The 113,654-nt window shown below is 72.6% G+C and carries 106 protein-coding genes (1 of these 106 cut by a window edge); 37 read left to right on the top strand and 69 right to left on the bottom strand.

The genetic code is table 11. The annotated features are described in order from the left end of the window. Positions 1-135: 135 nt before the first annotated feature. Positions 136-1,407 (bottom strand): PucR family transcriptional regulator, encoded by a 1,272-nt coding sequence (locus V7S47_RS04180; RefSeq protein WP_336560391.1) that lies wholly within the window; start codon positions 1,405-1,407, stop codon positions 136-138. Positions 1,408-1,482: 75 nt separating this feature from the next. Here V7S47_RS04180 and V7S47_RS04175 point away from each other — a divergent pair, with 75 nt between their 5' ends. The 3 genes from V7S47_RS04175 to V7S47_RS04165 are packed head-to-tail and all read left to right on the top strand — an operon-like array spanning position 1,483 to position 4,942. Continuing rightward, positions 1,483-2,172, top strand: coding sequence for an oxamate carbamoyltransferase subunit AllH family protein (locus tag V7S47_RS04175; RefSeq protein WP_336560390.1), 690 nt, complete (start codon positions 1,483-1,485; stop codon positions 2,170-2,172). Next, positions 2,169-3,557, top strand: coding sequence for an FdrA family protein (locus tag V7S47_RS04170; RefSeq protein WP_336560389.1), 1,389 nt, complete (start codon positions 2,169-2,171; stop codon positions 3,555-3,557). Before V7S47_RS04175 ends, V7S47_RS04170 begins: the two co-directional genes overlap by 4 nt. Further along, positions 3,554-4,942, top strand: coding sequence for a DUF1116 domain-containing protein (locus V7S47_RS04165; protein WP_336560388.1), 1,389 nt, complete (start codon positions 3,554-3,556; stop codon positions 4,940-4,942). The genes V7S47_RS04170 and V7S47_RS04165 overlap by 4 nt, the downstream gene beginning before the upstream one ends. Here the strand turns inward: V7S47_RS04165 and V7S47_RS04160 are convergent. Both V7S47_RS04160 and V7S47_RS04155 read right to left on the bottom strand, forming a co-directional pair. Further along, on the bottom strand, positions 4,926-5,111 hold the full coding sequence (locus V7S47_RS04160; protein WP_090850687.1) for a hypothetical protein: 186 nt from the start codon (positions 5,109-5,111) through the stop codon (positions 4,926-4,928). The genes V7S47_RS04165 and V7S47_RS04160 overlap by 17 nt on opposite strands. Positions 5,112-5,167: 56 nt before the next feature. Further along, complete coding sequence (locus V7S47_RS04155) at positions 5,168-6,958, bottom strand: endo-1,4-beta-xylanase (protein WP_336560387.1); 1,791 nt, start codon at positions 6,956-6,958, stop codon at positions 5,168-5,170. Between the two features lie 308 nt (positions 6,959-7,266). On the opposite strand from V7S47_RS04155, the gene V7S47_RS04150 reads away from it, so the two are divergent. Next, positions 7,267-9,627 (top strand): SCO7613 C-terminal domain-containing membrane protein, encoded by a 2,361-nt coding sequence (locus V7S47_RS04150; protein WP_336560386.1) that lies wholly within the window; start codon positions 7,267-7,269, stop codon positions 9,625-9,627. A 6-nt stretch (positions 9,628-9,633) separates the two neighbouring features. On the opposite strand, the gene V7S47_RS04145 is transcribed toward V7S47_RS04150, so the two are convergent. The 3 genes from V7S47_RS04145 to moeZ all read right to left on the bottom strand — a co-directional run bounded on the left by V7S47_RS04145 (position 9,634) and on the right by moeZ (position 12,195). After that, positions 9,634-9,939 (bottom strand): MGMT family protein, encoded by a 306-nt coding sequence (locus V7S47_RS04145; protein WP_336560385.1) that lies wholly within the window; start codon positions 9,937-9,939, stop codon positions 9,634-9,636. A 46-nt stretch (positions 9,940-9,985) separates the two neighbouring features. Further along, positions 9,986-10,867 (bottom strand): S1C family serine protease, encoded by an 882-nt coding sequence (locus tag V7S47_RS04140; RefSeq protein WP_336560384.1) that lies wholly within the window; start codon positions 10,865-10,867, stop codon positions 9,986-9,988. 128 nt (positions 10,868-10,995) lie between these two features. Beyond that, positions 10,996-12,195 carry an adenylyltransferase/sulfurtransferase MoeZ gene (gene moeZ, locus V7S47_RS04135; RefSeq protein WP_090850677.1) on the bottom strand — a complete coding sequence of 400 codons (1,200 nt, stop codon included), beginning with the start codon at positions 12,193-12,195 and terminating at the stop codon, positions 10,996-10,998. Positions 12,196-12,405: 210 nt separating this feature from the next. Between moeZ and V7S47_RS04130 the strand changes: the two genes are divergently transcribed. From V7S47_RS04130 to V7S47_RS04120, 3 genes are read left to right on the top strand one after another with little or no spacing between them, the layout of a single operon-like run. After that, the gene (locus V7S47_RS04130) at positions 12,406-12,993 is read left to right on the top strand and encodes a TetR/AcrR family transcriptional regulator (protein ID WP_090850675.1); all 588 of its coding nucleotides are present in this window, start codon (positions 12,406-12,408) and stop codon (positions 12,991-12,993) included. A gap of 36 nt (positions 12,994-13,029) precedes the next feature. Next, positions 13,030-13,251, top strand: coding sequence for a DUF3107 domain-containing protein (locus tag V7S47_RS04125; RefSeq protein ID WP_090850673.1), 222 nt, complete (start codon positions 13,030-13,032; stop codon positions 13,249-13,251). Between the two features lie 36 nt (positions 13,252-13,287). Further along, the gene (locus tag V7S47_RS04120; protein WP_336560383.1) at positions 13,288-13,560 is read left to right on the top strand and encodes a hypothetical protein; all 273 of its coding nucleotides are present in this window, start codon (positions 13,288-13,290) and stop codon (positions 13,558-13,560) included. A 51-nt stretch (positions 13,561-13,611) separates the two neighbouring features. Here the strand turns inward: V7S47_RS04120 and V7S47_RS04115 are convergent, their stop codons facing one another. Beyond that, complete coding sequence (locus V7S47_RS04115) at positions 13,612-14,313, bottom strand: ferritin-like fold-containing protein (RefSeq protein ID WP_336560382.1); 702 nt, start codon at positions 14,311-14,313, stop codon at positions 13,612-13,614. Between the two features lie 239 nt (positions 14,314-14,552). On the opposite strand from V7S47_RS04115, the gene V7S47_RS04110 reads away from it, so the two are divergent. Next, positions 14,553-15,944, top strand: coding sequence for a DEAD/DEAH box helicase (locus tag V7S47_RS04110; RefSeq protein ID WP_336560433.1), 1,392 nt, complete (start codon positions 14,553-14,555; stop codon positions 15,942-15,944). A 70-nt stretch (positions 15,945-16,014) separates the two neighbouring features. Here the strand turns inward: V7S47_RS04110 and V7S47_RS04105 are convergent, their stop codons facing one another. Both V7S47_RS04105 and V7S47_RS04100 read right to left on the bottom strand, forming a co-directional pair. Continuing rightward, the gene (locus V7S47_RS04105; RefSeq protein WP_336560381.1) at positions 16,015-16,710 is read right to left on the bottom strand and encodes a L,D-transpeptidase; all 696 of its coding nucleotides are present in this window, start codon (positions 16,708-16,710) and stop codon (positions 16,015-16,017) included. Beyond that, on the bottom strand, positions 16,707-17,507 hold the full coding sequence (locus V7S47_RS04100) for a ParA family protein (RefSeq protein ID WP_336560380.1): 801 nt from the start codon (positions 17,505-17,507) through the stop codon (positions 16,707-16,709). Before V7S47_RS04100 ends, V7S47_RS04105 begins: the two co-directional genes overlap by 4 nt. Before the next feature lie 60 nt (positions 17,508-17,567). Between V7S47_RS04100 and V7S47_RS04095 the strand changes: the two genes are divergently transcribed. Beyond that, positions 17,568-18,338 carry an SDR family NAD(P)-dependent oxidoreductase gene (locus V7S47_RS04095; protein WP_336560379.1) on the top strand — a complete coding sequence of 257 codons (771 nt, stop codon included), beginning with the start codon at positions 17,568-17,570 and terminating at the stop codon, positions 18,336-18,338. A 207-nt stretch (positions 18,339-18,545) separates the two neighbouring features. Here V7S47_RS04095 and V7S47_RS04090 read toward each other — a convergent pair whose 3' ends face one another. The 5 genes from V7S47_RS04090 to V7S47_RS04070 all read right to left on the bottom strand — a co-directional run bounded on the left by V7S47_RS04090 (position 18,546) and on the right by V7S47_RS04070 (position 21,684). Beyond that, on the bottom strand, positions 18,546-19,160 hold the full coding sequence (locus V7S47_RS04090; protein WP_090850661.1) for a MarC family protein: 615 nt from the start codon (positions 19,158-19,160) through the stop codon (positions 18,546-18,548). Next, on the bottom strand, positions 19,160-20,032 hold the full coding sequence (locus tag V7S47_RS04085; RefSeq protein ID WP_336560378.1) for a PHP domain-containing protein: 873 nt from the start codon (positions 20,030-20,032) through the stop codon (positions 19,160-19,162). Before V7S47_RS04085 ends, V7S47_RS04090 begins: the two co-directional genes overlap by 1 nt. A 69-nt stretch (positions 20,033-20,101) precedes the next feature. Beyond that, entirely contained in the window at positions 20,102-20,737 is a 636-nt protein-coding gene (locus V7S47_RS04080) for a DUF6758 family protein (RefSeq protein WP_336560377.1), read from the bottom strand. Between the two features lie 31 nt (positions 20,738-20,768). Beyond that, entirely contained in the window at positions 20,769-21,329 is a 561-nt protein-coding gene (locus V7S47_RS04075; protein WP_336560376.1) for a histidine phosphatase family protein, read from the bottom strand. A 94-nt stretch (positions 21,330-21,423) separates the two neighbouring features. After that, the gene (locus tag V7S47_RS04070; RefSeq protein ID WP_336560375.1) at positions 21,424-21,684 is read right to left on the bottom strand and encodes an amphi-Trp domain-containing protein; all 261 of its coding nucleotides are present in this window, start codon (positions 21,682-21,684) and stop codon (positions 21,424-21,426) included. 54 nt (positions 21,685-21,738) lie between these two features. Between V7S47_RS04070 and V7S47_RS04065 the strand changes: the two genes are divergently transcribed. After that, a complete protein-coding gene (locus V7S47_RS04065) occupies positions 21,739-22,788 on the top strand; it encodes a hypothetical protein (protein ID WP_336560374.1) in 1,050 nt (349 codons plus the stop codon). 37 nt (positions 22,789-22,825) lie between these two features. On the opposite strand, the gene V7S47_RS04060 is transcribed toward V7S47_RS04065, so the two are convergent. Next, complete coding sequence (locus V7S47_RS04060; RefSeq protein ID WP_336560373.1) at positions 22,826-24,799, bottom strand: CASTOR/POLLUX-related putative ion channel; 1,974 nt, start codon at positions 24,797-24,799, stop codon at positions 22,826-22,828. 98 nt (positions 24,800-24,897) lie between these two features. On the opposite strand from V7S47_RS04060, the gene V7S47_RS04055 reads away from it, so the two are divergent. Continuing rightward, positions 24,898-26,058 carry an MFS transporter gene (locus V7S47_RS04055; RefSeq protein WP_336560372.1) on the top strand — a complete coding sequence of 387 codons (1,161 nt, stop codon included), beginning with the start codon at positions 24,898-24,900 and terminating at the stop codon, positions 26,056-26,058. Between the two features lie 56 nt (positions 26,059-26,114). Here the strand turns inward: V7S47_RS04055 and V7S47_RS04050 are convergent, their stop codons facing one another. The 5 genes from V7S47_RS04050 to V7S47_RS04030 form a co-directional block, all read right to left on the bottom strand. Further along, positions 26,115-26,654 (bottom strand): MaoC family dehydratase, encoded by a 540-nt coding sequence (locus V7S47_RS04050; RefSeq protein WP_336560371.1) that lies wholly within the window; start codon positions 26,652-26,654, stop codon positions 26,115-26,117. A gap of 227 nt (positions 26,655-26,881) precedes the next feature. Beyond that, positions 26,882-27,067, bottom strand: coding sequence for a DUF5302 domain-containing protein (locus V7S47_RS04045; protein WP_090850643.1), 186 nt, complete (start codon positions 27,065-27,067; stop codon positions 26,882-26,884). Positions 27,068-27,153: 86 nt separating this feature from the next. After that, positions 27,154-28,470: a phospholipase D-like domain-containing protein gene (locus tag V7S47_RS04040; protein ID WP_336560370.1), complete on the bottom strand. Its 1,317-nt coding sequence runs from the start codon at positions 28,468-28,470 to the stop codon at positions 27,154-27,156. A gap of 33 nt (positions 28,471-28,503) precedes the next feature. Next, positions 28,504-29,610, bottom strand: coding sequence for a hypothetical protein (locus V7S47_RS04035; RefSeq protein WP_336560369.1), 1,107 nt, complete (start codon positions 29,608-29,610; stop codon positions 28,504-28,506). Between the two features lie 22 nt (positions 29,611-29,632). After that, positions 29,633-30,829: an acyl-CoA dehydrogenase family protein gene (locus tag V7S47_RS04030; RefSeq protein WP_336560368.1), complete on the bottom strand. Its 1,197-nt coding sequence runs from the start codon at positions 30,827-30,829 to the stop codon at positions 29,633-29,635. 184 nt (positions 30,830-31,013) lie between these two features. Between V7S47_RS04030 and V7S47_RS04025 the strand changes: the two genes are divergently transcribed. Then, the gene (locus tag V7S47_RS04025; RefSeq protein ID WP_336560367.1) at positions 31,014-32,243 is read left to right on the top strand and encodes an endonuclease/exonuclease/phosphatase family protein; all 1,230 of its coding nucleotides are present in this window, start codon (positions 31,014-31,016) and stop codon (positions 32,241-32,243) included. 9 nt (positions 32,244-32,252) lie between these two features. Here the strand turns inward: V7S47_RS04025 and V7S47_RS04020 are convergent, their stop codons facing one another. Both V7S47_RS04020 and V7S47_RS04015 read right to left on the bottom strand, forming a co-directional pair. Continuing rightward, on the bottom strand, positions 32,253-32,489 hold the full coding sequence (locus V7S47_RS04020; RefSeq protein WP_336560366.1) for a DUF6752 domain-containing protein: 237 nt from the start codon (positions 32,487-32,489) through the stop codon (positions 32,253-32,255). Beyond that, the gene (locus V7S47_RS04015) at positions 32,477-34,048 is read right to left on the bottom strand and encodes a hypothetical protein (protein WP_336560365.1); all 1,572 of its coding nucleotides are present in this window, start codon (positions 34,046-34,048) and stop codon (positions 32,477-32,479) included. The genes V7S47_RS04020 and V7S47_RS04015 overlap by 13 nt, the downstream gene beginning before the upstream one ends. Positions 34,049-34,091: 43 nt before the next feature. On the opposite strand from V7S47_RS04015, the gene V7S47_RS04010 reads away from it, so the two are divergent. The 6 genes from V7S47_RS04010 (at position 34,092) to V7S47_RS03985 (ending at position 40,561) form a co-directional block, all read left to right on the top strand. Further along, the gene (locus tag V7S47_RS04010; RefSeq protein ID WP_336560364.1) at positions 34,092-35,201 is read left to right on the top strand and encodes a glycosyltransferase family 2 protein; all 1,110 of its coding nucleotides are present in this window, start codon (positions 34,092-34,094) and stop codon (positions 35,199-35,201) included. Positions 35,202-35,297: 96 nt separating this feature from the next. Beyond that, entirely contained in the window at positions 35,298-37,226 is a 1,929-nt protein-coding gene (locus tag V7S47_RS04005; RefSeq protein WP_336560363.1) for an alkaline phosphatase family protein, read from the top strand. After that, positions 37,223-38,524: a magnesium transporter MgtE N-terminal domain-containing protein gene (locus V7S47_RS04000; RefSeq protein WP_336560362.1), complete on the top strand. Its 1,302-nt coding sequence runs from the start codon at positions 37,223-37,225 to the stop codon at positions 38,522-38,524. Before V7S47_RS04005 ends, V7S47_RS04000 begins: the two co-directional genes overlap by 4 nt. Further along, positions 38,517-39,047, top strand: coding sequence for a DUF1003 domain-containing protein (locus V7S47_RS03995; protein ID WP_336560361.1), 531 nt, complete (start codon positions 38,517-38,519; stop codon positions 39,045-39,047). Before V7S47_RS04000 ends, V7S47_RS03995 begins: the two co-directional genes overlap by 8 nt. Before the next feature lie 11 nt (positions 39,048-39,058). Then, positions 39,059-40,222: an Mrp/NBP35 family ATP-binding protein gene (locus tag V7S47_RS03990; RefSeq protein WP_090850621.1), complete on the top strand. Its 1,164-nt coding sequence runs from the start codon at positions 39,059-39,061 to the stop codon at positions 40,220-40,222. A 3-nt stretch (positions 40,223-40,225) separates the two neighbouring features. Beyond that, a complete protein-coding gene (locus V7S47_RS03985) occupies positions 40,226-40,561 on the top strand; it encodes a sec-independent translocase (protein WP_336560360.1) in 336 nt (111 codons plus the stop codon). 80 nt (positions 40,562-40,641) lie between these two features. Here V7S47_RS03985 and V7S47_RS03980 read toward each other — a convergent pair whose 3' ends face one another. Then, positions 40,642-41,178 carry a hypothetical protein gene (locus tag V7S47_RS03980; RefSeq protein ID WP_336560359.1) on the bottom strand — a complete coding sequence of 179 codons (537 nt, stop codon included), beginning with the start codon at positions 41,176-41,178 and terminating at the stop codon, positions 40,642-40,644. A 103-nt stretch (positions 41,179-41,281) separates the two neighbouring features. On the opposite strand from V7S47_RS03980, the gene V7S47_RS03975 reads away from it, so the two are divergent. Then, positions 41,282-41,893 (top strand): LysM peptidoglycan-binding domain-containing protein, encoded by a 612-nt coding sequence (locus tag V7S47_RS03975; RefSeq protein WP_336560358.1) that lies wholly within the window; start codon positions 41,282-41,284, stop codon positions 41,891-41,893. After that, positions 41,890-42,420, top strand: a complete 531-nt coding sequence (locus tag V7S47_RS03970; RefSeq protein ID WP_336560357.1) for an Rv3235 family protein — start codon at positions 41,890-41,892, stop codon at positions 42,418-42,420. The genes V7S47_RS03975 and V7S47_RS03970 overlap by 4 nt, the downstream gene beginning before the upstream one ends. A gap of 79 nt (positions 42,421-42,499) precedes the next feature. On the opposite strand, the gene secA is transcribed toward V7S47_RS03970, so the two are convergent. From secA to V7S47_RS03890, 16 genes are all read right to left on the bottom strand, one after another. After that, on the bottom strand, positions 42,500-45,319 hold the full coding sequence (gene secA / locus V7S47_RS03965) for a preprotein translocase subunit SecA (protein ID WP_336560356.1): 2,820 nt from the start codon (positions 45,317-45,319) through the stop codon (positions 42,500-42,502). A gap of 55 nt (positions 45,320-45,374) precedes the next feature. Beyond that, positions 45,375-46,601, bottom strand: coding sequence for a winged helix-turn-helix domain-containing protein (locus V7S47_RS03960; protein ID WP_336560355.1), 1,227 nt, complete (start codon positions 46,599-46,601; stop codon positions 45,375-45,377). Positions 46,602-46,885: 284 nt separating this feature from the next. Then, the gene (locus tag V7S47_RS03955) at positions 46,886-47,566 is read right to left on the bottom strand and encodes a response regulator transcription factor (RefSeq protein WP_336560354.1); all 681 of its coding nucleotides are present in this window, start codon (positions 47,564-47,566) and stop codon (positions 46,886-46,888) included. A 113-nt stretch (positions 47,567-47,679) separates the two neighbouring features. Beyond that, a complete protein-coding gene (hpf, locus tag V7S47_RS03950) occupies positions 47,680-48,309 on the bottom strand; it encodes a ribosome hibernation-promoting factor, HPF/YfiA family (protein WP_090850605.1) in 630 nt (209 codons plus the stop codon). 380 nt (positions 48,310-48,689) lie between these two features. After that, a complete protein-coding gene (locus tag V7S47_RS03945; RefSeq protein WP_336560353.1) occupies positions 48,690-49,409 on the bottom strand; it encodes a ComF family protein in 720 nt (239 codons plus the stop codon). Positions 49,410-49,473: 64 nt separating this feature from the next. Then, the gene (locus V7S47_RS03940; protein ID WP_336560352.1) at positions 49,474-51,222 is read right to left on the bottom strand and encodes an LpqB family beta-propeller domain-containing protein; all 1,749 of its coding nucleotides are present in this window, start codon (positions 51,220-51,222) and stop codon (positions 49,474-49,476) included. Further along, complete coding sequence (mtrB, locus tag V7S47_RS03935; protein WP_336560351.1) at positions 51,219-52,841, bottom strand: MtrAB system histidine kinase MtrB; 1,623 nt, start codon at positions 52,839-52,841, stop codon at positions 51,219-51,221. Before mtrB ends, V7S47_RS03940 begins: the two co-directional genes overlap by 4 nt. Before the next feature lie 172 nt (positions 52,842-53,013). Beyond that, positions 53,014-53,763 carry an MtrAB system response regulator MtrA gene (mtrA, locus tag V7S47_RS03930; protein WP_257024059.1) on the bottom strand — a complete coding sequence of 250 codons (750 nt, stop codon included), beginning with the start codon at positions 53,761-53,763 and terminating at the stop codon, positions 53,014-53,016. A gap of 35 nt (positions 53,764-53,798) precedes the next feature. Beyond that, positions 53,799-55,229, bottom strand: a complete 1,431-nt coding sequence (ahcY, locus tag V7S47_RS03925) for an adenosylhomocysteinase (RefSeq protein ID WP_336560350.1) — start codon at positions 55,227-55,229, stop codon at positions 53,799-53,801. Positions 55,230-55,291: 62 nt separating this feature from the next. Further along, positions 55,292-55,834, bottom strand: a complete 543-nt coding sequence (locus V7S47_RS03920) for a cyclodeaminase/cyclohydrolase family protein (protein ID WP_336560349.1) — start codon at positions 55,832-55,834, stop codon at positions 55,292-55,294. A 57-nt stretch (positions 55,835-55,891) separates the two neighbouring features. Next, on the bottom strand, positions 55,892-56,839 hold the full coding sequence (locus V7S47_RS03915; protein WP_336560348.1) for a DUF808 domain-containing protein: 948 nt from the start codon (positions 56,837-56,839) through the stop codon (positions 55,892-55,894). After that, a complete protein-coding gene (locus V7S47_RS03910) occupies positions 56,836-57,975 on the bottom strand; it encodes an acyltransferase family protein (protein WP_336560347.1) in 1,140 nt (379 codons plus the stop codon). Before V7S47_RS03910 ends, V7S47_RS03915 begins: the two co-directional genes overlap by 4 nt. Positions 57,976-58,005: 30 nt before the next feature. Further along, positions 58,006-59,037: an SIS domain-containing protein gene (locus V7S47_RS03905; protein WP_336560346.1), complete on the bottom strand. Its 1,032-nt coding sequence runs from the start codon at positions 59,035-59,037 to the stop codon at positions 58,006-58,008. A 14-nt stretch (positions 59,038-59,051) separates the two neighbouring features. Further along, the gene (locus V7S47_RS03900; protein ID WP_090850589.1) at positions 59,052-59,228 is read right to left on the bottom strand and encodes a Trm112 family protein; all 177 of its coding nucleotides are present in this window, start codon (positions 59,226-59,228) and stop codon (positions 59,052-59,054) included. Next, complete coding sequence (locus tag V7S47_RS03895) at positions 59,225-60,598, bottom strand: phosphomannomutase/phosphoglucomutase (protein WP_336560345.1); 1,374 nt, start codon at positions 60,596-60,598, stop codon at positions 59,225-59,227. Before V7S47_RS03895 ends, V7S47_RS03900 begins: the two co-directional genes overlap by 4 nt. 72 nt (positions 60,599-60,670) lie before the next feature. Then, positions 60,671-61,030 (bottom strand): DUF3499 domain-containing protein, encoded by a 360-nt coding sequence (locus V7S47_RS03890; protein WP_336560344.1) that lies wholly within the window; start codon positions 61,028-61,030, stop codon positions 60,671-60,673. Positions 61,031-61,079: 49 nt separating this feature from the next. On the opposite strand from V7S47_RS03890, the gene V7S47_RS03885 reads away from it, so the two are divergent. Beyond that, positions 61,080-61,508, top strand: coding sequence for a metallopeptidase family protein (locus tag V7S47_RS03885; protein ID WP_336560343.1), 429 nt, complete (start codon positions 61,080-61,082; stop codon positions 61,506-61,508). Continuing rightward, a complete protein-coding gene (locus tag V7S47_RS03880; protein ID WP_336560342.1) occupies positions 61,508-61,927 on the top strand; it encodes a nuclear transport factor 2 family protein in 420 nt (139 codons plus the stop codon). Before V7S47_RS03885 ends, V7S47_RS03880 begins: the two co-directional genes overlap by 1 nt. A gap of 10 nt (positions 61,928-61,937) precedes the next feature. On the opposite strand, the gene V7S47_RS03875 is transcribed toward V7S47_RS03880, so the two are convergent. From V7S47_RS03875 to V7S47_RS03865, 3 genes are all read right to left on the bottom strand, one after another. Beyond that, on the bottom strand, positions 61,938-63,317 hold the full coding sequence (locus V7S47_RS03875; RefSeq protein WP_336560341.1) for a DUF5719 family protein: 1,380 nt from the start codon (positions 63,315-63,317) through the stop codon (positions 61,938-61,940). After that, a complete protein-coding gene (locus tag V7S47_RS03870) occupies positions 63,314-66,184 on the bottom strand; it encodes a glycosyltransferase family 2 protein (RefSeq protein WP_336560340.1) in 2,871 nt (956 codons plus the stop codon). Before V7S47_RS03870 ends, V7S47_RS03875 begins: the two co-directional genes overlap by 4 nt. 88 nt (positions 66,185-66,272) lie before the next feature. Continuing rightward, positions 66,273-66,530 carry a WhiB family transcriptional regulator gene (locus tag V7S47_RS03865; RefSeq protein ID WP_090850867.1) on the bottom strand — a complete coding sequence of 86 codons (258 nt, stop codon included), beginning with the start codon at positions 66,528-66,530 and terminating at the stop codon, positions 66,273-66,275. A gap of 145 nt (positions 66,531-66,675) precedes the next feature. Between V7S47_RS03865 and cofD the strand changes: the two genes are divergently transcribed. The 3 genes from cofD (at position 66,676) to V7S47_RS03850 (ending at position 69,473) form a co-directional block, all read left to right on the top strand. Further along, a complete protein-coding gene (gene cofD / locus V7S47_RS03860) occupies positions 66,676-67,674 on the top strand; it encodes a 2-phospho-L-lactate transferase (RefSeq protein WP_336560339.1) in 999 nt (332 codons plus the stop codon). After that, complete coding sequence (gene cofE / locus V7S47_RS03855; RefSeq protein ID WP_336560338.1) at positions 67,671-68,618, top strand: coenzyme F420-0:L-glutamate ligase; 948 nt, start codon at positions 67,671-67,673, stop codon at positions 68,616-68,618. The genes cofD and cofE overlap by 4 nt, the downstream gene beginning before the upstream one ends. An 87-nt stretch (positions 68,619-68,705) precedes the next feature. Continuing rightward, the gene (locus tag V7S47_RS03850) at positions 68,706-69,473 is read left to right on the top strand and encodes a DUF3105 domain-containing protein (RefSeq protein WP_090850571.1); all 768 of its coding nucleotides are present in this window, start codon (positions 68,706-68,708) and stop codon (positions 69,471-69,473) included. 133 nt (positions 69,474-69,606) lie between these two features. Here the strand turns inward: V7S47_RS03850 and V7S47_RS03845 are convergent, their stop codons facing one another. After that, positions 69,607-70,707 carry a mannose-1-phosphate guanylyltransferase gene (locus V7S47_RS03845; RefSeq protein ID WP_336560337.1) on the bottom strand — a complete coding sequence of 367 codons (1,101 nt, stop codon included), beginning with the start codon at positions 70,705-70,707 and terminating at the stop codon, positions 69,607-69,609. Between the two features lie 52 nt (positions 70,708-70,759). Here V7S47_RS03845 and V7S47_RS03840 point away from each other — a divergent pair, with 52 nt between their 5' ends. Beyond that, the gene (locus V7S47_RS03840) at positions 70,760-71,497 is read left to right on the top strand and encodes a TIGR03089 family protein (RefSeq protein WP_336560336.1); all 738 of its coding nucleotides are present in this window, start codon (positions 70,760-70,762) and stop codon (positions 71,495-71,497) included. Positions 71,498-71,515: 18 nt separating this feature from the next. Here V7S47_RS03840 and V7S47_RS03835 read toward each other — a convergent pair whose 3' ends face one another. From V7S47_RS03835 to ftsE, 10 genes are all read right to left on the bottom strand, one after another. Further along, positions 71,516-73,657 (bottom strand): N-acetylmuramoyl-L-alanine amidase, encoded by a 2,142-nt coding sequence (locus V7S47_RS03835; protein WP_336560335.1) that lies wholly within the window; start codon positions 73,655-73,657, stop codon positions 71,516-71,518. A gap of 320 nt (positions 73,658-73,977) precedes the next feature. Continuing rightward, on the bottom strand, positions 73,978-74,760 hold the full coding sequence (locus V7S47_RS03830) for an ABC transporter ATP-binding protein (protein WP_336560334.1): 783 nt from the start codon (positions 74,758-74,760) through the stop codon (positions 73,978-73,980). Between the two features lie 2 nt (positions 74,761-74,762). Beyond that, on the bottom strand, positions 74,763-75,662 hold the full coding sequence (locus V7S47_RS03825) for an ABC transporter permease (protein WP_336560333.1): 900 nt from the start codon (positions 75,660-75,662) through the stop codon (positions 74,763-74,765). Next, positions 75,659-77,701, bottom strand: a complete 2,043-nt coding sequence (locus V7S47_RS03820) for a glycosyltransferase (protein ID WP_336560332.1) — start codon at positions 77,699-77,701, stop codon at positions 75,659-75,661. Before V7S47_RS03820 ends, V7S47_RS03825 begins: the two co-directional genes overlap by 4 nt. Further along, positions 77,698-78,897 carry a UDP-galactopyranose mutase gene (glf, locus tag V7S47_RS03815; protein ID WP_336560331.1) on the bottom strand — a complete coding sequence of 400 codons (1,200 nt, stop codon included), beginning with the start codon at positions 78,895-78,897 and terminating at the stop codon, positions 77,698-77,700. Before glf ends, V7S47_RS03820 begins: the two co-directional genes overlap by 4 nt. A 6-nt stretch (positions 78,898-78,903) precedes the next feature. Further along, on the bottom strand, positions 78,904-79,806 hold the full coding sequence (locus V7S47_RS03810; RefSeq protein WP_336560330.1) for a glycosyltransferase family 2 protein: 903 nt from the start codon (positions 79,804-79,806) through the stop codon (positions 78,904-78,906). After that, positions 79,803-80,726 carry a glycosyltransferase family 2 protein gene (locus V7S47_RS03805; RefSeq protein ID WP_336560329.1) on the bottom strand — a complete coding sequence of 308 codons (924 nt, stop codon included), beginning with the start codon at positions 80,724-80,726 and terminating at the stop codon, positions 79,803-79,805. Before V7S47_RS03805 ends, V7S47_RS03810 begins: the two co-directional genes overlap by 4 nt. A gap of 186 nt (positions 80,727-80,912) precedes the next feature. Further along, positions 80,913-82,181 carry a M23 family metallopeptidase gene (locus V7S47_RS03800; protein WP_090850555.1) on the bottom strand — a complete coding sequence of 423 codons (1,269 nt, stop codon included), beginning with the start codon at positions 82,179-82,181 and terminating at the stop codon, positions 80,913-80,915. Positions 82,182-82,234: 53 nt separating this feature from the next. After that, complete coding sequence (gene ftsX / locus V7S47_RS03795; protein WP_090850553.1) at positions 82,235-83,149, bottom strand: permease-like cell division protein FtsX; 915 nt, start codon at positions 83,147-83,149, stop codon at positions 82,235-82,237. Between the two features lie 67 nt (positions 83,150-83,216). Continuing rightward, on the bottom strand, positions 83,217-83,906 hold the full coding sequence (gene ftsE, locus V7S47_RS03790) for a cell division ATP-binding protein FtsE (protein WP_090850551.1): 690 nt from the start codon (positions 83,904-83,906) through the stop codon (positions 83,217-83,219). 69 nt (positions 83,907-83,975) lie between these two features. Between ftsE and V7S47_RS03785 the strand changes: the two genes are divergently transcribed. From V7S47_RS03785 to V7S47_RS03740, 10 genes are all read left to right on the top strand, one after another. After that, the gene (locus V7S47_RS03785; RefSeq protein WP_336560328.1) at positions 83,976-84,620 is read left to right on the top strand and encodes a hypothetical protein; all 645 of its coding nucleotides are present in this window, start codon (positions 83,976-83,978) and stop codon (positions 84,618-84,620) included. 108 nt (positions 84,621-84,728) lie between these two features. Beyond that, a complete protein-coding gene (locus V7S47_RS03780; protein ID WP_336560327.1) occupies positions 84,729-86,525 on the top strand; it encodes a hypothetical protein in 1,797 nt (598 codons plus the stop codon). A gap of 114 nt (positions 86,526-86,639) precedes the next feature. Beyond that, on the top strand, positions 86,640-87,725 hold the full coding sequence (locus V7S47_RS03775; protein ID WP_336560326.1) for an ABC transporter substrate-binding protein: 1,086 nt from the start codon (positions 86,640-86,642) through the stop codon (positions 87,723-87,725). Continuing rightward, entirely contained in the window at positions 87,725-88,561 is an 837-nt protein-coding gene (locus V7S47_RS03770; RefSeq protein WP_336560325.1) for an ABC transporter permease, read from the top strand. Before V7S47_RS03775 ends, V7S47_RS03770 begins: the two co-directional genes overlap by 1 nt. Beyond that, positions 88,537-89,295 carry an ABC transporter ATP-binding protein gene (locus V7S47_RS03765; RefSeq protein ID WP_336560324.1) on the top strand — a complete coding sequence of 253 codons (759 nt, stop codon included), beginning with the start codon at positions 88,537-88,539 and terminating at the stop codon, positions 89,293-89,295. Before V7S47_RS03770 ends, V7S47_RS03765 begins: the two co-directional genes overlap by 25 nt. A gap of 2 nt (positions 89,296-89,297) precedes the next feature. Continuing rightward, the gene (locus V7S47_RS03760; RefSeq protein WP_336560432.1) at positions 89,298-90,626 is read left to right on the top strand and encodes an LLM class flavin-dependent oxidoreductase; all 1,329 of its coding nucleotides are present in this window, start codon (positions 89,298-89,300) and stop codon (positions 90,624-90,626) included. Continuing rightward, positions 90,623-91,669, top strand: a complete 1,047-nt coding sequence (locus V7S47_RS03755) for an aldo/keto reductase (protein ID WP_336560323.1) — start codon at positions 90,623-90,625, stop codon at positions 91,667-91,669. The genes V7S47_RS03760 and V7S47_RS03755 overlap by 4 nt, the downstream gene beginning before the upstream one ends. Before the next feature lie 241 nt (positions 91,670-91,910). Further along, the gene (locus tag V7S47_RS03750) at positions 91,911-97,745 is read left to right on the top strand and encodes a DUF7507 domain-containing protein (RefSeq protein WP_336560322.1); all 5,835 of its coding nucleotides are present in this window, start codon (positions 91,911-91,913) and stop codon (positions 97,743-97,745) included. 111 nt (positions 97,746-97,856) lie between these two features. Then, a complete protein-coding gene (locus V7S47_RS03745) occupies positions 97,857-98,210 on the top strand; it encodes a hypothetical protein (RefSeq protein ID WP_336560321.1) in 354 nt (117 codons plus the stop codon). After that, positions 98,159-98,488 carry a VanZ family protein gene (locus tag V7S47_RS03740; RefSeq protein ID WP_336560320.1) on the top strand — a complete coding sequence of 110 codons (330 nt, stop codon included), beginning with the start codon at positions 98,159-98,161 and terminating at the stop codon, positions 98,486-98,488. Before V7S47_RS03745 ends, V7S47_RS03740 begins: the two co-directional genes overlap by 52 nt. A gap of 19 nt (positions 98,489-98,507) precedes the next feature. On the opposite strand, the gene V7S47_RS03735 is transcribed toward V7S47_RS03740, so the two are convergent. The 5 genes from V7S47_RS03735 to V7S47_RS03715 all read right to left on the bottom strand — a co-directional run bounded on the left by V7S47_RS03735 (position 98,508) and on the right by V7S47_RS03715 (position 103,536). Then, on the bottom strand, positions 98,508-99,758 hold the full coding sequence (locus tag V7S47_RS03735) for an HNH endonuclease signature motif containing protein (protein ID WP_336560319.1): 1,251 nt from the start codon (positions 99,756-99,758) through the stop codon (positions 98,508-98,510). A 343-nt stretch (positions 99,759-100,101) separates the two neighbouring features. Continuing rightward, on the bottom strand, positions 100,102-101,388 hold the full coding sequence (locus tag V7S47_RS03730) for a polysaccharide pyruvyl transferase family protein (protein ID WP_336560318.1): 1,287 nt from the start codon (positions 101,386-101,388) through the stop codon (positions 100,102-100,104). 29 nt (positions 101,389-101,417) lie between these two features. Further along, positions 101,418-102,536, bottom strand: coding sequence for a peptide chain release factor 2 (gene prfB, locus V7S47_RS03725; RefSeq protein WP_090850537.1), 1,119 nt, complete (start codon positions 102,534-102,536; stop codon positions 101,418-101,420). Positions 102,537-102,571: 35 nt separating this feature from the next. Continuing rightward, the gene (locus V7S47_RS03720; protein WP_336560317.1) at positions 102,572-103,024 is read right to left on the bottom strand and encodes a CAP domain-containing protein; all 453 of its coding nucleotides are present in this window, start codon (positions 103,022-103,024) and stop codon (positions 102,572-102,574) included. A 119-nt stretch (positions 103,025-103,143) separates the two neighbouring features. Beyond that, entirely contained in the window at positions 103,144-103,536 is a 393-nt protein-coding gene (locus V7S47_RS03715; protein WP_336560316.1) for a YybH family protein, read from the bottom strand. A 155-nt stretch (positions 103,537-103,691) separates the two neighbouring features. Between V7S47_RS03715 and V7S47_RS03710 the strand changes: the two genes are divergently transcribed. Then, positions 103,692-104,879, top strand: a complete 1,188-nt coding sequence (locus tag V7S47_RS03710) for a glycoside hydrolase family 6 protein (protein WP_336560315.1) — start codon at positions 103,692-103,694, stop codon at positions 104,877-104,879. An 11-nt stretch (positions 104,880-104,890) separates the two neighbouring features. On the opposite strand, the gene V7S47_RS03705 is transcribed toward V7S47_RS03710, so the two are convergent. The 11 genes from V7S47_RS03705 to V7S47_RS03655 all read right to left on the bottom strand — a co-directional run. Further along, on the bottom strand, positions 104,891-105,430 hold the full coding sequence (locus V7S47_RS03705; protein ID WP_336560314.1) for a hypothetical protein: 540 nt from the start codon (positions 105,428-105,430) through the stop codon (positions 104,891-104,893). Continuing rightward, positions 105,430-105,876: a pilus assembly protein TadG-related protein gene (locus V7S47_RS03700; RefSeq protein ID WP_336560313.1), complete on the bottom strand. Its 447-nt coding sequence runs from the start codon at positions 105,874-105,876 to the stop codon at positions 105,430-105,432. The genes V7S47_RS03705 and V7S47_RS03700 overlap by 1 nt, the downstream gene beginning before the upstream one ends. After that, entirely contained in the window at positions 105,860-106,309 is a 450-nt protein-coding gene (locus tag V7S47_RS03695; RefSeq protein WP_336560312.1) for a hypothetical protein, read from the bottom strand. The genes V7S47_RS03700 and V7S47_RS03695 overlap by 17 nt, the downstream gene beginning before the upstream one ends. Then, complete coding sequence (locus V7S47_RS03690) at positions 106,306-106,692, bottom strand: TadE/TadG family type IV pilus assembly protein (protein WP_336560311.1); 387 nt, start codon at positions 106,690-106,692, stop codon at positions 106,306-106,308. Before V7S47_RS03690 ends, V7S47_RS03695 begins: the two co-directional genes overlap by 4 nt. Beyond that, on the bottom strand, positions 106,689-106,874 hold the full coding sequence (locus V7S47_RS03685; RefSeq protein ID WP_336560310.1) for a hypothetical protein: 186 nt from the start codon (positions 106,872-106,874) through the stop codon (positions 106,689-106,691). Before V7S47_RS03685 ends, V7S47_RS03690 begins: the two co-directional genes overlap by 4 nt. A 20-nt stretch (positions 106,875-106,894) precedes the next feature. Then, positions 106,895-107,827, bottom strand: a complete 933-nt coding sequence (locus V7S47_RS03680) for a type II secretion system F family protein (protein WP_336560309.1) — start codon at positions 107,825-107,827, stop codon at positions 106,895-106,897. Beyond that, on the bottom strand, positions 107,824-108,681 hold the full coding sequence (locus V7S47_RS03675) for a type II secretion system F family protein (RefSeq protein ID WP_336560308.1): 858 nt from the start codon (positions 108,679-108,681) through the stop codon (positions 107,824-107,826). The genes V7S47_RS03680 and V7S47_RS03675 overlap by 4 nt, the downstream gene beginning before the upstream one ends. Next, on the bottom strand, positions 108,681-109,943 hold the full coding sequence (locus V7S47_RS03670) for a CpaF family protein (RefSeq protein WP_336560307.1): 1,263 nt from the start codon (positions 109,941-109,943) through the stop codon (positions 108,681-108,683). Before V7S47_RS03670 ends, V7S47_RS03675 begins: the two co-directional genes overlap by 1 nt. A 117-nt stretch (positions 109,944-110,060) precedes the next feature. Then, positions 110,061-110,654 carry a hypothetical protein gene (locus V7S47_RS03665; RefSeq protein ID WP_336560306.1) on the bottom strand — a complete coding sequence of 198 codons (594 nt, stop codon included), beginning with the start codon at positions 110,652-110,654 and terminating at the stop codon, positions 110,061-110,063. Positions 110,655-110,698: 44 nt separating this feature from the next. Beyond that, complete coding sequence (locus V7S47_RS03660; RefSeq protein ID WP_336560305.1) at positions 110,699-112,174, bottom strand: PP2C family protein-serine/threonine phosphatase; 1,476 nt, start codon at positions 112,172-112,174, stop codon at positions 110,699-110,701. A 179-nt stretch (positions 112,175-112,353) separates the two neighbouring features. Next, a protein-coding gene (locus tag V7S47_RS03655) for an Ig-like domain-containing protein (protein WP_336560304.1) crosses the window boundary here: on the bottom strand, positions 112,354-113,654 show its 3' portion. 2,863 nt of this gene lie beyond the right edge of the window; 1,301 of the gene's 4,164 nt are visible here — the last part of the coding sequence; its start codon lies off the right edge, out of view; the stop codon is at positions 112,354-112,356.

The following is a 113,654-nucleotide window of genomic DNA, read 5'->3' as shown; positions in this document are numbered from 1 at the left end:
CAACCCCCCCCCCCCCCCCCCCCCCCCCCCCCCCCCCCCCCCCCCCCCCACCCCGACCGCCGCCGCCCCCACCACCCCCCCCCCCCCCCCCCCCCCCCCCACCACTGGTGCTGACTCGGCGAGGAGGGCCCTAGGTCAGGTGGCGATCTCCAGGACCCGGAGGGCGACGGCGACGTCGAGGCGCAGGTGCGGGTCGGAGGACAGCGGGCCGAGGAGCCGCTCCAGCTTCGCGACCCGGTAGCGCATCGTGTTGTAGTGGAAGAACTGGACCCGGGCGGCCTCGGCCACGTTGAAGTTGGTGTCGAGCAGCACCTGGAGGGTCTCGCGCAGATCGGCGGCCTCCGTCGTGGAGGTCGCCAGCGGGCCGAGCACGTCACGGGTGAAGGCCTGGAGCTCGCGGTCGTCGGTGATCAGCGCGATCAGCCGGTGCAGGCCCAGCTGGTCGAAGAACGTCGTCGAGCCGCCGCCGTGCACCCGGCGGCCGACCTCGACCGCCCGGCGGGCCTGGGCGTAGGCGCCCGGCACTTCCTCCAGGTCGACGGCCACCCGGCTGACCCCGACGGAGAACGGCCGGCGGCCCCCACCCTTGTCACCGGCGACCCCCGTCACCATCCGTCGTACGACGGCCTCGCCCGCCACCGTCTCGTCGGCACCGGTCGGGACCGGGAGCAGGCTGACCACCTCGGAGGAGAAGTCGACGCAGGGGATGCCGGCGTCGACGCCCCGGCCGACCTGGCGCCACGCGGCCGCGAACCGCTCCTGCCACTGCCGCCGGACCGCCCGCGCGACCGGGGCGTCGTCCGGGCCGGGCGGGTCGATCTCGGCCGCCACCACGACGACCGGCCGGCGCAGGTCCCAGCCGAAGGTGTCGGCGTGCTCGGCGACGTACTCCTCGCCGCCCGCGCGCCGGAGGAACACGTCGCGCAGGAAGTCGCCCTGGTACTTGTTCTCGACCGCCGACACCGCCTGCTCACGGGTGATGACCAGCGCGGCGATCGCGGCCGCCCGCTCGAGCGCGTGCACGTCGTCGGAGGAGATGGGTGCGCCCGGTCGTACGCACACCAGGCGGGCCAGGTCGGTGCCGGCCGCCGCGACTCGCAGGGTGCGCACCTCGCCGTCCCCGACGACGACCCCGTGGCCGCCGATCCGCTCCACCCGGACCCGCCCCGAAGGATCGACCAGGTCGTGCGCGGCCAGCTGGGCCCGTTGCTCGTCGACCAGCGCGCCCGCACGCTCGCGACCGTCGGTCGAGGTCACCAGGATGCCGACGTCGAGGACCCGCGCGACCTCGGCGGCGATCCCGCGGAGGTCGCCTCCCTCGAGGGCGATCTGGGTCAGCCCCGTGTGGAGCGCGTCGACCCGGGCTAGCGCCTCGGCGGCGCCGTCGTCTCCGTTGCCTATCAACATGTGCACCCTTCCGCTCGACGCGTTGGCACATCCTCACATGGGGCCACCCTAGAGCGACCCGCTAGCGTCGTCCGGGTGAGGCCCCTTCCGGTCAGTGCCCCGCCACGTGTCCACGAGCGCCTCCGCGCCGCGCCCGACGGCCCGGTCCCGGTGCTCCACCGCGGCCCGCACGCCGTCTACGTCGACCTGCACGGCTGGTGCACCGGCGTCGTCGACGCCCGCGCCGCCCTGGTGCCCTGCGCGATGCGCGCCGCGACCGGGGCGCTCGCCGACCTGCCCGCCCGCTCGGCGGAGGTCCGCGACGGGGTGCTCCACCTCGACGACCGGCCGCTGGCCGTGGGGCGCTTCGCGCGGGTCACCGTCCCGCGGATCGCGCTCGACACTGATCGGCCCGCCCCGCTCGGCACCGCCGAGGTCCGCACACTGGTCGGGGCCGGCGACGGCCTCACGCCGTACGGCGACGACCAGCTCTGCGGCTGGCTCGCCGTGCACCGCGCGGCCGGGGTCCCGACCCCGGAGGTCGATGCGGCTGTGCGGGCGATGGCCTACCGCACCACCCTGCTCTCCGCGACCCTCCTCGACTGCGCCCTGCACGGCGAGGTGCTGCCCGAGTTCGGCGACTGGCTCCAGGTCGTCGGCACCCCCGCCGAGCGCGGACGGGCCGCCGCCCTGGCGGCGATCGGCCACACCTCCGGTCGGGGGCTGCTGACCGGCGGCCGCCGCGCCCTCGCCGGCCTCGGCCGCCGCTCGGGGACGGCCGCATGAGCAGCACGTACGTCGAGCTGCGCCCCGGCGCCTACGCCGACTCGGTCGCCCTGCTCCAGGTCAGCCGCAGCGTCCAGCAGGTCGACGGCGTGCTCGCCGCCCAGGTCGCGATGGCCACCGCGCTCAACCTCGAGGTCCTCGCCGAGATGGGCTTCGACGTCCCGTCCGAGGCGACCACGAACGACCTGGTGGTCGCGGTCCGGGTCGAGGACGAGACGGTCCTCGAGCGGGCCCTGGCCGCGGTCGCCGAGGCACTGGCCGAGACCCGCCGTCGTACCACCGGCGGCGACGCCGGCCTCGCCCCCCACCGCACCACCGCGACCGCGCTGCGCGAGCAACCCGGTGGCCTGGTCCTGGTCTCGGTCGCCGGCCAGCACGCGCTGGTCGAGGCCATGGACGCCCTCGACGCGGGCAGCGACGTCATGGTCTTCAGCGACAACGTCCCGCTCGACCACGAGATCGCCCTCAAGCGGGCCGCCGCCGAGCGCGGGCTGCTGGTCATGGGACCCGACTGCGGCACCGCGGTCGTCGACGGCGTCGGGCTCGGCTTCGCCAACGTCGTCCGTCCCGGCCCGGTGGGCCTGGTCGCCGCGTCCGGCACCGGCTGCCAGCAGCTGCTCGCCCTCCTCGACCATGCGGGGGTCGGGGTCTCCTCCGCGCTCGGCGTCGGGGGCCGCGACCTCTCCTCCGAGGTCCGTGGCCTGGCCACCCGGGAGGCGATGCGCCGCCTCGACCGCGACCCGTCCGTCGAACTGATCGTGCTCGTCTCCAAGCCCCCGGCCGACGACGTCGCCGCCGAGATCGAGGAGTACGCCGCCACCCTCGCCACCCCGGTCGAGCACGCGCTGCTCGGTCCCGGCCGCCCCGACCTGACCGCCGCCGCCGAGGCGGTGCTGCGGCGGCTCGGCCACGCCGTACCCGCCTGGCCGGTGACGGGCGCGGCCGGCCCGGCCGACGGCGTGATCCGGGGCCTGTTCGTCGGCGGCACCCTCGCCTCCGAGGCCCGGCTGATCGCCGGCACCGACGCCGGCCACACGTTCGTCGACTTCGGCGACGACGAGTACACCGCCGGCCGCGCGCACCCGATGATCGACCCGACGCTGCGCCTGGAGCACCTCGCGCGGGCGGCCGCCGACCCGGCCACGGGCGTCCTCCTGCTCGACGTCGTGCTCGGCCACGGCGCCGAGCCCGACCCCGCCGCACTCCTCGCCCCGGCGCTCACCGGCCTCGGGAAGCCGGTCGTGATCGCGGTCGTCGGCACCACGGGCGACCCCCAGGGCCTGGACCGCCAGGTCCGGGCGCTCGCCGACACCGGGGCCGAGGTCCACCTGTCCAACGCCGGCGCCACCCGGCGCGCGCTCGAGCTCGTCGGAGGACCCCTGTGACCACGATCGTCAACGTCGGGGCCGACCTGTTCGCCGACGCCGTGGCGGGGCAGGCCGTCGACGTCGAGCGGGTCGACTGGCGGCCCCCGATGCCCGGCACCGAGGCCGACCTGGCCATCGTCGCCGCCGATCCCCGCCGCCAGGACGCCAATCGTCGGGCGCTCGAGGCGGTGCTCGGCGTGACCGCCCGGCTGGTCGACGTCGCCCCGGCGGGCGAGGTGCTCGGCCTGCAGCGCGGCGAGTTCCTGCACGCCGGTCCGCCGATCGACTGGGCCCGCGCGTCCGGTCCGCTGCGCGGCGGGCTGATGGCCGGCGCGGCGCTCGAGGGGCTGGTCGACGACCCCGAGGACGCCGTCGCGCTCTTCGAGGCCGGCAGCTCGGTCAGCCTCGAGCCGTGCCACCACCGGGCCACCGTCGGGCCGATGGCCGGCGTGGTGACGCCGAGCATGTGGATGTTCGTGCTGGAGGACCCGGCCACCGGTCGTCGTACGCACTGCTCGCTGAACGAGGGCCTCGGCAAGGTGCTCCGGTACGGCGCCTACTCCCCCGAGGTCCTGACCCGGCTGCGCTGGATGGGCGACGTGCTCGGTCCGCTGCTGCAGGCCGCCGTCCGGGCGACCGAGCCGGTCGACGTGACCGGCATCCTCACCCAGATGCTGCAGATGGGCGACGAGGCCCACAACCGCAACCGCGCCGGCACCCTGATGCTGCTGCGCGACCTCGCGCCGGCCATGGTCCGCAGCGGCCTGGACGCCGCCGACGTGGCGGAGGGGATGCGCTTCGTCGGCGCCAACGACCACTTCTTCCTCAACCTGGCCATGCCCGCCTGCAAGCTGGCCCTCGACGCCGCCCGCGGGATCGAGGGCTCGACGATGGTCGTCGCCATGGCCCGCAACGGCACCGACTTCGGCATCCAGGTCGCCGGCACCGGCGACGAGTGGTTCACCGGCCCGGCCCAGGTGGCCGACGGCCTCTACCTCGGCGACTACGGCCCCGACGACGCCAATCCCGACATCGGCGACTCGGCCATCACCGAGACTGCTGGCATCGGCGGCTTCGCCATGGCGACCGCGCCCGCGATCGTGCGGCTCGTCGGTGGCACCGTGCCCGACGCGCTCGCGACCACCCGTCGGATGCACGAGATCACCCTCGGTGAGAACCCGCGCTGGTCGGTCCCGGTCCTCGACTTCCAGGGCACCCCGACCGGCATCGACGTGACCCGGGTCTGCCGCACCGGGATCCTGCCGCAGATCAACACCGGCATGGCCGGGCGGGTCGCCGGCACCGGCCAGGTCGGCGCCGGGCTCGTCACGCCGCCGGCCGAGATCTTCCCGCAGGCGCTGGCCCGGTTGGCCGAGCTGGCTCGGACTACGTCTTCGTCCTGAACGCCGCGACGATCCCGAAGACCGCACCGGCCGCGGCGCCGATCCCGACGCCGAAGCCCAGGCTGGTCGGGATGTCGTCGATCATGAAGCCGTAGACGATCCCGCCGACGAGGCCGACCAGCACACAGGTCCCGATCGCGGTGAACACGTTCGTGAAGAGGGTGATCATGGGCCCCGAGTACCCGCACCCACCCCCGTCGAGTACGTCGCCGCCGACCGCGACCCCTACCGAGCGACGGCCCGGCGCATGGCCGGCATCGCGGGGCGCTCGACGATACGTCCGTTGCCCCGCTGCCGGGTCGGCGCGTCGTCGCCGATTCCGCCCTCCGGGGTCGTCGTGAAGTACCACTCGTTGCTGGTCGCGCCCCACATGTTGAAGCCGAGGCAGCTCGTGGAGTGCAGGCAGGCGCCGATCAACGTGGCGTAGACCGCGGCCTGGGTCCGGGCATCGCCGTTCTGCGCCACCGAGGCCTCCGAGACGCGCACCTGGACGCCGAGGTCGGCGAACTCCTGGAAGATCCCCGGGAGGCTCCCGCCCAGGATCGCCTCCATCACCTCGTCGTCGTCCAAGGTGTCCTCGTCGAAGTGAGCCTGCAGGCCGACATAGTCGACGGTGCCCCGCGGCAGTCGCCTCAGCAGATCGATCACCGCCTGGCGCCGGACGCGATCCGTCTCGATGGACCAGTCGTTCAGGCCGAACTCGCCGTCGCGATGGGCGGCCCGGGCGGCCTTGAACGCCTCCTCGATGTAGCTCTCACCGATCGCCCGGTACCAGATGGTGTCCTGGTTGAGGCGACCCCAGTGATCGGGATCGAAGGGCTCGTTCACCACGTCCCAACGCTTGATCAGGCCATGACCGTGTCGACCGTCGTAGCGTCGTACGACCGTGGTGATGTGCGCCCGCATGATCGCGAGGGCCTCGTCCCTGCTGGCTCTTCTCAGGGTCCGGTGGAGCCACCGGGGGTAGGCCTCACCGAAGATCAGGGCGTGCCCCTGCACCTCGAGGTCATGCCGCTCGGCGAACGCGACGAGCGCGTCGAGCTCACCGAACTGGAACGCGCCCCGACGAGGTTGGAGCGCCTGGAACTTGGCCAGCGTCTCGGTCTGGATCTCGTTGAAGTTGCGCAGGACGTACCTCGTGTACGCGGGGTTGGCGAGCAGCTGCGCCAGGTCCACCGCCGTCCCGATCTGCTTGTCGCCGCGGCCACGGGCGGCGGCCAGCGAGGCCAGGCCGGTGCGGCTCGGCGTCACCCGGGCGAACGGGTCTCTTGCCAGGTCGGTGATCCGCAGCCTGGTGCGCCCGAGAGGATGGACGTCCAACGCGCTGACGACGAACCTCCTCGCGGCGCTCATGCCGAACCAGACCTGGTCCTCGAACACCTCGCGTCGCACCGGGAACCTCTGGCCGTCGACCGCGACCGTCAGCCGGCGGTCGAGCTGCCGCAGCGTGATCTGCGCCTGGCTCGTCCTCGGGCCTTCGAGCCTCATCCTCAGGCGGCGGGGCCGGCGATCCTCGCCGTTCCAGATCCTCAACGTGGCCACCGACCTCGTGAGGGACACGTCGATGCCGGCCTGGTGTTCGACGCGCTCGTCGAAGCGCCGGTTCGGCCCGCTCAGGAACGAGATGGTCGCGGCGCCGCGGATGCGCTGGAGTCGAGCAGTGATGCCGACATCGTTCTTCCGGGTCAGGACGACGTGCGGACCGGCCAACGCCACGGGCGGGTTCGGCTGATAGGTCGGCTGGCGCGTCTTCTGGTCCTCAGGAGACGTGCGGAGCGTCGCGAGGCCGGTGCGAGCGACGTGGAGCTTGCCGTTCCGGGCCGAGACGCCCGGCACGTAGCGCCAGTCGCTCGCTCGGAGCACACTCTGCCCGCGTCTCTCCGCGGCCGGGTGGGACACCGCCGCCGGCGTGACCTCCGGTAGCTCCGCCGCCTGCGTGGTGCGGTCGATCCTGACGCCGGACCAGCCCGCCAGGATCACCGCGCACACCCCCGCGGCCAGGGCCCTGCTCAGCACGGACGACGACCGAGGCTCGACGGCACGGTCGTCGCCGCCCTCCCGGGCGCGGGACTCAGGGCGGTGCGCGCTGTCGATGGCGTCGGGATCACGTGACGAAGAACGGTCAGAGCTCGATCGACCTGAGCGGAGCATCACGACATCCTGACGACAGACGTGGGACGGGGCGGACAGCTCGATGATGCAGCACCCGGCTCGCCGCGTCCCCCGGGGCCCGGGGCCCGGGGCCCGGGATGAGCATGCGTACTCAGGGCGACTGAAGTACGACGCCGCTCCCCGGCGCCCGCGCGCTGCGGCTGGATGGACGCATGCGCTTCTACGACCCCACGCGGTGCCCCGACTGCGGGGCCGGGCTCCCGGCTCCTCCGGCCCACGCCGACGCCTGCCCCTCCTGCGACCTCCGCCTGAGCGGCCAGACCGCGGTCCAGCTGCAGAGCGCACTGCGGTACGCCGACCAGCTGCTCGCCCAGCTCCGTCGGCCCGCACCGGCGGCGGCGGCGCCGTACCCCGCTCCGGCGGTGGCGGCCCCGGTCTCCCGCGGCCCGCGCGTCAGCTCGGTGCCGGCGGTGCTGCTCGGCCTGGGCGCGCTGTGCCTGCTGGTCGCGGCGATGGTCTTCCTGGCGGTGGCCTGGTCCTGGCTCGGCGTCGGCGGTCGTACGGCGGTCCTGGTCGGCCTGACCGCGGGCAGCGGCGCGGCCGGGCTGCTGCTCGGCGGGCGCGGCCTGCGGGTCGCCGCCGAGACGCTGAGCGTGGTCGCGCTCGGCCTGGTCCTGCTCGACGTCGCGGGCGCGGGTCGGGCCGGCTGGCTCGGCACCCAAGCGGGCAGCGTCCCGCCCGAGGCGTACGGCGTCGCGCTGGCCGTGGCCGGTCTGCTCCTGCTGGCCCACCCGCTGCGCCTCGTCGCCCCGCAGCTGGCTGTCGGGGCCGGGCTCGGCACTGTCGTGGCGGCCCAGGCGGCCGACGGCGACCAGGTCCGGCTGGTCCTGCTGGCCGGCGTCCTCTCGTACGCCGCGCTGGCCTGGCTCGGCCGCCTGCTCGCGGCCCGCGCCCTGCCGTGGGTCGCGCTGGCCGGCGGCGCGCTGTGCTGGAGCGCGCTGCTCGTCACCGGGTTGCTGGTCGCCGCCGACGACCCCTCCCTGCGCGGCCTCTGGCTCGGCGGCGGCGCGGTGACGCCGCTGGCCGCCGCCGCCCTGCTGGCCCTGCCGGTGGCGTTCCTGCCGACCCTCCGCCCCCTCCTGCTCGGCTGCCTCGCGCTCGCCGCGACGGTGCTGACCGGCGTGCTGCTGCTGCCCGCCGTCGACGAGTCCGCGACGGTGCAGCTGCTCGCCGCCGCGGCGGCGTCGCTCGGCTGGTCCGCCGCGGCCGTGGCGCTCCCCCGCCGGTGGCGCGAGCCGGTGCTGCCGCCCGCCGTGCTGCTGGCCCTGCCGCTGGCCGGCGCGGTGCTGACCCTGGCCGGTGAGGCCGCGGTCCGCGCGACGACGCTGGGCGCCCCGTTCACGCAGGACGCCCAGGTCCGGCTCGCGCCGTCCGTGGGCGACCCGCACCCCGTCGTCCTGCTGGCCGCCGCCGTCGCGCTGCTCGCGGCCGGTCTCGCCGGCCTGCCGGCCGCCGAGCGGCCGCGGCTGCTCCGCTGGGCCGCCGTGCCGCTGGCGCTGGTGGTGCTCGCGACCGTCGCCCTGACCGCCGTCCCGCTCGCGCTGGTCGTCCTGGTCCTCGCCGTCCTCGGCCTGATCGCCCTGCCGGTGCGCAGGCCCGGACCCGCCGCCGTCGGCCTCGGACTGCTCGTGGCCGCCGTGCTCGTCGCGCTGCCCAGCGCGGCCCTGACCACCGGGGCCGCGATCTCGCTGGCCGCGGGCGCGGGCCTGCTCGCGCTCCGGGCCGACGCCACGAGCCGGGTCCTCGGCGGGGCCGGCCTCCCGCCCGCGGTCGCCACCGTCATCTGGGCCGGCGGCGAGGTCGCGGGACTCGACCCGACGTACCGCTCCCTGCTGGTGCTGGTCGTGGTCGCCGCGTTCGCCGTCCCGCGTCCGCGGCCGGAGTTGGAGGTCGCCGCCCTGCTCGCCGCGCTCGCGGCAGCGGCCGGCGGGATCCACACCAGCACCGAGCTCGCGGTCCACCTGACCCTCGCGGGCGGACTGGTCACCACCAGCGCGCTGCTGCACCGCGACCGCCGGCTGCTGGCCTGGCCGGGCGGCGTGCTGCTCGCCGCCGCCACCTGGGTCCGGCTCGCCGAGATCGGGGTGGTCGCCCCCGAGGCCTACACGCTCCCGAGCGCGCTCGCCCTGGTCGCGGTCGGCCTGCACCGGCTGCTGCGTCACCCGGACTCCGACACCAGCACCGCGCTGCTGCCCGGTCTGGGCCTGGCGACCGTCCCGACGCTCGCCTGGGTGCTGGCCGACCCGATCGGCCCGCGGGCGGTGCTGCTCGGGGCCGGGTGCCTGGCCCTGGTGCTGCTCGGCGCCCGGCTGCGCTGGAGCGCGCCGCTGATGGTCGGCGCGGTCGTCGGCTCCGTGGTCGTCCTGCGGGAGGCGGCGCCGTACCTCGCCGAGACCCCGCAGTGGGTCCTCATCGGCACCGCCGGCGCGCTGCTCACCGTGGTCGGCGTGACCTGGGAGCGCCGGGTCGTCGAGCTCCGCCGGGCCGGGACGTACGTCGGCCGCCTGCGCTGAGAACGGTCAGGCCTCCGGCGGCAGCCAGAAGGCGGCCTTGATGTCGACGCTGCCGGAGGGCCGCAGCGGGGTGCCCTCCTCCAGGTAGGTCTGCCGGGCCTCGTCGGAGTGGCTGGGCGGCAGCGAGCCGTCGGCGCGGACCACCCGCCACCACGGGACCCCACCGCCGTGGGTGGCCATCACGTTGCCGACGCGACGCGGACCGAAGCGGCCGATCGCGTCCGCGATGGCCCCGTACGTCGTGACCCGCCCGCGCGGGACCTGCTCGACGACCGCCAGCACCGCCTCGACGTACTCCTCCGGATGACGCACGCCCCCGACCGTAACGGCCGGGGGCGTGCGCGGAGGGAGCGGTCCGTCAGAGGATCGGCGAGAAGGGCTCGGTGCCGTTGACCAGCTGGAGCCCGGAGATGCCGGAGTGCTGCTGGGCGAAGGCCAGCTCCTTGGCGAGGTCGCCGATGTTGTTCGACAGCGGCAGCGGGGCCAGGCCCAGGGTCGACAGGGTGCCGATCGCCTTGCCGTCGGCGCTCACGAAGGCCGAGCCCGAGTCACCGGGGATGCCCGGGGTCACGGTGTAGAGCGGGTGCGACCAGCCACCGTCGGCCGCCGCGTCGCCCAGGCTGATGCCGGTCTTCGGGGACAGCACGGTCAGCCCGCCGCGCAGGCTGGAGTTGCCGTAGGAGTAGACGCGGTCCCCGGCGGCGGTGCCGTCGGCGTCGATGCCGGTCGGGCCGCCCCAGAACGGGATCGACGGGTTCACCTTGGCGACGTCCGCGGCGTCGACCTTGACCAGCGCGAAGTCGTTGTAGGCGCAGGTGTTGGGGTCGGTGGTGCCGAGCTGCTTCTCGGTGAGCCAGGAGGAGTAGGCCAGGGTGCCGGCACCGAGCTGGGTGCCCTCGCTGACCAGGCTGCCGCCCTCGTTGAAGGTGACCCGGGTGCCCAGCGGCAGCGACGCGGCCTGGCAGCCGTCGGTGTCGGTGGCCTCACCGAGGCCGGCGCAGTGCGCGGCGTACCCGACGTAGACCGCGCCCGCGCCGTCGGTGAACACGAAGTTGCCGGTGCACTGGGCACCCTCGGTGTACATCTGCACGCCGGGCGTGATCGTGGCCGAGTCGGCCGGGGCCCAGGCCGCAGCGGCGTCGGCGGTGGCGGGTGTGGCGGTGGCCAGCGCCGTCCCGAGAACGGCGCTGGCCGCCACGGCGACGGCACCGGAGATCCGGCGGGTGGTGAGCTTCAGCAAGGGGTCCTCCTGAGACAGCCGGCGACGTCGCCGGTCGGATCGGATACACCCCTGTAACGCCGACTACCCGTCCGGGTTACGGACGGGTAGTCATTCCGGGCCAGGCCCGGGTGGTCATTCCAGGTGGGTCAGTACGACGGCTGCGAGGGGTCGATCTGGTTGACCCAGGCGACCACGCCACCGCCGACGTGCACGGCGTCGGCGTAGCCGGCACCCTTCACGATCGCCAGCGTCTCGGCGGAGCGGACGCCCGACTTGCAGTGCATGACGACCTGCTTGTCGCTCGGCAGCTTCTCCAGCGCGGAGCCGTTGAGGAAGTCGCCCTTCGGGATCAGCACCGACCCGGGGATCCGGTTGATCTCGAACTCGTTGGGCTCGCGCACGTCGACGAGGACGAAGTCGCGGGTGCCCTCCTCACGCTCCTTGAGCATGTGCTCCAGCGTCGTGACCGAGATCGTCGAGCCCGCGGCGGCGTCGGCCGCCTCGTCGGAGATCGCGCCGCAGAAGGCGTCGTAGTCGATCAGGCCGGTGACGGTGGGGTTCTCGCCGCACAGCGCGCAGTTGGGGTCCTTGCGGACCTTCAGCTTGCGCCACTCCAGCTCGAGGGCGTCGTAGATGACCAGCTTGCCGATGGCCGGGTCGCCGATGCCGGTGAGGACCTTGATGGCCTCGTTGACCTGGATCGAGCCGATCGCGGCGCACAGGACGCCGAGCACGCCACCCTCGGCGCAGCTCGGGACCATGCCCGGCGGCGGCGGCTCGGGGTAGAGGCAGCGGTAGCAGGGCGCGTCGTCCGCCATCGTCGGGGCGAAGACCGAGGCCTGGCCGTCGAAGCGGTAGATCGAGCCCCAGACGTAGGGGATGCCGAGGAAGTACGCCGCGTCGTTGACCATGTAGCGGGTCGCGAAGTTGTCGGTGCCGTCGACGATCAGGTCGTAGCCCTTGAAGATCTCCATGACGTTGTCGTTGTCGAGGCGGACCTCGTGCACGATCACGTCGACGTAGGGGTTCGTCTCGGCGATCGACTCCTTGGCCGACTGCGCCTTGGACTTCCCGATGTCGGACTGCCCGTGGATGATCTGGCGCTGCAGGTTGGACTCGTCGACCTCGTCGAACTCGGCGATGCCGAGCGTGTGCACGCCGGCAGCGGCCAGGTAGAGCAGCGCCGGGCTGCCGAGGCCGCCGGCGCCGATCACGAGGACCTTGGCGTTCTTCAGGCGCTTCTGCCCGCTCATCCCGACGTCGGGGATGATCAGGTGGCGGCTGTAGCGACGCACCTCGTCGATGGTCAGCTCGTCCGCGGGCTCCACCAGGGGCGGGAAGGACACGACTCTCTCCTCGTTGCTAGGTCGTCAACGCTCGGGCAACACCGCGCGTCCCGTCCATGTTCCCCGCGACGCCACGCCCCGTCGTACCGCGTCCCGTCATCCGGACCGCGGCTACGGACGGGTAGGGTTCTGGACGGTTGACCGCTTGGAGGAGCAACAGTGAGCGCAGGGCAGTACGACGTCGAGGGGGCCCGCCCCCGGGGTGGCCGCATGCCGCGGCGCGAGCGGCGCGCCCAGCTGCTCGAGTCGGCGCTCGGCGTCTTCGTCGCGCAGGGCTACCACGCCGCCGCGATGGACGACATCGCCGAGCGGGCCGGAGTGTCCAAGCCGGTGCTCTACCAGCACTTCCCCGGCAAGCTCGACCTCTACCTCGCGCTGCTCGACGTCTCCTGCGACGCGATCATCGACAACTGCCGCCGCGCGCTGGAGTCCACCCAGGACAACAAGCAGCGGGTGGCCGCGACGATCGACGTCTTCTACGAGTACGTCGCCCAGGACACCGGCGCGTTCCGGCTGGTCTTCGAGTCCGACCTGACCAACGAGCCCGCCGTGCGCTCCCACGTCGACCGGGTCACCGCCGAGTGCGCGACCCTGATCGCCGAGGTCATCCACGACGACACCGGCCTGCCCGACGAGGCCTCGCGCCTGCTGGCCGTGTCGCTGGTGGGAATGGCACAGGTCTCGGCCCGGTTCTGGCTCACCGAGGCCGGTGGCATCGCCCAGAACGACGCCGCGGCCCTGGTCGCCGGGTTGGCCTGGCGCGGGATCCGCGGCTACCCCAAGACCGACGAGCACTGACGCAAGCCCGACATCAACTACCTGAAGGAGCACCACGTGGAGGTCAAGATCGGCGTGCAGCACTCGCCGCGCGAGCTGGTGGTCGACACCGACGAGACGGCCGAGAACGTCGAGAAGCTGCTCGCGGACGCCGTGGCGGCCGGAGGCGTCCTCGCCCTGACCGACACCAAGGGCCGCAAGATCATCGTCCCCGCTGCCGGGATCTCGTACGTCGAGGTCGGCGGCGGCGTCGCCGGCCAGGTCGGCTTCCGCAGCTAGCCCGTCCCGACCCGACCGCCCGGAACGACCCGACCGATGATCGTCAGCGACCTGCTGTGGGCCCTGGTGGGCGGCGCGGTCGTCGGCATCCTCGGCAAGTGGCTGGCTCCGCGCGGTCGGGACGAGGTGCCCCTGTGGGTCACCGTCCTGTGCGGGGTCGGCGGGGTGCTGATCGGCAACGCCGTCTACACCAGCATCTGGTCGCCCACGACCCCCGGGTTCGACTGGTGGCGCCACCTCTGGCAGGTCGGCGTCGCCGCCGCCCTGGTCACCCTCGCCGCCGCAGCCGCCGCCCGCCCGCGCCCCTGACCCGTCACTGGATGTCCGCTTCTCGCGGCGTGTCGGTCCGGGATCGACGGGTCAGCTGGCGAGGCCGAGCTCGGCCATCCGCTCGGTGTGCCGGTCGGTGAGGCGGGTGAACATCCGGCCGATCGCGGCCAGGTCGAGGCCCGGGCGGTCGACGCCGCCGGCCAGCAGCGCCGAGAGCGCGTCGCGGTCGGCCGCGACCCGCTGCGCCTGGATCAGCGCCTCCCCCATCAGCCGGCGCCCCCACAGGGCCAGCCGGCCGCCGAGGCGGTGGTCGGCGGCGATGGCGGCCCGCACCTTCTCGACGGCGAAGGCCGCGTGACCGGTGTCCTCCATCGAGGCCACGACCAGGTCGCGGGTGCCGGTGTCGAGGTACGCCGCGATCTCGCGGTAGAAGTCGTCGGCGAGGCCGTCCCCGACGTACGCCTTGACGAGTCCTTCGTACCAGTCCGAGGGCGCGGTGTGCTCGTGGAAGAGGTCGATGGCCTGGCTGAACGGCTGCATCGCCGCGAACGGGTCGGCCCCGAGCTCGGTGAGCCGCTGGTGGATCGAGGCCACCTTCGAGAACTCCTTGCTGGCCATCGTCGCGATGGCCACCTTGTCCTCGAGGGTGGGCGCGAGCTTGGCGTCCTCGGCGAGTCGCTCGAACGCCGAGATCTCGCCGTAGGCGATCACGCCGAGCAGATCGACGACCGCCTCGCGGTAGACCGGGTCCTGGAACGCCAGAGGGGTCTCGTCCGCTGTCGATGGGGCCACGGGCGCACCCTACGATAGAATGGGCGCCGAGAGGGCGCGCCCGCCCCGATGGCGAGCCGCCCGGTATGTGCGCGGCAGACCGCTCCTGAGTCCGCCGCTTCCGACAATCATTCGGTTGATCCCGGCTGACTCACGAAAGCGACAAGATCCTGACCACGTTCCGAGAGCTCGGGGTGCTTCCCGAGATTTGCGACGCGCTCGAGCGCGCCGGCATCACCACCCCCTTCGCCATCCAGGAGATGACCCTCTCCGTCGCGCTGATGGGCACCGACCTGATCGGGCAGGCCCGCACCGGCACCGGCAAGACCCTCGCGTTCGGCATCCCGGTGCTGCAGCGCAGCGTCTCGCCGACCGACCCGGCGTACGCCGACCTGCCCCAGGGCAAGCCGCAGGCCCTCATCGTCGCGCCGACCCGTGAGCTCGCGCTCCAGGTCTCCAGCGACATGTCGGTGGCCAGCAAGGACACCGGCCTCCGGGTCCTGACCGTCTACGGCGGCGTCGGCTACGACACGCAGCTGGAGGCCCTCGAGTCCGGCGTCGACATCGTCGTCGGCACGCCCGGTCGGCTGATCGACCTGGCCAACCGCCGGGCCCTCGACCTGTCCCACGTGCACGCGCTGGTCCTCGACGAGGCCGACGAGATGCTCGACCTGGGCTTCCTGCCCGACGTCGAGCGGCTGCTGCGGATGACGCCCGAGACCCGCCAGACCATGCTGTTCTCGGCCACCATGCCGTCGGCGATCGTGTCGCTGGCCCGCATGCACATGCGGCACCCGATGAACATCCGCGCCGAGTCGTCGTACGAGAACGCGACGGTGCCGGCGACCGCGCAGTTCATCTACCAGGCCCACGACCTCGACAAGCCCGAAATCATCGGCCGGATCCTGCAGGCCGAGGACGTCGAGAAGATCATCGTCTTCACCCGCACCAAGCGGCAGGCCCAGCGGGTCGCCGACGACCTGACCGAGCGCGGCTTCAAGGCCAGCCCGCTGCACGGCGACATGGCGCAGGTGGCGCGCGAGAAGGCGCTGACCAAGTTCCGCGAGGACAAGATCCAGGTCCTGGTCGCCACCGACGTCGCCGCCCGCGGCATCGACGTCCGGGGCGTCTCCCACGTCATCAACTACACCTGCCCCGAGGACGACAAGACCTACGTCCACCGGATCGGCCGCACCGGCCGCGCGGGGGCCTCCGGCATCGCGATCACCTTCGTCGACTGGGCCGACCTGCACCGCTGGAAGATGATCAACAAGGCGCTCGACCTGCCGTTCGACGAGCCGGTCGAGACCTACTCCACCTCCGAGCACCTCTTCCACGACCAGGGCATCGCCCCCGGCACCAAGGGCCGCGTCGTCGACCCTGCCCCCGTCGAGCGCAAGCCGCGCGAGGACCGCGAGCGCCGCGACGGCGACCGCCCCGCGCGCGCCCGCAGCAACCGCAGCCGCACCCGCACCCGCAGCGGCGAGACCGTCGCCGAGAGCTCGGCCCCCGCGGCCGAGGGTGCCCCGGCCGAGGGCGGTGAGCGTCCCGCCGGCGCCAGCCGCAACCGCCGTCGCCGTCGGCGCGGCGGCTCGGGTGGGCAGGGCGGCTCCGGCGAGGGCCAGGCGAGCACCGCCCCGGCCGACGCCTGAGCGTCCCCGATCGATCGACCCGGAGCCCCCGGCGTACCTGGTACGCCGGGGGCTCCGGCGCGTTCCGGGCCTACGCGGTGACGACGACGGTGGTGCCGAGCGGGGCGAAGTCCCACAGGGCGATCGCGTCGGAGCGCTTCTGGCGGATGCAGCCGTGCGACTGCGGGGTGCCGAGCTGGGCCAGGGTCTGCACCCGCTTGCCCTCGTCGACCGGGATGTCGTGGAACCCGATGGCCGCGCCGGTGTCGCCGCGGGTGAAGCGCACGAAGTACTTCATCGTCCCGGAGTCGTCGATGCCGACGGCGTCCTCGGAGCGCGAGTAGACGTCGTACGTGCCGGGGTCGAGGTTGTCGGTGAGGCTCCCCGACGCCAGATAGGTACGGCGGACCTGCTCGTCGTCCTCGATCAGCCACACCCGCTGGCGGCTCTCGCTGAACACGATCCGGCGTCCGCTGCCCGAGTCGGCCGGGAGCGTGGTGTCGGCGGCGGGATCGACCTCGGGCTCGGCCTGCGTCTCGACCTCCGCCTGCGTGTCCGCCTGCGTCTCGGTCGAGGGCGCCGGGGTGCCGCTCGGGGTCGGGTCCGCGGCCGCCGGGGCCGGGTCGTCCCGGGCGATGGCCGCCGACGGGCTCCCGGCGCCGGAGAGCGCCGCCGGCAGCGCGCCGGTGCCGCCGAGCACGGCGACCAGGGTCACGGCGAGCGAGGCGCCGAGCACCGAGATCCGGCCGTAGCGGGGGCGGACCGAGGTCGCCTTGTGACGGCTCACTTCTTCTTCGCCCGCTTGGCCGGCCGGGCCGGCTTGCGCTGCGACCGGGTGACCAGGTTGGCGGCCACCTCGCGGTAGGCGGCCGCGCCCTTGCTGGAGCGGCTGGTGGCCAGGATCGACCGACCCGCGGCGGGCGCCTCGGCGAACTTGATGGTCTTCGGGATCGGCGGCTCGACGACCTCGAGGTCGTAGGTCTCGGAGATGGTCTCCAGGACCGTGCGCGCGTGGGTGGTGCGGCCGTCGTACAGGGTGGGGAGGACGCCCCAGACCTCGAGCCGCTTGTTCGTGAAGCGACGTACGTCGTGGACGGTGTCGAGCAGCTGGCCGACCCCGCGGTGGGAGAGGGTCTCGCACTGCAGCGGCACCAGGACGCCGGTGGCCGCGGTCAGGGCCGCGACGGTCAGGACGCCGAGCGACGGCGGGCAGTCGAGGAGGATCCAGTCGTAGTCGACGTCGAGGTCCTCGATCGCGGTCTTGATCACGTGCTCGCGGCCGGTCCGGGTCAGCAGGTCGGCCTCGGCGCGGGCCAGCTCGATGGTGGCCGGGAGGAGGTCGACGCCGTCCTCGGTCTCGAGGATCACCTCGCCGGGCTCGACGCCCTTCGTGAGGACGTGGTGGACCGACAGCTCGAGGTCCTCGGGATCGACCCCGAGGGAGAAGGTCAGGCAGGCCTGGGGGTCGAGGTCGACGAGCAGCACCGAGTGGCCCAGCTCGGCGAGCGCAGCGCCGATCGAGGCCACCGAGGTGGTCTTGGCGACGCCGCCCTTCTGGTTGGCGACCGCGAGTGTCGTCGTCATCGGGACCATCATGCCCGACGGGGAGGCGCACGACCGGGAGGCCCTGCCAGACTTCACCGCATGTCCTCCAGCACCGGCACCGCCCTCGTCACCGGACCCACCGCAGGCATCGGCCGGTCCTTCGCCGACCAGCTGGCCCGTCGCGGGCACGACCTGGTCCTGGTCGCCCGCGACGTCGCCCGTCTGGAGGAGGTGGCCGGCGAGCTGCGGGCGTCGTACGGCGTGGAGGTGGAGGTGCTCCCCGCCGACCTGACCGACCGCGCCGCGCTTGCCACCGTCGAGGCCCGCCTGCGCGATCCCGCCCGGCCGGTCGAGCTGCTGGTCAACAACGCCGGCTTCGGCCTCAAGCACCGGTTCCTCGACAACGACGCCGACGCCGAGACCGCGATGCTCGACGTGCTGGTGACCGCCGTGCTCCGGCTCAGCCACGCCGCCCTCGGGCCGATGGCCGAGCGCGGCCGCGGGGGCGTCATCAACGTCTCCAGCGTGGCCGCCTTCCTGCCCCGCGGCACCTACGCGGCGGCCAAGGCGTGGGTCAACAGCTTCAGCGAGTGGGCGGCGAACGAGTACCGGCCGCACGGGGTCACCGTCATGTCGCTCTGCCCGGGGTTCACGAAGACCGAGTTCCACGAGCGGATGGACGTCAGCCGGGGTTCGGCGCCCGACTTCCTCTGGCTCGACGCCGACGACCTGGTCGTGCGGGCGCTCGCCGACTACGACAAGGGCCGGGTCTACTCGATCCCCGGCGCGCAGTACAAGGTGATCACCACCGCCGCCCGGCTGGTGCCGAACTCGCTGCTGCAGCGGTTCCAGGCGCTGGGGCGTCGCTGATCCTGCTTGCGGGACCAGGATCGGGCTCGACACGCCGGTCGCGACCTCGACCACCATCAGCGGGTCCGCTGGCGCGTCCCCGCTTCATGGGATCGCGAACACCGGATGGGTTTCGACACGCGGTCCGGCCCTCGCAGGCTCGGGCCGGCGCTCGCTCAACCCTTCGCTCTCGCGGCAGCGCCCTCGTTCCTCGGTCGCTGCCGCCGCTCAGCCCTCTCCGGCGATGAAGGCGCGTACGGCGTCCGCCACCAGCTGGACCGCGATGGCCGAGAGCAGCAGACCGGCGATCCGGGTGACGAGCAGGACGCCGCTCTCGCGGATCAGCCGCAGGATGGGCAGGGAGAACCGCATCGCCGCCCACAGGCAGGCGTGCACGCCGATGACCCCGAGCCCGACCGCGAGGAAGGTGGCGGAGTCGTCGACCTGCTCGACGAACAGCATCGTCGCGACGATCGCGCCGGGGCCGGCCAGCAGCGGGGTGCCGAGGGGCACCAGGGCCACGTTGCCGCCGGTCGAGGCGACCATCGAGTCCTCCTTGCCCGTCAGCAGCTCGAGGGCGACCAGCAGGAGCAGCAGCCCGCCAGCGGCCTGGAGGGCCGGCAGCGAGATGTGCAGGTAGGACAGGATCTGCTGGCCGAAGAAGGCGAAGCAGGTGATCACGAAGAACGACACCGCGACCGCCTGCCAGGCCGCCCGGCGCGCCGTCGCGGCGGACCGGCCGCTGGTCAGGGACAGGAAGATCGGCACGGTGCCGACCGGGTCCATGATCACGAAGAGGGTCACGAAGACCTCGACGAGCAGGACGGTGTCGAGGACGCCCATCAGCGGACCACCGGCGGGGTCTCCCGGCCCGAGGCGGACGCTGCGGCGGCGGCCAGGTCGAGGAGCCGGGCGTATTCCTCGGGGGCGGTGGTGTTCACGCCGAGCTCGTGGTCGAGCTTGCCGGCGCCGTGGTGGTCGCTGGAGCCGGTGACGACCAGCCCGAGGTTGCCCGCGATCGCCCGCAGCTCGGCGCGGGCGGCGGGGTCGTGGTCCTGGTGGTCGACCTCGAGGCCGGACAGGCCGGCGTCCTGGAAGCCGGCCAGGTCGGCCTCGGAGAGCCGGTGCAGGCTCCGGCCCCACGGGTGCGCGACCACGCTCACCCCACCGGCCGCCGCGACCAGCCGGATGGTGTCGAGCAGCGGAGCGGCGTACCGGTCGACGTTGGCGGGCCGGCCGGCGCCGAGGTAGCGGTCGAACGCCTCGGTGCGGTCGCCGACCACACCGAGCGTCACCAGCGCGTCGGCGACGTGCGGACGACCGGTCGCGGCGGTGCCGGGCCCGGCCCGTCGTACGTCGTCCTCGGTGATCTCCACGCCCAGCGAGCGCAGCCGCTCCAGCATCATCGGGACCCGGGCCCGCCGGCCATCGAGGACGGCGTCGAGCTCCGTCACGAGCGGGGTGTACGACGGGTCCGGCAGGTAGGCCAGCAGGTGCACGCCGCGGTGCCCGTGCTTGGTGCTGATCTCCATGCCGCGCACCAGCTCGACGCCGGACCCGGACGCCGCCTCGGCCGCCTCCGACCAGCCCTCGGCCGTGTCGTGGTCGGTGATCGCCAGCACGTCGAGCCCGGCCGCGGCGGCCGCCTGCACGAGCTCGCGAGGGGTCTGGGTGCCATCGCTCGCCCGGGAGTGGGTGTGGAGGTCGATGCGCACCGGCCCAGATTAGTGAGCGATCCGAGCGCGTGCCGATTCCGAACGGGGGTGAACCCGCTCACCAGGCCCTCACCAGGGCGGCCGCGGGCCCCCGAACGGGAGCTCCACCAGCGGCGGACCCACCGTCGACACGTCGCGCAGGATCCAGTCGTCACGCAGCAGCAGCATCGCCGACGCCGGCCGCAGCACGATCCACAGCCAGCGCCCGGCCGCCTCGCCGGCCACCACCGACCGGTCCCACTCCCCCGGTCCGCGGCTGGTCGACACCGGCCAGAGCCGGACCGCCTGGCTGCCGATCCGCACCTGCACCGCCGGCGGCCCCTCGGCGATGTCGGCGCCCGGGTCGTCGTGGTGGGTGCCCGCGATCCGTGCCCCGACGCCGGTGCCGGCCTCCTCGGCCACCACCACGACGTCGACGGGCCCGTCCAGCTCGCTGGTGCCGGACACGCAGGTCATCGTCGCCCGCGGCCGCTCCGGTCCGCCGACCGCGGCGAAGTCGGTGACGGTCCAGCCCGGGCTCAGCGGCCAGGGCAGGTACGTCGGGAAGTGGTCGGCCCGGCGCAGGTGCTCGGCGAACCCGTCGTACGACGGCTCGTCGGGTCGCCACAGCGGGGCGACCGCCCCGTGCTCGGGACACGCGACCAGACCGTCGGCCCCGAGCGCGGCGACCGGGGTGGGGCAGCGGGGGCAAGCGGGGTCGGGCATGGCTACACCGTGGGACGCGACCCCGCCCAGGTCAAGAGTTCCAGCGCAGCACGACGGGGTTGTCGCGCTCCTCGCCGAGCACCGACACGGTGGCCGTGTCGAGCCGGAGCAGCCGCCCCTCGCTGACCGGCAGGCCGAGCCAGCGGGCCGCGAGCGCCCGCAGGGAGTGACCGTGGGCGAAGACCAGCGTGGCCCCGTCGACGGCCCGCGCCCGGGCCACGACGCGGTCCAGGCGCTCCGTGACGTGCGCGGCGGACTCACCGCCCGGCACGGTGTCGGTCCAGACCGACCATCCCGGCCGGGTCTTGCGGATCTCGACGGTGGTGACGCCCTCGTAGTCGCCGTACGCCCACTCGACCAGGTCCTCGTCGACCTCCGCGTCGGCGTACCCGGCCAGCTCCGCCGTACGACGGGCGCGCTGCCGCGGGCTCGTCAGCACCTGCACGAAGTCGACACCGGCCAGCTTCGCGGGCAGCCCGCGCGCGACCTCCTCGCCCTCCGGCAGCAGCGGCAGGTCGGTGACGGAGGTGTGCCGTCCGTCCCGGCTCCACTCGGTCTGCCCGTGCCGCACCAGCCACAGCTCATCTGCCATGGCCCGAGTCTCCCCGCCTGTGGACGAAATCGCCGAGTCGGCGCACATGTGCGCCGACTCGGCGGGGTTCTCCACAGGCGGGTGCCGGCGGGCGTCAGACGACCGGGGTGTCCTCAGCGTCGTCGTCGGACTCCTGGTCGTGGGTCCACTTGAGCTGGAACTCCACCTCCTCCTCGCCATCGCCGCGCTCGTGCTCGATCGAGAACGTCGCGCGGGCCGGCACGCGGAACCGCTCCCCCGCGATCTGGATGCGGAAGGACTCCCCCGTCTCCAGCGCATCGGCCAGCCGCCGCAGCTTGGCGACGACCTCGTCGGTGGCGTAGATCTGCTCGATGTCACGGTCCGGCTTCGTCATGACGCCAGCATGCCGGACCCCTGGGTGCACGAGCGCGGATGCGAGCATGGGGCGATGCGCACACGTGGGGTGGTCGTCGGACTCGTCACCTGCCTGGCCGTGTCCGGCTGCGGGGAGTCCACCGGGAACGCGTCGTACGGCGAGCCCTTCAGGCTGCCGGTCGGGGCGACGGAGTGGGACGTCACCGCCCCGGCCTGGTACCACGACGGCACGCTGCACGTCGGCGAGCAGACCGTCGAGCTCGGGGACGAGGTGGACCGGTTCGTCCTCGGCGCCACCGGCGCGTACTGGATGCACGAGGGCACGCTGATGTTCACCAGCGTGGAGGGGGCGACCGAGGAGGTCGAGGACGTGCGGTGGGGCAACCTCGCCGTGTCGGCGGACCACTCGGTGTTCGCGACCGTCGACCAGTCGCGCGGACCGACCGACCGCTACGACACCCACGTCATCCAGGCCGCGGCGTTCGACACCCGCACCGGCGAGCAGCTCTACCGCACGCCCGACGAGGAACCGGACGACGATGACGACCTGGCCGACCTCTACAGCGAGATCATGCCGCTCCTGCAGGGGGTCAGCGACGAGCTCCTCTTCTTCGACGGCGCGACCATCCGGCTCGCCGACGGCTCGCGCGAGCCGACGACCACCGACGCGGACGGCCTCGAGGTCTTCGAGGGGTACGCCGAGACCCTCTTCCCCCTCGGCTACCACGTCGGCATCGCGGGCCAGGGGCGACACCGTGAGCTGTCCGGCTCCACCCTGTCCGGGGTCGGCCTCCTGTCGCCGGACCGGAGCACGATCTTCGACGTCTCGAGGTGGCCCACCCCCGCGGTCCTCTACGACGAGGCGTCCGGCGACCGGCGCCGGATCGACGCCCCGTGGGACCACTTCACCCTGGCGGGCTGGAGCGACGACGACACGTTCTACGGCGTCGCCGAGCAGATCGACGAGAACCACCTCGTCAACGTGCTCCGCGCACGACAGCTGGTGACCTGCGAGCTGCGCACCCTCGCCTGCACCCCGGTCAGCCCCGTGATCCCGACCGACGACGAGGACTCCGGCGAGCACGCGACCTTCCTGGTGGAGGGCAGCGACCGCCAGCCCTGAGGCCGAACCCGAGGTCAGGCCGGAGGCGGGCCTGAGGTCAGGCCTCCGCGAGCACGACCACCCGGTCGCCGGGCTCCACGACGAGCAGGTCGGACTTGGCCGGGTTCACGGCGACGCCGAAGTCGGCGTCGCCCTCGGCCAGGGCCGCGGACTTGAAGCCGATCGCGGTCTCGCCCCGTCGTACGGCGCCGGCGACGACCGTCGCCCAGGTGACCTCCTGGCCCGCCCGGACGTACCACTCGGCGGGCCGCAGGTAGATCTCGCTGCCCTCGGAGCCGAGCAGCTCGCCGAAGACGCCCTCCAGACGCTGGTCCTCGGAGAGCTGGGTGACGATGAGGCTGACGATCTCGCCGCTGACCACGACGTCGTCGATGTCGGCGACCTGGGCCAGCACCCGGTTGCGGTCGTCGAGCATCTCGCTGACGATCGGCGGCTGCTCCTCGAAGCGGGACACGATGTCGCGCACGTGCAGCAGGGTGACCAGGGTCCGCGCATCGGCGGTCTGGACGTCGAGGTCGTCGGAGTAGCAGAGCACCAGGACCTGGTCGAGACCCTCGACCAGGTGGCTCTCCAGCACGGCGCGATCGGTCGTCGACGCCTGGACGACGCTCACCGCGAGGTTCTGCAGCGCCGGGATCACCGGGACGCCGTACGACGTGACGACCGTGAGGCTCGAGCCCGGCTCGGCGTAGTGGTCGAGCTCGCGCAGCACGATGGCCGCCCGCTCGTTCCAGCCGATCAGCACCGCGGACGTCGCGTGCGCGTCGGTGCCGGTCTCCTCGCCGAGCGCGTCGAGGTCGGGGCGAGCGGTCGCGCGGGCGGTCGCGGACAGCGCGCTGTCGTCCTCGGCGACCACGATCAGGGTCTGCGGGCCGACCAGCGTGTCGGCCGGCGGGTTGAGCTTGGTGCCGTGCTCGCCGACGAGGCCGATGACCGAGGCGTTCTCGAAGAACTGCTGCGCCTCGCCGTACGTCGTGCCCCCGAGGCCGTGGTCCTCGAAGAAGTAGATCTCGTCGCCGTCGTAGTCGAAGAGCTCGGTGTAGACCGCCGCGGCCCCCGACTGCCGGGAGGTCTGCACGACCAGCTTGGCGACCGTCTCGCGGATGTCCAGCAGGGCGGTACGACGGGCGCCGACCAGCCGGGCCGCGGCGAGGTTGCCGGGGTCGCGGATCTCGGCCACGATCCGCGGGCCGGAGTCGGGGTCGGGCACGCCGTGGTTGAGCGCGAGCAGGGTCTTGATGACCTCGGCGTCCGGGTCGTCGGAGTCGGGCGCGAGCAGGATGACCGAGCGGGCGCTGGCCGGCGAGCCGACCGCGAGCTCGTCGAGGTCCATGGGCGAGCCGTTGCGGCACACGAGACGGGTCCCGCGCAGGTCGGGCACCTTGGCGGCCAGCTGCTCCTCCATCTCCACCTTGTCGCGGTCGGCGAGGATCACCACCACCGGCCTCTTGCGGCTCTCGTTGGCCAGGGTCAGCTCGCGCACGATCGTGAAGATCGAGTCCGACCAGCCCAGGATCAGCGTGTGGTCGGTCTCCAGGACCAGCGAGCGCCCGCGGCGCAGGTCGGCGAGCTTCTCGTCGATGCCGGCCGCGATCACGCCGATCAGCGCGCTGACGATGAACAGGCCGCCGATGGTGAGCACCAGCATCGGCAGCAGGAACTTCCACGACAGGTAGCCGTCGCCGGCGATGGTGCCGGGGTCGAGGGCGTGGAACAGGCTCTGGAACAGCTCGCGGAAGAACCCGTCGTCCACGCCGTCGTCGTCCGGGCGGAGTCCGAACACGGTGGTCACGACGGTGAAGAACACGATCAGCGCGAGCGTCGCCACGCTCAGCCAGGCGACCAGCGCCGGCGTGCCCCGCGACATCGAGTTGTCGAACCAGTAGCGGAGCTTGTCCCCGAGGTCCGACTTCGGCGTCGCCGCACCCTTCTTCGGCGAGTTGCCGGCGCTCTTGCGCTCCTGGACCGCCTTCGCGGTACGTCGACGCAGCTGCTGCCCGGTCCGTGCCATCCCCATGTGCTCCTTCAAGAGGTCCTGCCGTGTTCCTACGGCCGAATCGTCTCCCAACTGAGCCCGCCCCGGTGCCGAAACTGACTAGGTTGACGCCCATGCCGCTCTCCCGGTCCCGTGTGGCCGTCGCCGCCGCGTTCCTCGCCCAGGGCCTGGTGCTCCTCAGCCTGACCACCCGGCTGCCCGAGCTGCAGGACGAGTGGGGCCTCTCCGACGTCGCGCTGTCGCTGGTCCTGCTGATGATGATCCTGCTGGCCGGCGTCGGCTCGGTGGTCGCCGAGGCGCTCGCCAAGCGCCGCGACAGCGCGCTGCTGCTGCGGGCCGGGCTGTTGCTCGTGGGCGTCGCCGTCCCCGTCATCTGCCTCGCGCCCACCACGGCGGTGTTCGTCGCCGGCGTCGCGGCGTACGGCCTGGCCCTGGGTGTCGTCGACGCGAGCACCAACATGCAGGCGGTCGCGCTCGAGCACCGCTACGAGCGACCGATCCTGCCGTCGTTCCACGGCGCCTGGACCCTCGGCGGCGTGCTCGGCGCGCTGCTGACCCTGGCCACCTCGGACCTGCCACTGGAGGCCGGTGCCGCCCTCGGCGTCATCCCGCTGGCCGTCGCCTTCGCGGCCTTCCTGCCGCGCGACCACGGCCCGACCGAGCTGGCCGCCCAGGTCGCCGTCCCGTGGCGCCCGATCGTCCTGGTCGGCATCGCGATGGTGCTCTTCTACATGGTCGACACGGCCGTCCAGACCTGGGGACCCCTCTTCCTCGACCACACCTTCAGCACCCCGGAGCGCTACGTCTCGCTCTCCGCGCTCGGCTACCTGCTCGCGAGCGGCGCCGTCCGGATCGCCGGGGACCCGCTCGTACGGCGGTACGGCGCCGTCGCGGTGCTCCGGGTCGGCGCGCTGGTCGGGGCCGCCGCTCTGGCCGTCGTGGTCTTCTCCACGTCGTGGCCGATGGCGGTCGCGGGATTCTCGCTGCTGGGGGCCGGTGTCGCCGTGGTCGCGCCGCTGAGCTTCTCCGCCGCGGCGCGGATCGCGGGCGGCGAGGGCCTCGACCCCGCCGTGCGCCGGGCCCGGGTCGACGCCGTGATCGCCCGCTTCAACCAGTTCAACTACCTCGGCGCGCTGCTCGGCTCGGTCATGACCGGGCTGGTCGGCGCCGACTCGCTGCGGGTCGGCTTCGCCGTCCCGATGGTGCTGGTGCTCGGCATCATCCCGCTCGCCGCGGCCTTCACGCCGCGGGTCGCGGCAGCCGTGAGGACGTGAACCGCGGGACCGGATGGGCTTCGAGACGCGTCAACCTTCGCCCCTGATCGCGGGCATCACAGCTGGCTCGGGTCGCCCGGGCTCCAGTTCTTGTCCGGCTGGGGCACCGGCCGCCCGGGCTGCTCGCCGCCGCGCGCGTCGAGGTAGGACTGCTTCGGCACCATCACCTTGCGACGGAAGATGCACACGACCTTGCCGTCCTGGTTGTAGCCGATGGTCTCGACGTAGACCACGCCCCGGTCGTCCTTCGACTTCGACTCGGTCTTGTCGAGGACCGTCGTCTCGCCGTACAGGGTGTCGCCGTGGAAGGTCGGCGCCACGTGCCGCAGCGACTCGACCTCCAGGTTGGCGATCGCCTTGCCGGAGATGTCGGCCACGCTCATCCCGAGCAGGATCGAGTAGACGTAGTTGCCGACCACGACGTTCTTGCCGAACTGGGTCGTCTCCTCCGCGTAGTTCGCGTCGAGGTGCAACGGGTGGTGGTTCATGGTGAGCAGGCAGAACAGGTGGTCGTCGTACTCGGTCACCGTCTTGCCGGGCCAGTGCTGGTAGGTCGCGCCGACCTCGAACTCCTCGTAGCTGCGTCCGAACTGCATGGCCCGACTATGCCCGGTACGACGGTCCGCGCGCACCTGGTGTTACTTGTGGGTAATGTCACCCGGTCCGACCGCACCGCCGGTCACCCGCCACCGCCGCCCCCGGTGGTTGAGCAGGTCGCGCAGCGACCGTGTCGAAACCCCCGCACCCGACCGCCGTCGTCGGGTGCGGGGGTTTCGACACGGTCAGGCGCCAGAGCGCCTTCCCTGCTCAACCACCGGTGGCCTCAGCTGCCGCCGCCGCCCGCCTTCCGGCGGTGCAGCTTGGGGGCCGAGTCGATGACCTCGGGCCCGTGCGCCTTCTCCTTCAGCGGGCCGTCCTCGTGCACACCCTTCTCCCGGGTGTTCTTCCGGTCGAGGGCCTCCCGCATCTTCGCCTTGAGATCGTCGTTGGCTCCGTGGGCGTCCGTCATGGGGTCCTCCGAGGGTCGAGTGCGATCGGTCACCCCAGCCAAGCACGCCGCTGGGCAGCCGTCGACGGGTTAAGGAACCCGGCGGCTCACTCGTCGCGCCACTGCGGGCTGTCGGTGCCGAGGACCTCGGCGGGCCGCGTCGGACCGCGACCGGACCCGCGGAGGGAGGAGCTCTCCCCGAAGGCGTGGCTGCGGGTGCGCCACATGACGCCCCAGTGGTCGTCGTACTGCCGGTGGAGGGCGCTGCTGAAGACCCGCAGGACCAGCTCGTCGCCGTACTGGCCGCCGTCCTGGAAGTTGCTCGACCCGGTGACGACCACCTTGCGACCCCGCTCGCCGTCGTAGTGGCCATTGATCGTGAGGATCTTCGTGTGGCTGTAGAGATCGATCTCGCCGTCGTCGTCGGTGTCGAAGCCGGTGCTGCGGGCCGGCATCCGCCCGCGCTTCGTGGGGGTGGCGAAGATGCCACGGACCCGCTCGCCGGCGTAGCCGACCAGGACCCTCACGTCGCAGCCGGCGGCGTACAGGTCGCGCAGCCGGTGGGCGATCATCACCCCGCGGTCGCCGTCCCAGGCGTGCATGTCGACCCGGATGATCGTGCGGCCGGAGTCGGTGTGTGCCCCGCGGCAGCGCACCGGGGCGAGCAGCCGCGAGATCGGGTCGCGCCGCGGCGTCCACCTCGACTTGCGGGTCGACTTGGGCGGGCGGGGGAACGGGAGCACGAAGAGGCGGTACGGCCCGGCGTCCCTCACGACATACGACGTCCGCGCCGGGCGGTCGCGGGCCATCTCGTCGAAGACGGTGTCGAGGGTCCGGTAGAGGCGGGGCCGGTTGGTGACGGTCAGCAGGTCGTTGTACTGGTTGAGGGCCCCGTTGAGCTTCATGTTCAGCGAGCCGAGCATCACGACGTCGCGGGCCGCACCGGTCTTCGAGAACAGCACGAACTTGCTGTGCTGGACGTCGCCCTGGCCCCGGCAGCTCGCCGCGCACTGGTAGAAGAAGCTCCGCTTGCCGCGCTTGCCACCCAGGGCCTCTTTGAGCTTGCGCTGCGCGGCGGGCAGCTCGTGGCCGTTGACGATGACCTGGACGTGGACCTTGCGCTGGCGACGCACCTCGAGGAGCGCGTCGGTGACCTGCATGCGGTCGTAGGAGAACATCACCATCTTGATGGTCGAGCGTGGCCGGGCATGCCGGATGGCGGCGATGATCTGCTGCTCGAGGCGGAACTGGCGCTCGCCGCCGACGCGGGCGACGTTGAACTTCACCCCGGCCGTGGGACGCCAGCCCTTCCGCTCCGCGGCCTGCGCGGAAGCAGACCCGGGCAGGGCGACGAGCGTCAGCGCGACCACCGTCACGAGCACGAGCGCGAGGCGGGCGACGGGCTTCGGGGAGGACGTCGTCACGCCCCGCAACCTACCCGGCACGAGCCCCTGATTTTACTTTGCCGGGTCCTCGCTGCGGCGCCCGAGCACCGTGCCCACGGCGCGGCGCAGGGTCGAGCGCGTCGCCCCGCCCGGGGTCCCGCCGTCCCGACGGAGCCGGTCGGACAGGTCCCGGACGTCCTCCATCAGGGTCCCGACCAGCTCCGTGGCCACCGCGAGCATCTCGCCGTCCGTGACCGATGCCAGCGCCCGGCCGGGCGGCAGGTCGTCGGGCACCAGCAGCTGCTCCACGTCGCCGACGACGTGGAAGCCGCGCTCGACGATCAGGTCGACCGCCCGCCGGCTGCGGGCACGGCAGTCCGCCAGCAGGTCGTCATCGAGGCCGAACCGCTCCCCCTGCTGGGCGGCGAGGTTGCGCTCCGCCAGGAAGCCTCGGATCCACTCGCCCCGGTCGAGGGCGGTGTGGAACGCGCCGAGGTGGGCGTTGACCCGGCGCAGCAGCTCGACCTGGACCGCTCCCAGGGACGGGTTCGCCGGGCGGTCGGGGAGCGGGTAGTCCCCGGTCAGTCCCAGGACGCCGGCGAAGTTGCGCCAGTGACGGTCCGGTGGCTCGCCGCGTCCGGGCACGGGCAGCACGTGGATCCGCTCGGGCGGGACCGCCCGGCTCCAGCGCTCCAGCACGCCACCCAGGTCCCAGGTCCGCCAGCCGAACTCGGAGCGGTTCTGCGCCTCGGCCACCTCCCGGATCTGCTTCTGGCTGCCGTTCTTGACCATCTCCTGCCACCCGGCCGTCAGCATGCCGGCGGTGTGCCGGGCGGTCACGACGACGTGCACCTCGGCCGGCTCGAGCCGTCGTACGGCGCGGCGGACCTGCCCGGTGCCCGCCCCGCAGAGGAACTCGTGGGTCACCAGCCCGGTGCCGTGCTCGGCGTCCAGCTCGGCGCAGAGCCGCTCCCAGCTGCCGGGCGCCCGCGGGTCCCGGCGCTCCAGGTGCTTGCGCTCCTGGACGTCCAGGGCCGCCCATAAGTGCTCGCGGTGCCCGCGCCCCGGCAGCACCACGCCCTCGCCGCGCAGCCGCTCCCGGTTCTCCCACAGGATGCCCTGCAGGTACGTGGTCCCGGTCTTGGGCTGCCCGATGTGCAGGAAGACGCGTTCGACCATGCCCGCAGCCTCTCAGGGGAACCTATGAACGCAGGGCGTAGTCCTTCAGCAGGCTGCGGCCGATGATCATCTTCTGGATGTCGGACGTGCCCTCGCCGATCAGCATGAACGCCGCCTCGCGGTAGAGACGCTCGATCTCGTACTCCTTGGAGTACCCGTATCCGCCGTGGATGCGGAAGGAGTCCTGGACCACCTCGTTGCAGTACTCCGCCGCCAGCATCTTGGCCATGCCCGCCTCGACGTCGTTGCGCTCGCCCTTGTCCTTGAGGCGGGCGGCCTTGACCATCATCGCGTGGGCGGCCTCGACCTTGGTCGCCATCTCCGCGAGCCGGAACAGGATCGCCTGGTGGTCGGCGATCTGCTTGCCGAAGGTCTCGCGCTGCTGGGAGTAGGCGATGCCGAGCTCGAAGGCCCGGTTGGCGATGCCGCAGGCGCGGGCCGCCACGTTGACGCGGCCGACCTCGACGCCGTCCATCATCTGGTAGAAGCCCTTGCCGGTCTCGCCGCCGAGGACCTGCCCGGCACCCACGCGGTGGCCCTCGAACACGGCCTCGGTGGTGTCGACGCCCTTGTAGCCCATCTTGTCGATCTTGCCCGGGATGGTCAGGCCCGGCGCGGTCTCGCCGAAGCCCGGCTCCTTCTCCACCAGGAAGGTCGTCATGTTCTTGTAGACGCTGTCGTTGCCCTCGTCGGTCTTCACCAGCACCGCGATCAGGTTGGACGTGCCGCCGTTGGTCAGCCACATCTTCTGGCCGTCGATGACGTAGTCGTCCCCGTCCTTGACGGCCTTGGTCTTGATGGCCGACACGTCCGAGCCCAGGCCCGGCTCGGACATCGAGAACGAGCCGCGGACCTCGCCGGTGGCCATCCGCGGCAGGTACTTCTGCTTCTGCTCCTCGGTGCCGTGGCGCATCAGCATGTAGGCGACGATGAAGTGGGTGTTGATGACGCCCGAGACGCTCATCCAGCCGCGGGCGATCTCCTCCACGCAGAGGGCGTAGGTCAGCAGCGACTCGCCGAGGCCGTCGTACTCCTCGGGGATCATCAGCCCGAAGATCCCGAGCTCCTTGAGCCCGTCGACGATCTCCTGCGGGTACTCGTCCGCGTGCTCCAGCTCGGTGGCCACCGGGAGGATCTTCTCCTCGACGAACGTCCGGACCGCCTTGAGGATCTCGTTCTGGTCCTCGGTCAGTCCCTCGGTCTGGCACAAACGACCCATGGGGCGCTCCTCGATGTCTGGCTGGGCACGACCCGGGGAACAATACCCACGAGTCACTTAGCCGCACTGTGACGAATGTCCACCCGCACTGTGACGTACGTCGGCCTCCCGCCCGAGCGGTACGACGACCGCCCGGCGGCTACGATCATGGCTCGCCGTGCTGCACCCCGGAGGATGAGATCGCGTGACCAGATGGCCCCGTGCCCGCGGCGCGCGGCGCTCCGCGCGCGGCCGTCCGTCCCTCGCCGAGACCCTGGTGGCCGTCGGCGCCGTCCTGGTGATGTCCACCGCGCTGGTCGTGACGCTCTTCCCCTCAACGCTCGACGCGATCACCCCCTCGAGCGCCCCCGCCGGGAACGGGTCGCCCGCGGCGGAGGCGCCGTACACGCCGGCGCCGTCGAGCCCGTCGCCGTCGGCCTCGGGGTCAGGATCGCCGTCGCCCGCTCCGTCTCCCCCGCCGTCAGCGGCCTCGAGCTCGGCCAGCCCGACCGCGCCGGCGATCACCGCTCCGGCGATGTCGTTCCCGTCCATCGAGCAGCTCGACCAGGCGATGGGCAAGCGCGGCCTGACCCGCGTCCCCGGCAAGGCGTGGGAGGGGGCGGCGTTCAACGTGGCCTCGTTCAACGTGCTCGGGGCCAGTCACACGCGCGGCAAGAACCGGCGCCCGGGCTACGGCTCGGCCGAGTCGCGACTGCCCGCCCAGCTGGAGATGCTGGCCGCGAAGGAGATCACCGTCGCCGGCCTCCAGGAGTTCCAGTACCCCCAGGTGCACCAGCTGCGCGACCTGACCGGCGATGCCTGGGGCATCTTCCCGGGCCTGGAGCTCGGCAACTGGCGCGCCGACAACTCGATCATCTGGCGCAACGACCAGTGGCAGGTCGTGGAGACGCGCACGGTGGACGTCCCCTACTTCCACGGCAACATGATCCCGATGCCCTACGTGCTGCTGGAGCACCGGACGTCGGGACGCCGAGTCTGGTTCGGCAACTTCCACAACCCGGCCAACGTCGCCGGCGAGGCCCGCCAGCACCGCGCCCGCGCCCTCCAGATCGAGGCCGACCTGGCCCGTGAGCTCAGCGCCGACGGGACGCCGGTGATCATGACCGGCGACATGAACGACCGCCGCGAGTTCGCCTGCCCGTTCGCCGCCGCGAGCGGCATGGTCTCCCCCAACGGCGCCGCCCACGAGGGCGGCTCGTGCGTGGTGCCCGAGCGGATGGACGTCGACTGGATCTTCGGCACCCGCGACCTGACCTTCTCGGCGTTCGAGTCGGACCGGTCGAGCCAGGACCGCAAGCTCACCGACCACCCGCTCATCACGGCGACCGCCGCTCTGCCCGGCGTCGAGGAGCGGCCCGGCTGCGAGCCGCGGATCTCCCGCGACGGCGTCGTGTGGTACTGCCCGAAGGACTGAGCGAGGGGCTCAGCGGGCGAGCGGGTCGCCCACGTCGGCGCGGTACTTCTCGAGCACGGCACGCACGGTGGCCTCGTCCCGGTCGGCGACCGGGAGGAGCAGCTCGGTGACCACGTCGCACAGCTCGGCGAGGCGCACGTTGAGCTGCCGGCACTCCTGCACCTCCTCCTCGAGGACCCGGACGCGGGCCTCGAGCGCCTCCGTCGAAGCGTGGCGGCGGTTGAGGACGTTCTTCAGCGACTCCATGAGACCACCATCCTGCACAACGTCGGGTCGGTGCCGGCGACCGCCCCGGGGACGCCCGCCTGCTCCTCGGTGAGGTCGAGGCGCTGCTCCACGCGACCGCCCCGGGCACGGACGGCCTCGGCGACCCGCTCGGCCGGCACCGGGTGCAGGCCGGTGTCGCGGGAGTACGGCGTCGCCACCGTCTGGAACTGCAGGTAGCACCGGCCCGAGTCGCGGGTGACCGTGCGGGCCAGCCGGAGCAGGTTCGTCAGCCCGGTCCGGTCGACGGCGTCGACGACGTGGTGGGCGAGGACGCTGCGCGGGCCCGGCTCGCGGGCCAGCCAGGCGCCGACCGCCAGCACCGAGCGCAGCTCGTTGAGGTTGGCCCACGCGAACTCCGTCGAGAGGTCCTTGCGCTCCGCGCGCCCACCGCCCTTGCGGAGGTCGGGACCGAAGAAGTCCAGGCCCACGACCCGACCGCCACCGCGGCTGAGCCAGTTCGCGTCCGTGCCCTCGCCGCAGCCGACGTCGACGAAGGTGGCAGCCTCGGGCTCCTGCTCGCGGACCCAGCGGACGAACCCGCTGGGGGTGGTCCGCCCGGCGGAGTCCAGACCGGCGCGGCGCCGCGCCCAGCGTTCGTCGATCCCCACCCGCATGCCCCGGAACCAGCCGGAGAGCCGGCGCTGCGTGCTCCGCGGCGTCGTGAACTTGTACGCCGGGTCCGGCGTGCGCCAGGTCGGTCCGTACATCGCCTCGAGGAGGTGGTCCGGCTCGGCGGGGGCCGGGAGCTCGCGGCCGGCCAGCACGACCGTGCTGCGGGGGTAGAGCCACTCCCGCCGGAACGGGTGCCCGACCTCCCCCATCAGGTAGAGGACGTCGTCGTGGACGAAGCCGCCGAAGACGTCGAGGCCACGGGGCGAGCCGTCGGCCTCGCGGGCCACCACCTTCAGGCCCAGCCCGCTGTAGCGGTGCACCGGGAAGCCCATCTCGCGCAGCCGGCGCTGGAGCGCGAAGGACTCGCGCACGACGTCCGCCGGGTGCTCGAAGCGACTGACGTAGCCGAGGTCGGCGTCGGAGTCGTGGCCGATGAAGTCCTGGTCGCGCACCGCGCCGAGCAGGGTGCCGTAGGCCACGAACGGCTCGACACCGGCCGCCTCCAGCGCGCCCAGGACGACCTCGATGGTGTCCAGCAGCGGCACCATCTGCTCGGGGTCGCGGTCGCCGAAGAGCCGGGTCAGCCGGAGGCTCTTGTCGAGCGCCAACGGGTTGCCATGGCCGTCCTGCACGCGCACCGGTCCCACCCCGCTGCCCAACCGCGCCGCGGTCGAGAGCCACACGGCGCCGTCGACCGGATCGGCCAGCGCGACGTCGACCGCCCCGTCGAGGAAGCCGTGCAGCGCCGGCGGCCACGGGTAGCGGCGCCACTCCCCCTCGGGCTGGGTGTCGCGCTCGAGCCAGAAGGAGAAGACCCGCTGGTCGTCGAAGAGCACGTTGACCGGGACGTCGGCGCCGACGGTCAGCAGCAGGCCTCGGTCGTCGACGGCGAGGTCCGTCACGGGCGCCGTCGTCCGGGGTGGCATGGCGTCATGCTAGTTGGCCGAGCGCGACACTAGAGTTCCGGGCGTGATCCTCTCCGTGACCACTCTCAAGGACCGTCTGGCCAACGTCCAGCGGTTCGTCCGGGGCAACCTGGCGGGAGGCGTCGACCACCTGGTGGTCTTCCTCGACGACGCACCGGGCCCCGAGGACGAGGTGCGCGCCTGGCTGGAGTCGCGGCCCGAGGTGACCGTGGTCCTCACCGACGAGTCGTGGTGGGGCGGCGAGCGACCCCCGCTGCTGAACAAGCGCCAGCGACTCAACGCCAACGTCGCCCGCGTCGTCCTGCGGGAGCTCGACCGGGTCGAGTGGGTCTTCCACATCGACGCCGACGAGATCGTCCGGATCGACCGCGAGGTGCTGGCCGCGGTGCCGCGTCGCCGTCCCGCGGTCGGCCTGAAGCCGCTGGAGGTGGTCAGCCAGCTGCATCCCGAGGGCGAGCCGCGCCTGTTCAAGCGCCTGCTCCGCCAGCCCGATCTGGTGCTGCTGCAGACGCTCGGTGTGCTCGCGGAGCCGGCGAACTCCCACTACTTCCGCAGCCACTCGGCCGGCAAGGTCGGGATCCGGCCGGGCGCCGACGTCTTCCTCGGCATCCACAAGGCCACCGACCGGGCGGACACCCGGCTGCCGCTGGTGCACCGGCCCGGGCTCCGGATGCTGCACCTCGAGTCCTACTCCGGCGAGGAGTTCGTCCGGAAGTGGACCGCCATGGTCGGCTCGGGCCCGCGGCTGCACTTCGGCGAGCCTCGGCTGCAGCTGGCCGTCGCGCTCAAGGCCGTGCTGACGAAGGACCTGCCGCCCGAGCAGCGGTCCCGGTTCGTGGAGGAGATCTATGTGCGCCACATGGCCGACCCCGTCGACCTGCTGCGCGACCTCGGCCTGCTCGAGGAGATCGACCCGCTGGAGGGCGACCACGCCCCCGACCTGCTGACCGAGTCCGAGCGCACCCGGCTCGCCACGCTCCTCGAGGCCCAGCGCGGCCAGGACCACTATCCGTTCCTGCCCGACACCGACGTCCGGCCCGAGCCCGGCGCCGAGGGCGAGGAGGACACCGAGGGCGGCTCGTCGATCGGCCCCCCGCCGGACGAGGGGTCCTCGCTGCGCGGTCGCCTCGGCCGGCTGCGCCGCCGTTCCTGACCGGCTCCCGCCAGGCAGGGGGTCGTCACACCAACCCCACCAATCCCAGCAATCACCTACCATGATCCCGTCGTCACCTTCCCCGGGAGTCCCCTCATGCGTCAGTCGAGCCGTCCCACCGAGCCCTCGGGCTCCCGCATCCTCGGTCCGCGACGGCGACGCCGTACGACGCTCGTCGGCCTGCTGGCCGCGGCGCTGAGCCTCGGCACCCTCGCCGCCACCACCTCCGGCAGCTCGGCCGGCGCCCCTGCAGCGGCGCCGGTCGCGGCCTCGGCGGCCGCCCCGGCCGCGGCTCGTCAGAACGCCGCCACGACCTTCCGGGTCGCCACGTTCAACGCACTCGGTCACAGCCACACCCGGCCCGGCGGCGACCGACCCGGCTGGGAGCAGGGGCCGAAGCGGATGCGGATGGCCACCCAGGTCATCGAGTCCGAGGGGGTCGACCTGGTCGGCTTCCAGGAGTTCGAGCCGCCCCAGTACAAGGCCTTCACCGACCTGATGAGCAAGACCTGGTCGATCGCGCCCGGGCTCGACGCCCCGGGCACCGCCCAGTCCAAGGCGATCGCCTGGCGCACCGCCGACTGGACCCTGGTCAGCCAGACCACCTTCCAGTCGCCGTACTTCCACGGCGAGATGCAGGCCCGCCCGCTGATCCAGCTGCGCCACAACGTCACCGGGCAGCTGATCTGGGTCATGAACACCCACAACGCCGCCGACGTGCGCGGCAACGCCCAGGCGCACCGTGACAAGGCCGAGCGCATCCAGGCCCGGCTGGTCAACAGCCTCCGCCAGGCCAACCCCGACATCCCGGTCATCCTCCTCGGCGACATGAACGACCGTGAGCGGTTCTACTGCCCGATGACCTACCTCACCGAGCTCGAGTCGGCGAGCGGCGGCACCCACGTCGACAAGCCCGGCGGCGCGTGCGCGCCGGCCAAGCCGGTGCTCATCGACTGGGTGATGGGCACCTCCGACATCTTCTGGTCCGGCTACCGGATCCAGGGCCAGGGCCTCGAGAAGTCCAGCGACCACGACCTGGTCTCGGCCGTGGCGAGCATCCCGCCGAGCGCCGCGGCCAAGGCCGGGGTGAAGCGGGTCGTCGTCATCGACGTCGAGGGCCTGCGCTCCAACGTCGTGACCAAGCGCAAGACCCCGACCCTGGCCCGGATCCGTTCGAAGGGCGCCTCCACCCTGCGCGCCCGCACGGCCGAGGAGCGGGTGACGTCGCTGCCCAACACCGTCAGCATCGCCACCGGCCGCGCCATCAGGAAGAAGTACCGAGGACACGGGGTGGCCGCGACGCCGCGGAGCCGCGCGACCATCCGCAGCCTCGCCGGTCGCTACGTCCCGAGCATGTTCGACGTGGTCCACGACTACGGACTGAGCACGGCCTTCTACTCCGGTGACGCGAAGTCCGCGCTGATCCCGCGCTCCTACAACTCGCGCAACGGCGCCGTCGACCGCAACGGCAAGAACAACGGCCGCCGCAAGGTGGGCCGCTCGCTCGTCACCGACCGCGACGGCAAGGTGGTCCAGGCCGCGCGCAAGCAGCTCGCGAAGTCGGCCCCGGCACTGACCTTCGTCCAGCTCGACGACCCGGCGCGGGCCGCGGAGAAGTACGGCCCCCGGAGCAAGCAGTACCTCGCGGCGCTCCGGGTCACCGACGCGCGGGTGAACCGCCTGATGAAGACGATCGGGACCCAGGCCAGCACCAAGTCCTCGACCACGGTGATCATCACGGCGAGCGGCACCGGCCCCTCCACGATGCCGACCAACGTCGTCCCGCTGCTGGTCAAGGGGCCCGGCGTCATCAAGTCCGACCTGTACAAGCTCAACCCGCGCTACTCCGCCAGCGCACCGCGCCGCTACACGGGCACCCAGCCCATCCGCACCGGCGCGATCGCGAACCTGGTGACCAGTCTGCTCCGGCTGCCGGTGGTCCCGGGCAGCCGGTTCAACACCAAGCAGGACCTCGACGTGTTCGACCCGGCCCTGACGTCCGGAAGCCCCGTGCCGGGGTCATGAGCACCACACCCGCGCGGGTCTACGTCGCCCGCCTGGTCGGCCTGCCCATCTTCGACCCCCAGGGCGACCAGGTCGGCAAGGTCCGCGACCTCGTCGTGGCGATCCGCTCGGAGGTCAGCCAGCCCCGGGTGCTGGGCCTGGTGGCCGAGGTCTTCGGTCGGCGACGGATCTTCGTCCCCATGACCCGGGTGACCAACATCGACGCCGGCCAGGTCTACACGACGGGCCTGCTCAACATGCGTCGCTTCGAGCAGCGCTCGACCGAGACCCTGGTGATCGGCCAGATGCTCGACCGCACCGTGACGATCTCCTCCAGCGGCGTCTCCGGCGTCGTGTACGACGTCGCGATGGAGCAGGCCCGCAACCGCGACTGGGTCCTCAGCCGGGTGGCCGTCCAGGAGCCGGCCAAGGGCCTGCGCCGCCGCGGGCAGACCCATGTCGTGGAGTGGCGCGACGTCGAGGGGCTGAGCCGCCGCGAGGAGTCCCAGGGCGCCACCCACCTGGTGCACGCGCTCAACGAGATGCGGCCCGCCGACGCGGCCAACATGATCCACGACCTCCCCCTCGAGCGTCGTACGGCGGTCGTGGCGGCACTCGACGACGAGCGGCTCGCCGACGTCCTCGAGGAGCTGCCCGAGGAGGACCAGGTCGAGATCCTCAGCCACCTCGACTCCGAGCGCGCGGCCGACGTCCTGGAGGAGATGTCACCCGACGACGCCGCCGACCTGATCGCGGAGCTCTCCCCCGAGACCGCCGAGGCGCTCCTCGAGCTGATGGAGCCCGAGGAGGCCGAGGACGTCCGGCGCCTGATGTCGTACGTCGAGAACACCGCGGGCGCCATGATGACGCCCGAGCCGGTCATCCTGGGCCCGGACGCGACCATCGCCGACGCGCTCGCCCACGTCCGCAACCCCGAGCTGACGCCGGCGCTCGCCGCGCTGGTCTATGTCTGCCGGCCACCCCTGGAGACTCCCACCGGGCGCTTCCTCGGGGTGGCCCACATCCAGCGACTGCTCCGCGAGCCGCCCTCGACCCTGGTCGCGGGCGCGCTCGACGACTCCATGGACCCGCTGCGCCCGGAGGCGACCATCGACCAGGTCGCGGCCCACCTCGCGACCTACAACCTGGTGGCCGCGCCCGTCGTCGACGACGCCGGCCATCTGGTCGGCGCGGTCAGCGTCGACGACCTGCTCGACCACATGCTGCCGGAGGGCTGGCGCGACCAGGCCATCCGCTCGACCGAGCGCCGCCAGGGCCGCCAGGCCCGCCCCGGACGACCGGGAGGCGGCCGTGGCTGACCGGTCGCCGCGCAGCCGGCTGGACGCGCCCCGCGAGCTGCGCCGCCGCCCCCTGGTCCGGCGCCCGGCGTACGACTCCGACACCTTCGGCGTCTTCGCCGAGCAGTTCGCCCGTTTCATGGGGACGGCGAAGTTCCTGCTCTACATGACCGGGTTCGTCGTGATCTGGGTGGTGTGGAACCTCGTCGCCCCCGAGGCGGCGCGCTGGGACGACTACCCGTTCATCTTCCTCACCCTGATGCTCAGCCTGCAGGCGTCGTACGCCGCTCCGCTGATCCTGCTGGCCCAGAACCGCCAGGAGGCCCGGGACCGGGTGATCGCCGAGCAGGACCGCCAGGCCGACGCCCGGGCGCACGCCGACATGGAGTTCCTGGCCCGCGAGGTCGCGTCGCTGCGGATGGCCGTCGGCGAGGTCGCGACCCGTGACTTCCTGCGCTCCGAGCTGCGCTCGCTGCTCAGCGAGCTCGACGAGCGTGCCGAGTCTCACGCCGCCGAAGACGAGCCGGGACGACCCAGCACCTAGACTCGGGGATCATGAGCACCGCCCTTCTCGAGCAGGTCAACGCCGCGCTCGCCACGGTCAACGACCCGGAGATCAAGCGGCCCATCACCGAGCTGGGGATGGTCGACACCGTCGAGATCGACGACGCAGGCCTCGTGCACCTCACGGTGCTGCTGACCGTCGCCGGCTGCCCGCTCAAGGACACCATCAACCGGGACGTCACGGCCGCCGTGGCGAACGTCGACGGCATCAGCGGCGTCGACCTCACCCTGGGCGTGATGAGCGCCGAGCAGCGGGCCGGCCTGAAGGAGATCCTCAGCGACGGCAAGGCCCAGCGCGAGATCCCCTTCGCGCAGCCCGGGTCGCTGACGAAGGTCTACGCGATCGCCAGCGGCAAGGGCGGCGTCGGCAAGTCCTCGGTGACCGTCAACCTGGCCCTCTCACTGGCGAAGGAGGGGCTGAAGGTCGGCGTCGTCGACGCCGACATCTACGGCCACTCGGTGCCCGCGATGCTCGGGGTGGCCGACTCGCGTCCGACCCAGGTCGACGACCTGATCATGCCGGTGCCGACCGCGTCCGGGGTCTCGGTCATCTCGATCGGGATGCTGAAGCCGCGCCGCGACCAGGTCGTCGCCTGGCGCGGCCCGATGCTCGACCGGGCCCTGGTCCAGATGCTCGCCGACGTCTACTGGGGCGACCTCGACGTGCTGCTGCTCGACCTGCCGCCCGGCACCGGCGACGTCGCGATCTCGCTCGGCCAGCACCTGCCCGGCGCCGAGGTGGTCGTGGTGACCACCCCGCAGGAGGCCGCCGCCGAGGTCGCCGAGCGCGCCGGCACGATGGCCTCGATGATGCACCAGCGCGTCGTGGGCGTCGTCGAGAACATGAGCTACCTCCCCTGCCCGCACTGCACCCCGGAGGGCAAGGACCACCGGCTGGAGATCTTCGGCTCCGGCGGCGGCGACCGGGTCGCGGCCACCCTCTCGGCCCGCTTCGGGTACGACGTCCCGGTGCTCGGCCGGATCCCGCTCGACGTGTCGCTGCGCGAGGGCGGGGACATCGGCAAGCCGATCGTCGAGTCCGACCCGACCGCCCCGGCCGCCCGCGAGCTGTCCGGTGTCGCGGCCACGCTTTCCGGTCGTGGCCGCGGGCTGGCCGGCCTGCAGCTCGGCCTCACGCCGACCAGTAAGTTCTGAGCCGTGTTCGGGGTCGGCCTGCCGGAGTTCGCAGTCATCGCGTTCGTGGCGGTTCTCGTCTTCGGCCCGGACCGGCTGCCGGACCTGGCCAAGCAGGCGGGCGCCATGCTGCGCCACGCCCGCCGCTTCGCCAACCAGGCCCGCGACGAGCTCCGTGACGAGCTCGGCCCGGAGTACTCCGACCTCGAGCTGCGCGACCTCGACCCGCGCGCGATCGTGCGCAAGCACATCGTCGAGGCGATGGAGGACGCCGAGGCGGAGGAGAGCGCCCCGAAGCGGCGCGGCCTGCGCCCGCTCGGCGACGGCGAGGTCCCCCCGTACGACGTCGACGCGACTTAGCGGGGACGCGCCAGCGGACCCGCTGGTGGTGGTCGAGGTCGCGACCGGCGTGTCGAGGCCCGATCGGCGACACTGACTCGTCAGTCCCGGCTCTGCACCGCCGCCAGGGTCGCGAACGCGACCAGCACCACCCGGGCGTCCTCGCCCACCGCGACCTCGACGAAGTCCGCTCCGACTCGCCGCGGGATCCCGTCGACTCGGCCTCCGGCGGTGTCGTGGAGCACGCACCGCTCCCCCGCCTCGGCCAGGCGGCGCAGCACCGACGCCCGGCCCAGCCGGGCCAGCGGTGACCAGGCCACCTCGGGGACGGCACGGTCCGACGCGCCCCTGACCGAGCGCACCGCGGCCAGCGTCACCACCCAGTCCTGGTCCGCCCCGCGCACCAGGCACCACCCGTCGGCGACCCGCTCCACGACGCCGGCCACGGCACCGACCCCGGCCACCTCCAGCCCGACCTCGCGCCCCACCGACGCCATCAACCGACTCGCCAGCCTGACCTGCTGGTACTCCGCCCGGCTCCGGTCGGCCAGCTCCGGCGCCCGCTCGGCGTCGTACAGCGCGTCGGCCTGCTGCTCGAGGTCGTCGAGCAGCGCGAAGAGATCGTCCTCCCAGGCCATGGTCCGACCCTGCCACATGAACAGCGCCTGGGGACAAGCCGTTGACGACTTCTATAAAAGCGCCTTGACTGAAGCAAACAGAAGCAAACGCAAAGGTTCTCGGATGAACACCACCTGCGCCCCGCCGCTGCGCTGCACCCTGGTGTGGCTCGCCACCACCGCTGCTGCGGCGCTCGCCGGCGTGGCGCTGCGCGCGGACGCCGTCGCCCTCGCGGGCGGACCCGGCACGGACCTCGAGACAGCGCTCGTCCGCGGCGGTTCGGCGGTCCTGCTGGCCTGCGCCGCGTGGGCCTGGCTCGTCACGACCACCGTCGTGCTCGAGGTCGCCCGGGGTCGGGTGGGTCTGGCCCGCGCAGTTCCCGCGTCCTGGCGACGAGCGGTGCTACTCGCCTGCGGCGCGTCCCTGGCCGCGGGGCTCGCCGGGCCGGCCGCGGCCGACCCGGGGCTGGCCGGACTGCCGCTCCCCGACCGGGCGGTCGGTGGTTCGGCGCCCGCGGTCGCCGTACCGCTGTCGGCGGCGGTGACCGTGCGACCAGGCGACACCCTCTGGGCCCTGGCGGAGCGCGAGCTGGGCCCGACCGCCTCCCCGGCGCAGGTCGACCGGCGCTGGCAGGAGCTCTACCGACTCAACCGGTCCGTCGTCGGACCGGATCCCGACCTGATCCGCCCCGGGCAGCGACTCCGGCTGCCCCCGTCCCCGCAGGAGCCGTCATGAGCACGTCCCGTCCCGACAACGTCGTCCAGCTCCGGGTGCCGGTCCCGGTCGCCAGCGTGCAGGGCACGCTCGCGCTCGACCTCCAGCCGCGCCAGCAGCCGCCCCGGGTGCTCGCGACGCCCGCTCCCGGGCCGGGCGACCCCACCCCGGTCGACGTACGGCGCCGCCGCGAGGTGGAGCGTTGGGCCCACCGGTTCGCCCAGGCCGCCGTCGAGATCGTCGGCGGTGACCGGCCGGCGACCCAGCTGCTGCGCTGGACGACCGGGGAGGTCTACGCGGACCTGCAGCGCCGCGCGCTGCTCGTCGCCCGCGGCGGCGGCCACCAGCCGGCGACGGCCCGGGTCCAGCCGGTCCGCCCGCAGGTGCTCAGCATCCACAGCTGCTTCGTGGACCGCGGCGTCGTCGAGACCAGCGTGCACGTGCGTTACGGCGAGCGCTCGCGCGCGCTGGCCGCCCGCTTCGAGCTGAAGCGCACCCGCCACGAGGCCACCCCGCGCTGGATCTGCACCACCCTCCAGTGGGCCTGAGCACCCCCGCACATGCCGAGTCGGCGCGAGTTCGCGCCGACTCGGCACCGAACTCACGCCGACTCGGCGCGGCCGCGGATCAGCCCGAGGCGCGGGCGGTGAGGCCGGTGGGGCCGCCGGGAGCGCCGTGGCACTGCTTGAACTTCTTGCCCGAGCCGCAGGGGCACTTGTCGTTGCGGCCGATGCCGGCGTACTCGTCGTCGGCGCTGCTGGCGGTGGTGCCGCGCACGGAGGCCTCACCGTCCTCGTCGGGCGCGGAGTAGGCGAGGTTCTGCGGCTGCTTCGGCCGGTCCAGCCCCTTGGCCCGGATCGTGGGCACGGCGCGCTGGGGGACGGTGCCCTCGGGCTGCAGCAGCGGCTCGTAGACCTCCTCGGCCTCCTCCTCGTCGTCCTCGATCTCCTCCTCGACGGAGACCTCGAGGTTGAACAGGAAGCCGACCGCCTCCTCCTTGATGCCGTCCATCATGGCGGCGAACATGTCGAAGCCCTCGCGCTGGTACTCGACGAGCGGGTCGCGCTGGGAGTAGGCCCGCAGGTAGATGCCCTCGCGGAGGTAGTCCATCTCGTAGAGGTGCTCGCGCCACTTGCGGTCGAGCACCGAGAGCAGGACCCGACGCTCCAGCTCGCGGATGACCTCGGCGCCGACCTCGGCCTCACGGGCGTCGTACGCCGCGTGCGCGTCGGCCTTCAGCTGCTCGATGAGCTCGTCGCGGTCGACGTGGGCGACCTCGCCGTCGGCGGCCTCGAGGACCTCCTCCAGCGTCAGCGAGACCGACCAGATCTGGCGCAGGTCGGTCCACAGCTGCTCCAGGTCCCACTCCTCGGCGAAGCCCTGGGTGTGCCCGGTCACGACGCCGGTCACGACGTCGTCGATGAAGGTGCCGATCTGCTCCTGGAGGTCGGCACCCTCGAGGACCTCACGCCGCTCGCCGTAGATCACCTTGCGCTGGCGGTCCATGACGTCGTCGTACTTCAGGACGTTCTTGCGGGACTCGAAGTTCTGCGACTCGACCTGGCCCTGGGCGTTGGCGATCGCGCTGGTGACCCGCTTGTTCTCGATCGGGACGTCGTCCGGGATCTTCAGCATGGTCAGGACGCGGTCGACCCAGTCGGACTTGAACAAGCGCATCAGCTCGTCCTGCAGCGACAGGTAGAACCGGGACTCGCCCGGGTCGCCCTGTCGGCCGGAACGGCCGCGGAGCTGGTTGTCGATGCGTCGCGACTCGTGCCGCTCGGTGCCGACGACGTAGAGGCCGCCGAGCTCGCGGACCTCGTCGTGCTCGGCGGCGACCTGCTCCTTGATCCGCTCGAGCATGTCGGGCCAGGCGGCGTCGTACTCCTCGGCGTGCTCGACGGGGTCGAGGCCCTGCTTGCGCAGCTCGGCGTCGGCGAGGAACTCCACCGAGCCACCGAGCATGATGTCCGTGCCTCGACCGGCCATGTTGGTCGCGACCGTGACCGCACCCTTGTGGCCGGCCATCGCGACGATCTTGGCCTCGGCCGCGTGCACCTTCGCGTTCAGGACGGTGTGCGGGATGCCGCGCTTCTTCAGCAGGTCGGAGAGGTACTCGGACTTCTCGACCGACACCGTGCCGACCAGGACCGGCTGGCCCTTCTCGTTGCGCTCGGCGATGTCGTCGGCGACCGCCTCGTACTTGGCCTCCTCGGTCCGGTAGACCAGGTCGGCCTGGTCGACGCGGGCCATCGGCCGGTTGGTCGGGATCGGCACGACGCCGAGCTGGTAGATCTTGTCGAACTCCGAGGCCTCGGTCATGGCCGTGCCGGTCATGCCGGAGAGCTTGTCGTAGAGCCGGAAGTAGTTCTGCAGCGTCACGGTGGCGAGGGTCTGGTACTCCTCGCGGACCTGCACGCCCTCCTTGGCCTCGATGGCCTGGTGGAGACCGTCGTTGTAGCGGCGACCCGAGAGCATCCGGCCGGTGTGCTCGTCGACGATGAGCACCTCGCCGTTCATGACGACGTACTCCTTGTCGCGGCGGAAGAGCTCCTTGGCCTTGATGGAGTTGTTGAGGAACGAGATCAGCGGGGTGTTGACGGCCTCGTAGAGGTTCTCGATGCCGAGGTGGTCCTCGACCTTGGTGATGCCGGGCTCGAGGACCGAGATGGTCCGCTTCTTCTCGTCGGTCTCGTAGTCGACGTCCTTCTCGAGGCGGGCGACGATCTTGGCGAACTCGCCGTACCACTTCACCTCGTCCTGGGTCGGGCCGCTGATGATCAGCGGGGTCCGGGCCTCGTCGATGAGGATCGAGTCGACCTCGTCGACCACGGCGAAGGCGTGGCCGCGCTGGACGCACTCCTCGATGGAGCCGGCCATGTTGTCGCGCAGGTAGTCGAAGCCGAGCTCGTTGTTGGTGCCGTAGGTGACGTCGCAGTTGTAGGCCTCGCGCCGCTGGGCCGGGCGCAGCTCGGGCAGGATCACGCCCGTCGTCAGGCCGAGGAACGAGTGCACGCGGCCCATCTGCTCGGACTGGTACTTGGCGAGGTAGTCGTTGACGGTGACGACGTGGACGCCCTTGCCCGCGAGCGCGTTGAGGTACGACGGCAGCACCGCGACCAGGGTCTTGCCCTCACCGGTCTTCATCTCGGCGATGTTGCCGAGGTGCAGCGCGGCGCCGCCCATGATCTGCACGTCGAACGGGCGCATGCCGAGCACCCGCTTGGCCGCCTCGCGCGCGGTGGCGAACGCCTCGGGCATCAGGTCGTCGAGGGTCTCGCCCTCCTCCAGGCGCCGCTTGAACTCGGCGGTCATGCCCTGGAGCTCCTCGTCGCTCATCGCGACGAAGTCGTCCTCGATGGCGTTGACGGCCTTCGCGACGGCCTCGAGCTGACGCAGGATCTTGCCCTCGCCGATGCGGAGGAGCTTGTCGAGGATGGCAGGCACGAGAGGGGTCTCCCTGGGTAGGACGAGCAGGCCCCGGGTCGGGCCGCGGACCATGCTATCGGGGGTGTGCCAACCGTCCGAGCCCGGCGGCCACGACGGCGGACACGAGCGCGGGGGCGAGGTCGCCCCGGGGCTCGACCCGCACCTCGGCGAGCCCCAGCCAACCGGCCAGGACCCCCAGCTCGGCGGCGAGCTCCTCGGCCGTCTCGGCCGGTGATCCCGGCTCGGCGTACGCGCCCTGGACGACGAGCACCCCCGCCCGACGGTCGGCCTTCAGGTCGACCCGCGCGACGATCCGGTCCCCGAGCAGGAAGGGCAGGACGTAGTAGCCGTGCACCCGCTTCTCGGCGGGGGTGTAGATCTCGATCCGGTAGTGGAAGTCGAAGATGCGCTCGGTGCGCTCACGCTCCCAGACCACCGGGTCGAACGGGCTGAGCAGCGCTCGCGCGCCGACCCGGCGCGGCAGCCGCGCGTCGCGGTGGAGGTAAGCCGGCCGCTTCCACCCCTCGATGGTCACCGGGAGGAGCTCGCCGGCCTCGACCAGGGAGGCGATCGCCGGCCGGACGTCGTCGACGTGCATCCGGTAGTAGTCCTTCAGGCACTGCGCGGTGGCCACCCCGTGCGAGACCGCGGCCCGGCGGACCAGCTCGAGCGTGGCCTCGGCCCGGGTCGGGGTCGGCTGCGCCAGCACCTCGGCCGGGAGCACCCGCTCGGGCAGGTCGTAGACCACCTCGAACTGGGTGTTGCGCCGGGCGACCGCCAGGTCGCCGACCATGAAGAGGTAGTCGAGGCCCTTGCGGGCCTCGGACCAGTTCCACCCCCAGTGCTCCTTGCTCCGCGGGGCCCCGTCGTCGAGCTCGCGGGCGGTGCTCGGACCGCGGGCGGCGACCTCGGCCAGCAGGGCGGCCGCGGTCTCGTCGGTCACCTCGTTCCACCACTTGCCCCGACTGGCGCGGTACTGCTCCCTGCGGTGCTGCAGGTGGGGCCACAGCTCGACGGGCATGAACGCCTGCACGTGCGCCCAATACTCGACCAGGCGACGCGGCCGCTGCTCGGCGGCCCGACGCAGCAGGTCGACGTCGTAGGGACCCATCCGGGAGTAGAGCGGCATGTAGTGCGCCCGCTGCAGGACGTTGACCGAGTCGACCTGGAGCACCCCGGTGCGGGTGAGCGTGCGCGCGAAGGTGCGCATCGTGGGCACGGTGTGGCGCTTGTCGAGGAAGCCCTGCGCCGCCAGCGCGACCCGGCGGGCCTGGGCCTGGCTGAGGGTGTCTCGCGGCATGGGCGAGAGCGTACGGCGGGGCGCCGACAGCGGTGTTCCGTGGCGGCCGGGACGCCCGCCCCGCGAACGGCGCAATTGCGCTACTTACGGGCAGGTAGGGCTCCGCCTGACCCACAAGCGGCGCAATTGCGCCGGTCGTGGGCCTGGCGGTGGTGATGTGCGGGCGAGATCAGGATGCGGTCTCGACACGCGGGTCACGGCTTCGCAGGCTCAGCCGTGCCGCTCGCTCGACCACCGGTGATCTCCCGTGACGAGCGGCGCCCTCGTTCCTCGGGCGCCTCTCGTCACGGCAGGTCGAGCAGCTTCTCCTTGACGGCGTACATGACCGCCTCCATGCGGGAGTGCAGCTGGAGCTTCTCCAGGATGTTGCGCACGTGGTTCTTGACGGTGTTCTCGGAGATGAACAGCTGGCGGGCGATCTCGCGGTTGTTCATGCCCTTGGCGACCAGGCGGAGCACCTCGAGCTCGCGCTCGGTCAGCCGCAGGCCGGGGACGTGGTCGCGCTCGGGGCGCGACATCTGCTTGAACTCGTCGATCAGCTTGACCGCCATCGACGGGCTGATCAGGGACTGGCCGTCGGCGACGACGCGAACGGCCTGGGCGACCTCCTCGATCGAGGAGTCCTTCAGCAGGTAGCCGGAGGCCCCGCTCTTGACGGCCTCGTAGAGGTCGGCCTCCTCGTCGGAGACCGTCAGCATGATGATCTTGGCCGACGGGACCGCCTCCTTGATGGCCAGGCAGGCCTCGATGCCCGAGCGCTTGGGCATCCGGATGTCGAGCAGGACGACGTCGGGCGCAGCGGTCGTGGCGAGGTTGGTGCCCTCGATGCCGTCCCCGGCCTCGCCGATCACCTCGATGCCCGTCTCCACCGCCAGCAGCATCGTCAGCCCGCGACGGAAGAGCTCCTGGTCGTCGACGACGAGCACCCGGATGGGCTCCGAGCCGTCGGTATGTGTATCGGCCACGCGCAGATCATGGCACGGACGGGCCCCGTCTGGCGTCCAGATGGGTCACACAACTGCGGGTCGGGGTGGCCCAGATGGGCCACCCCGACCAGATCAGAGCCGTACCGAGCGGGTCATTCCTCCCCGAGATCGAGCGAGATGACGCCGTAGTCGTAGCCCCGGCGCCGGTAGACGACGGCCGGACGCTCGCTCTCCTTGTCGACGTAGAGGTAGAAGTCGTGGCCCACGAGCTCCATCTCGTACAGGGCCTGGTCGAGGGTCATCGGACTGGCCGGGTGGGTCTTCTCGCGCACGACCAGCGGGCCGTCGCCGGTGACCGCGATCGGGCCGACCTGACGTTCCTGGGTGCTCGACAGCTCCTCCTCGACCGTCTCGGCGATGGGAGCCGGATCGGTGTCGGCGAGGGCCTGGCCGACCGAGACCGGGGTCTTCTGCCCCCGGTGCACGCGCCGCCGATCGGCCGCCCGGCGCATCTGGGCGGCCATCTTGTCCAGCGCGAGGTCGAGGGCCCCCATCTTGTCGTCGGCGGCCGCCTCGGCCCGGATGACCGGGCCCTTCGAGAAGGCGGTCAGCTCCACGTGGATCGAGCGGTCGTGCTGGCGCGGGTTGGGTTCACAGTCCACCTCCACATGCACCCGCATGATCCGGTGGTCGTGCTTCTCCAGCCGGGTCAGCTTCTCCGCGGCATGATCGCGGAACCGGTCCGTGATCTCGCAGTGACGCCCCGTGACCACAACTTCCATGTGAACCTCCCGTTGAACAGTTGGTTTCCTTCTCAGCTCATCCGTGCCGTCCTGTGGGCGCGCCGGAGCGCGGGCCCAGTGCCCGTGCTCCGGTGAGGGATGAGATGGAGCCCGCCCGGCCGACCTGGTCTTCGACCCCACAATCGCCTGCTGAGACGTTCGCAGCTTCTCTGCCACTACTGGCCTTCTCCCGCCGGTCCCCGCATCTGACGGGAAGGACGGGGCAGGACTTACCTCTAAGCCGCACCGTGATCGTCCGCCCGGAGGCGGACTTACGTGGACCGTTTCGCCTGCGACTGGCTTCGGCTAGCCGCCCGCGCGCCAGAGGCGCACCAGCGGTGCAACCACGGACCCGGACGGACTCCATGCAGAGACGGTAGTCACCTCGCGCCCGGGATTAAAGGGACAGAGGTCCCTGATTCGACCCGCCGCCTCCGGGTGGCCGCCACGGCGGCGATCCCGGCCACCTGCAGCCCCACCGACTCGAGCGCCCGCTGGGCCTCCCGGGTGGTCGCACCCGTGGTCAGCACGTCGTCGCAGACCACCACCCGCACCCGGGGCGCGGCCGCCGCGAGCCGGCGCAGGCCGGCCGTCGGGCAGGTCATCGAGCCCGCGAGGTTGCGGGCCCGCGCGACCGCGTCTAGGCCGGCCTGGTCGAGCAGGCCCGGCCGGGTGCGGAGCAGCCGGGTCGCACGGACGTCGTACCCCTCCCGTCGGAGGCGGACGGCCGCTCCCGCGGCCAGGGTGTACGTCGGGTCGTGGCCGCGGGCGCGCACGCTGGCCGGCCGGGACGGGACCGGCACCAGCACGACCGGTCCCGCGGGCGCGGCGGCGACCACGGCCTGGACGAGCAGGCCGGTCAGCGGGCGGGCCAGGCCGAGCAGCCGGCGCTCCTTCAGACCGAGCACCATCGCCCGCGTCACCCCGTCGTACGACGTGGCTGCCCAGGGCGGCGCCAGCCCGGGCGGGGCCGGGACGGGCCAGGCGGGTCCGGCACCGGCCGGCAGCGCCGCCTCGCAGCCCCCGCACAGCAGCCGTCCGGGGCGCGCGCAGCCGACGCACCGGCCGCCGAGCAGCAGGTCGGTGACGGCGTCCAGCACCCCTCCAGCGCACCAGCCGGGACGATCCGGCTCAACCACCGCCGAGCGGGCTGTGGAGGACGCGTCAGCCGACGTACTCGAGGGAGCGCGGGCGCTGGCCCTCGCCGAACTCGATCTCGCGGGCCACCGGGCCGGAGAGGTCGAGGGCCAGGTCGGGCGCCAGGACCAGCAGGCTCTGTCCGTCGACGGGGGAACCCACCAGCGAGCGGACCGGGCCGTTGAGGTTGGCGATGCTCTCGAGGCTCGTGGGAGCTCCGTCGACCGCGACCGAGCGCACCTCCCACAGCTCGCCGGCCACGCCGGTCAGCACGGCGAGGCTGGTCGGCGAGCGCCAGGCGATGTCCTTGATGGTCTGGGCCTCGGACGCGGCGCCCAGGATCACCTGGGCCTCCGTCGCGCCGCGGACGTCTCCGCGTGGCCGGTGCCGGATCCGACTGACGACGAGCTCGTCGCCCGCGGGGCGGGCCAGGACGGCCACCAGGCGGGAGCCGTCGCGGGAGACCAGGAAGGAGCGGACGGTCTCTCCCGTGATCCCGGGGACGTCCAGGTCGCGCAGGCGACCGTCCTCGTAGTAGCGGACCCGGGCGCCGTCGGCACGGCGGTCGACCAGCCAGATCCGGTCGGTGAAGTCCCAGGCCGGCTCGAGCAGGTCGGCCCCGCGGTCGAGGATCCCCCGGGGCTCGGCCTCACCGGCGCCGACCGGGGCGACCACGACGGAGCCGCCGGTCGTGACGCCCGCGGCGGTGCTGCCGTCGAGGCTGACGGCCGCGGACCGCAGAGCGATCTTGCCGGTCCCGAAGAGACCGGTGACCGGGTCGAGGGCCTCGGGGATCCCCGCGACCAGGCGTCCGTCGCGGACGCCGAAGACGATCGCGCTCGCGCCGGGTACGGCGGGGTCGAACTCCTCCCCCAGGCCGACCGGGAACCGTCCCTCGTCGCTGCCGGGGGGCTGGACCAGCTCGCCGTCGACCGTCACCCGCACCGACCGGATGCCGACGACCTGGCGCAGCGTCGCGGCGAGCTGCACGACCATCAGCCGCTCGCTCTCCGGCGGCTGCTGCCCGACGTCGCTGAGGGACACGTCCGCGACCCCGTCGGAGGACACCGGCACCGAGAGGTCGCCGAGCCGGGCGCCGGCCGGGAAGAAGCTGCGCGAGCTGGTGCCCATGTCGGCGCCGGGCCCGTCCAGCAGCCCCTCGACAAGCCGGGTCGCCAGGGCGCCGTCGTTGGCGACGAAGACCGGCTCCGGCACCAGGATCCGGGCGCTCGGGTCGAAGAAGGACAGCGACAGGCGGCGGAAGCGCGACTCGAACCACGACTCGGGGACCACGAGGGCGTCCGGGGCGTCGGAGATGCGCCACTCGCCCTGCTCCAGCTCCAGCCCGAAGCGCAGGTCGAGGTCGGAGCCGCCGAGCGACCCGCGCCAGGCGCCCCGCGAGTCGAAGCGGTTGGCGCCGTCGAGCATCCGGACGCTGACGACCTCGCTGCCGTCGATGGCCGGCGAGCGGTCGCCGTACGTGATGGTCTCGCGCTCGGGTCGCCAGGACGCCCGTGCCTCGGGCGTGAGGAACTCGGCGGCGGAGGTCGTCTGGATGGGCACCGCGGTCATGGCGTCGAGGAAGCCCTTGACGATCTCGGAGCGCGACGCGTCCGGGAGCGGCGGGAGCGGGTCGTACTTCACGCCGGTGCTCTCCGGCGTGGTCCGGCTGCCGTCGGTCTCGACGACCGGTCCGGTCTCGGGCAGGCTCACGCACCCGGTCGCGGCCAGGGCGAGCACGGCCGCGAGCAGGAGCGCGGTGGCGGGGCGTCTCACGTCACGGGCTCCTTGGCGTCGGCGGGGACCAGCGGGAGCGGGCTGCGACGCAGCGGGGCGTTGACCCGGCGCGGCAGGGTGAGCCGGAACTGGGCGCCCTCCCCCGGCCGTCCCCAGGCCTGCAGCCAGCCGCCGTGCAGGTGGGAGTCCTCCAGCGAGATGGACAGCCCGAGGCCGGTCCCGCCGCTGGTGCGGGCACGGGCCGGGTCGGCGCGCCAGAAACGGTTGAAGACCAGCGCGGACTCCCCCGGGCCCAGGCCGATCCCGAAGTCACGGACGGTGATCGCCGCCGCGTGGTCGTCACCGGCCACCTGCACGACGATCTCCTCGCCGCGACCGGTCTCGGCGTGGTCGATGGCGTTGGTGATCAGGTTGCGGACGACGCGCTCGATCCGCCGGGCGTCGGCCTCGGCCAGGCACGGGTGGTCCGGAGCCCGTACGACGACCCCCACGTCCCGCTGCTCGGCCAGCGGGCGGGTGGCCTCGACCACCCGGTGCGCGACGTCGACCAGGTTGATGTCCTCGGCGTCCAGCACGGCCGCGCCCGCGTCGAAGCGGCTGATCTCGAGCAGGTCGACCAGCAGCGTCTCGAAGCGGTCCAGCTCGGTCTGGAGCAGCTCGGCGGCGCGTGAGCTGACCGCGTCGAAGTCGTCGCGGGCGTCGTACAGGACGTCGCCGGCCATCCGCACCGTGGTGAGGGGCGTGCGGAGCTCGTGGGAGACGTCGGAGACGAACCGGTGCTGGACCCGGCTGAGCTCCTCCAGCTGGCGGATCTGGCGCTGCAGGTTGCTGGCCATCTGGTTGAACGAGGTCGCGAGTCGGGCCAGGTCGTCCTCGCCCGTGACCCGGAGCCGCTCCTGCAGCCGGCCCGCGGCGAGTCGCTCCGCCACCCGGCGGGCCATCCGGATCGGGGTGACCACCTGCCGGGTGACCAGCCAGGTGACGCCGGCGACCAGGACCAGGAGCAGCACGGCCGCGGTCAGCAGCGCCCGGGTCACCAGCGCGAGCGTCTCCTGCTGCTCGTCGAGCGGGAACAGGAAGTACAGGGTGTACGTGCCACCGTCGGCGACCAGCGTCACCTGGGTGCCGACCACGATGCCGGGCTCCTCGCTCAGCTCCGTCCCGGCGGAGTCGAGGGTCCGGATCGTCGTGTAGGTCCAGGCCGTGGCCGCCGGTTCCTGGAAGTGGCTCTCCAGGCTGGTCGGCACGCTGCCGGTGTCGAGGCCCGGCGAGGAGCGGGTGCCCCGCTGGGCGATCCGGCCGGTGTTCTCGCCGATCGGGCCGGCCAGCACGACCGCGAACCCCCGGGTCAGGCCGCGCTGGATGATCGGGTCGATCAGCTCGGCCTGCTGGGCCGTGGCGTCGACGTCCGTGCCGGGCACCGAGCCCAGACGGGTCTCGGCGTCGGCCCGCTCGGTGTCGGCCTCGGCGACGACCGCGTCCACGCGCTGGTCGAGGAGACCCTCACGGGTCTGCTGGAGCAGGAACCAGCCGACGCCCCCCACGACCGTCGCGGACAGCACGAGGGTGGAGGCCACCACCCGCGCCTGGATCGAACGACGCCAGAAGGTGAGCCCGCGCCGGAGGCCCGGCGGCATGCCGAGCGCGAGCCGGGCCACTACGGCATGTCTCCCGAGTCCTGGCCGCCGCGGGCGTCGTCCCGGGGAGTGCCTGGCCCGGCGGAGGAGGGAGTCACGGAGTCATGGCGAGCGGCGACCACGACGTCCAGATGCCCCCGGGACGACGTGCAGCAGGTCAGGGACTCGACCGACATGCCCTAGGCCGCCGTCATCACTGGTTGCCCGCCTTGTAGCCGACGCCGCGGACGGTGACGACGATCTCGGGGTTCTCGGGGTCGTGCTCGACCTTGGAGCGCAGTCGCTGGACGTGCACGTTGACCAGCCGGGTGTCGGCGGCGTGGCGGTAGCCCCAGACCTGCTCCAGCAGCACCTCGCGGGTGAAGACCTGCCACGGCTTGCGGGCCAGGCAGACCAGGAGGTCGAACTCGAGGGGGGTGAGGCTGATCGGGACACCGGCCCGCGCCACCGCGTGGCCCGCGACGTCGATGACCAGGTCGCCGATGGTCAGGGTCTCCTGCGGCGTGGTCTCGTAGCGACGGACCCGGGCCCGGATCCGGGCGACCAGCTCCTTGGGCTTGAACGGCTTGACGACGTAGTCGTCGGCCCCGGACTCGAGGCCGACGACGACGTCGACGGTGTCGCCCTTGGCGGTGAGCATCACGATCGGGACCCCCGACTCCGCGCGGATCTCCTTGCAGACGTCGATGCCGTCCTTGCCCGGGAGCATCAGGTCCAGCAGCACCAGGTCGGGGCGGTAGTCGCGGAACTCGCCGAGGGCCTGGTCGCCGCGCACGCACATGCGGCTGTCGAAGCCCTCCTGACGCAGGACGATCGTCAGCATCTCCGCGAGGGACGCGTCGTCGTCGACGACGAGGACGCGTCCCTTGGTCGCGTAGTCGCTGGGCGGGCTGCTCGGCTGCCCCTGGGGCAGTCCGGCAGCCCCGCCGGAGGGCTGGCTCATGGCATCAATCCTGCCACCACGAGCCTCGGAGGCACTCAGTAGCGGTACTGCTCCGTCTTGTACGGGCCCTCGACCGGGATGCCGAGGTACGACGCCTGCGACTCCGAGAGGGTCGTGAGCTTGACGCCGAGAGCGTCCAGGTGGAGCCGGGCGACCTCCTCGTCGAGGTGCTTGGGCAGCACGTAGACGCCGGTCGGGTACTCCTCGGTCTTGGTGAAGATCTCGATCTGCGCCAGGACCTGGTTGGTGAAGGAGTTCGACATCACGAACGACGGGTGGCCGGTCGCGTTGCCGAGGTTCATCAGGCGCCCCTCGGACAGCATGATGATGGCGTTGCCCGACGGGAAGGTCCAGACGTCGACCTGCGGCTTGACGTTCTTGCGCACCGCGACGCCCTCGGCCTCGAGGCCGGCCATGTCGATCTCGTTGTCGAAGTGGCCGATGTTGCCGACGATCGCGTTGTGCTTCATCTTCGACATCTGCTCGACCGACACGACGTCCTTGTTGCCGGTCGCGGTGATGATGATGTCGGCGGTGCCGACGACGTTGTCGAGGGTGTCGACCTGGTAGCCGTCCATCGCCGCCTGCAGCGCACAGATCGGGTCGATCTCGGTGACGATGACCCGGGCACCCTGGCCGCGCAGCGACTCGGCACAGCCCTTGCCGACGTCGCCGTAGCCGCAGACGACCGCGACCTTCCCGCCGATGAGGACGTCGGTGGCGCGGTTGATGCCGTCGATGAGCGAGTGCCGGCAGCCGTACTTGTTGTCGAACTTCGACTTGGTGACCGAGTCGTTGACGTTGATGGCCGGGAACAGCAGCGTGCCGTCGCGCATCATGTCGTAGAGGCGCAGGACACCGGTGGTGGTCTCCTCGGTGACGCCCTTGATCGAGTTGGCGATCGGGGTCCAGTGATCGGTGTTCTTCGCGAGGACCTCGTTGAGGACCTCGAAGATGATCCGCTGCTCACCGCTGGTGGCCGTCGCCGGGTCGGGCGCCTGACCGGTCTTCTCGGCCTGGACGCCGAGATGGACGAGCAGGGTCGCGTCGCCACCGTCGTCGAGGATCATGTTCGGGAGCGTGTCGCCGGGCCAGTCGAGGATCTGCTGGGTGCACCACCAGTACTCCTCCAGCGTCTCGCCCTTCCAGGCGAACACGGGGACGCCCTGCGGGTTCTCGGGAGTGCCGTTCGGACCGACCGCGATCGCGGCGGCGGCGTGGTCCTGGGTGGAGAAGATGTTGCAGGAGGCCCAGCGGACCTCGGCGCCGAGCGCCACCAGCGTCTCGATGAGGACGGCGGTCTGGATCGTCATGTGCAGCGAGCCGGCGATCCGGGCGCCGGCGAGGGGCTTCTCGGCCCCGTAACGCTCGCGCATCGCCATCAGGCCGGGCATCTCGTGCTCGGCGAGCTGGATCTCGGTGCGGCCGAAGTCGGCCAGGCTGAGGTCGGCGACCTTGTAGTCCATCGGTGCTCCTGGGGGTGATATAGCAGCGGTTCGCGTCACCCGAGATTAGAACGGCCGCGCGCTCAACGAGGAATCCTCGTCGCCGCGTCCAGGCGGGCGATCAGCCGCTCTCCCCGGCCGGCCAGGTCCTCCCGGTCGGGTGCTCCCGCGAGGTGGAGGTCGCCGTCGAGGTTGAGGACCGCGACCCGAGCGGCCGCGCCGTACGCCGCGGCGGCGGCCGCCACGTCGGCCAGGAGCGGCGCGCTGCCGAGCCGGGCCAGCTCCGCGAGCAGGGGGATGGCGTCCTCCACGACGGCCAGGATGTCGGCGCTGGTGCCGGCGGCTGCGACCGCCGCGGCGGCGAGGTCGTCGGAGCGGCTCCGCCAGGCGGCGACCAGCCGGGCCGAGGCGGCCCCGTCGGCGGCCACCAGCTCCAGCGAGCGACGCCGGAGCGCGTCCGCGGCGTCGCGGACGCCCGCGAGGTCGGCCCCGTCGCGCGACGGGTACGACGCGACCTTCCCCACCAGCGCCGAGCCGAGGCCGAGCATGACGGCCGCCGCCGCGCCGCCGCCGGGGTCCGCCCCGGGAGCGGCGAGCCGGTCGAGCCAGGCGTCCAACGGCTCCACGGCTGCCTCCTCGTGTGTCAGGTGGTGGTTCGTCACCCGATTCCTAGCACGGATCGGTCAGTGGGCCGGGGCGTGCGCCTTCTTGCCGAACGGCTGCAGGGTGACCACGGCGAGGACCGCGAGACCGACCGCCAGGCCCAGGATCGCCGAGGCGACCGTGTTGACCAGCCAGCCCAGCACGCCACCGAGGGCACCCGTGGCGTGGCGGACCTCCTCCTCGAGGTGGTGGACGAAGTCGTACGGCGCGTGGAAGCCGAGGTCGTCGAGGCCGACCAGCTCGATGTGACCGCCCACCCAGAGCATCGCGGCCGTGCCGACGACCGAGATCACGTTGAGGATGTGGGGCATGGCCGTCACCATGCCGCGCCCGATCCTCTGGGACGCCGCGGACGAGCGCTCGGCGAGGTGCAGGCCGATGTCGTCGATCTTCACCAACAGCCCGACCACGCCGTAGACCACGACGGTGATGACGAGGGCGACGACCACCAGGATCGCCGCCCGGGCCCAGAACGACTCGTCGGCGACCTCGTTGAGGGCGATCACCATGATCTCGGCCGACAGGATCAGGTCGGTGCGGACCGCCCCGGCCACCATCGTCTTCTCGGCCTCGGGGCCGGACGCCGCCACCGGGGCGGCGTGGTGCTCGTGGCCGCGGAGCTTGCCCCACACCTTGTGGGCGCCCTCGTAGCAGAGGAACGCGCCACCGGCCATCAGGATCGGGGTGAGCAGGCCGGGGAGGAACTGGCTGAGCAGCATCGCCACCGGCAGGATGATCAGCAGCTTGTTGCGGATCGAGCCGATGGCGATCCGCTTGATCATCGGCAGCTCGCGGTCGGCGGTGACCCCGTGGACGTACTGCGGGGTCACGGCGGTGTCGTCGACCACCACGCCGGCAGCCTTGGCCGTCGCCCGGCCGGCGGCCGCGCCGACGTCGTCGATCGAGGCCGCGGCGAGCCGGGCGATCGCGGCGACGTCGTCGAGCAGCCCGAAGAGGCCCGCGCTCACCGCGAGGCTCGGTCGGAGGTGGCGTCAACAGGCTCAGGCATGGCCCGAAGCGTAGCGGCGTCCTCGACGGCCGCGCTGATGACGTCGGTCTCGGCCTTGGCGTTGACGGTGGCGTGCGCCTCCTTCACCCGCCGCTCGGCGTACCCGAGCGGGTCGACGAGGTGGTTGAGCCGCGAGGCCAGCGGGCCCCAGGCGAGCAGGAAGGAGAGGGCGACCGACGCGGCGACGGTCACCAGCAGGGCGAAGGTCCCCTGGTCGGCGGCCCAGTCGGGGTAGCCGGCGTATGACGCGCCCTTCACGGCGAACCCGTGGAAGAGGTAGACCACCAGGGTCCAGGCGCCCATCCGGGTGAACCAGCCACCCACCCGGGGGACCACGGCGAGGAAGGCCCAGGCACCCAGGGTGCCGACGAGCAGCACTCCCGCCCGGATGGCGAACGCCCGGGGGTCGCTGACGTCGAACTCGTCGTAGCGGGCGCGGTAGTAGAGCCACTCGGTGGCCGCCCAGCGGTCGGTCCAGGTCGTCAGGACCCAGATCGCGGCCAGCACCACCACGCCGGCGATCCGGACCGCCGGCGCCCGCAGCCGCTCCAGCCGCTCGGGGGTGGCCGACAGGCCCATCACGAAGAAGGGCAGCAGGCCCAGGACGCGGGCCAGGTCCAGGGTGTCACCGGCGTACAGGCCGGCGACCAGGCTGATCGCCAGCGCGACCGGCAGCGCCCCCGGGATCGCCTTGAAGACGGGGGTCACGAGTCGCCAGAAGAACAGCGCCGCGAGGTACCACATCGGCCAGTGCGGGTCCTTGAACAGATCCTGCAGCTGCTCCCCGCCCACGTGGATGCGGAACAGCGCGATCGCGCACTCGAAGACGACGTACGGCACGACGACGGTGCGCACCAGCTGCCACATCCGCCGGCGCTCCCAGCTGAAGGAGCGCGAGAGGTAGCCGGTGACCAGGACGAACGCCGGCACGTGCCAGGCGTAGAGGAAGTCGTAGAGGTGGTTGTTGAAGGCCGTCGTCGGCAGCAGCGTCAGCGCGTGGCCGACCACCACGAGGGTGACCAGGGCCATCTTGGCGTTGTCGAACCAGGGGTCCCGAGTCCGGGTCGCGGGCTGGGCTGGGGACGTCGCGTGCACGGGTCCAGTGGTACCCGCTGGACCTGTGGATCAGTCCTCGACGAGGCCCAGCCGGAGGTACTCGCTCGCGTAGGTGCCGGTCAGCAGCAGCGAGGCGTAGCGGGCGACCTCGCTGGGGGCCTCGGTCGTCACCGTCTCGACCCGGACGCCCCGCGACGTCGCGGTCGCCTGGAGGCGTCCGCGCTGCTCGCGGACCACCGGGTCCTCGGCGCCGTCGTCGAGCACCAGCAGCGTCGGGCGCAGCTCGCCGCCCTCCCCCGCGAACGGGTCGTCGAAGACGTCGCGCGGCCGGGCCGCCTCGAGCACCGGCAGCAGGTGCTCGGCGTCGCCGGCCAGGGCGGTGCGGCCGCTCACCCGGCGGATCGACTCCGCCACCCGACGAGCGGCCCGGGCGGCCAGCACCGAGCCACCCCAGACCAGCGGGTTGGCGTCGGCCAGGGCGATGGCCAGCACCTTCGCCGGGTTGACTGCGATGTCGCGGTGCGGCGAGCAGCTGGTCGCGACCTCGTCGAGCGCGGTCGCCACCTGCTCGGGGTCGGCGGCCGGACCGAGGGAGACCCGGTCGAGGAAGGTCAGCATCGCCACCGCGGTGGCGAGCTGGTCGGCCGTCGCGGTCGGCAGGATGGTGCTCCACCGGCCGGCGGCGTGCTCGCCGACCAGCGAGCTCGGCGGGCAGGCGACGACCACCTGGCAACCCCGTCGTACGGCCTCCGCCACGGCGGAGGCGGTGCCGCTGTCGGAACCCTCGGGGGCCAGCACGACCACCAGGTCGAGGCTGCCGGCCCAGCCGGGCAGGGCGGGCCCGGGCCAGGCGACGAACGGCACGGGGCACCACGGCTCGAGCACCGCCCGCAGCAGGCGCGAGTCGGGGCCGGCGGCGATCACCGCGCGGGGTCGGGCCTCGGAGAGGCTGCGCGAGACGGCCTCCTCGATCGCCTCGGCGGCCGCGCCGACCTCGCGGCGCACCCGGGCGCCGGACTCCGCCAGCGTGCGCAGCCGGAGGTCGGCCGCACCGAGGGCCGTCTCGTCGTCCAGCCGGGACTCGTCGAACCAGGTCGCCATCCTCGTCGCCGCGCTCAGGCCGGCGTGCGGGCTTCGTCGACGAGCAGCACCGGGATGCCGTCGCGGACCGGGTAGGCCAGGCCGCACTCGCCCTGACAGACGAGCTCGTCGGCCTGGGGCGCCAGCTGGCCGCGGCACTGCGGGCACACGATGATCGCCAGCAGGCCCGGGTCGAGGGACGCGGCGCTCATCGGGCGGCCCGGATCTTCGTCAGGACCTCGTCGCGCACGGATGCCATCGTGGCCTCGTCCTTCCCCTCGGCGTTCAGCCGGAGCAGCGGTTCGGTGTTGGACGGCCGGACGTTGAACGTCCAGTCCGTGTGGGACACCGTAAGCCCGTCGAGGCGGTCGGTGGTCACCCCGGGGCGTACGCCGTACTCCTCCTCGAGGGCGGCCATCACGCCGACCTGGTCGGCGACCTCGGAGTTGATCTCGCCGCTGACCGGGTAGCGCTCGTACGGTGCCAGCAGCGCCGACAGCGGCTGGTCGGTCTCGGCCAGCGCGGCCAGGGCGTGCAGCGCGGCCAGCATCCCGGAGTCGGCGCGCCAGAAGTCGCGGAAGTAGAAGTGACCGCTGTGCTCGCCGCCGAAGACCGCGTCGGTCTCGGCCATGGTGGCCTTGATGAAGGAGTGCCCGACCCGGGTGCGCACCGGGGTGCCGCCCAGCTCGGTGACGATCTCGGGGACCGCCCGTGAGGTGATCAGGTTGTGGATGATCGTGGCGCCCGGCTCCTTGGCCAGCTCGCGGCTCGCGATCAGCGCCGTCAGGGTGGACGGCGAGACCGCGCGCCCCTCCTCGTCGACGAGGAAGCAGCGGTCGGCGTCGCCGTCGAACGCGAGACCGACGTCGGCCCCCTCCTCGAGCACCCGCGCCTGCAGGTCGCGGAGGTTCTCGGCGTCGATCGGGTTGGCCTCGTGGTTGGGGAAGGTGCCGTCGAGCTCGAAGTACATCGGCACCACGTCCACCTGGTCGGACCCGAGCCGCCCGAACACCGCCGGGGCGGTGTGGCCGGCCATCCCGTTGCCGGCGTCGACGACGACCTTCAGCGGCCGCCCCACGACCGGCGCCAGGGTGAGCAGGTGGGCGGCGTACGCCTCGAGGACGTCGTGCTCCGAGACGTCGCCGGTCGGCCCGGACACCGGCTGGGGCGACACGACCAGGTCGCGGATCTCGGCGAGCCCCGTCTCCAGCCCGATCGGTACGGCGTGCGCGCGACACATCTTGATCCCGTTGTACTGGGCCGGGTTGTGACTGGCGGTGAACATCACGCCCGGGTGGCCGAGGTGGCCGGAGGCGAAGTACAGCTGGTCGGTCGAGGCCAGCCCGATCAGGATCACGTCGGCCCCCGCGGCCGTGGCGCCCTCGGCGAACGCGCCGGCCATGCCGGGCGAGCTGGGCCGCATGTCGTGGCCCACCACGACCGTGGTGGCGCCGACGACCTGGACGTAGGCGCGGCCGGTCGCGCGGGCCAGCTCCTCGTCGATCTGGTCGGGGACCGTGCCCCGGACGTCGTAGGCCTTGAAGATCGCGTGGACGTTGGCGGGGTCGAGGGTGTCGGCCATGGCGCTGACCCTAGCGGGACGGACGGCCTTCCGAGTCGGCACCACGGGTGCGGGCTCGGCGGGGCCGCCGGGTCAGTCGGTCGAGAGGACGCGGAGGTGTCCCTTGCGGCCGGTCTCGCGGCCGGTCTCCTCCGCGGGGAGCGGACGCACCGGCGCGATCGGCCGGGCCGCCTCGCGGACGGCGTCGGCCAGGGCGAGCAGGTCGTCGTTGGACGGCCCCTGCGCGGAGGTGTCGGGCGCGAGCCGGAGGACCTCCCACCCGCGCGGGGCCGAGAGCCGCTCGGAGTGGGTGTCGCAGAGGTCGTAGGCGTGCGGTTCGGCGTACGTCGCGAGGGGGCCGAGGACGGCGGTCTGGTCGGCGTACACGTACGTCAGCGTGTTGACCGCAGGACGGCCGCACGCGGTGCGCGAACAACGACGGGTGGGGCTCACGCGGCAGACGCTACCCCCCGCCCCGATCCCGCCCGATTAGGCTCGCGGCGTGGAGAGAGCTCGCCGTACCCGGGACCGTCGCGGCCGGGGCATGCGCGGCCCCGGCGTCCGGCCCGAGCACCCCGGCACCCCGGCCCTGCGCACCAAGCGGGAGCGCTTCGACGACCTGGTCCTCGGCATCGTCACCGAGGTCGACGGGCGCTGGCAGGACCGTCTCGGACTGGTCGAGTACGCCGTCGAGGACGCCCCGCAGGTGCCCGACGACTGGGACACCGGGACCGTGCCGCTGTCGTCGCTGGTGCGCGGCACGGGGGGCGCCCCGACCCGTCTGGTGCTCTTCCGCCGGCCGATCGAGCACCGCTGCGAGACCCGCGGCGACCTGGAGGCTCTGGTGCTGACCCTGGTCGTCGAGCAGGTCGCCGAGCTGCTCGGCATCGACGCCTCCGAGGTCGACCCCCGCTACCAGGGCGACGACTAGTGGCAGCCGTCCCGGACGACCTCGCCGCCACCTACCTGCGCGCGCTGGCCACCGCCGACGTCGACCTGGTCGTCGGCCTGTTCGCCGAGGACGCCGTCGTCCACTCGCCGCTGTACGGACCGCTCCCGCCCCGGGAGTTCTACCCGGCGCTGTTCGCGGACACCGGCCAGGCGAACCTGACTCTGCGGTCGGTGATGAGCGGGATGGACACGAGGGGCCGGGCGACGATGAGCTTCTGGTTCCACTTCGACTGGCGCCTGCCCTCCGGGGTCGCAGCACCGTTCGAGGTGGTGGACGTCGCCACCCTCGACGCCGAGGGGCTGGTCGAGGAGCTGCGCATCGTCTACGACACCGTCGAGGTGCGCCCCGCGTTCGAGGCCGAGGTGGGACACCTCTCCTGGCGAGCACCCCGCCCCTGAGCGGTGGCCCTCAGGGCAGGCCCGGCGCGACCTGCGGAACCAGACCGGCGGTGGTCAGCTCGTGCAGCCGGACCACGGCGGCGCCCTGGCCGGTGACCAGCACCGCGCCGAGGACCGAGGCCCGCCGCGGCTCGACCTCGAGCTGCACGGCCTCCTCGGGCAGGTCGAGGGTGCCGCCGGCGCCGGGCGTGACGTCGAGGGTCTCGCTGGCCACCTCGCGACCGGCCGCGTCGCGGGCGACCACGACGACCACCCCGACCGCCGAGGCGTCGGCGAGCTGCAGCCGCTTGCGGCCCTCCGGCAGCACCGCGACGGTACGACGGCGCACCGGGTCGGCCGGCACGGCGTGCGAGATGTCGCGCCGTACGACGCTGCGCAGCGAGGCGGTCACCGGACCGGTCGCGCTGACCTGGACGCCGTACGTGCCGTCGGCCGTGGCGGCCGCCAGCTCGGCCGAGAGCGCCACCCGGGCGGTGGACCCGGGCGCGATCCGGACCTCCTGCAGCCCCTGGGGCGCGAAGACGGAGTCGGCCGTCACGAACCGCAGCTCCGCACGGAGCTCGTCGGCGCCGGGGTTGGCCAGCACCAGGGTCCGGCGGCCGGCCCCTCCTGGCAGCCCCAGCAGGGTGCTGGTGGCCAGCGGCTCGGCCTGGCCGCCGAGCCAGTCGGCGGTCGGCGTGGCCGAACCCAGCCGGTCGTCGCTGTCGGCGACCGAGACGGTGAGGCGGCCGCGGGTCGTGGTCACCTGGAGGGCGAGCTCGCCCTCCTGCGGGATCGCCGCGGCCAGGTCCAGGCGCCGGGTCTGGCCGCCCGGGACGAGCACGCCGCGCAGCGCCGGGGCGTCCACGACGCCGGTGCTGCCGAGCACCACGACGTCGGCCACGGCCGGGCCGGCCGTGGGGTTGACGAGCTCGACCACCGAGGAGTGCCGGGCCCCCGCGCCGACGCCGGTGAACCACTGCTGGGCGCTCGGGAGCGGGCAGTCGGCCGCGGCGAGCGGGGCGGTGCCGCTGCGACCGGCGACCAGGCCGGGAGCGAGGTCGCCCGTGCCCCGGACGACCGTCGCATCCGGTGCCTCGACGCGCGCAGCGCGCCCCGCCTCGAGCTCGACCTGCTGGTCGCCCACGGTCACCTCGCCCCCGGACTCGCCGCCGCTCAGCACCTGGACGTCACCCGCACCGGGCAGCCCTGCCGGGCAGCCGAGGGTGGCGCTGGTGAGCCCGGTCGAGGTGGGCGGTCGGTCGGCCCGCTCGACCGGGTCGGTGCCGGCGACGAGCAGCAGCCCGACCGCCAGCACCGGCAGGAGCACGGCGAGCAGCACGGTCAGGTCGGGCCCGCGGCGGGCCGGACGGACACGGCTGCGACGACCGGGGACGGGAGCGTCGCTCACGGCTGCCTCCTCCGGTCGGTGGTGGGCGCGCACAGCACCAGCACCACGAGGACGGCGAGGCCCTGCACGACCAGCAGCACGACCCGCAGCCAGGAGCGCGGTCCGTCGACGGCGTCGGGGTCGAGCGGCTGCTCGACGCGCCAGGCGCGGGTGCTGCGGTTCTCGGCGCTGGCCTGGACCAGACCTGCGGTCGCGTCCAGGGAGCCCGCGATCTCGGGGTCGGCCGGGCTCGGCAGCACGACGTACTCGATCCCCCGGTCGGCGAGCGCGCTCACCTCGGCGTCGGTGGGACGGGAGACCAGGGTCCGGACCACCCGCGTCAGCTCGGTGTCCTCGGCCGTGAGGGCCAGGACCTCGTCCTCGCCGAGCGTCACGCCGTCATCGCGTCGTACGACGTAGTCGAGCCCGGTGGCGACGTCGCCGCGGACCACGAGGATGCCGTGCTCGGGGCCGGTCTCCGAGCTCTGGACCATGTAGGCGGGGATCCCGTCGTCGGCGTCGCCGGCCAGCTCGTCGTGGCCGGCGGCGAACCAGCCGAGCCCGACGAGCGGGACCACCGCGGCGCCGGCGGCGAGGAGGACCGTGAGCCCGCGGAGCGCGGTCGGCCAGCCGTCGCGGCGGGCGGCGAGCACCAGACCCTGCCCGCCCAGGGTCGCCGCGACGACGAGGACGCCCTGGAGGACCAGCAGCGGGAGGCCGGTGGCGGCGGGCACCGACACCGCGGCCAGGTCGAGGGTGACCAGGGACAGCACGGCGGTGGTGGCCGCGGCGACCAGGGCGACCACCCAGCAGACGAGGACGGGGATCCGGGTCGCCCGTGGGAGCACGGCCAGGGCCGCGAGGACCGGGAGCACCAGCCCGGCCCAGCCGGGTGCCCCCAGCTCGTGGAAGCGCCCGGCCAGCAGGTCGAGGCCGGACGCCGTCAGGCCGGGCAGCCGGCCGGCGTCGAGCAGCAGGCCCTCCGCGGCGTGCTCCAGCACGGCCGGCAGCCACCAGGGCGCGAGGAGCACGGGGACGATCCCGACGGCGGCGGCTGGCGGCCCCCACACGGAGCGGTCGCGGACGGCCGAGCGGACCACCGCGGTGGCGGTCGCGACCACCACGAGGCCGACCACCACGGCCAGCAGCCAGGCCACGGGCGCGAAGGCCGTCACCAGGGCCAGCAGCAGCCCGGTGCGCCAGGCGGCCCGCCAGCGCCGGTCGGCGTCGGGGTCGGCGAACCCGAGGGCGGCATGCGCGAGCCAGGGCAGCAGCGCGGCCGCGACGACCAGGCCGAGGCGGCCGTCGCCCCAGGCCCCGCTCGTGACCGGCACCAGGGAGTACGTCGTCGCGCCCCAGAGGATCAGCCAGCGCGGCGCACCGCGCGGCGAGACCAGCCGGCCCACGACCCGGAGCAGCCGCCAGGCCCCCCAGAGCGCGAACGGGACGGCGAGGACCAGCAGCGCGGTGACGGCCGAGGCAGGACTGCCGAGCAGCAGGGTCGCCAGCAGTGCCAGCGGGAGGACGTAGCCGGGAGCCGGGACGGCGGTGCCGGTGCCGAGCGGCTGCCAGGTGGTCAGGTGCAGGTCCCACCAGTCGCGGGCCGCGTCCGGCGCCGGGGACAGCCCACCGCCGGACACGTCGCCGAGGACCGCCCGGGCCGCGACCAGGACGACCACCACGAACAGGGTCAGCGCCAGCGCGACCGGGTTGGTGAAGAAGCGGGCCACCAGCCCGGTGTCCTCGCCGAGCGCGTCCTCGTCTTCGTTCGCCACCCGCCGGGCGGCGAACGACGACGGGTCGGCCTCGGCCTGCGCGGCCCGCCGGCGCTCCGCGACGTCCGCCGCCTGGTCGGTCGCGGCGGCGAGCAGGTCGCCGAGGAAGTCCAGCCCGTGGCGGTAGGGCAGCCACCAGGGGGCGAGGAGGCGTCGTACCTGGTCGTGGTCGGCGACCCGGCCGGCGCGGCGTGCGCGACGCGCGGCGCGGAGGTCGCCGGGGTGGGAGTAGACCGACACCAGGGCCGCGAGCTCGTCGAGGGCCTGCCCGACCGATCGGACGAGCAGGAACCCGACCATGCGCAGCAGGGTCCCGAGCGCCAGTCGGACCACCTGGAACGGCAGTGCCCGGCCGGGCGCGTTGGCCAGCAGCGTCCAGATCGCGGCCCGGCGCTCCTGGTAGTGCGTGTGCCGCCCGGTCAGCGGCGTACGGCGGACCCCGCGGTGGGCCGCCTCGGCGTGGAAGACCACCGCCTGCGGGACGATCAGCGTGCGGTGGCCGGCCTGCGCGGCCCGCCAGCCCAGGTCGAGGTCGTTGCCGAACATCGGCAGCTGCGGGTCGAGCCCGCCCAGGCCCTCGAGCACCGACCGGCGCACCAGCAGGCCGGCGGTGTTGACCGCGAGCACGGTGCGGACCTCGTCGTGCTGGCCCTGGTCGTACTCGCCGCGCTCGAGACCGGTCTCGCGGCGACCGGTGGCCGAGATGGTGACGCCCAGCTCCAGGAGCCGGCGCAGCGATGGCCACTCGCGCAGCTTGGGGCCGAGCAGGTCGGCGCCCGGGTCCTCGTCGGCGGCGGCCAGCAGCGCCTGGAGGCAGGTCGGGTCCGGGTTGCTGTCGTCGTGGAGCAGCCAGACCCACTCGGGTCCGTCGGGACCGAGCGCGTCCAGCCCCAGCCGGACCGCCTCCGGATAGGACGTCGCGCCGCCGACGCGCCGTACGTCGTCGAAGGCGAGGTCCAGGAGCCCCGGGCTCTCGTCCTTGCTGCCGGTGTCGATCGCCACCACCCGCTCGACCGGAGCGGTCTGGCTGCGGATCCCGTCGATGACCGCGGGCAGCCACCGCGCGCCGTCGTGGCTGACCAGCAGCACGGCGACGGAACGAGGACCTGGCACGGTCCCCGACCCTAGAGGGTCCGCGAAGGGGGCCGAAAATGAGAGAAGGCCCCGGTCACATCGACCGGGGCTCCCTCTCTGGTGGTGCTCAGACTGCGCGCTTCTTCAGCTTGCGCCGCTCCCGCTCGGAGAGACCGCCCCAGATGCCGAACCGCTCGTCGTTCATCAGTGCGGACTCCAGGCACTCGTCGCGCACATCACAGGTGAGGCAGACCTTCTTGGCCTCCCTCGTCGATCCTCCCTTTTCGGGGAAGAACGCTTCGGGGTCGGTCTGAGCGCACAGCGCGCGCTCCTGCCACCCCGCCTCTTCCTCGGCGTCTCCGTCGAGGAGAAAAAGTTCTCTCACGGCCCTCGCCCCTATCTTCGTCGACCCAGCGACCACACTGGTGGAATTACATGCCTGTCGTACCCACTAAGTCAAGCGCGCATCTGGTATGGCCGGCGGTGGTCCCGGCGCCGTACGGGACGGCGCGGTGAGGGAGAGTAGGCCCATGCAGAACATCACGGTCCTGTCCGGGGGCATGGGGGGCGCTCGCTTCCTGCAGGGGCTCCTCCACGGCATCGCCTCCGGCGCCCTGCCCGGTGTCTCTCCAGACGCGCGCGTGAGCGTGGTCGCGAACACCGCCGACGACATCTGGGTGCACGGCCTGAAGGTCTGCCCCGACCTCGACACGGTGATGTACACCCTCGGCGACGGCATCGACCTCGACCGCGGCTGGGGCCGCCGCGAGGAGACCTGGAGCGTCAAGACCGAGCTCGCCGAGTACGGCGTGGAGCCGACCTGGTTCGGCCTCGGCGACCGCGACGTCGCGACCCACCTGGTCCGCACGCAGATGCTCGAGGCCGGCTACCCGCTCTCGCAGGTGACCGAGGCGCTCTGCCGCCGCTGGCAGCCGGGCGTCCGCCTCCTCCCGATGACCGACGACCGCGTCGAGACCCACGTGGCGATCGCCGACCCCGACTCCCCCAGCGGCCGCCGGGTCGTCCACTTCCAGGAGTACTGGGTGCGCCTGCGTGCCTCCGTCCCGGCCGAGACCGTCCTGTTCGTCGGGCTGGAGGACTCGAAGCCCGGCCCCGGGGTCGTCGAGGCGATCACCGGTGCCGACCTGGTCGTGCTGCCGCCCTCCAACCCGGTCGTCAGCGTCGGCACCATCCTGGGCGTCCCCGGCATCCGCGAGGCGGTCGCCGCGACGAGCGCGCCCGTGGTCGGCCTCTCCCCCATCGTCGGCGCGAGCCACGTGCGCGGCATGGCCGAGCAGATGCTGACCTCGATCGGCGTCGAGGTCAGCGCCGCCGCCGTCGGTCTCCACTACGGCGCACGCAGCGCCGGCGGCGTCCTCGACGGCTGGCTGGTCGACGAGCGCGACGCCGACCAGCTGGACCGGCTGCACGAGGCCGGGCTGGCCGCGGCCGCCGTACCCCTGATGATGACCGACCACGACGCGACCGCCGCGATGGCGGCGGCGGCGGTGGAGCTGGTCCGCCGGTGAACCGGCTGGAGGTCCTGGCCCCCGACGGCGTGCCGGAGGTGCGCGCGGGCGACGACCTGGTCGCACTGCTGCTGGCCGCCCTCGATCCGCGCGACGGCGACGTCCTGGTGGTCACCAGCAAGGTCGTGAGCAAGGCCGAGGGCCGGGTCCGCACCGGCGACCGGGACGAGGCGCTGGCCGGCGAGACGGTCCGGGTCGTGGCCCGACGCGGACCGACCACGATCGTCCGCACCCGCCACGGCCTGACCATGGCCGCGGCCGGCATCGACGCCTCCAACGTCGAGCTCGGCTCGATCGTGCTCCTCCCCCTCGACCCCGACGCCTCGGCCCGGGCGCTGCGGGCCGGCGTCCACGAGCGGACCGGCCGCACCGTCGGCGTCGTCGTCACCGACACCGCCGGACGGGCCTGGCGCGAGGGACAGACCGACATCGCCGTCGGCGCCGCGGGCCTGCTGGTCGCCGAGGAGTACGCCGGCCGCACCGATCCGCACGGCAACCCGTTGGCCGTCACGGCACCCGCCGTCGCCGACGAGCTCGCCGGCGCGGCCGAGCTCGCCCAGGGCAAGCTCGCCGGCCGCCCGTTCGCGCTGGTCCGCGGCCGCGCCGACCTGGTGCTGCCCCCGGGCGAGGACGGGCCCGGCGCCCGCGCCCTGGTCCGGCCCGAGGGCGGCGACCTGTTCGGGTACGGCGCCCGCGAGGCCGTGATCCGCGCGCTGGCCGGCGACCCGGCCGACCGAGCCCCGTTCGGGGCACCCGCGAGCGCCGACGAGCTGGCGGCCGCGCTGCTGCTCGTGACCGGCGCCCAGTCCCGTCCGCAGGACGGCGGGCTGCGGATCGCCGTACCCGCCGGACCGGAGGTCGCCGCGCTCGCGTTCGCCCACGGCTGGGAGGTCCTGGCCGACCAGGACTCGGCCGTTGCACGGCTCCGACCGCTCAGTCCGTAGACTCTGCCGCTGGACACCGCCGGGCGCCCTTCGCGGGGAACGCGGCTGCCGTCACCGTACCCACCCGACCGCGAGGAATGCTCAGCCGTGGCCAAGACCCCGAAGTCCGCCAAGTCCGACCGTCAGGCGGTCATCGACGAGATTCGCAAGAAGCAGAAGGGCGCCGAGAAGCGCCGCGGATTCGCCATCGTCGGTGTCTGCGCGGTGATCGCGCTGCTCATCATCGGCGCCGCCGCCTACGGCCCCCTGAAGGACAAGTGGGACGAGCGGGCCTACTCCGACGTCGCCCTCGACGAGATCGGCGCCGCCGCCGACACGTGCCAGAAGGTCACCACGGTCAGCGCCGAGGGCTCGGGCGACCACGTCCCCGAGACCCAGCAGGTCACCTACGACCACTCCCCGCCGGCCTTCGGCTCCCACTGGAACGCGATCGGCTCGCCCGCCCCGTTCGAGCGGAAGTTCTACACCAAGGAGGACCGGCCCGAGCTGGAGTCGCTCGTGCACAACCTCGAGCACGGCTACAACATCATCTGGTACGACGACACCATCGCGAAGGACGGCGACGCGATGGACGAGCTGCGCGCGATCGCCGCGAAGTACCAGGGCACCGGCAACTTCCGCCAGAAGGTCATCGTCGCGCCGTTCACGGCCGAGGACGACAAGGAGAGCGGCGGCGAGTTCCCGAAGGACACCCACGTCGCCTTCACCCACTGGTCCGTCGGCGGCGCCGGCGAGACCGACACGACCAAGCAGGTCGGCGTCTGGCAGTACTGCGGCGACGTCTCGGGTGCCGCCTTCGAGAAGTTCACCCTCGACTACCCCTACCTCGACTCCCCCGAGCCGAACGTCCAGTAGGACGTCCCTCGGCCCGGTACACGGCCTCGGTGGCGCTGCCACCGGGGCCGTGTTCCGTTGGCGGCGGCCCACAGGCCGGCGCAGCTGTAACGCGAGCCCGGCCCGCACCCCGCCACCTGGGCAAGGGACCGCCTCAGGTCAGGTCGGCCCGCCCGCTCTCCTTCAGCGCGGCCACGATCTGCTTGACCTCCTGGGCCCGGGCCCGGGTGGTGACGAGCACGGCGTCCTCGGTGTCGACGACGACGACGTCGTCGAGGCCGACCACGGCGATGGTCCGGCCGGTGCGCGGGACGACGAGGCCGGTGGAGTCGAGGGCGTGGACGAGGGCGTCGTCGCCGAGGACGGTGGTGGCGACCGAGGGGTCGGCGAGCAGGGTGGCGAGCGAGTCGAAGTCGCCGATGTCGTCCCAGCCGAACGAGGCGGGGACGGTGACGACCCGGCCGGCCGCGGCTGCGGGCTCGGCGACGGCGTGGTCGAGGGCGATCTTCGGCAGTCGCGGCCAGGCCTCGTCGAGCAGCGAGGGGTCGGCGGCGATGGCGCGCAGCTCGGCCGCGAAGGCCGGGTCGCCCTCGGCGAGCAGGTCGAGCAGGACCGTGGGGCGGACCACGAACATGCCGGCGTTCCAGCGGTACCGCCCGGTCGCCAGGTAGCTCTCGGCGACCTCCGTCGAGGGCTTCTCGACGAACTCGACCACCCGATAGGCGCCGTCGTGGCCGTCGAGGCCGTCACCGAGGTGGATGTAGCCGAAGGCCGAGGACGGGAAGGTGGGATCGATCCCGAGGGTGACCAGCCAGCCGTCACGCGCGGCCGCGGTCGCGGTGGCGACTGCGGCGCCGAAGGCGGCCTGGTCGGCGATCACGTGGTCGGCGGCGAACGAGCCCATCACGGCGTCGGGGTCGGAGCGCTCCAGCAGCGCGGCGGCCAGGCCGATCGCCGCCATCGAGTCGCGCGGCGAGGGCTCGGCGAGGATCGAGCCGTCCTCCAGCCGGTCCAGCTGGTCCGCGACCGCGTCGCGGTGCGCGGCACCGGTGACGACCAGGAACCGATCACCCACCAGCGGCGCCAGCCGGTCGTACGTCTCCTGGAGCAGCGAGCGCCCGCTGCCGGTGAGGTCGCGCAGGAACTTCGGCGACGACGACCGGGACAGCGGCCACAGCCGGGTGCCGGCTCCGCCGGCGGGGATCACCGCCCAGAAGCCGTCGATCGCGGTCACCGGGTCGCTGGCGCTCGTCATGGCGAGGAGCCTAGGGGTACGACGCCGCGAGGACCCGCCTAGCCTGGCCGGTGTGACCACCTTCTCCCACCTGCTCGCGGACCTGCTCCGCCGCGACCCCGGCCGCCCCCTGGTGACCTTCTACGACCACGCCACCGACGAGCGGGTCGAGCTGTCGGTGACGACCTACGCGAACTGGGTCGCGAAGGCCGCGTCGCTGCTCGTGGAGCAGCACGATCTCGAGCGCGGGGACCGACTGCGGGTGGACCTGCCGGCGCACTGGCTGGGGCCGGTCTTCCTGGGCGCCGCCTGGACGGCGGGCCTGGTCGTGACCGACGCCGACGACCCGGACGCGGTGGTCTGCGGGCCGGACACGCTCGAGCGCTGGGCCCCGCGCGCGGACGAGCTGCCGGTGCTGGCCTGCTCGCTGCGGCCGATGGGCGTCCGGTTCGCGGAGGCCCTGCCTGCGGGCGTCCATGACGTGGGCGTCGACATCTGGTCGCAGCCGGACTCGTACATCCCCTGGGACCCGGCCACCGGCGAGGACGACGCCCTCGCGTGGGCCGACGGCACCACCACCCAGACCGAGCTGTGGGAGGCGGCCGCCGCCGGGAGTCACCTCACCGACGGCGGCCGCCTCCTGTCGGAGGCGAACCCGGCTTCCCCACCGGGGATCGCCTCCTTCGCCGAGCCGCTCGCGAGGAGCGGCTCGGTGGTCCTGGTCGCGCGCGCCGTGCCGGAGCGGCTCGAGACGACGTACGTCGCCGAGCGGGCCACGGCACGCTTCCCACGCACCGCCGACCAGGACTGATCGTGGACCGGGCGGGCGTCAGCCCACCAGGTCGTAGGCGTTGGCCCCCGCCCCGATGAGCTGACGGGCCGCGACCCCGGTCGTGGCTCCCTTCAGCAGGTAGAGCCGGCCGGTCGCACGCTCGCGCACCACGACGTCGGTGTGCCCGGCCAGGGTGACGTTCGAGATGCCGACGACCCAGTCGTAGGGCTTGACGTTGCCGCCCGCGACGGCTCGCACCGCCGTCAGCCCGCCGGGCCCGTTCCCCGCCATCGAGTAGAGCTTCGTCCCCCGGCGGATCAGGGTGTCGGGAGCGCCGTCGGCGTCCCAGCGACCGGCGCCGACCTGCTGGGTGGCGCTGATGCCCTTGTAGGCGACGTACGGCGCGGCCAGCGCGGCGGCACCGCGTCCGGGCCAGATCCACATCTTGCCCTGGTACTGACCCATCAGGTCCGGGAAGCCGTCCCCGGTCATGTCCCCGACCGCGGTGACCAGCGTGACGCCCTTGAAGGCCTTCCCGGCCAGCCGCACCTTCTTGGGGAACTTGCCTCGGCCGTCGCCCAGGAACAGGACCACGACACCGTTCTTGCGCCGCATGATCACGTCGCCGTACCCGTCGCGGTTCCAGTCGCCGCCCTTGAGGAGCAGGTTGGCCCGCGACACGTTGATCCCGGTGGCGATGGGCTTGCCCATCGACGTCCTGCCGGCCTTGCTCAGCCGTATCGGCCAGACGACCATCTGCTTGTCGGAGGCCCGTCGTACGACCAGGTCCGGCTGGGCGGTGCGGGCCAGGTTGGACTCGAGCTCGCGCCCGCTCCACCCCTGCTGGGCCGCTGCCGCCAGCGCCCGGATCTTGGGGATCTGGGCGTAGAGGTACTTGCCCGGGCAGGCGGTCGAGCCCGCGTCGCGGTGCCCGTTGATCGCCTGGAAGGTCTTCGAGCCGACGACCTGGCGGGTCGAGGCGGCCGAGACCCCGTGCAGGGAGAGCTTCCAGGCGAAGAGCGCGCCGTACGCCTGGACCATCGCCGAGCTCGGCTGGGCCACGTCGTAGTTGCCGATCGCCGACATCGCGAACGAGTAGTCGTTGTAGCCCAGGGTGTGCGCCCCGACCACGGGCCGGTCGACACCGCCCGCGCGGCCCTCCCAGATCCGGCCGAACCGGTCGACGAGGTAGTTGTAGCCGACGTCGCTCCAGCCCCGGGACTTGGTGTGGTAGGCGTAGATGCTGCGCAGGATGCCCGGCACCTGCGCCCGGGTGTAGTCGTTGGCGTTGACCGTGTGGTGGACGAAGCCGGCGTGCACCTCGTAGTAGCGCAGCGAGCCCTTGTCGCGCAGCCGCTCGTCGGCACCCCACTGGGCCCGCGAGTAGATGGTCGGCCTCGGGGTGTACCTCGCGGCCTGCAGCTTGATGCCGTCCTCGGCACCCGCCTCCGGGTCGACCACGGGGTCGGTCGCCGGGTCGGAGGTCGGCTCGTCCAGCGTGCCGGTGTCGATGGCCGCCTTCTCCCGCTCCTGGCCCGTCGCGACGCCCGGGTCGACGACCGCGAGCTTCAGGTCGGCGGGCAGGGTGGCGGCGGCCGACGTGACCTGGACCTGGACCTGGTCGACGTCGCCGACGATCAGCTCGTCGGTGCCCGGCCGGGCCCGCCGGCCCTCGCGGCTGTCGGGGTCGGGGGCGTGCTCGTCGTGGTAGACGAGCGGCTTCCACTCCGACCAGACGCCGTCGTCGAGCAGCCGGGCCTGGACGGTGATGGCGTCCTCGGCGATCTGGGTGCCGTGCGCCCAGGTGACGCCGACCGTGCCGTAGCCGGTGACCTCCTGCGGGAGGCTGACCAGGGTGGTCTTGCCCGCCGGCGCAGCGGTACGACGGGCCTGCGCCGTCGGCGTGGCCGTCGCCGCGCGGGCGGTAGCCCGACCCACGACGGCCGTGGCGGGCGCGGTCAGCGGGACCTCGTCGACCGTGGCCTCCACCGGACCGGTCGGCACCAGCGACGACTGGGCCGACTCCGCGGTGTAGGCCGCGAGCGCGCTCACCGGGGCGGCCGACGCGGACGTCCCGGGGTCGGTGTGGACCACGTCGAGCGTGACGACGCTGGCGGCGGGGGTGAGGACGGCGAGGACGACAGCGAGCGCCAGCAGCTGCTGGCACGCAGTGACGAAACGGGTCTTGGAAGCAGGCATGCGGGGGTCCTTCTAGTGCGCGGGGAAGTTCACACGTGACGCAACTTTCACATGAGTAACAGGCCGCGAGGAAGGCAAACTGAGTAACTACAATCGTGTAATTTCCAGTCGACACGCCGGGAGATTCGAGATTTGTCAAGCCGGTAGGGCGTGCGGAGACGCCGAAACGCCGGTCTGCCGCGCTTGATGCGCGGCAGACCGGCGTTTCGGTGGATGCTCGGTGAGGTGTTCGCGGGAGCGAGATCTTGGTCTCGACACGCCCCGTCGGCTACTCGACCTGGCGCCTCATCCGCGCCTGAGCAAGCTCAGGCGCGAGGCACTCAGATATCGGAGGCGAGCTCCTCGTCGAGGGCCTCCTCGGCGTCCGGCTCGCCCTCGTCGGAGCCGTCGTAGTGCAGGTAGCGGATGCCCTGGTCGACCGGGCCGTCGTACCCGACGCGGCCCTTCTCGAGGACGATCACCCGGTCGCACATCCGGCGGACCGAGCCGGCGGAGTGGGAGACGTAGAACATCGTGATGCCGCTCTCGCGGATCTCCTGCATGCGCGCGATGCACTTGCGCTTGAAGGGCCGGTCCCCCACCGCCAGCACCTCGTCGGCGACGAAGATGTCGCAGTCGACGTGCACGGCCACCGAGAAGCCGAGCCGGGCGAACATGCCCGAGGAGTAGTTGCCGACCGGGGTGTCGAGGAAGCGCCCGACGTCGGCGAACGCGGCGATGTCGTCGAACTTCTCGTTCGTCTCCGCCTCGCTCATGCCGAGGATGGCGGCGTTCATGTAGATGTTCTCTCGGCCGGTGAGCTGCTGGTGGAACCCGGCGCCGGTCGCGATCAGCCCGGACACCCGGCCGCGGGTGAGCACCTGGCCGCTGTCGGGCTTCATCACCCCGCTGATCAGCTTCAGCAGGGTGCTCTTGCCGGAGCCGTTGAGGCCCATCAGGCCGATCGACTGCCCCTGGGGGACCTCGAACGATACGTTCTCGAGGGCCATGAAGGTGTCGCTGATCTGCTGGCGACGCATCTTCGCCATGATCATCTTCTTCAGGGTGCGGTGGTACTGCAGCGAGAACTGCTTGGAGACGTCGTCCACGACGATCGAGGTCACGCTCACGTGATCAGCTCCGGGACCCGACCCTCCAGCCGGGAGAAGATGCGCTGGGCGACGAAGATCAGCGCGATCCCGACGAGGGCCATGATGCCGCCGCGCAGCCACAGGTCGTCGGGGAACGACGTGGTGTAGACCTCGTCGTCGGTGGTGGTGAACCAGAAGCAGCGCTGCATCAGCAGCACCGCCTCAGCCACGGGGTTGGCCATCACGACTGTGTGCACCCAGCCACCGCCGAAGCGCTCCTCGATCAGGGAGTACGGGTACATCATCGGCACCATGAACGGGATCATGTTGATGAAGGTCTGGGTGATCCGCCCGAAGTCGCGCATGATCACGTTGAACACCGAGAACATCAGCCCGAGCGACGTCCCGAACAGCATCATGATCAGGAAGCCGAGCCCGGCGGCGAGGAACCCGACCGGGTCGGGGTGCCACCCGGTGACCAGGCAGGCGGTGCTCAGGATCAGCACCTGCGGGAGCGTGTGGTAGAGCGAGACCAGCATCGACGCGAACGGGAAGAGCTCGCGCGGCATGGCCATCTTCTGCACGACGCCCTTGTTGCTGAGCAACGAACGGGTCCCCGACGTCACCGTCTCGGTGAAGTAGTGGACCATCACCATCCCGGCGAACAGGTGGATGGCGAAGTTCTCGAGGTTCGCGCCGCGGTTCAGCACGATGCCGAACACGAAGTAGAAGGTGAAGAACCGCACCGTCGGGTTGATGTAGGACCAGGCCAGCCCGAAGAGGGAGCGGGCGTAGCGAGCCTGCAGCTCGCGGCGCACCATCAGCCGGAGCAGGTAGCGCTTGCGGAAGACCTCCAGCAGCCCGCTGGTGCTGGCCGGGGAGGTGAGCGGGACGTGCTCGAGGTCGTGCCGCTCGGCGACGCTGGACGTCGTCATCGTTCGCCTGCCTTCTCTCCGTCGCCACCCGTCCAGGGGGCGAAGGTCTGGTCCCAGGCCTCGGGCGAGGTGATCTCGGGCAGCTTCGCGCGGTACTCCGCGGCCAGCTCGGGCCACCGGCGGTAGAGCTTGACGTGCAGGTCCGTGATCCGCTTCAGCAGGTCGCGGTAGAGCTCCGGGTCGCGGGTGTAGAGCGCCACCGAGGTCTGGTCGGGCATCGAGACGACCGCCGAGTCGTAGCGGGCGATGCGGTACCACTTGGCGTCCATCGCCGCGATCTCCGCCTCCGGGAACTCCCGCGACAGGGCCCGCGGCTTCCGCAGCTGGCGCAGCGGCATCAGGCCGGCCGTGATCAGCTGGGAGAGCTTGCTCGGGACCTCGAGCTCGCTGTGCCCGCGCTTGGTGGGCTTGCGGCGCACCGGCGGGAACGCGTCGGGGTCGGGCTGCAGCTGCGCGTCGGCGTACTGCTTGCGGAACGTGTTGACGTCGCCCAGCCGGTGCGGGAGCACCTCGTGCAGCTTGTCGGGACCGGCCAGCACGTCCTCGAGCGCGAGCTGGCGCAGCTCGACGGTGGAGTACTGCATCGACACCAGGTGAGCGATGGTGTGGTTCACGCTCTCCTGGACCAGACGGCCGCCGTGCTTGTACGGCGAGTGCAGCAGCGCCGCGATGATCCGGTTGCGCTGGTGGAAGTAGGCCTGCCAGTCCAGCGCGTCGTTCTTGTCGGTCCACGGCACGTGCCACACCGCGGCGCCGGGGAACGTCACCGTCGGGTAGCCGGCCGCCTTCGCGCGGACGCCGAACTCGCTGTCGTCCCACTTGATGAACACCGGCAGGGACAGGCCGATCTCGTCCAGGACCTGGCGCGGGATCAGGCACATGAACCAGCCGTTGAAGTCCACGTCCACGCGGCGGTGCAGCCAGCGGGTCGACCGGAGGTTGCGGGCGCCGAAGTCCCACTCCGCCAGCACGTGCTCGGGGGTCATCCACCACCAGCGCCAGGTCTGGATGATCTCGCCGAAGCTGTGCAGCCGCGAGCGCGAGTAGAGGCTGAACATGTGGCCGCCGACGATGGTGGGCCGGCGCGCCAGGTCGCCGAAGGTCACCGCGCGCAGGATGCTCTGCGGCTCGCAGACCACGTCGTCGTCCATCATCAGGGCGTACGTCGAGGTGCCGGCCCGCACCGTCTCCAGCTGACCGCGGGCATAGCCCCCGGAACCACCGAGGTTGCCCTGCTCGATCACCCGGAGCCGGCCGTCGAGCGCCTTCTCCGCGGCGGGGAAGGCGGCGTGGTCGCGCACCTTCTCGGTGCCCTGGTCGACGACGAGCACGGCGTCCAGGACACCCAGCACGTCCTCCTCCGAGCCCAGCTGGCCCACGAGGTCGGCGCAGAAGGAGGGCCGGTTCATCGTCGTGATGGTCACCGTGACCGAGCCGGGCTCGGCCCGGTCGGCGGGCACCTCGGCGTCCCACACCGCCCGGACGACGACGTCCTCGTCACCGGCCGTGACGTCGTACCAGTACCAGCCGCCGTCCACGAAGGGTCGCAGCGACAGGTCGAAGACGAAGGTCCCGCCCGCGGCGCCCTCGTCGACCTGCTGGGACGCGACGCGCTGCGAGCGGCCGTTGGCCATCGACTTGTAGACGGTGACGCTCGAGCCGCGACCTTCGAGCTCGACGCTCAGCCGCACCTCGTCGACGATCGTCCACCGCCGCCAGTACGACGCCGGGAACGCGTTGAAGTAGCTGCCGAACGAGAGCCGGTTGCCGTGCTCGACGCGGACGGCGAAGCGGTCGACGATCTGGTCGGGGTCGATCGTCGTCCCGGAGCTGACCTGCTGGCGCAGGGTGGCCTTGTTGACCTCCTTCGCGCCCTTGTTGCCGCCGACGTTGTACTTGTCGGCGTCGAGGACGGCGGGGTCCGGGTCGACGTACAGCGGCAGCACGTCGAGGTCGCGGTCCGCGGGCATGATCTGCCGCTGCAGGACCCGCCGCACGGTCGGCGGTGCTGTGGTGTCGGTGACTCGTCCGGGGCTCACTCGTCGACTCCTCCGCTCGTCAGGGGGGCACCCTCCGCGAAGTGCGGCCTGAGCTTGTTCTCGAACATGGAGAGCGCCGAGCCGATCGCCATGTGCATGTCAAGGTACTTGTACGTCCCCAGACGACCGCCGAACAGCACCAGCGGCTCGCGCTTGGCCAGCTCGCGGTACTTCAGCAGCGTGGCCCGGTCCTCGGCGGTGTTGATCGGGTAGTACGGCTCGTCGCCCTCCTCGGCGAAGCGGCTGTACTCGTGCACCACGATCGTCTTGCCGGGCAGGTGGGTGCGCTCGGGGTGGAGGTGCTTGAACTCCAGCGTCCGGGTGTAGGGCAGGTCCGGGTCGTTGGCGTTGACCACGCCGGTGCCCTGGAAGTCGTCGACGTCGAGGGTCTCGGCCTCCAGGTCGATGGTGCGCCACGACAGGCGGCCCTCGGAGTTGCCGAAGTACTCGTCGACCGGGCCGGTGTAGACGATCGGCACCTGGCCCTTGTAGTCGTCGGCCACGTCGAAGAAGTCGGTCTCGAGGCGGACCTCGATGTTCGGGTGGTCGGCCATCCGGGTCAGCCACGCGGTGTAGCCGTCGACCGGGAGCCCCTCGTAGGTGTCGTTGAAGTAGCGGTTGTCGAAGGTGTAGCGGACCGGGAGCCGCGTGATGATGTCGGGGCTCAGCTCGGTGGGGTCGGTCTGCCACTGCTTGGCGGTGTAGCCCTTCACGAACGCCTCGTAGAGCGGCCGCCCGATCAGGCTGATCGCCTTCTCCTCCAGGTTCGTCGCGTCCTGGGTGGCGATCTCGCTGGCCTGCTCGGCGATCAGCGCCCGGGCCTCGTCGGGGGTGTGCGCCTTGCCGAAGAACTGGTTGATCAGGCCCAGGTTCATCGGGAAGGAGTAGACCTGCCCCTGGTACCTGGCGAAGACCCGGTGCTGGTAGCCGGTGAAGGCCGTGAAGCGGTTGACGTACTCCCACACCTTCGTGTTCGACGTGTGGAACAGGTGCGTGCCGTACTTGTGCACCTCGATGCCGGTCTCGGCGTCGATCTCGCTGTAGGCGTTGCCGCCGAGGTGGGGGCGCCGCTCCAGGACCAGGACCTTCAGGTCGAGCTCGGTCGCGCAGCGCTCGGCGACGGTCAGGCCGAAGAAGCCGGAGCCGACGACGACCAGGTCGGGGAGGTCGGATGGGGCGGTGAGAGCGGTGGACACGATCCGTCAGTCTACGGACGACGGCGGGAGCGCCCGCATTCCCCGCGCCGAGCGAATGGCCCGGATCACGTTGACCGCCTCGCCCCGTCCGCCGCGGACCGGGCTCAGCAGCACGACCATCGCCACGACCAGCCACGGCTTGAGCCGGACGAGCAGGTTCTCGCCGTACCGGAAGTGCACGACGAAGAGGTTGCGGTACATGTAGAACCCCTTCCAGCCCGCCAGGTCGTGCTGCTGGTCGAAGTCGAGCTGGCGCACCAGGACCGCGTCGCGGATGCCCCAGATCCGGTAGCCGGCCCGGCGCGCGCGGATCGCCAGGTCCACGTCGTCGTAGAAGATGAAGTACGACGGGTCCGGCAGACCGACCCGCTCGATCACCTCGCGCCGGACCAGGAAGCCCTCGAAGGCGACGTTCTCCAGCTCGACGCGGGCCGGCATCCGACCACGCTCGCCGTACGTCGTCTCGACCATGGCGGTCTTGGGCTTGATCGCCAGCGGGTTGCGCAGGTCGAAGCGGAGCGCTGCCTTCTCGACCAGCCGGCCGTGGCGGTCCTCGCGGACCGCCGCGAGGCAGGGCTCGTCGGTCGCCATCAGCACGCCCAGGCAGTCGGGGGCCGGGACGACGTCGTCGTCCATCAGCCAGAGCCGGTCGAAGCCCTTCTCGAAGGCGATCTGGACGCCGAGGTGGAAGCCGCCCGCCCCGCCGAGGTTCTCGTCGGTGCGGAGCACGACCAGGCCCGGGTTGGTGGCCGCCGCCAGCACCTCCGCGGTGCGGTCGGTGCTGGCGTTGTCGATGACCACGATCCCGTCGGGGAGCCGCTCGAGCGCGGCGAGGCCGGCCAGCATCCCCTCCAGCAGCTCCGCGCGGTTGTAGGTGACGACGACGACGGCGACGGTCTCGGGTGTCATCGCAGGTACTTCCCGTGGCCGGTGAAGTCGCCGCGGAGGCCGGCGTACATGCCTCGGGCGCTGAGGGCGATCCGGGCCGGGCTGGGGCGGGTGAAGGTGTAGAACCACAGCGTCTTGGCGACGAACGCCAGCGCGTGCGGCCAGCCGCGGTAGGTGCGCAGGTTGACCAGGTTGTTGCGGGCCATGCAGTAGTGCTTGAGGTCGCTCGGGCTGTGGTTGTACGTCGTCCGCCCGAACGCCATCGGCGTGCCGAGCTCCCCCACGCTCGGGTGCCGGACCCGGGCGGCGGGGACCGTGGCGATCCGCGCGTGGGCGGCCTCGGCGCGCAGGCGGTACTCGTGGTCGTCGCCCCAGATGAAGAACTCCTCGCGCGGGAGGCCGATCCGCTCGACCAGCGCGCGGGTCACCAGGACGCCGTTGAACGGGATGACGATGCCGTCGAGCCGGCCGCCGCGGGCCGCCCGCTCCACGTCCGGCACCCGGTGCGCGACGCTCGTCGACCCGGGCAGCCGGATCGGGAAGACCAGCCGCTCGGGGTCGTCCTGGTCGACGACGACCGGGCCCCAGAAGTCCAGGTCGGTCTCGCGCAGGAGGGTGGCCAGGCAGTCCTCGTCCGGCAGCCCGTCGTCGTCCATCAGCCAGGCCAGGTCGGCCCCGCGCTCCACCGCCCAGGCCAGGCCGTGGTGGAAGCCGCCGGCTCCGCCGCGGTTCTCGGGGAGCGTGCGGGCCCGCACGCGCGGGTCGTCGTACGACGCGAGCCAGGCGCCGGTGCCGTCGGTCGAGGCGTTGTCGACGACCAGCACCTCGGCCAGCCCCTCGACCTCCGTCAGTCGCTCCAGCAGCCCCTCCAGGAGGGTCAGCCGGTTGAACGTGACCACCACCGCCACGACACGTCGCGTCTCGCTGCTCGGCTCGGTCACGCCGACCACCCTAGAGACCGCCCCACGTCCTGCCCCGGTCGGCACCGGTGGTTGAGGAGGGACGAAGTCCCGTCCCGAAACCCCCGCAAGCCCACGCACCCACCCCGATCCAGGCCCGACGTACGGCCCACCAGGTTTCGAGACGGTTGCTGCGCAACCTCCTCAATCACCGGGCGGGCGGTGGGGCTAGATCCAGTCCATCGGGTTCACCGGGTCGCCGTTGGCCAGCACCGTGAAGTGCAGGTGGCAGCCGGTGGACCAGCCGGTGGAGCCGACGTACCCGATGACCTCGCCGCGGCGGACGCGCTCGCCGGGGCCGACGGTGTAGCGGGTGGCGTGGTTGTAGACGGCGGTCAGGAACTTCCCGTTGGCCCGGCCGACGTTGACGTAGAGGCGGTTGCCGTAGACCGAGGACCAGTAGGCCTGCATCACGGTGCCGTCGGCGACCGCGCGCAGGGGGGTGCCGCAGCCGGCGCCGAAGTCGGTGCCGTCGTGCAGGCCCCAGTAGTGGTAGATCGGGTGCTCGCGGTAGCCGAACGGCGAGGTCACCCGCGCGCCCTTGACCGGCGAGCTGAGGAAGCCGTCGCTCTCCCCGGTGTAGCCGCCGCCGCGGCGGGCGGCCCGGCGTGCGGCCGCGAGGATCTGCTGCTTGATCCTGGCCTCGCGCTTCTTCAGCTGGCGCAGCACCAGGCGGTCACGCTCCTGGGCGGCCCCGGCCTCACGGCGGGCGGCCCGGGCGTCGGCGAACAGCCCGGCGACCTGCTCCTTGGCCGTGGCGGCCCCCGCGGTGAGGGTCTCCATGGTCTCGACGTGCGCGGCCGCGGCGGCCTGCTGCTCGGCAACGGCCTGTTGGGCGTCCTCGACCTGGGTCTCCCGCACCCGGAGCAGCACCTCGATGCTGCGCAGCTCGTCGTACGCCGCGTCCTCCTTGGCGATGACGGTGTCGTTGGCCTGGACACGCCGCAGCAGGTCGTTGGGGTCGTTCGCCGCCAGGATGGAGGACAGCCCCAGCAGCCGCGGGTCGCCCTTGACGTAGAGGCCGGTCACGCGATCGACGAACCGGGCGCGCTGGTCCTTGACCGCCTGCTCCCCCGCGGTCAGGTCGGCGCGGGCCTCGGTCAGCCGCTGCTCGGCGGCGGCGAGCTTGGTGCGCAGCTCGGTGTCGCGGGCCTGGGCCGCGGTCAGCTTGGCGCGGGCGACGGCGTACGCGTCCTCGGCGGCGTCCAGCTTGGCCTGGGCAGCCTCCAGTCGGGCGGTGGCCCGCCGGACCTCCTTGCTGGAGTGCTCGAGGTCGTCGTGGGCGTGCTCGATCTGCTGCTCGACCTTGTCCTGCTTGCCCTTCAGGTCGTCGTCGGCGGCCTGGGCCAGAGGGACGGCCATCGCGCCGATGGCGAGTGCGCAGGCCAGGACGGCCGCGGACAGGCGGGGGCGCGAGGCGCTGGGGAAGTAGCGCACCGGGTCTGCCTTCAGGTCGGGGAAGAGGGCGCAGCGACGGTAACCCGCGCGGATCAGACTTTGATGTATTTGCGCGTCAGCAGGAGTGTCGGGAGCAGCGTGAGCAGCGGCCCGGTCACGCCGACCACGATCGCGGCGGTCACCGAGTCCGACCAGGTGATCCACGGGATGAACTCCAGCGAGTCCGCGAGCCGTCCCTGGATGCCGAACTGGATCAGGGCCGCGAGCGCTCCCCCGGCCAGCACCACGCTGATCGCGGCGATCACCAGCGCCTCCAGGAGGAAGGGCAGCGTGATGTAGATGGTGGAGGCGCCCACCAGACGCATGATGCCGATCTCCTTGCGCCGCGCGAAGGCGGCCAGCCGGATCGTGTTGGCGACGAGCAGCAGCGCGGCGACGACCAGGATCAGCGCGACCAGGAGCGAGCCGTCGCGAAGCGTGTTGATGGTCTCGAACATCGGCTCGGCGGCCTCGCGCTGGTCGTTGATCGCCGCGACCCCGTCCAGGCCCTGCACCGAGCTGACGATGCCCTCGTAGCGCTGGGGGTCCTTCAGGGTGACCCAGATCTGCTGCGGCATGTCGTCGGCCGTGATCGCGGCGTTCGGACCCTCGAGGTAGTCGGCGTCGTAGAACTTCTTCAGCTTCTCGAAGCCCTCCTCCTTGGTCTCGAAGCGCGAGCTCTCGACCTCGGGACTGGCGTCGACGACCTCCTGGATCGCGTCGATCTGGGCCTGGTCGGCCTCGGCGGCACAGGCCGGGTTGCTCCGGTCGTTGTCGCGGCACAGCGTCACGGCGATCTCGAACTCGTTGCCGAACTTCTCCTCGACCAGCCCGGCCTGGTCGCGCAGCAGCACGCCGGCACCGACCAGGGTCAGGGAGACGAACAGGGTCAGGACGACGGCGACGTGCATGGACAGGTTGCGACGCAGCCCCTGTCCGAGCTCGGTGAAGACGTAGCGCAGCTGCATGAGGTGGGGTGGACTCCTGGATAGCGAGGGGTACGGCGGGCGCGGGACGGCGGTGCTGGGATCAGGCTCAGTGCTGGAAGCCGTACACGCCCTGGGCCTGGTCGCGGACCACCCGGCCGTGGTCGAGCTCGACGACGCGCTTGCGCATCTGGTCGACGATGCCGTGGTCGTGGGTGGCCATCACCACGGTCGTGCCGGTGCGGTTGATCCGGTCGAGCAGCTTCATGATCCCGACCGAGGTGGTCGGGTCGAGGTTGCCGGTCGGCTCGTCGGCGATCAGGATCATCGGCCGGTTCACGAACGCGCGGGCGATGGCGACGCGCTGCTGCTCACCGCCGGAGAGCTCGTCGGGCATCCGGTCGCCCTTGCCGTCGAGTCCGACCATCTCCAGGGTCTCGGGGACGAGGTTGCGGATGTCGGTGCGCGAGCGGCCGATCACCTGCAGGGCGAAGGCGACGTTCTCGCTGACCGTCTTGTTCTGCAGCAGCCGGAAGTCCTGGAAGACGGTGCCGATCTGGCGCCGCAGCCGCGGCACCTTCCAGCTGGCGAGCCGGTTGATCTCCTTGCCCGCGACGTAGACCCGGCCGGTCGTCGGCCGGGCCTCGCGCAGGACCAGCCGCAGGGCGGTGGACTTGCCGGAGCCCGAGGTCCCCACGAGGAAGACGAACTCGCCCTTCTCGATGTCCACCGACACCTGGTCGAGCGCCGGGCTGCCCGTGCCGGGGTACGACTTGGTGACCTTCTCGAAGCGAATCACCCACAGGACGGTACGCGAGCAACCTGAGGACCGCGGGGACCCTGAACGACAAGTCTCTACTGTGTGGGCGTGCCCACGCTCGTCCGTTCCCTCCTCGCCGCCGTGGTGGCGACGGCGGCGAGCGTCGGCGCCGGGGTGGCCTTGGTCGGCCCGGCGGAGCGCGACGCCGCCGTACCGGAGGTCGCACCGAGCGTCACCCTGGCCGACCTGGACACCACCACGCTCGCCGCGAGCCGGGCCGGGTTCTGCGCCGGCGTCGCCCCCGCGCAGGTCGTCGAGGCGCTCGGCGCCGAGCCGACGGACACCACGTCGTACGACAACGGCGAGCAGGTCCTCCTCGCCGGGGACCTCACCGACGTGGCGCACGAGTTCGGCTGCACCTGGACCGCCGCCGACGGCGGTCGGGCCCGCGGCTGGGTCTTCGCACCGCCCGTGACCACCGACCGCGCCGCACGGCTGGTCCGGGCGGCGCAGCGCGGCGAGGGCTGCCGCCGGCTCCCCGGCGCCGCGGCGTACGGCGTGCCCTCGGTGGCGGTCGTCTGCCCGGTCGACGGGGGTCGGGAGGTGTCCTACCGCGGCCTGTTCGGCGACGCGTGGCTCTCGTGCGCGCTCAGCGCCCCGGCCACGACGTCGCGGGAGGAGCTGCTCGGGCGGGCGGACCGGTGGTGCGCCACGGTCGCGGTCGCGGGCACCGCCGGCTCCGCCGCGGGGTGAGCGTGGCCACTCTCGCCGCATTCGTCGGCGGGAGGGGGCCAACTCCCCTCATCCTGGTGGACGGTGCGCCGATGGGGAGGGCACCGGTCGTCCTCGAGGAGCTTCTGCATGCCGTCACACCGCGCGTCCCTGCTGGGGTGCCTGGTCCTGACCCTGACCGCCACCACCGTCCCGCTCGCCGCGGGGGTCGCCGGCGCCGATGACGGCACGGTCTCGCTCGACCGGGCCGTGAACGGCGTCGCCGCCGTGCGGGCGCTGGGCGGGGACCTCGACGACGCGGCCCGGCTCAACGGCCAGGGCCCGGACGAGCTGCGCGAGCTGCTGCTCGACGACTCGACGGCGTGGGTCGACACCGACGGGCGGGTGTTCTACCGCGACGTGCTCCCGGATCTCGCGCCCACCCTCGCCCCGACGGACGGCGCCAGCACGCCGTACGCCTTGGACCAGACGTTCCGGCTGCACAGCAAGCCCGGCTCCGCGCGCACGATCTTCCTCGACTTCGACGGCGGCTCCGTCGCCGGCAGCGACTGGGTCCGACAGCATGGCGTCGACGCCAAGCAGCCGGGCTGGAGCATCGACCGCTCCAGTGCCTTCAGCTCCGAGGAGCGCGCGATCGTGCAGGACGTGTGGCAGCGGGTCGCCGAGGACTACGCGCCCTTCGACGTCGACGTGACCACCCAGGACCCGGGTGCTGCCGCGATCGCCCGGTCCGGCGCCGGCGACTCCGTCTTCGGCACCCGGGTGCTGATCACCACCGGGACCCAGGCTCACCACGCGATCTGTGGATCGAAGGCGACCCAGGCCTGCGCCGGCGTCGCGTACCTCGACGGCTTCGACGCGATCGGCACCACCCACGACCGACTGCAGCCCGCCTGGGTCTTCGCCGCCAACTTCCCGACCTTCGCCAAGGGCATCGCCGAGACCGCCTCGCACGAGGCCGGTCACACGCTGGGCCTGCACCACGACGGCACCGACAAGGCCGAGTACTACTCCGGGCACGGCATGTGGGCCCCCATCATGGGCGGCGGTGGCTACCCGAAGGCCGTGACCCAGTGGAGCCAGGGCTCCTACGCGAAGGCGAACAACCGCGAGGACGACGTCGCGGTCATCACCCGCAACGGGCTGCCCCTGCGGGCCGACGAGGCCGGGTCCACCGTCGCCACCGCGGCCACCCTGCCCGGCGGTACGGCGTACATCTCGCACCGCACGGACGTCGACGTCTACGGCCTCGGCACCTGCACGGGTGCGGTCTCGGTCGTCGGGCGCAACGCCCCGAACAGCCCCAACCTGGATCTCCGGCTCCGGCTGCTCGACGCCACCGGTGCCGCCGTGGCCACGGCCAACCCCACCTCCGGGACCGGCACGCCGTCGTGGGACGTCACCACGGGCACCGACGCCACCGTCTCCGTCGCGGCCGCCTCCGGGCCGCTCTTCGTCGAGGTCGACGGCGTCGGCAACGGCACCTGGGCCCGGGGGTACGACGACTACGGCAGCCTCGGGGCCTACTCCCTGGAGCCCTCGGGCTCCTGCTCCGGCTTCGTCGGGGCCGCCCCGATGCCCACCACGCCCCCGAAGCCCGCCAAGGCCACCGTGACGGCGCCGGGCCCCGCGCGGGTCCGCGCCTCCCACGCCGGCCGGCGCGGCGGTCGCATCACCGCGGGCGTGCAGTGGACCCCGCCGGCGACCGTCGGCGGCGCGTCGGTCACGGGCTACCGCGTGGTCGCCCTGCGGCTGGACGCCCGGGGCCGGGCGACCCGGAGCAAGACCTCGGCCGTGCTCGGGGCCGGTCGTCGTACCGCCGAGCTGCGGCTGCGCTCCGGCCGCTACCGGTTCGCCGTGCAGGCCCGCAACCGGGCCGGCTGGGGTCCGCTCAGCACCCCGTCCCGGGCCGTCCGCGCCCGCTGACCCACCGCCGTTCCCACACCGGACCCCGGGGTCCGGTGCGTGGACGCGGCTGGTCTCCATGGTCTAGATGTGTATTAATTTGCTCGACTTTGTCGTTTTACGCGAAGGAGAGCCATGTCATCCCCCCAGCCGCCCTCTGCACGCCGCCGCCCCCGTCGCGGACCGTTCGCGACCCTGGTCGCGACCCTGGCCTGCGCGACCGCGCTGCTCGGTCTCTCCGCGTGCGGCGGTGATGAGGAGGGTCCGAGGCTCGGGCTCACCGCCGCCCTGCCCGACCAGGCGCCGCAGGACACCGTGCTGCGCGTCGGCGACCCGCAGACGCAGACGGCCCTGGAGCTCTCCGGGCTGATCGACGAGCTCGACGTCGACGTCGAGTGGGCCAACATCAGCGGTGGGCCGAAGACCCTGGAGGCCTTCCGCGGCGACGCGCTCGACGTGGGCGCGGTCGCCGACATCCCGCCGCTGTTCGCCGAGTGGACCGGCACCGACGTCAAGGTCGTGGCCGCTCGCGAGACGGTGGACCCGCTCGAGCACCCGACGTACGAGCTCGGGATCGCACCGGGCGTCGCGGTCGCCGGGCTCGCCGACCTGAAGGGCAAGAAGATCGCCTACTCCCCCGGGCAGGCCCAGGGATCGGTCGTCCTCCGGGTGCTGCAGGAGGCCGGACTGACCCAGGACGACGTGGAGCTGGTCGAGATCGCCAGCGTCGACGACGTCTACGTCAACGCCCTCGGCAGCGGGCAGGTCGACGTGGCTCCGCTGGGGCAGGCGCTGGTCCCGCCGTACCTCGCGAAGTACGAGCAGGACGGCGGCACCACCCTCTCCCCCGGCGTCCGGGACGACGCGTGGACGCTCTACGCGCCGACCGAGGTCATCGAGGACGCGCACAAGGCCGCCGCGATCAAGGAGTACGTCGCCCTCTGGGCCCGCGCCCAGCAGTGGATCTCCGAGCACCCGGAGGAGTTCGCGCAGGGCTTCTACGTCGAGCACGAGGGCCTCTCCGAGGAGGACGCGCGGGCGATCGTGGCGGCGCTCGGCACCTTCGAGGTGCCGACCGACTGGAGCGAGTTCATCGCGCGCCACCAGGAGATCGCCGACCTCCTCGCGAAGGAGCAGGACCGCGAGCAGCTCGACCTCGACGACCTCTACGACCGGCGCTTCGAGAAGGTCGTCGCCGAGGCCGTGGGGGGCGGTGCCTGATGACCGCGCTGCTGGACGACCCCGTCCTCGACCCCGTCGACGTCGACCGCCGGGTGCACCACCGGCGCCTCGGCCCGGGCCGCCGGGTGCCCTTCGCCATCGCCCTCGGCCCAGCACTGCTGGTCGTCGCCTGGTGCGTCGGCTCGGCCACCGGTCTCCTCGACCCGCGCACCCTGTCGGAGCCGTGGACGGTCGTCGCGACCGCCCGCGACCTCATCGAGAGCGGACGGTTGCAGGAGAACCTGGTCACCTCCGCGACCCGGGCCGGCCTCGGCCTCGGCCTCGGGGTGGCGATCGGGGTGGTGCTGGCGGTCGTCTCCGGCCTGTCCCGGCTCGGCGAGGCGATCGTGGACGGCCCCGTGCAGGTCAAGCGGTCCATCCCCAGCCTCGCGCTGATCCCGCTGCTCATCCTGTGGCTGGGCATCAACGAGGAGATGAAGATCGTGACCATCGCGCTCGGCGTGATCGTCCCGATCTACATCCACACCCACCACGGCCTGCGCAGCATCGACGGCCGGTACGCCGAGCTCGCCGAGACCGTCGGGGTCGGCCGGGCCGAGTTCGTGCGCAGCGTCGTACTGCCCGGCGCTCTCCCGGGCTTCCTGCTCGGGCTGCGCTTCGCGATCACCTCGGCGCTGCTCGCGCTGGTCGTGGTCGAGCAGGTCAACTCGACCAGCGGGATCGGCTACATGATCACGCTGGCCTCCAGCTACGGCCAGACCGACGTCATCGTCGTCGGCCTGGTGCTCTACGCCGCGCTCGGCCTGCTGGCCGACGGCGCGGTCCGGCTCGTCGAGAGGAAGGCACTGACATGGCGTCGCACGCTGGAGAGCTGACCAGGTCCGCGGTGCGGGTCCGAGGACTGAGCCGGAGCTTCTCGAAGGCCGGTGGGGTGCTGAACGGCCTCGACCTCGACATCGAGCCGGGCGAGTTCGTGGCCCTGATCGGGCGCAGCGGCAGCGGCAAGAGCACCCTGCTCCGTGCGCTGGCCGGCCTCGACCGGGACGTGACCGGCACCGGGTCGGTGGAGGTGCCCGACCAGGTCTCCGTGGTCTTCCAGGACTCGCGGCTGCTGCCCTGGCGCCGGGTCCTCGACAACGTGGTCTTCGGCCTGCGCGAGAAGCACGCCGACGCCCGTGGCCGCCAGGCGCTCGCGGAGGTCGGGCTGGAGGGGCGCGAGCGGGCCTGGCCGCACGAGCTCTCGGGTGGCGAGCAGCAGCGGGCTGCTCTGGCCCGCTCGCTGGTCCGCGAGCCGCAGCTGCTGCTCGCCGACGAGCCGTTCGGCGCCCTCGACGCCCTCACCCGGATCCGGATGCACGTGCTGCTGAAGCGACTCTGCGCGGCCCACCGCCCCGCGGTGCTGCTGGTCACCCACGACGTCGACGAGGCGATCGTGCTGGCCGACCGGGTGATCGTGCTGGACGACGGGATCGTGTCCTCGGACATCCGGGTCGACATCGTGGGCAAGCGCTCCCAGGCCGACCCGCAGTTCGCGGCCCTGCGCGCCCGGCTGCTGGCCGAGCTGGGCGTGGAGGACGACCACGAGATCGTGCGGAGCGTCGCGTCGTGAGCATGCACCTCAACCTGTTCATCTATCCCGGCGGGCACCACGAGGCGGCCTGGCGGCACCCGGACTCCGACCCGTCGACGGTGCTCGACGTCGCCTTCCACCAGCGGCTCGCCCAGCGGGCCGAGGAGGAGAAGCTGGACGCGATCTTCTTCGCGGACGGACCGTCGCTCGCCGACAACATCCGCTACGCCTCCCGGTTCCGCCTCGAGCCGCTGACCCTGCTGTCGGCGATCGCGGCGGTGACCAGCCGGATCGGGCTGATCGGCACGGCGTCGACGACGTACTACGAGCCCTACAACCTGGCCCGGCTGTTCGCCTCGCTCGACCACCTCTCCGGTGGCCGGGCGGGCTGGAACATCGTCACCACCGGCGCCGCGCAGGCCGCGGGGAACTTCGGACTGGCCGAGCACCCGGTGCACGCCGAGCGGTACGCCCGGGCCGACGAGTTCGTCGAGGTCGTCACGAAGCTCTGGGACAGCTGGGAGGACGGCGCCCTGGTGGCCGACCCGGCCAGCGGGCTGTTCGCCGACACCGACCGGATCCACCCGATCGACCACGTCGGCGCGCACTTCTCCGTCGCCGGCCCGCTGAACACCGCGCGCTCGCCGCAGGGCCGGCCGGTCTACGTGCAGGCCGGGTCCTCCGAGGACGGCCGGGGCTTCGCGGCCCGGTGGGCGGAGGCGGTCTTCACCGCCCACCAGACCCTCGGCAACGCCCAGGAGTTCTACCGCGACATCAAGGAGCGGGCCCGCCGGCAGGGCCGCGCCCCCCACCAGCTGAAGGTGCTGCCCGGGATCAGCCCGGTCATCGGCTCGACGACGCGCGAGGCCCAGGAACGCCACGACGAGCTCAACGCGCTCACCCAGCCGGAGTACTCGCTGGAGCAGCTGCACCGGCTGACCGGGGCCGACCTGTCGTCGTACGACCTCGACGGGCCGTTCCCCCGCCATGTCGTCGACGTCCGTGGGGACCGGGCCGCCAGCAGCCGCTCGCAGCTGGTGCTCGACATCGTCGACCGCGAGCAGCCGACCATCCGCCAGCTGCTGCACCGTCTCGCCGGCGCCCGCGGGCACCGGGTGGTCGTCGGGACTCCCGAGCTGGTCGCCGACCAGATGCAGGACTGGTACGAGAACGGCGCCGCCGACGGATTCAACGTGATGCCGCCCTGCCTGCCCGGCGGCTTCGACCTGTTCGCCGACGAGGTGATCCCGCTGCTGCGCCGGCGCGGCCTGTTCCGCTACGAGTACGGCGGCCGCACGCTGCGCGACCACCTCGGCCTCCCCCGGCCCGAGAGCCAGTACGCCCCGACCTCCCAGAAGGTGATCGCGTGACGGACTTCTCCACCTACCGCGACCTCGGCGTCACCGGCGTCAAGGTCAGTCCCTTGACCCTGGGCGCCATGATGTTCGGCGCCTGGGGCAACCCCAGCCACGACGAGTCCGTCCGGGTCATCCACCGGGCGCTCGACGCCGGCATCAACGTCATCGACACGGCCGACGTCTACTCCCGCGGCGAGTCCGAGGAGATCGTCGGCAAGGCGCTCCAGGGCCGCCGCGACGACGTGTTCCTGGCGACCAAGTTCCACGGGGCGATGTCCGACGACGACCCCAACCAGGGCGGCAACTCGCGGCGCTGGATCATCCGCGAGGTCGAGCACAGCCTGCGCCGGCTGCGGACCGACCACCTCGACCTCTACCAGGTGCACCGCCCCCGGCCCGAGGTCGCGATCGACGAGACCCTGGCCGCGCTGTCGGACCTGGTCCACCAGGGCAAGATCCGCTACCTCGGGACGTCGACGTTCCTGCCGTCCCAGGTGGTCGAGGCGCAGTGGACCGCCGAGCGCCGGCACCGCGAGCGGCCCGTGACCGAGCAGCCGCCGTACTCGATCCTCGCGCGCGAGGTGGAGCGCGACCTGCTCCCCACCGCGCAGCGCCACGGCCTGGGCGTGCTGCCCTGGAGTCCCCTCGCCGGCGGCTGGCTGACCGGCCGCTACCGGCGGGAGGCCGGCGAGCACGTGGTCTCGTCGCGGGTCCGGCGCCAGCCGGCGCGCCACGACCCGGCGCTGCCCGAGAACCGCCGCAAGCTGGAGGCGGTGCACGCGCTGCAGGACCTCGCCGACGAGGCCGGGATCTCGCTGATCCACCTCGCCCTCGGCTTCGTGCTCGAGCACCCGGCGGTGTCGTCGGCCATCATCGGGCCGCGCACGCTGGAGCAGCTGGAGTCGCAGCTCGGGGCCGAGAAGGTCGCGCTGCCGCGCGACGTGCTGGACCGGATCGACGAGATCGTGCCGCCCGGGACGACCCTCAACGACGCCGACCGGGGCTACGCACCACCGTCGCTGGGCGAGCCGCGGGAGCGCCGTCGTACGGGCTGAGGAACAAGAGTCATCTCTAGTGTGAGGTGGCCCGAACAGGCCATCCACAAGTTCTCCACGGACCGCCCACAGTTCGTGCCCAGGCCGGTCGAACGGCCCGGACGGCGCCGTACCCGCAGGTAGCGTTTCCGCCAGTTCCGGCGATCGGCCACCCCATTCCGAGGGTGCCCCGACGTCGGTTCTGTCATGTCGTCTGAGCGCTCCCGGCTGCGGGAGCCCCGGCTGGGGGGCCGGCTCGTCCATGCGTGTTCTGAGGTTCTCGACGAGGGACGGCCTACGCCGGTCCCTGACCGTCTTCCTGTCCTTCCTGCTCGGCGTCGCCGGGCTCACCCTGCTGGGTTCCGCGCCCGCGTCGGCCTCCGTGCCGGCCTACGAGTGCACGGGCAACACCATCTACGCCCTCAACGGCGCCGACCCGTGGACGATCTACAAGCTCAACTCGTCCACCGGTGCCGCGACCGAGAACGGCGAGCTGCTCGCGAGCGGGACGCACACCGCCAACGCGCTCGCGCTCCCCAACGGCGGCGGCCGGTACATCTACGGCTTCGACCGGACCGAGAACACGGTGCTGCGCTTCGACGCCACCAACCACGGACGCCAGAGCTGGGCGGCCCCGGCCAACAGCAGCGCCGGCAGCGTGATCGCGGGTGCCATTAACCCGCAGAGCGGCATCTACTACTACGCCTCCAGCGGCTCGTCCTGGAAGCTGTTCGCGTTCAACATCTCGACCAGCACCGCGCTCGGGCAGGTCGGCACGATCTCGGGCTCGGGGCTGTCGAGCAACGGCGACATCGCCTTCGACGCCCTCGGCAACATGTACGTCGTCAGCAACGCCGACGCCACCGCCGCAGGCGCCTTGGCGCGCGTGAACGGCACCGTCCCGACCACCGCCGGCTCCGCCGCGCTGACGGTCACCAAGCTCGCCGACACCCCGGCCGGCGCCGGCCAGTACACCTCGATGGCCTTCGACGGCACCGGCGCGCTGGTCATCGGCGCGGGCAGCAGGTACGTCGGTCGCGTCAACCCGACCACCGGCGCGATCCTCTCCTCGACGACCACCTCGGCGAGCTTCGTCGACTTCGCCTCCTGCGCCGTGCCGAGCACCGCCCAGGCCCAGGTCTCCCTGCCCTCCGGGCGCTACGACGGCGACGACCAGTTCGTCGTCTCGGTCACCGGCAGCGGCGTCACCACCGGCAACACCGGCACCACCGCGGGCACCGACTCGGGCCTGCAGGACGACTCCGCCGAGGTCGCCGGGCCGGTCGTCGTGCTGCCCGGCTCGTCGTACACGATCACCCAGACGGGGACGTCGACGACGAACCTGAACGACTACACCTCGACCTGGGCGTGCGTGAAGGCCTCCGACGGCAGCGCGGTGGCCTCCGGCACGGGCAGCACCGGCACCTTCACGATGCCGGGCACGACCGGCACCAACGTGGTCTGCACCTTCACCAACGTGCCGCTGAAGCCCGGGATCACCCTGACCAAGACCGGCTCGGCGATCGCCGACCTGGACGGCAACGGCCCGGACGTGGGCGACACCATCACCTACGGCTTCAAGGTCACCAACACCGGCGTCGTGACGCTGTCGTCGGTCGGCGTCTCGGACCCGAAGCTGGGCACCATCACCTGCCCCACCGGCACCCTGGCCGCCGGCGCCTCGCGCACCTGCACGTCGAAGACCTACACGCTGACCCAGGCCGACGTGGACGCGGGCAAGGTCGACAACACGGCCACCGCGTCCGGCACCGGCCCGACCGGCACCGTCGTCACCGCGACCGACTCCGTGACCACCGCGGTGACCGCCAACCCGGCGATCTCGCTGGTCAAGGGCGGCACGCTCTCGGGCAGCACGATCACCTACACCTTCACGGCGACCAACACCGGCAACGTCACCCTGCAGCCGGTCACCGTCACGGACACCAAGGTCGGCACGGTCACCTGCCCCACGACCGCGGTCGCCCCCGGCGCCTCGATCTCGTGCTCGCCGAAGACCTACACGCTGACCCAGGCCGACCGGGACGCCGGGAAGGTCGACAACACCGCGACCGCCACCGGCACCGCCCCGAGCGGCACCAAGGTCACCGCCCCGTCCTCGGTCACCACGACCGTCGCCATGCTCCCGGCCGTGGACCTGACCAAGACCGCCTCGACGATCACCGACAGGACCGGCAACGGCGTGGACGCGGGTGACACGATCACCTACTCGTTCAAGGTCGCCAACACCGGCAACGTCACCCTGCAGCCGGTCACCGTCGCCGACGCCAAGGTCGGCGCGATCACCTGTCCGACCACCGCGGTCGCCCCCGGCGCCTCGGTCAGCTGCTCGCCGAAGACCTACACACTGACCCAGGCCGACGTGGACGCCGGGAAGGTCGACAACACCGCCACCGCCACCGGCACCGCCCCGAGCGGCACCAAGGTCACCGACCCCGACTCGACCTCGACCGTGATCACCTCGGTCCCGGCGATCGCGCTCGACAAGTCCGCCTCGGCCGTCGCCGACACCGACGGCAACGGCATCGACGCCGGTGACACGATCACCTACTCGTTCAAGGTGACGAACACCGGCAGCACGACCCTGCAGCCGGTCACCGTCGCCGACGCCAAGGTCGGCGCCATCACCTGCCCGACCACCGCCCTCCTGCCCGGCGCCAACGTCTCCTGCACGCAGAAGGCCTACACGCTGACCCAGGCCGACGTGGACGCCGGCAAGGTGGAGAACACCGCCACCGCGACCGGCACCGCCCCGAGCGGCGCCAAGGTCACCGACGCCGACACCACCACCACGCTCCTCACGGCCACCGCCGCGATCGAGCTCGACAAGACGGCCGGCAGCGTCGCCGACAGCGACGGCAACGGCATCGACGTGGGCGACACCGTCACCTACTCGTTCAAGGTCGCCAACACCGGCAACCTGACGCTGCAGCCGGTCACCGTCACCGACGCCAAGGTCGGCACGGTCACCTGCCCGACGACCGCCCTGGTCCCCGGCGCCTCGCTCTCCTGCTCCTCGAAGAGCTACACGCTGACCCAGGCCGACGTCGACGCAGGCAAGGTCGACAACACGGCCACCGCCACGGGCACCACCCCGACCGGCGCCAAGGTCACCGGCCCCGACTCCACCTCGACCGTGCTCCCGGCCGCTCCCGCCCTCGACCTCGACAAGTCCGCCTCGGCGATCGTCGACAAGACCGGCAACGGCGCCGACGCCGGTGACACGATCACCTACTCCTTCAAGGTCACCAACCTCGGCAACGTCACCCTGACCTCGGTCGGCGTGAGCGACGACAAGGTCGGCACGGTCACCTGCCCCGGCGGCCCGCTGGTCCCCGGTGCCTCGGCCACCTGCACCTCGAAGGCGTACACGATCACCCAGGCCGAGGTGAACGCCGGCAAGGTCGACAACACCGCCACCGCGACCGGCACCGCCCCGAGCGGCACCAAGCTGACGGCGAAGGACTCCACGTCCACCGCCGTGCCGGCCCGCCCGGAGCTGACCCTGGTGAAGTCCGCCTCGGCGGTCCAGGACCTCGACGGCAACGGCCCGGACGCCGGCGACACGATCGCCTACTCGTTCAAGGTCACCAACACCGGCAACCTGCCGCTGAACCCGGTGACGGTCGCGGACCCGAAGGTCGGCGCGGTCACCTGCCCGACCGGTGAGCTGGCTCCCGGCGCGAGCATCAGCTGCGGCCCCGCGTCGTACACGCTCACCCAGGACGACGTGAACAACGGCAAGGTCGACAACACCGCGACCGCCACGGGTACGACGCCGGCCGGCACCGCGACCCCGGGCGTCAAGGTCACCTCGCCCGGCACCGTCACGACCCCGGTCGCGACCGCCCCGGCGATCGACCTGGTCAAGGCGGCCTCGGCCGTCAAGGACCTCGACGGGAACGGCACCGACGCCGGCGACACGATCACCTACTCCTTCTCGGTGACCAACGTCGGCACCGTGACGCTGAACCCGATCACGGTCGCGGACCCGAAGGCCGGTCCGGTCACCTGCCCGACGGGCGCGCTGGCTCCGGGCGAGTCCGTGGAGTGCACCCCGGTGACCTACACGATCACCCAGGACGACGTCACCTCCGGTGCCGTGGTCAACACGGCCACGGCGACCGGCACCACCCCCGCCGGCACCAAGGTCACCGACAGCGACACCGTCACCACCCCGGTGGTCGGCCGGGCCGCGCTGAGCCTGCAGAAGAAGGCGGGCGCGCTGCGCGACCTGAACGGCAACGGCCCGGACGCGGGTGACACGATCGAGTACTCGTTCACCGTCACCAACACCGGCACCGTGCCGCTGCACGGCGTGACCGTAGCGGACCCGAAGATCGGGCCGGCGACCTGCGCCAGCAGCTCCCTCGAGGTCGGCGAGAAGACCGCGTGCGGCCCGCTCACCTGGACCGTCACCGACGCCGAGCTGGACGCCGGGGTCGTGAAGAACACGGCGACCGCGCGGGGCAACGGCCCCGACGGCACCGCGGTGACCGGCAGCGACTCGACCACCACCCCGGTCGTCCGCGCACAGGCCGACCTGGCGATGACCAAGACGGTCGACAAGGCCGCACCGCGGGTCGGCGACACCGTCACCTACACGCTGAAGGCGACCAACAAGGGCGTCGGCAACGCCGAGCACGTCGTGCTCCGCGACACGCTCCCGACCGGTGTCACGCTGGTCTCGGCGCAGGCGCCCTGCACCGTCGCGGGCGCCACCGTCACCTGCGAGCTCGGCACCCTGGCCGGCGGCGCCAGCCGGGCGGTCACCGTCACGGCCACCGTCGACGCGCTGCCGACCGGTCCGGCGCACCAGCACCTGCTGGACGTGCAGAAGCAGGAGGTCCACGTCGACCTCGAGGCCGGCCAGACCCGCACCGTCCAGGTCTCGTGCGCCCCGGGCTACGTGGTCACCGACGGCTCCGGCCGCATCGACCACGTCGACCAGGGCACCGGTTCGCCGGCCGACGTCCGCATCACCGAGTCCCGTGCCACCGCCGCCGGCACTTGGCAGGTCACCATGACCAACCAGTCCTCCGGCCGCGCGCAGGGCAAGGCGTTCGAGGTCTGCGTCAGCGACACCAGCGAGACCGTCCAGGGCCACCAGCACGCGCTGGTGATCTCCGACCCGGTGACCGCCACGCAGGAGATCAGCGGCCGCACCACGGTCGACCTGTCCTGCACCGCCGGCCAGGTGCCGATCCAGCCCGGCTACCTGCTGGACGGCGTCGCCCGGGTGCTCACCAGCACCGCGAAGGGTGACACCGGCTGGACCTGGACCGTCGAGGGTGCCGCCACCAGCGGTGACTTCTCGATGCGCTGCCTGAGCCGCACCACCAGCCAGGCCGCCGGTCACGCCCACCCGCTGGGCTTCCAGCAGGTCCGCCAGAGCGTCACGGTCGAGCCGGGCCAGACCGTCGAGGTGACCGTGTCCTGCGCGTCCGACGCCAAGGGCGTCGTCGCGGGGTACGACGCCGAGGCCGGCCTGGTCTCCCTCGGCAACGACCCGCGCCCGGTGGTCCGCGTGTTCAAGTTCCTCAACCCGACCTCCGAGCCGCTCCAGGCCGACCTGTTCCTGCAGTGCCTGTCGCTGCGGAACCAGACCGGCGCCGGCGCGAACACGGTGGTCGTGAACACCGCGACCGCGAGCACCACCAGCCCGGAGGCGAGCACGGCCGACAACGCGAGCTCGGCCCGGATCGACGTCGACACCTCGGCCCCCACGGGTCCGAAGACGCCGACCGCGCCGGTCACGACCTCCCCGGTCGTCACCGTCGCCAGCCCGGTCTCGGCCGCCGCCCTGGTCGCCTCGCAGGCGGTTCGCACGACGGTCTCCTGTGCCACCGGCACCACCTGTGTCGGCACGGCCACGCTGGTCGCGGTCAAGACGGTCAAGGTCGGCGGTCGCAAGATCGCCAAGGGCACCGTCCTGGCCAAGGCGAGCTACCGGGTCAAGGCCGGCAAGAGCACGGTCCGCCTGGTCAAGACCAAGGCCGGCAAGAAGGCGCTCGGCAAGCTCGGCCGGGCCCGACTGGTCGTCGGGGGCCGCTCCACGGTGGTCAAGCTGAAGCACTGACCGACTCCCCCACACGCGACGCCGAGCAGCTCCTGGAGCTGCTCGGCGTCGCGCGCCTCAGGCCCCCGTATGTCGCGGTCGACGAGACGACCAGGGCTGCAACTGAAGCGGATGTCCCCGTGGCGGGCCGGCACCCCGGCCCGCCACGCCTCCATCCCGGTCCACGGTCCCCGGCGCGACGGGCACACGTGGCGCCTGCTCGACGACGAGGTGTGGCGCTACCTTCCGCGCGCGCCGATCCCGGCCGTGCTGGTCGGTGTGGTCGGCCTCGCCCTTCTCGTCGCCGTCTCGACCTTCTCCGGCAGGGGCGCGGCCCGGGCCGCCGCGGTCCTGGCCGCCGTCACCGTGGGCGCGATCCTCGTCATCACCCCCACCGGCGGAGCGACCAGCGGACGACCAGCCTTCGCCCGGGCGTGGGCATCCGACGCAAGCTCGGCAACGACGACCAGACCCTTGGCCTGGTGAACGTCCTGGGCAACATCGCCCTGTTCATTCCTCTTGGCTGGTCTGTCACAGCCCTGGCCCTCCAGTCCCGGACCACCGCTGCGCGGACCGGCCTCGCGCTCGGCGGCCTGGCGGGACTCGTGCTCTCCGTGTCCATCGAGGTGGCGCAGTACTTCCTCGGTCGGGCCGCGGACGTCGACGGCGTGCTCCTCAACGCGACCGGCGTGCTCCTCGGAGCCGCTGGCAGCGCCGTCCTGGGCATGGTCGTCCGCGCAGATCGACGACGAGCGTGCCCGTAGCCCTGCCGAAGGTTCTCGGTCAGGGCTGCGGGGTGGTGCCGGTGTGGTCGCGTCTGAACGTCAGTCCGTTCGGGCTGCGCCAGACGAACGTCGTGTCATCGACCTTGTCGTAGCGCCACCGCGTGTGGGTCTTGGCGCGGTGATGTCGTCGGCAGAGTGGTGCGATGTTGCAGTCGCACGTCGGACCGCCGTTGGATGCTGGGTTGCCGTGGTCGTGGTCGCAGGACCTCGCCCGGCGGCGGCACCACGGGAACACGCAGGAGTGTTGAAGCAGGGCCTGGCGTTCTTTGAGCCGGTCGGGGACTTCGTAGGCGTCGACGTGGACGTGGCCGGCCAGGTCGATGATCGGCTTGATGACGACCTGGCTCTCTCCGTCCCGGCACCAACTCTTGACCTGCTCGACCGAGATCATCGACCGGGTGTTCTCGACCCGCGCGATGGCGGCATCGGCGAGGTGCACGTGCACGACGACCTGCCGGGGTCGCTTCCGGTCCGGGTCGGGCTCGGCGTTGAGGTCCAGGGTGAGCTGGCGTCGAGCGAGGTCACCGACGGCGATGGACCGGCGTACGTCGAGGGAGAGCCCGTCGGCGATGGTGCCGAGGTGGGTCGCACCCCGAGCGACCGCGTCCTCCAGATCCAGTGCGTCGACCAGGTCCAACGTTCCGCGGACTTCGACATGGCCGTCGAACGAGACCTGCTGGACCTCGATGTCGAAGTGCCGCACCTCGGCCGCATCCCGCGCCCGCTGGGCCGCGGCCTCGGGGTCGAAACGGGTCCGCGCTTCTTCGATGGTGCGGTCGAGCTGGGCGATCGAGATCTTGTGTGCGGTCGCGGCGACGTGAAGGTCGACGAACTCGGCACCGTCCTCGGGGAGGTCGATGGTCTCCGCCGCGATCCGTCGCGCCTTCCACACCGGCAGGTCGAGGGACTGGACGCGTTCGTAGACCCTGGGGAGTCGGTGGGCGAGCTCGAGGGCGTGTCCGAGGTAGATCCGCCCCGAGTCCGACGACAGGCCGAGCGCGGCGGAGAACTCCAGCACACTGAGCTCGGCGATCAGGGGTGCGCCGGGTCCGGCGATGGCCATCTCGTCCTCGCAGCCCGGCACCCACGCCGCGGCGGCATCGTGCAGGGAGTCGGTGGAGTGCATGCCGGCCCAGGTGACGGCGGCGGCGAGCTGGTCGGCCTCGGCCTGGAGCTGGGCGGTGCGTCGGGCGCGCACGTACGACAGCACCGCCGAGGCGGTGTCGCAGTCGTCGAGGTCCCGAGCCATGCCTTCATTCTAGTCGAACAGGTGATCGAATGCGAGGGTTGTTCACAACCTTGTTCGAACGGTCGACCCCAGGTGACCGAAAGCTAGAAGCAGGCTCGTGATGGCCCTTGATCACCGCGGACGGTGAGCCCCCTTGTCTCTGTAAAAAGTCTTTGAACCGGCCTGGTGTCAAGCGCAGACGGCGCGGCAGAGGCCGGCTCGAACGAGGTCAGCGGCAGGGCTGCGGGGGTCTCGACGGGCGCTCAGGACTTCGTCCTTCACGGGAGAGACCACCGGCGGCGGGGACCGGCGGCGGGGGGCGACCACCGGCGGGGACCGTCGGAGCCCCGGGGCGAGGCAGAGGTCAGCGGGGGGAGGACTCCGCGCGGCGCAGGGCCGACAGCTCGGACACCGACGTCCGCTTGATCGGCTCGAGCGGTTTCGGCCGGCGGAAGCGCCGCGGCTTCACCACGCGCACCGGGCCAGGCAGGTCGAGGGCGGCGAGGCGGGCGTCGTACGCGGGGTTGGCGGCGCCGGGGGCCCAGATGTGCTCGACCCCGTTGGTCTCCAGGAAGGCGCGATAGTGCGCGGCCAGGCCGGGGAAGCGGGCGGCGAACTCGGTGTAGTCCGCGCCTTCGGCGAGTTCGCGGACCGAGAGGTCCTCGCCGGACGGCATGCCCGTGAACTCGCGGTAGGGAATCCCGTGATACTGCGCCAGCTCGAGGGTCCGCGAGTCGTACGACATCACGACGGCCGGGACGCGGGCGAGGATCGCGGCGATCGCTCCGTGGATCCGGGTGCCGAACGCGAACGAGAAGTCGCGGAGGTGGTCGACCCAGGTACGGGCATCGACGAAGAAGCGGATCCGGTCCTCACGGTAGAGCGGATGGCCGGTGCCGAGCGGGCCGTGGCCGTCGTAGGTGTCGAGGTCCTCGCCGCGGAGCAGCAAGCGCAGCCGGTGGTGCTCCTGCGCCACGAACTCCAGGCGCGGGTACTCGACGACGCTGCGGTCGACGAGCGAGCGCATGCCGCCGGTGTAGGTGAGGTCGATGCGGCTGCTCGCGTCCACCGCACGCGGCTCGACGGTGAATCCGTCGACGCTCGTGAACAGCGACGGGCAGCCGATCACGTCGACGAGCGGAGCCGGGAAGCCGAGCTGCTCGAGGTAGCCGGCGGTGCGCTCCCCGCGTACGCCGATCGACGCCGAGCGGTCGAGCACGGCCCGCACGAACCGGGTCACCGAGGCGTCGAGTTCCGGGCCCGCGTCAGGTCGCCGGGCGTTGAAGCCCATCTGGGCCCCGACCCCCACGACCACGACCGGGATGTGGAGGTGCTCGATGAGCTCGGAGTAGGTGTCGAGGTAGCGGGCGAACGACGGACGGAACGCGTTGGCGAACGGCAGGACCAGCTGGTCGAAGCGCTCGTCGACGTACGCCGCCAGCCGACGGGGGTTCTTGGTGCTCTGGAGCACGAACCCGTCCGTGACGACCTCGGCTCCGGGCACGCTCACCGTCCGGTGGACCGCGGAGGAGAACAGCAGGTTGCCGGAGTTGGCGCCGAAGACGCCGGTGCCGCCACCGACGGCCAGGCTGCGTTCCGGGCTGAGGACCTGGAACGGGCTCTTCCCGGCCCGGAGCAGGATGCGCGACACAGGTCGGGACCCTACCCGCGCGGAGGCGATCAGTTCTCGGCGGCCTTCTCGGCGCCACGTCGCCAACGGATGCCGGCCTCGAGGAACCCGTCGAGGTCACCGTCGAAGACCGAGGAGGGGTTGCCCTCCTCGTAGCCGGTGCGGAGGTCCTTGACGATCTGGTAGGGGTTCAGCACGTAGTTGCGCATCTGGTCGCCCCACGACGCCTGGACGTCGCCGCGCATCGAGTCGAGGTGGGCCTTCTCCTCGGCCTTCTTCAGCGCGAGCAGCTTGGCCTTCAGCACGACCATGGCGCTGGCCTTGTTCTGCAGCTGGCTCTTCTCGTTCTGGCAGGACACGACCGTGCCGGTCGGGATGTGCGTGAGGCGTACGGCGGAGTCGGTGGTGTTGACCGACTGGCCGCCGGGCCCTCCGGAGCGGTAGACGTCGACGCGGATCTCCTCGTCGGGCACGTCGATCTCGTCGGTCTGCTCCAGCACCGGCACCACCTCGACGGCGGCGAACGACGTCTGGCGGCGACCCTGGTTGTCGAAGGGGCTGATCCGCACCAGGCGGTGGGTGCCGGCCTCGACCGAGAGGGTGCCGTAGGTGTACGGCGCGTGCACGGCGAAGGTGGCCGACTTCAGCCCCGCCTCCTCGGCGTACGACGTCTCGTAGACCTCGACCTTGTAGTCGTGCTGCTCGGCCCAGCGGACGTACATCCGCATCAGCATCTCGGCGAAGTCGGCGGCGTCGACGCCACCGGCGCCGGCGCGGATGGAGACCAGCGCCTCGCGGGCGTCGTACTCGCCGTTCAACAGGGTGCGGACCTCGAGCGACTCGACGGCCTTCTTGACCCGCTCGAGCTCGCGCTCGGCCTCGGCGAGCGAGTCGGCGTCACCCTCCTCGGTCGCGAGCTCGGCCATGATGCCGACGTCCTCGATGCGGCCGAGGAGCTCGTTGAAGCGGTCGAGCGTGCCCTGGAGCGTGGACAGCTGGCCGGTGATGCGGGTGGCGCGGTCGACGTCGTCCCAGAGGTCGGGGGCGGCGACCTGGTCGCTGAGGTCGGCGATGTCGCGCTGCATCGCGTCCAGGTCCATGACCTGACCGATGGTCCCCATGGTCGCCTGGAGCTGCTTGACCTCTACGTCGTAATCTCGGCCTGCCACAAGGAGCAAGGTTACGGCCGGGTGGGTGGCCGCGCCTACTTGCGGCCGAAGACCTGCGCGACGTACCAGCTGCCGCCGGCCTTGCGCGCGCCGATCCCCATCAGCCGGTAGCGCGGCTGGAGGATGTTGGCGCGGTGCCCCTCGGACTTCATCCAGCCCTCGCGGACGACGGAGCGGCCGGTCGTGTAGCCGACGGCGACGTTCTCGCCGACCATGCTCAGTCCACACCGGCGCAGGATCGGCCCGAGGTCCTGGTGGAAGATCTCGCGTTGCCGCGCCATCCGCTTCGCCTGCTTGACCGCGAACCGGGTCAGGCACCTGTTCTTCCGCAGCTCCGCCCGGTCACGCTGCTCGCGCTGGGCGTTGGTGGAGGAGAACGCGGCGTTCGAGTAGCGCTGCTCCGCCGTCGCGGCGGCGGCCGGTGCGGTCGAGGGCACGACGAGGGCCAGCAGCAGCACGGCCAGGGCGGTGGCCAGGACTCGGTTCATGGTCTCGCTCCCGGGTACGTCGGACGGCGGTGGACGGCTCGTGCGGACCTGGTCGGTACCCCACGTCGGCCCCATCATCCTCCCGTACGACGAGGGCGCGCCCGATCGGGCTCGGTCGGTCAGCGGACCGGCGTGAACTGACGCGCCGCGACCCACCAGCCGTCGTCCTCCCGGACGAGGGTCCAGGTGACGACCGTCGGCGGGTGGTCGAGGTCGACCTCATCTTCCGGCCCGGCGGCGTACGCGCCGGTCGTCACGATCGCCAGGTCGGGGCGCGGCAAGTGCAGGTCGAGGACGACGAAGCGCGCCGACCGCGGCGGTCCGCCCGCCGCGAAGGCCGCGACGTGGGCGGCCCGGATCGCCTCGCGTCCGACCGCGCGCGCTCCGTTGGCGATCACCGAGCGCGCGTCGGGGGCGAAGCGGGCGACGCAGCGGTCGGGATCGCGCGCGGTGATCCCCGCGGCGACGTCCTCGAGGAGTGCGGTGATCTCGGCGGTGATCTGGGCGGTCATGACGCCCAGTCAAGAACTTCAAGCGGACGTGAGGTCAAGCACTTTCCCGCATTCCGTGCACACGACCCACTTGTGCACGTTTCAATTTCCTCGTTGTCCTCAGGCGAGCGGGCGACGTGCCGATGTCGACTCGATCCTCAACTCGGAAGGCCCGCATGACCCGCCGCAGCCGTCGTACCGCCGGACTCCTCGCTCTCGCGACCGTCGTCGCCGCCCTCGTGGCCGGCCCGACGTCGAGCGCGAGCAGCGTCTCCCCGCCCGCCCCGACGACCCTCCAGAAGGCTCGGGTGGCGGCCCCGGAGGTGTGGCAGCAGGCGCAGCAGGCGCACGCGGAGAACCCGACGAACCCGCTCGCCGGCCGGCTCTGGGGCGTGTACGACGGCCCGCAGGAGCACGTCAGCGCGTCGTACCAGCGGTCCACCGGCACGGCCCGGGAGCTGCTCGGCAAGATCGCCCTGCGCCCCAAGACCAAGTGGTACGGCGCCTGGGTGCCGGACAGCTCGATCCGCGACCAGGTCACGAAGTGGATCGCCTCGTCCCAGGAGGGCGACCCGGACAAGCTCGTCCAGATCGCCGTCTTCCGGATGAAGCCGTGGGAGGGCGAGGCCTGCCAGCGGCGCTCGACCGCGGCCGAGAAGCGCAGCTACAAGCGCTGGATGCGCGAGCTCGCCGTCGGGATCGGCTCGACCCCGATGGCCGTCGTGATGCAGCCCGACATGCCGTTCCTGTGGTGCTCGCCCGACAAGGCGGCGAAGGCGCGGCTGATGACCTGGGCCACCCAGCTGCTCTCCGCCCTCCCCCGCACCAGCGTCTACCTCGACGCAGGCGCGGCCGACTGGTGCCAGAACGGCCGGGGCGGCAACCCGGAGACCTGCGCGCAGCTGCTGAAGGCGACCGGTGTGAAGTACGCCCGCGGCTTCGCTCTCGACTCCACCCACTACAACGGCCCGGTCGAGAACATCCGGCACGGGGTGCGGATCGCCGAGATCCTGCGCCGCGACGGCTTCGGCACCAAGCACTTCATCGTCGAGACCGCCAAGAGCGGCCGCCCGATGTCGTGGTCCCAGGTGATCCCGGCCAAGGGCTCGACGATCAACGACAACGCCCGGGTCTGCACGCGGGTCACCATGAAGCGCTGCGTGACCCTCGGCATCCCGCCGACCGCCCGGCCGGCCAGCGCCGAGTACGGCCTCCCCGCCGACGTCCGGAAGGCCGCGGCGACGTACGTCGACGGCTTCGTCTGGTTCGGCCGCCCCTGGCTCTACAACCAGGCCGACCCGTTCGTCCGCAGCCGGGCGATCGCGATGGCGAGGACGACCCCCTGGCCGCTGCCGGCTCTCTGATCGTCCCGCCCCTACTCCTGGCCGCAGCGCTCCGCGACGGTCAGCTCGACGAGGGACGTCGCCCGGCCGCGGTGGCCGTCGGCGTCGGTGAAGTGGACGGTCAGCGGGCCGCCGGTGCCGTCGGTCCCGGTCAGCCCCACGACGAAGACCAGGTAGCCCTCGTCGGGGTCGGCCTCGCGCAGCTCGGCGCCCTCGGCGGGCACGGCCCGTTCCCAGGCGCGCCGGGGGGACCCCGTCAGCGCCGTCCCGGGCAGCCCCGCCCAGAGTCCGACGGTCGCGAAGGCGTCGTCCTCGGTGCGCTGGAAGACCCGCACCGAGTCGAGGTCGACGTCGCCCGTGGTCGGCCACTCGACCCGGTCCACCGTCAGCGGCCCCGGGCCGCGGTTGGCGAAGGTGTCGAACCCCTCGGTGTGCGCGGCCGTGTCCTCCGACGGCGTGCAGAGCGCGTGGTCGGAGCCCACGGCGTACAGCGCCTCCGACTGCTCGTCCCCACCGCAGCCGAGCAGCCCACCGAGGAGCAGCACGCAAGCGGCGGCGCGCGTCGCCCTCATCAGCCAGCGTCCAATGACGAGACCGCGGAGCCGGTGGCCCGCACCGACCCGGCTCCGGGTGAGCCGGGGATGGACAGCGGCAGGTCCAGTGGCGCCGTGAGCTCGACGCGCACGGTGTCCCCGCCGGTGACCGTGGCGTGCGCGACCAGGCCGGGATAGCTGGCGTAGGCGTCGAGTGAGCGGAGGTACTCCTCCACCGCCTGCTGGGCCTCGGCGTCGGTCAGGGCGAGCCGGTCGCCCGGCACCCCACCGGTATAGACGTCCTCGCCCGTCGCGCCCAGGTCGGCGCCACGTAGCGCAGCCCCGTCGGCGAGGGTGTCGAGGCCGGAGCGCTGCAGGTAGGCCGCTGAGGCGTCCACCACGACGACGACCGCCATCGCGATGACCATCGCGAACCCGATCACCAGCAGCGTGACCTGGCCCGACTCGTCACGGCGCCGGGTCACGGCCGACCTCCTGGTACTGCCCGATCGGCACCGCGTGCGTCGCGTCCAGGGCGAACGACGGGCGTCCGCCGCCCAGCACGTCGGGCACCAGCAGATCCACGCTCGACGCGATCCGCACCGTGATCACCGACGTCCCGCTGTGGCAGTCGCGGGGGTACGGCGTGCAGGTCACCGTGACGTCGAGCGGGGCGTCGTCGGGCAGCCCCTGGTCGGCCAGCGCCTGCCGGGCCGCGGCCCGGGCGGCCTCCTCACCCGCCGCGTCGTCCGGCGCGAGGGCGTAGGCCCGGCCCGCGGCCCGGGCGGCCGAGGTGACGCCGTACGCCCCGGACTGGACCTCGAAGACCGACAGCACGATCCACAGCAGTGGCACCAGTAGCAGGATGCCCACCCACACCAGCTCGATGACCGCGCTGCCGGCCTCATCGCGCCTCACGGCTCCTCCTCCACCGCGTGTCCGCTCACCTCGAGCGCCACCCCCGGTCCCCCGATCCCCAGCGCCGGCACCGTCGCCCGGACCGTCACCACCACCGTCGGCCGGCCGCCGACCGTCGTGCGGGACACCGACACGTCACGGGCGAACCGACTGGAGATCGCGTCCTCGACCTGCTCCTGGGTGACCGCTCCCCCGTCGCTCCCGGACCGGTCGGCCGTCGCGGCGTACCGAGCTCCCTCCGCCGCCGCGGCCGCCAGCGTGTTGCGGACGTGCAGCACCAACGCCACCTGGACCACGCCCAGGACGAACGGCACCAGCACGAGCAGCACCAGCACGAAGTCGACGACGGCGGACCCGGCGTCGTCGCGACGCCCCCGGGTCATCTCACGGAGCTGAGGGCATCGCTGAGCAGCCCGGACAGCTGCTCGCGCGCGACGCCGCCGATCACGACCACGAGCCCGGCGGTCATCACGGCGACCATCACCCACCCGGGCACGTCGCCACGGTCGTCGCGGCGCCGCGGGGCGGTGAGGGCCATCAGCAGGAGCAGGCAGAGGCGGGTCATCGTGGTTCCAATCTGTGGGGTCAGGGAGCGGTCAGGGAGAGGCCGAGGACGCCGGGCCAGAACGCGAACAGCACTGTGATCGGCAGCACCAGGAAGACGACGGGCAGCATCATCAGGACCTCCTTGCGGGCGGCGACCTCGATGAGCTCGCGACGCCCGGCCTCGCGTACGTCGGCCGCCTGGGCGTGCAGCACGTCGGCCAGCGGGGTGCCGCGCTCGACCGCCACCGAGACGCCCTGGGCGAAGCGGGCGACCAGGGGCAGTCCGGTGCGGGTCGCGAGCTGGTCGAAGGCCGCCGCCACCGGCTCGCCGGTGCGGACGGCGGCGAGCACGCGGGCCAGGTCGGCGGAGAGCTCGCCGCCGCTGCGTCGTACGACGCGGTCGAGGGCGGCGACCGGTCCCTCGCCGGCGGCGACGGCGAGGGCGAGCAGCTCGGCGAGGGTCGGGAACTCGGCCAGGATGCGTCGCTCGCGCGCCTTGACCTGGCTGGAGAGGTGGGTGTCGCGGCCGAGGACGCCGAGCACGAAGCCGATCGCGCAGAGCACCAGCCCGAGGACGACGCCGCCAGGATCGGTGAGCGCCTTGACCAGCGCGTAGGCGGCGGCCACGGCGAAGCCGGCCAGCCCCCACTGGACCTGCTCGACCCGGAAGTCGTGCACGCTCGTGTCGAGCCCGGCCCGCTCGAGGCGGCGGCGTACGGAGGTCGCCCCGCCGAGCACCCGCTCGACGAGGTCCGCGCCGGACCGCAGCACCGGGCCGAACACTCCCACCGCGGCCGGAGTCGAGGACGCCACCCGACCGCCGAGCCGCTCGACCTGGGGCAGGTCGCGGACGTAGGGCAGCACCCGCACCGACAGCGGCGTACGGCGCAACGCCAGGACCCGGCTCGCGACGAGCAGCAGCCCGCCCGCAGCCAGCCCGCCGAGCAGCGCGCCCCACACCGCCGGCGTCACGAGAGGATCCGCCGGTCGACGGGTAGCCGCCCCATCCGCATCATCAGCCGGTAGGCGACCACGCAGGTCCCGGCGCCGACGGCCAGCACCACGACGCCGGTGGTCGAGCCGTAGCGACCGATCACGTCGGGCTGGAAGGACATCATCAGCAGCACCAGCCAAGGAGCCGCCACGGCCAGGCGGGCGCCGTTGATCGTCCAGGCCTGGCGCGACTCCAGCTCGGAGCGGGTGCGGGCCTCGTCGCGGAGGTAGCCCGAGAGGTTGCGCAGCAGGCGCCCGAGCTCGCCGCCCCCGACCTCGCGAGCGATCCGCAACCCCTCGACGACCCGGTCGCCGACGGGGTCGGCCAGCCGCTCCTTCAGCCGGTCGAGGCAGTCGCCGAAGCGCCCGGTGACCTGGTAGTCGAGCGCGAACTGGGCGAACGGCTCCTGCAGCGGCTCGGGTCCGCGGGTGCCGAGCGCCGACAGCGCGTCGGGCAGCGACATGCCGGCCCGCACGGCCGATGCGAGGTTGTCGACCGCCTCCGGCCAGACCTCCGCCAGCTCGCGCTGCCGGCGGCGGCCCCGACCCGCGACGATCGCCACCGGCAGGTAGCCGCCGAGCACCGCGAAGACGACGGCGACCGGCACGGTGCGCGCCACGACCTGGACCGTCAGGCCGCAGACCAACGCGCAGGTGAGGCAGAGCAGCGCGAACCCGACCGGCGAGACCGTGCCCAGCCCGGCCCGGACGAGCAGCTCGCTGGTCCGCGCCGTCGTACGACGACCGCGCTCGCGTGGCTGTCGAGGCAGCGTGAACGCCGACCAGACCAGCATGAGCCCGACGCCGACCCCCAGACCGATCAGCGCACCCATCAGTCGGCGCTCCCGTTCAGCAGCCGGTGCACGTCGATGCCCGCCCGCTCGTACGACGCCACCCGCGGCGGCATCCCCTGCGTCCGCCGCAGCTCACCGCCCCGGCGCTCGAAGAGCGGCTCGGTCTCGATGACGTCGTTCTCGACGCGGCCGGGCACCCCGACGATCTCGTTGACGCGACGGGTGCCGTGCTGGTCGACCCCCAGGTGCACGACCAGGTCGACCGACGCCGCGACGGTGGGGACGACGAACCGCGCCGAGATGTTCTCGCCGGCCAGCAGCGGCAGCGTGCACATCTTCACCAGCGCCTCCCGCGCGCTGTTCGCGTGGATCGTGCACATGCCGGGCAGCCCGGAGTTGAGTGCCAGCAGCAGGTCGAGGCACTCCTCGGCCCGCACCTCCCCCACGACGATGCGGCTGGGCCGCATCCGCAGGCTCTCCTTGACCAGGTCGCGGAGCCGGATCTCGCCGGTGCCCTCGAGCCCGGCCTGCCGGGTCTGCATGGGCACCCAGTCGGGGTGTGGGAAGCGCAGCTCGAAGACCTCTTCGGCGCTCACCACCCGCTCGCCACCCGGGATCGCCGCAGCCAGGCAGTTCAGCATGGTCGTCTTGCCCGCCTGCGTTCCTCCGGCGACCAGGACGTTCAACCCGGCCCGGACCGACGCCTCCAGGAACGCCGCCGCGCGCTCGGTCAGGCTGCCCAGCTCGACCAGGTCGCCCACCCGCGTCGCGCGGAGCACGAACTTGCGGATGTTGACGGCCGAGAAGCCCCGGCTGATCCCTTGCAGGACGACGTGCAGCCGATGGCCGTCGGGCAGCATCGCGTCCACGAACGGCTGGGAGAGGTCGATGCGGCGACCGCTGGACTTCAGCATCCGCTCCACCAGCTCGTCGACCTGCGCCTGGGTCAGCATCAGGTTGGTCAGCTCGTGCCGGCCGTGGCGCGCGACGAAGACCCGCGACGGGTCGTTGATCCACACCTCCTCCACGCTCGGGTCGTCGAGGAAGGCCTGCAGCGGTCCGTAGCCGGCGACCCGCGCGACCAGCTCGCCCACGACGGCGCTCGGGTCGGAGACGGGCACCACCTGACCGGTCAGGCTGCGCTCGTCGTGGTCGCGCACGACCGTCTCGGCGATGCGTCGTACGACGGCCGCGTCGCGCTGGGGGTCGACGCCCTCGCGGCGCACCAGCTCCCGGACGTGCTGGTCGAGCTGGTCGACCACCACTCCCTGGGCGTGCGAGGTGGCGTGGGTCATCGCCATGACGGCTCCTTGACAACCGAGAACGGAGTCCTGCCATGAAGGTAGGTGACAGCGGTCTACCCCAGGGGGTACGACGTCAATCTGTGGAGAACGTAAAGAACGTCCTGACCGGGCGGGCTAGCGCCCTGCGTCGGAACCGGATGCGGCGTAGGCCGCCGTGATCCGGGTGGCGACCTCGGCCAGGTGGTCGGTCGTGAGGTCCTGGGCTCCGGTCCCGGAGTCGAGGACCTCCACGCTGAGCAGCTCGTCCGACGCGGTCCAGGACAGGACGGTGACCGCCTTCAGCGACTCGTCGGTGAGCACCACGGCCGGCCCGCCACCGGGGACCTCGACGTCCTGCCGCTCGGCGGCACTGGTCGTCGCGCCGGCGACGTCCTCCTCGTGGTCGCCGCTGGACGGCTCGAAGGTCCAGCGGACGAGGTGCCCGTCGTCCGGGTCGCCGATCGTCCGGCACTCGACCTCGCCGGAGGTCTCGTCCGGGCCGGCGACCCGGCGGGGGACGCCGGTCCAGGTCGCCAGGTCCTCAGCGGTGACCACGTCGCACGGGGGCCCCACCTCCGTAGCGGCGTCGGTCGGGCTCTCGGCCGACGTCGGCGTCTCGGGATCGCGGGGTCCGCTCGAGTCGTCGGCTCCGCAACCAGCGAGGCCGAGGACCGTCGCACCGACGAGAGCGACCGCACCGGTCCCGAGCCTGATCCGTCCGCGTGGCACGGGCCGAACCTACCCAGCGCGGCCGGCACCGACACCGCGGTCGATCAGCTGGAGGTGACCCGTCGTACGACGAGCACGGTGACGTCGTCGCGGACGGTCGGGGCGTGGTCGCGCACCGCCGCCCGCACCTGCCGTACGACGACCTCCGCGGGCTGGCCGGCCGCGGCCCGGACCGCGCGGTCGACGCCGCGGGTACCGAGCTCCTGCCCCCGGGCGTCGCGGGCCTCGACCGCGCCGTCGGAGAACAGGACCAGGGCGTCGCCGGGGAAGAACTGGACCGTGCCGACCGTCCAGGTGGCCTCGTCGAGGACCGGGCTCAGCAGCGGGCCGGTGGGGTCGAGGGGGCGGGTCACGCCGACCGACGGGACCAGCAGCGGAGCGGGGTGACCGGCGTTGACCCACGACAGGGTGCCGGCGCGCGGGTCGACGATGACGGCGGCGATGGTCGCGAAGGACTCGAAGCGGTCGGCGAGGGTCCCGCGGACCGCGGGCAGCAGCTCCTCGGGCGGGACCCGGCCGATGACACCGTGCAGCGCCGCCTTCAGGACCAGCCCGACCACGGCCGCCTCCGGCCCGTGCCCGGAGACGTCGCCCAGGACGACCGCCAGCCGGCCGCCGTCGAGGTCGACAAGGTCGAGGAAGTCACCGGCCAGCACGCCCTCGGCGGAGTCGATGCGGCCCGACACGTCGAGACCGGGCCGGGCGCCGGCAGGGGCGTCGAGCGCGCGCTGCAGCGCGCCGACCGCCGGCTCCGCCAGCGCCAGCGCCTCACCGGCGCGGCGGGTCTCGTCGATCTCGTCGAGCAGGTGGACCCGCATGGTGTCGACGTCGGCGGCCAGGGTGGCCACCTCGCGCGGGCCCGCGGTCGTGACCGCGCGGTCCAGGCCGCCCCGCGCGACCTCGCGGCTGCGGCGGCCGAGCTCGGCCAGCGGGCCCAGCACCGCACGGGAGAACCCGACCGCGCCCAGCAGGGTGGTGGCCAGCAGGGACAGCACGGTGACGACGAGCAGCACGCTCAGCCGGTCGAGCAGCCGGTCGGCGCGCCGGGTCGCCTCCTCCTGGGCGACCGCCACCTCGGCGTCGGCCGTCGCCTGCTGCTGCCGCACCCGGTCGAAGAGGTCCTTGCCGTTCCCGCTGGCGACCAGCCGGGCCGCCTCGCGCCGGTCGCCGGCCATCGCCGCGGCGAGCTCCGGCTCGGCGGCGGTCCGCTGCCACGCGGCGTGGGCGGTCACCATCGCCTCGACCGCGGCCTCCAGCTCGGCGTCGGCGCCGACCTGCTCGCGCAGCAGCTTCAGGCTGCGGGCGATCTCCTTCGGCGCGTCGAGGTAGGGGGCGAGGAAGTCGTCGTCGCCGGTGAGGATGTAGCCGCGCTGGGCGGTCTCCTGGTCGACGTACCCGGCCAGCACCTTCGCGAGCGCCACCCGGGCCGGGTTCAGCTCCTCCTCGAGCTCGGCCTGGGCCCGCGACACCTGCACCAGGGTCACGACCAGGAGGACGCCGACGACGGTGCTGAGGAGCACGACGAGGGCGGTAACGAGACGGACGACGGATCGCGCGGAGTACGTCCGTCGACCCGCCACGCGGCCACCCGCCCTCCCCCGACCCCACGCCGGTCGGCACATTCAACCATCGGGACGGGACGCGGGAAGGGTCCCCGGCAGAACTGCCGGGGACCCTTCCGTCGTGCCTCGTGCGGCGCTTACCGCTTCTTGCGGAGCGTCACCGTCCGCTTCGTGACGGCGGTGCCGCCCTTCGCGGTGACGGTGATCCGGACCGGGGCCGTGATGCGCCCCTTGCGGACCAGGATCCTGCGGAACTTGCCCTTGGCGGCCACGCGGATCTTGACCGTGCCCGCCTTGGTCGCCGTCGCGCTGGTCGAGACGACCCGGCCACCGGCCAGGCGCACCGTCCCGGCCGTGTTGACCTGGACGGTCAGCACCACGGTGCCCTTGTTCGGCTCACGCTTCACCGCGGTGACCTTGACCGTCGGCTTGACCGGCGGGGTCGGCGGCGTCGGCGGGGTCGGCGGCTCGACGACCGGCTCGTCCGAGACCGAGAAGGTCAGCGGCGCCGAGGTCGTCTCGTTGCCCGACGAGTCGGTGACGACCGTCGTGAGCGTGACGTCCTTGCCGGCGTAGGCCTTCGTCGCCGTCCAGCTGAAGAGGTACGGCGCCTGGTCGGACGTCGCGACCGGCTCCCCGTCGACCAGCAGCGTGGCCGAGGCCACCGCGAAGTCGTCGGAGGCCCGGACCAGCGGGGCCACGGTCTCGCCCAGGTCCACCTCCGCGCCACCGAGCGGGTCGACGAGCGTCGCCGTCGGGGCCGCGTCCGCGACCACGCCGTACGACGTCGGGACCGTGCCCGGGGCCGTGGACACCCGGCCGGTGGTGACCACCGAGCTCGAGCCCGAGATCGCCTCCGCCCCGGTGTCCGGGTCGGCCGGCCCGCCGGCGACCGGCGCGGCCGGGCCGAAGTAGCTGGCCGAGATGGTGAACGCACCACCGGTGCGCACCGCGGTGTTGTCGGCGTTGGCGTTGTAGACCGCGAAGCCGTTGCCGGTCACGACGTTGCCGGAGCCGGTGAGGGCCCCCGCCGTCTCCGTGCGGGCGTCGGTCAGCAGGATGCCGTACGACTTGGACGGGTCCGGGCGGAAGTAGTTGCCGGTGATCCGGCTGGTCCGCACGAAGCCGTCGGCGCCGCTCGTGTACTTGATGCCGGTCTGCGGGAAGAGGCTGGACGCCTTGCCCTTGACGACCGTGCCGGTCACGTAGCCGTGGTTCTCGATGCCGGTCCGGACGATGTTGTTCGGACCGCCGTCGACGCCCTTGGCGCCGTCGATCAGGATGCCGCCGCTCTGGTAGCCGGTGACGACGCTGTCGGCGACGGTGACCTCGGACTCGACCGTGCCGGTGCCGGCACCCTGGATGACGCCGGTCTTCACGATGCCCCAGCCGTGCGGGTTCGCCGCCAGCTCGTCGGCCGTGGTCGCGACCTTCATCG

Origin of the sequence: Nocardioides sp. CCNWLW216 (assembly GCF_037120545.1) — a bacterium.
GTDB classification, from domain to species: domain Bacteria; phylum Actinomycetota; class Actinomycetes; order Propionibacteriales; family Nocardioidaceae; genus Nocardioides; species Nocardioides lianchengensis.
This window is presented reverse-complemented; position numbering and strand designations above follow the sequence as displayed.

What these genes read in the sequence shown, in the direction of transcription:
- V7S47_RS04180 (WP_336560391.1), bottom strand. Translation starts at nt 1,407, where the DNA reads ATGTTGATAGGCAACGGAGACGACGGCGCCGCCGAGGCGCTAGCCCGG.
- V7S47_RS04170 (WP_336560389.1), top strand. Translation starts at nt 2,169, where the DNA reads ATGAGCAGCACGTACGTCGAGCTGCGCCCCGGCGCCTACGCCGACTCG.
- V7S47_RS04160 (WP_090850687.1), bottom strand. Translation starts at nt 5,111, where the DNA reads ATGATCACCCTCTTCACGAACGTGTTCACCGCGATCGGGACCTGTGTG.
- V7S47_RS04150 (WP_336560386.1), top strand. Translation starts at nt 7,267, where the DNA reads ATGCGCTTCTACGACCCCACGCGGTGCCCCGACTGCGGGGCCGGGCTC.
- V7S47_RS04130 (WP_090850675.1), top strand. Translation starts at nt 12,406, where the DNA reads ATGCCGCGGCGCGAGCGGCGCGCCCAGCTGCTCGAGTCGGCGCTCGGC.
- V7S47_RS04120 (WP_336560383.1), top strand. Translation starts at nt 13,288, where the DNA reads ATGATCGTCAGCGACCTGCTGTGGGCCCTGGTGGGCGGCGCGGTCGTC.
- V7S47_RS04110 (WP_336560433.1), top strand. Translation starts at nt 14,553, where the DNA reads ATGACCCTCTCCGTCGCGCTGATGGGCACCGACCTGATCGGGCAGGCC.
- V7S47_RS04100 (WP_336560380.1), bottom strand. Translation starts at nt 17,507, where the DNA reads ATGACGACGACACTCGCGGTCGCCAACCAGAAGGGCGGCGTCGCCAAG.
- V7S47_RS04095 (WP_336560379.1), top strand. Translation starts at nt 17,568, where the DNA reads ATGTCCTCCAGCACCGGCACCGCCCTCGTCACCGGACCCACCGCAGGC.
- V7S47_RS04090 (WP_090850661.1), bottom strand. Translation starts at nt 19,160, where the DNA reads ATGGGCGTCCTCGACACCGTCCTGCTCGTCGAGGTCTTCGTGACCCTC.
- V7S47_RS04080 (WP_336560377.1), bottom strand. Translation starts at nt 20,737, where the DNA reads ATGCCCGACCCCGCTTGCCCCCGCTGCCCCACCCCGGTCGCCGCGCTC.
- V7S47_RS04075 (WP_336560376.1), bottom strand. Translation starts at nt 21,329, where the DNA reads ATGGCAGATGAGCTGTGGCTGGTGCGGCACGGGCAGACCGAGTGGAGC.
- V7S47_RS04070 (WP_336560375.1), bottom strand. Translation starts at nt 21,684, where the DNA reads ATGACGAAGCCGGACCGTGACATCGAGCAGATCTACGCCACCGACGAG.
- V7S47_RS04065 (WP_336560374.1), top strand. Translation starts at nt 21,739, where the DNA reads ATGCGCACACGTGGGGTGGTCGTCGGACTCGTCACCTGCCTGGCCGTG.
- V7S47_RS04060 (WP_336560373.1), bottom strand. Translation starts at nt 24,799, where the DNA reads ATGGCACGGACCGGGCAGCAGCTGCGTCGACGTACCGCGAAGGCGGTC.
- V7S47_RS04055 (WP_336560372.1), top strand. Translation starts at nt 24,898, where the DNA reads ATGCCGCTCTCCCGGTCCCGTGTGGCCGTCGCCGCCGCGTTCCTCGCC.
- V7S47_RS04050 (WP_336560371.1), bottom strand. Translation starts at nt 26,654, where the DNA reads ATGCAGTTCGGACGCAGCTACGAGGAGTTCGAGGTCGGCGCGACCTAC.
- V7S47_RS04045 (WP_090850643.1), bottom strand. Translation starts at nt 27,067, where the DNA reads ATGACGGACGCCCACGGAGCCAACGACGATCTCAAGGCGAAGATGCGG.
- V7S47_RS04035 (WP_336560369.1), bottom strand. Translation starts at nt 29,610, where the DNA reads ATGGTCGAACGCGTCTTCCTGCACATCGGGCAGCCCAAGACCGGGACC.
- V7S47_RS04030 (WP_336560368.1), bottom strand. Translation starts at nt 30,829, where the DNA reads ATGGGTCGTTTGTGCCAGACCGAGGGACTGACCGAGGACCAGAACGAG.
- V7S47_RS04020 (WP_336560366.1), bottom strand. Translation starts at nt 32,489, where the DNA reads ATGGAGTCGCTGAAGAACGTCCTCAACCGCCGCCACGCTTCGACGGAG.
- V7S47_RS04015 (WP_336560365.1), bottom strand. Translation starts at nt 34,048, where the DNA reads ATGCCACCCCGGACGACGGCGCCCGTGACGGACCTCGCCGTCGACGAC.
- V7S47_RS04005 (WP_336560363.1), top strand. Translation starts at nt 35,298, where the DNA reads ATGCGTCAGTCGAGCCGTCCCACCGAGCCCTCGGGCTCCCGCATCCTC.
- V7S47_RS04000 (WP_336560362.1), top strand. Translation starts at nt 37,223, where the DNA reads ATGAGCACCACACCCGCGCGGGTCTACGTCGCCCGCCTGGTCGGCCTG.
- V7S47_RS03990 (WP_090850621.1), top strand. Translation starts at nt 39,059, where the DNA reads ATGAGCACCGCCCTTCTCGAGCAGGTCAACGCCGCGCTCGCCACGGTC.
- V7S47_RS03980 (WP_336560359.1), bottom strand. Translation starts at nt 41,178, where the DNA reads ATGGCCTGGGAGGACGATCTCTTCGCGCTGCTCGACGACCTCGAGCAG.
- V7S47_RS03975 (WP_336560358.1), top strand. Translation starts at nt 41,282, where the DNA reads ATGAACACCACCTGCGCCCCGCCGCTGCGCTGCACCCTGGTGTGGCTC.
- V7S47_RS03970 (WP_336560357.1), top strand. Translation starts at nt 41,890, where the DNA reads ATGAGCACGTCCCGTCCCGACAACGTCGTCCAGCTCCGGGTGCCGGTC.
- V7S47_RS03960 (WP_336560355.1), bottom strand. Translation starts at nt 46,601, where the DNA reads ATGCCGCGAGACACCCTCAGCCAGGCCCAGGCCCGCCGGGTCGCGCTG.
- hpf (WP_090850605.1), bottom strand. Translation starts at nt 48,309, where the DNA reads ATGGAAGTTGTGGTCACGGGGCGTCACTGCGAGATCACGGACCGGTTC.
- mtrA (WP_257024059.1), bottom strand. Translation starts at nt 53,763, where the DNA reads ATGAGCCAGCCCTCCGGCGGGGCTGCCGGACTGCCCCAGGGGCAGCCG.
- ahcY (WP_336560350.1), bottom strand. Translation starts at nt 55,229, where the DNA reads ATGGACTACAAGGTCGCCGACCTCAGCCTGGCCGACTTCGGCCGCACC.
- V7S47_RS03905 (WP_336560346.1), bottom strand. Translation starts at nt 59,037, where the DNA reads ATGGCGACCTGGTTCGACGAGTCCCGGCTGGACGACGAGACGGCCCTC.
- V7S47_RS03900 (WP_090850589.1), bottom strand. Translation starts at nt 59,228, where the DNA reads ATGAGCGCCGCGTCCCTCGACCCGGGCCTGCTGGCGATCATCGTGTGC.
- V7S47_RS03895 (WP_336560345.1), bottom strand. Translation starts at nt 60,598, where the DNA reads ATGGCCGACACCCTCGACCCCGCCAACGTCCACGCGATCTTCAAGGCC.
- cofD (WP_336560339.1), top strand. Translation starts at nt 66,676, where the DNA reads ATGCAGAACATCACGGTCCTGTCCGGGGGCATGGGGGGCGCTCGCTTC.
- V7S47_RS03845 (WP_336560337.1), bottom strand. Translation starts at nt 70,707, where the DNA reads ATGACGAGCGCCAGCGACCCGGTGACCGCGATCGACGGCTTCTGGGCG.
- V7S47_RS03835 (WP_336560335.1), bottom strand. Translation starts at nt 73,657, where the DNA reads ATGCCTGCTTCCAAGACCCGTTTCGTCACTGCGTGCCAGCAGCTGCTG.
- V7S47_RS03825 (WP_336560333.1), bottom strand. Translation starts at nt 75,662, where the DNA reads ATGACGACGTCCAGCGTCGCCGAGCGGCACGACCTCGAGCACGTCCCG.
- V7S47_RS03810 (WP_336560330.1), bottom strand. Translation starts at nt 79,806, where the DNA reads ATGACACCCGAGACCGTCGCCGTCGTCGTCGTCACCTACAACCGCGCG.
- ftsX (WP_090850553.1), bottom strand. Translation starts at nt 83,149, where the DNA reads ATGCAGCTGCGCTACGTCTTCACCGAGCTCGGACAGGGGCTGCGTCGC.
- V7S47_RS03780 (WP_336560327.1), top strand. Translation starts at nt 84,729, where the DNA reads ATGCCGTCACACCGCGCGTCCCTGCTGGGGTGCCTGGTCCTGACCCTG.
- V7S47_RS03775 (WP_336560326.1), top strand. Translation starts at nt 86,640, where the DNA reads ATGTCATCCCCCCAGCCGCCCTCTGCACGCCGCCGCCCCCGTCGCGGA.
- V7S47_RS03770 (WP_336560325.1), top strand. Translation starts at nt 87,725, where the DNA reads ATGACCGCGCTGCTGGACGACCCCGTCCTCGACCCCGTCGACGTCGAC.
- V7S47_RS03765 (WP_336560324.1), top strand. Translation starts at nt 88,537, where the DNA reads ATGGCGTCGCACGCTGGAGAGCTGACCAGGTCCGCGGTGCGGGTCCGA.
- V7S47_RS03760 (WP_336560432.1), top strand. Translation starts at nt 89,298, where the DNA reads ATGCACCTCAACCTGTTCATCTATCCCGGCGGGCACCACGAGGCGGCC.
- V7S47_RS03750 (WP_336560322.1), top strand. Translation starts at nt 91,911, where the DNA reads ATGCGTGTTCTGAGGTTCTCGACGAGGGACGGCCTACGCCGGTCCCTG.
- V7S47_RS03745 (WP_336560321.1), top strand. Translation starts at nt 97,857, where the DNA reads ATGTCCCCGTGGCGGGCCGGCACCCCGGCCCGCCACGCCTCCATCCCG.
- V7S47_RS03735 (WP_336560319.1), bottom strand. Translation starts at nt 99,758, where the DNA reads ATGGCTCGGGACCTCGACGACTGCGACACCGCCTCGGCGGTGCTGTCG.
- V7S47_RS03720 (WP_336560317.1), bottom strand. Translation starts at nt 103,024, where the DNA reads ATGAACCGAGTCCTGGCCACCGCCCTGGCCGTGCTGCTGCTGGCCCTC.
- V7S47_RS03715 (WP_336560316.1), bottom strand. Translation starts at nt 103,536, where the DNA reads ATGACCGCCCAGATCACCGCCGAGATCACCGCACTCCTCGAGGACGTC.
- V7S47_RS03710 (WP_336560315.1), top strand. Translation starts at nt 103,692, where the DNA reads ATGACCCGCCGCAGCCGTCGTACCGCCGGACTCCTCGCTCTCGCGACC.
- V7S47_RS03705 (WP_336560314.1), bottom strand. Translation starts at nt 105,430, where the DNA reads ATGAGGGCGACGCGCGCCGCCGCTTGCGTGCTGCTCCTCGGTGGGCTG.
- V7S47_RS03690 (WP_336560311.1), bottom strand. Translation starts at nt 106,692, where the DNA reads ATGACCCGGGGGCGTCGCGACGACGCCGGGTCCGCCGTCGTCGACTTC.
- V7S47_RS03685 (WP_336560310.1), bottom strand. Translation starts at nt 106,874, where the DNA reads ATGACCCGCCTCTGCCTGCTCCTGCTGATGGCCCTCACCGCCCCGCGG.
- V7S47_RS03675 (WP_336560308.1), bottom strand. Translation starts at nt 108,681, where the DNA reads ATGGGTGCGCTGATCGGTCTGGGGGTCGGCGTCGGGCTCATGCTGGTC.
- V7S47_RS03670 (WP_336560307.1), bottom strand. Translation starts at nt 109,943, where the DNA reads ATGGCGATGACCCACGCCACCTCGCACGCCCAGGGAGTGGTGGTCGAC.